This is a genomic window from Pseudoalteromonas sp. H103, from assembly GCF_001469205.1.
Taxonomy (GTDB): Bacteria; Pseudomonadota; Gammaproteobacteria; order Enterobacterales; family Alteromonadaceae; genus Pseudoalteromonas; species Pseudoalteromonas carrageenovora.
Genome location: NZ_LOFG01000015.1, coordinates 199,627 through 314,969 on the forward strand (window position 1 = coordinate 199,627; position 115,343 = coordinate 314,969).

The following is a 115,343-nucleotide window of genomic DNA, read 5'->3' on the forward strand; positions in this document are numbered from 1 at the left end:
TAGCGCAACATAATGGCGTTGAAGTGTTTAACGGCGGTAAATTAATTGGCGAAGGGCAGCTTATTTTTGCCATTTTACCAGAGCTATTTAACACGATGGGCGAAATTGGTTTATTAGTCGGCTTGTTGTTTTTTGTACTTATGTCAATTGCATCGGTTACATCAACTATATCAACCACTGAGATCCCGGTTGCCTTTTTAGTCGAAAACCATAATGTGAGCCGCACTAAAGCAACGTGGGCAGTCAGTTTAGTCGTACTTATATGTGCGAGCGCAATTATACTAAACTTTGATTGGTTATTTGGTTTGGTAATTATGCTGTTTACTCAATACCAATTACCGCTAATGGGGTTGTTTTACTTTATTACAGTAGGTTGGATGTGGCAGCGTGGGAATAAATTACATGAAGCAACAACAGGGATTCACTATTGGTTTGCTCAGTACATTCGTTTTGTGTGCCCAATATTAATGACCCTGGTATTTGCTAACGTAGCCTTTGGGTGATTATGGCTAAGCCATAGAGCTAGCATTAAAAATAGATTAATAAAGCGAAGTGAACTTATAAACTCACTTCGCTTTTTTGTATCTATTTTAAATAACTTATAAAACCTCATTAGTTAGAGGCTTACTTTCACAAACTTCCAGCGCGTTTTGTATAGTTGTATTAGCAATCTCGGTAAGTGCTTCTTGGGTAAAAAATCCCTGATGACCTGTTACTAATACATTTTTAAAACTGACTAAGCGCGAGAATATATCGTCTTGATTTATTTCATCGCTGTGGTTTTTAAAAAATAGCTCAGACTCTTGCTCGTACACGTCGAGCCCTAAATACCCCAGCTTTTTAGTTTTAAGTGCGTTTATACACGCTTTACTATTAAGCAGCGCGCCACGTGAGGTATTAATAAGCATAACGCCGGGTTTCATTTTATTAAATGCTTCATCATTTATTAAGTGGTGAGTTTGATCTGTTAGTGGGCAGTGCAGTGAAATTATATCGCTTTTAGTGAGCAGCGAATCTAAATCGGTAATAGTGTAATTACCAGGTTGTGCATATGGGTCGCACACTAAAACGTTTGCACCAAAGCCATTTAATATATTACAAAGCGCAAGGCCAATTTTACCGCAACCTATAATTCCAACCGTTTTGCTGTGCAGGTTAAAGCCTAATAAACCGTTTAAATCAAAGTTGTCTTCGCGTACGCGGTTATAGGCCTTATGCGTTTTACGGCTAAGCGTAAGCATAAGTGCAATACAGTGCTCTGCTACGGCTTCTGGGCTGTATGCGGGTACGCGTAATACGTTCATGCTATTTGCTTTTGCAGCAGGTAAATCTACGTTATTAAACCCCGCACAGCGTAGTAAAATGGTTTTTATACCAAAGCTTGCAAGCTGCTTTATTACAGCGTCATCAACGGTGTCGTTTACAAATACACATATAGCATCAAAGTCTTTAGCTAAAATGGCGGTGTTTTGATTAAGAGATTGCTCTAAATAAGTAATCGATACACTACCTTGGCCTGTAATGCTTTGCTCAAAAAAAGGCTGCTCGTACTTTTGGGTGCTAAAAAAAGCAATGTTCATGTTATTGGCTCCAACGCTTATATGCTCATCTTTATAACATTAAACTACTTTTAGGTAATCCGCTTTAATAAGCGCCACTTAATTGTTTTAAAATAACTAAATGCCTTTTAATGCTGCAAAATTTGTTACTATTTTTGGGCTTTTTTTACCACTCGCTTTTTTTTGCAAGTTGGCTTCAATAACGTGTTTTAGCGTTTCGGGCTTGGTACGTGGTGCGTAACGCGCAACTAGTTGCCCTTCGGTATTAATTAAAAACTTTGTAAAGTTCCACTTTATTGCGCGGTTTTGAGAAATACCACGCGTATGCGATTTTAAATAATTAAACAGTGGGTGTGCTTCAGGGCCGTTTACCATTACTTTCCCAAACACCTCAAACGATACGTTAAATTGCGCTTGGTAAAAGTCTTTAATGGCTAAATTATCAAGAGGCTCATTTTGCCCAAATTGATTACACGGAAACGCCAATATTGTAAATCCGCTGCTTTTGTATTCTTGATAAAGCTTTTCCAGGGCGCTTAATTGCACCGAAAAATTACACTTACTGGCTGTATTAACAATAAGTATGGTTTTGCCCTTTAACTGGCTAAGAGGAAAACTTTCACTGTTATAAAGTGGTGCGTTAAATTGATAAATGCTATCCATAGGTTACCTACTTAATTTCCTAATAGTGGAAATTTTATAAAGACTTTCATTCGCTTTTTCGCCACCCGATTGACATAATCGAGGCCTAGTTTCTAAGTTATCAGTTTAATAGGTCATTTTTATGTCAATGAAAGTCGCATTTATAGGTTTAGGCGTAATGGGTTACCCAATGGCGGGTCATTTAGCAAAAGCAGGGCACAGTGTATGTGTTTATAACCGTACTACAGCTAAGGCCAAAACGTGGACAGAACAATACTCTGGTTGCTTTGCGCCCACTCCACGCGAAGCGGTAAGTAATGCCGAAATAGTGTTTATGTGTGTTGGTAACGATGACGACTTACGTTCTGTAGTATATGGCGACGACGGTGTTTTAGCGGGCATGCTGCCGCACACTGTTTTAGTTGATCATACAACAACCTCAGCTGAAGTAGCCCGTGAGGTAGCAGCAAAAGCGGCGCTGCAAAATATCGACTTTATAGATGCGCCTGTATCGGGCGGGCAAGCGGGCGCTGAAAATGGTGTTTTAACGGTAATGGCCGGTGGCAATGAAACTGTATTTGCAAAAGCACAGCCTGTAATGGCGGCATTTAGTCGTTTTAGCCAGTTGCTAGGCGAAGTTGGCTCTGGCCAATTATGTAAAATGGTTAATCAAATCTGTATTGCCGGCGTAGTGCAAGGCTTAGCCGAAGGCCTGCACTTTGCTAAGCAAGCAGGCCTTGATGGCGAAAAAGTAATTGAAACCATATCAAAAGGCGCAGCCGGTTCGTGGCAAATGGAAAACCGCTACAAAACAATGTGGGCAGGTGAGTACGAGTTTGGCTTTGCGGTAGATTGGATGCGTAAAGATTTAGGTATCGCACTTGATGAAGCTAAAAACAACGGCGCTACTTTACCGATGACTGCAACGGTCGATCAATACTACGCCGATGTACAAGCCCTTGGTGGGGGCCGATACGACACCTCAAGCTTACTTGCACGAATAGAAGCGCTGCATAAAAAATAACGTTTCACATTTTCAAGGTTAAAAGCTGCACTTTTCGCGTGAGCAAGCTCAACGTTTACCGCGAAGGTGCAGATATGGGTTTTACTTGTAGACGCGAAGCTTGCTTGCGTGATGGGCGAAGCCCATAATAATTTAAACAAAAACGCGACGCTTTAATTACTAAAGCGTCGCGTTTTTTAATGCGTTATACAAACAAACTTAAAGCAAATTACATGCTTTGAGCGTAGTTATATAAAGCCTTTAAAATAGTCAGGTTCTTTTCGCTGTCGTCGTGCTCATGGGCCAAGTTTTCAAGGGTGATCATAAAATCTTGTGCGCTAATTGATGGTTGATCTTCCCCGTGCATTAACTTGTTTTGACAATACTGGCGCCATTGATCAAGTTCTTGCTGGTTTAGCGTTTCTGGCCAGTTACGGGCGCGGTATCTAAATAATAACGTATTAAACTTTTTATCTTCAAAGTCTAAATTTAAGCCCGCTAGCTCATCTGGTTTAGCGTCGCGAATAATCGCAAATTTAGCTTTATCGGCATGGCTTGTAAAGCCATCGTAAAGCAGGTAATCAACGTTAGTGGTCGCGCTGTAATCGCCTTTTTCATTAAAAACTTCAGTTACTTTATCGCGAAGCTCGGTATTGGCTTTTAAAATAGCTAAATTAGCGAGGCACTGCTCGCGGTCAATGCCTAAACGGGCTGCGTTTTCAGGCAATAAAGTTTTAGCAGGTGCTAAAATAGGGCACTTGTTTAAATGCACCAGCTTTAAACCAACAGCTAAATCGCCCTCGGCTAAATCAATGCGTTTGGTGTATAAACGTTTACGTAATTCTTCTACATTTAAATCAAGTAACACTTGCGGGCTTTGGGTTAAATCAAAACAAATAACGGCGTTTTTATTTACCGGATGAAAGCTCATAGGCGCAACCCACGTTGTACAACCCTGCGTTGCAGGAATACGCGATGATGTATGTACAAGCGGCGTCATGTTAAATACATCAACTAAATCACCGAGCGCTTTTTTATTGCGGAGCCCAAAAAAGAAGTTATAAAGCTTTGGCTGTTTTTCTTTTATTAGCTTAGCCAATGCAATAGTGGCGGTTACATCGCTTAGTGCATCGTGCGCTGCGGCGTGTTCAATACCATTAGCTACGGTTAAATGCTCTAGCTTAAAGCTTGGGCTGCCGTCTTCTTTTAACGGCCATTCAATCCCTTCAGGGCGCAGCGCGTAACAAGCGCGTACTAAATCAATAATATCCCAGCGGCTATTGTTATTTTTGTATTCGCGCTCGTACGGGTCGTAAAAGTTACGGTAAAAGCTATAACGGCTTACTTCGTCATCAAACCGAATACTGTTATAACCGGCAACACAAGTGTTTGGCACGCTAAATTCGGCATGAATTTTTGCTATAAACTCAGCTTCAACTAAGCCTTTTTTCATCGCCACTTGTGGCGTAATACCCGTGATTAAACACGCCTCAGGGTGAGGTAAGTAATCCGCTTGTGGCTTACAATATTCAATAAGCGGCTCGCCAATTATATTTAAATCAAGATCGGTACGAATACCCGCAAACTGGCTCGGCTTATCCTTTTGAGGGCTCGCGCCCCAGGTCTCGTAGTCGTGCCAGTAAAGCGATGGTTGTTCATTCAAGTTCATAGTTGTAAAGCCTTGTATTTCAATCTTTTGAATTTACTGAATAATTTTTAGTTTTTTGGAATTCTCATTCATTAAAGCTTTATTTTATAGCTTTTCTATTAATTGAAATTGTGTACACTGGTGTGTGCAGATAAAAAAATTGGTGTGTACAAAAAAATGAGTCTAACAGACAGTAAATTAAAAAAGTTTCTTAATAAGTCACATGATAAGCCTTTTGAGCTTGCAGATCGAGACTCGCTTAGTATAAGAGTCTCTCAGAAGGGTAAAATCGCTTGGCAGTATAGGTTCAGATACAACGGAAAGGCCGATAGACTTTCGCTCGGAAATTACCCTGCAATTTCGTTGTCCCAAGCAAGAGCTTTGGTTCCTGAGTTAAGGCAGTGTATTCAAGAAGGCAAAAACCCTAAATCTGTAATGGGCAAGAGTCGTCAGGCTAAAAGCAAAAAAATTATGACTCTCGAAGATTTGTGCTTAATGTGGTTAGAAAAAGTTTCTGCTATTGAACACAAAGAAAACACGCAAGCAACTCATGCCACAACTGTAAGAAAGTGGATTTTAAATGAGCCTATAAAAAAGCCGCTAAAGGAGAAGTGGGTAAAGAAAAACCTTAATATGCCGTTCGATGAGATTACTAGTCAAAATTGGATGGATTTTTTTGAATGGGTAAAGTCTGAAAAAAGCGCCAACATGGCAGGCGTAGTCTTTAAATTATTAAAATCTGTTATTACTTGGGGTGTTAAATGGGAGTTAGTATCAAATTCAAACCTACTACTATTTAAAGTAAAAGATGTAGGCAAAGCCCCTAATGTTGGGGAGCGAACTCCCAGTTTATACGAAGCAGCCATGATGTGGTTAGAAATTGATAAATCTAAGGCTCTGCCACAAACAAAAATCTGTCTGAAACTTATAATTTTGCTTGGCGCTAGAAATAGCACAGTACGTAATATGAAATGGGAAGACTTAGATTTAGTAAATATGATTTGGACTATCCCTGTGCCTAAGGGACAAAAGCAAGCAACTCGCAGGGGAGCTCTTGAAGGCGATGTGAGCTCTCAAAGGCCTGAAAGGCACCCAATCCCAAGCAAAGTCAAAGAACTGCTAGAAGAAATAGCACTTATTTATGGAAAAACGGGGTATGTGTTTAAAGGTGATGGTGACAACAGCAACAAAGAAATTACTACTCATGCTTTAAACCGTTTTTGCACAAGAATGTCTTCTAAACTATTTATGAAGCATCAAATATCTAAAATTGTTCCGCATGACTTTAGGCGCATGCTGCAAACTACGCTCTGTGAAATTGATTCAAAATGGTTAGTAATAACAGAGCGTATGTTAGGCCATAAACTCAAAGGAACTATGAAGCACTACAACAAAGCTGATTATTTAGATGAGCAATTAGAAGCTTATGAATTACTTTGGTCAAAGTTAAAGCTAGAAATTGAAAAAATTAATAGCTAAATAATGCTGTTATTAATAAGAGCTACAAAAATAGACGTTAGTAGCTCTTATTAAATTAAAGTTAACTTTACTAATTTTAATTGCCGGCAATAACTAACCCGCCTGACCCAAAATATACTCTTCAACTTGCGCGGTAATAAAAATTTTCTTTCTGTAATTCTGTAAAGGCTTAGGGAAGCCATGCTTAAACTGTGAATTGTCTTGATTGCTTTGTGTGTAATTGTAATAACTAGTTCTAGACATATTTAAAACTTGGCATAGTTGCTTCAGTGACATAGTAGGGCCGAATAATTCAGATAAGTTCATTTTCTATCCTCACATAAAGTAATTTTTCCTCGCCCTAAGTAGGTTTTACTCAGGCGAACTTTTGTGATTCTTTGCTAATTTCTTAAATTAATTTTGAATCGGCTTAAGTAGTTTCGGCTTATACGAACTATTGCGATTTGCATAAAATTATTTAAATTAATTTCGAATCAGCTTAGGTAGTTTCGGCTTAAACGAACTATTACGGTTTACAGAAAAAATATTTAAATTAATTTCCAATAACCTTGGTTAACGTTTTGTTTGCGGTTTTTAGATGGCTAGGGCTTTGTTATATTTTACGTTAAAGTCAGGAGACATAATTGAGCAATTAGATTTGATGCTAACTGAGGCTATTTTTTCAGTCAGAGTGACTAGGTGGAAAAAGTAGATGCTATTAAAGCGTTATCAAAAAGAAAATGGTTTAATATTGAATTGACATTCAATAATGAGTAAAAAAAAGAACTTTATATGTAAAAAACGGGGGACTTCTCACAGTATTGGAGAAGCGCTGTTACATTTTCTTAGAAATTAGAAAACAGGACAAAAATTTAGTGTCAACAATACTATATAAATAAATCATAACTGTTAGTTATGGTTTTTAGACTTGGATAAAATCTGACAGTTGCATATAAGTAAAGCAGATTATTTGAGCCTCCTTAATAATATACAAGTTGTCTAACTCACTAGAAAGCAGATAACTATGAGTAATTATAATGAATGTTTTTAAAAAGTATTTTCGAACGAGAGTAATAAAAAGTATAGAGCGTCAAATCGCAAGACAGTATTCAGAATCAATTCAATGTTTTTTATCTGCACCTATTATTGCCCAGCTAGATACACACTATAAGAGGCAAAGAGATATTCAACAGAAACTGGATAAAAACACAAGAAACAGAGATAAGTTGGCCAATAGCAGGCTATGGGGAAACCGCTTTAGTGCTGATGGTTATTATAGGTGGGACGATGAGCTGAAAGACGAATACAAAGAGCGGTCTTTGAAAATTCAAAAAATATATGATTTGATGGGTTTTAAAATCACAGAAAATAATCTTGATAGACTAAAAAAGGAAGCCATTTTATTTGAAAAAAAGAACTCTGTTTTAGATAACAGTACAAGAGAAATAATTGCATTGGAAAATAAACTATTGCCAATGGCTGAACGCCAAATAGTTCAAGCTGCAGCTATCGCAGCTGGATTAGGTATTACTTTTCATGCTGGTGCGAGTTATACAGAATCCTTGAATGTTTACGAGGCCTTACGTAGAGTAAATTCAAATTTTATGGAGCTAAGCAACAGTGATATTTGGTTTGAAACTATGCTTCTCAGTCTCATTAATCCTGACTCTTATCAAGGAATGGTGAATCTGGCTAAGGGAGCCTATTTTGAGCAGCAAGTTGCCAATGATACTGGAGGACTGCTACACGAAAATTTCAATACCCCAGAAACAGATATGCTTTTAGAAGGTACATTGGTGCAATTGAAAGCAACAGACAGTGAAGCTATTATCGATACCGTAACTCCAGGCGTTAAAGTGATAGCAACCTCGGAAGTGGCCTCAAGAACATTTGCAATTGACTCTGGTCATACAAACAAAGAAATAACTATTTCAACAGAAAATGCCCTCGGTGGTGATGTTTTTGACACTTCAGGTAGCTTAATGGATGGGACTATGCTGTTATCTGGAGGGGTTGGTGTACTTGCATCATTAAGGGGAGTTTGTGCTGCTGGTGAATATCTGGAAAGGAACCCCTCAAAAAAGACTGGTGAAGACCTTGAGGAAAGTTTGACTCATCTGATAAAAGCATTAGCTATTGGTTTAGAGGTAGCAGCTCTCACAACGGTCAAGGCTCTTCCATCACTTTGGAATTTAATATTAACAGTCACCAGATGGGTACTAAATATAATTCATATCATTCTATATCCGTTTATAAAGATATTTAGTTAGTTTAGGGCTTTTCCAAACTTAAGAATCAAATAGGCATAAAGTGCCTTTTAGGGATCATTAAGCCGCATTTAAGGTCTTAAAGTGACTTATTGGTCACTTTAACTACCACATGTTGTACTCAAAAAGTTTTACTTAATCTACTTTCTTAGCGTGTTTAACAAGCTTAATTAGAATTATCGTCAACACAGCAGCCGGTAATAACCATATAAAATCACTCATCTTAAATTCTCAATGTTTGAAGTAGTACTCTAACCTTAATGCTTTTGATGTGTTTTGCAAATTTACGTCGCTTATCTATTACCTTTCAATTTTTCTCCTCACTTATGCCTAGTTAGTTTTAGGACAAATCACTAGGAAAAAACATGAAAGACCAAAAATCGCCGTTTATTCGCCAATATGTACGCGCTAGTAGATCACCGTGGGATGACAGCTCTACAATTTTGCTACTAGCTGATGTTGTTGATAAGCAAACACTAGAGCTGGGCTTCACCAATTACGTTTATTTACACAGAGATAGAGTGGGGAGTGTGCTGGGTATTAGTATTTCTCAACAGTTACTAGCTACTAATCCTGAGTTCTCACAGAGGTATTTGGAAGGTATTGAGATGTATGCTTTTTTACTCATACATATTGAAGACATAACAAACTTTTGCAGCTTGTTTAGTGCAGAATTTGAGCAGCTATTTATGCTAAAACCCAACGTATATTTTGCAGCTGCAGAAGACAGTTGGTTACGGTTAATAGAAAGCTCATAAACTCTGGCGAGCCTTTAGGCTCGCTTTTTAGTTTTAAAGATTCTGATCCAATTGTGTTTTAAATAAATAATTTAAACTCACAAAAAAAGTCATTATTTCTCCCTGAGAGTGCCTATTTATAAATAGCCTCAAAATAAGAGAAGTAAATAATTATTAACGGACAATAATTATTAAGTTAATTTAAAATAAGGAAATTATATGACTTGCAGATATACCTCTACTCTAGACATAATCACCCTGTTAGAAGATGTAAAAACGGTTGTTAGGGATAACGATCATAAAATAAACAAACTCATGCTAAGTGCCGACAACCCAAACTTTAAGGGTTTATGGGCTATTGTAGAGCCTCAAGTTTTTAATAAAAAGCACCTTAATTATCGTGGCGTAAAAGTTCTGATATATAAATTAATGATTTGTTTAATAAACGATGTACACCAACCCGTAACAGCATATCCTGATTACGATGACGAGTTTTATGAAGAGCCAGATCAAGCCTTTAGTGATGCGCCAGAGGACCGCTTTGATTCAGTGTTTAATAACAAGTTCGAGGATGAATTTGAAGACGACTATAAAAATGATATTGAAAATGAATTTGTTGGAGAGTTTGAACAAGATCGTATTGATCGTAATATCCAAGATTCAATAAACAGTCTTCTAAATAAATAATAAAGGACAAATATAAGTTATTTTGATAATAAAATAACTGCCTAATCATTACCCCTAAAATATGCCATGAGTCATTATTTGCAGGCTCACTGCTTAAGCTGAAACCTAGTTTAAGCAGCTCAATCTCATTAATAGAGATTACACCTCTAGGGGAAGGCGTGATGCAAATATAGCGCCTTGTTATTACTTCACAAAAGCGTGTTTTTAATAATAATGTTGGTAAGGCTTTAAATAGGCCAAAAGCAAAGGGGGAATGGATTACTATCCATTCCCCCTTTGCTTATCTATCGCTTATTGATAAAACATTTCATTAATTTCTTCACATAATTTAGTACGGAAAATAATAGACGAATGAAGCAATTCAGCATCGCTTTCACTGAGAAGTTGTGCTCGTGTCTTCTTATCAAAACGTTGCGGCATTTCCTCAAATAATTGTGTATGAAGTCGTTTTATATCATTGAAGATTTGCTGTGACTGTGAAAATAAAAAAATCTTACTGTAATCGCCATTTTTTAGTGACGACAAATACTTTAGTAAAATGACCTGTCGTGCAGTTTTGTTTTTAAAAGAGTGTTCCACCTCAATAGCGGCTATTGAGCCATTAGGAAGTAGCACAGCGCCATCCACTGTTCGTGCAGCGGATAGGCCGTTAATTCGTTGAAATTCTGGCTCGGTAATAAATCCCTTCCACATTGGGGCGTACGTTTCATCACTGTGATAATTATGTATACCGCGCAGCATGACAAATGCGTTAATCAGATTATGCATAACATGGTTATTATTGAACTGCAGCGCTGGGTTTTTATTGCTCCTAAAATATACGTCGATGCCCATTAACTCTTCTGCAAATTTGGCAGCAGTATACGTGGGTACATAGACTCGACCGTCAGGGCTTCGGTGTGTTTTTACCACACGCAGCAAACTGTCCTTTTCTAGCCGGTTCAGATGCTCTAATGCTAACCGATGATTAATGCCGTAGAGCCAGCGAATAATCCCTGGTGTAACAATAGAAAACCGAATTGCAATAAGCACCGAGAGCTTGGTTCTGTTAACTCCTTTTTGATGGTTATTTGCGCCTGCACGATATCGCATATCAATATCAAAATAGCGAGGGTAGTGATGAGTATGAAGAGTGTTGTTCGTTTCCAAATTTATTGATGGTTGTTGCGTCATTTTCTAAAGGCTCTCAGGTTAGTTAATTGCTAAAATTAACTAGTATCACAGTACACAAATTACCGTTATTTGATGACTTAAACCCCGTTTTTCATTCCGAGATGCTTTAACAGCATGCACGGGATCATTGTCGCGATAATTATCGCAACAAAAGCAGCTTTCAGCTGATGGTCTCTCAACTTCGTTGTTCAACCATAGGGTCTAAAACGCCCGTAAGCTCTGGTGTTGCTCCGCAACGAGCTTACTCGACGCGCTATCGCGCTAGCGTTTTAGACCCCGCGCGAATGTAGCGTGCTCCGCCCTGTACCAAACGCCATACTGCCGCTACAGACAATGCGATGGGTGCCCCATTATCCGCATTTTTCTTCGCTTTTATTTTCTACGAAAATAGATGGTTCGATCTAAATTTGTGCCAAATTTTAATCGAATTTCGCTGATGCGAAACACTATCGCGGTTGGTACAGACCAGCTGTACATTCGCGCTTTCTCCATGTGTCTGCGGCTTCGCCTACAACACATTACGCGCTTGTTGGCCTCATTCTGAGGCGTTTTTTTTACAGTTTTTCGTGCCGAAAAATGCGTTTTATAAGAGCGTCTTTTAGACAAAAGCGCCTTCAAAATAAACTTATTAATGAACTTTTTAGATAAAGAGGAAAGGGTTTTTACTTAATAAAATTAAGAGGAGAGGGAACTACTTATTCAAACTGTTTGTTGCTGAGCTGCGCAGTCAAACAGTTTGTTTTTTATCACGAAATCATTAAATTTGAAAGTATAAATTAATGATTATTAAGGTTTAAGAGTATGAAAAATAATGACGTTACTGATATTGCTATTAATCCAACAACAGGATTACCTATCACAAATGCCAGCACTAATATCTTAGATGTTGGTGGCAATGTGGTGGACCAGCCTAATAGAGTAATGACTGTTTATGAAATTGAAGAATCGATAAGTGCTTCAAACAATGGTGACTGTTTTGATGCATTTGACTCGTTTGATGATGGCTTTTAATGCCCAAAATATTGAAAGCAATTAGTCTGTATCGAATAGAGATTGTTTACTCGAGCATTGCACTTCTTGGCTCATCTATATTGTTTTTACAGTATAAATCGACTCAAAATTTTGCTTGGTTTGTCGCCCTGAGTTTGTTTTGCACTAGAATTGCTATTGGCATAATAAACTATGAGCAATATTGCCAAAGCAATAAGCGAAGTTTGAAGATAGCGCTCAAATATTTGTTATTTAAATTTGTATAAAACTGTTTATTTGTCCTAAACGCAAAGCGTCCTGATTTTATTAGGACGCTTTTTTGTTGAAAGCATTAATTAGACTGTCACCATATAAAAAAGATAAAGGTTTATATAAAAATGAGTTTTTAAAACTGTTAAATACGACTGAAAGGAGAGGGTAACTTAGATGGAGGGTGGTTCAATGAGTCGATAGATATGTAAAAATACATACCTACCAACCACAAGGAATATACAAATTAGTTTTCATATACCTCTACTTACGCAAAGGATAAAAATTAGTAGTTACAATTGCTAACTAAATTTTCTTTACTACAGTGTTTTGTCGCTCACCCCCGCCAAAGCGGGGAAACCAATTTAGCAGCACGACCGTCTAGCTAAACTTTCTTTACTACAGTGTTTTGTCGCTCACCCCCGCCAAAGCGGGGAAACCAATTTAGTAGCACGACTGTCTAACTAAATTTTTTTTGCTACAGCGTTTTGCCGTTCACCCCCGCCAAAGCGGGGAACACAACTTAGTAGCACAACAGGCTAACTAATTTTTTATAAACTAATTGTATATTTTTATTTATCTCCATTTACTGAGGAGACTGCAGAGGAATAGCATTGCTACCCTCCTATGTTTCGAACTTTAAATGCTCCTGTTTTATAATGCAAGCGTTTAGTTGTTTTTAATTTAAAAAATAACATGAACGGCAATATTTGTAGGTTTTTAATGGCTATTTCGAAGTAGATAGGTGTTTTTAATGGCAAGGTTTAAATTTAGCCCAATCGTTTTGTTGACATTAAAAGCAAAATTACACTGTGTTTTTGTTTTTTTAAGTGTTTTTATATAAAGGGAGCATTTCGCTCCCAGATATCAGCAATACGATTAATATGGCTTTACTTTATTAAAATATAGAGTAAGTAAAGCCAGCAAATTTACGCTAGCTACATTTCTAATTCCCAGCTTATCAGGGTGGAGCGAACCATATTTATTACGAAATATAGTGAACGCTGTGATTTAACATGTATGTAGTCTGGGTCTGCGGTAATTTCGCGCTCACAGTCACTAGATTCATAGATTGGACAGTTTGATTCATACCACATTTCATAAGAAGTTTCACCAATTTCGTCTTCATAGATTGTATCTATTAGGTCATACTCAAAAATACGTAGGCTGAACTTATTAAGCATATCGCAGAAGAGGTCTGCATTGCTTTCGGTTGCAGCCAATGGTGACGGCCACAGCTTAGTACCATTTCCATTACCCTGAATGAAAACTTCGTTTGCAGGATATATATATGTATCTGCCTGTCCACTATTCTTGTCTACCATCTCTTCAAATGCTATTAGCTGTGAGTTATATATTGTATGGGTGAAATTTACTTCCCCCTTCTCTTCATCATCATATTCATCTTCATCTAATAACTCATCTTGTTCATCTGACTGTTCACAACTTTCTTCGGACATTGCTTCAGACGATGTTTGTTCTGCACTTAATACTGCTTCTGGCAACGTTAACATTTCCTCGTTCAGGGGCTCATTTTGTCCATAATCGTTGGACGACAAAGCCTTTAATGCTTGCTCCCAAGTTAAATTCATTTCACTTTGAGCAATTTCATCTAGTGCTTGGTTTAAAGGGATTGCCTTTGCTTTTTTTTGTTTTTTTGCATCTTTTTTGGCGCGAGAAATAGACAGGCCAGAAGGAAAGTATTGTTCTAACTGATTCATAGTGTAAACCTTAAATATGCTTACGTCCGCCCACTAACATTACGCATGTTAAATGTTTAACTATTTTTATTTGAGAGTATGATTATCCGACAGGACTGCGCTTAAAGTGGGCGAAACGAGCTCATCAGTAAAGCTCTGAAAAGATTATTAAATAAATTAAATAGGATCGCAACCTCTTTTATTAAAACGCATAAAAAGGCTGTATTGGCATAAAAAAAGCCAGCTATGCTTTTAAACAATTTACCAATCCATTTGTATTAATCTTTGTATAAAAAAGAAGGTTAAGTAGCTATTTTTTATGGGTAAATTATATTATTTAATGTAATATACTTTACAAAGTAACAATATGAGCAAACGGACTGTGAATATACTTCTTTCTTGGCTGGGCACCAAAGACATTGATAATATGCTCGATGGTGAAAAAAATGCTTCAATTTCAACTCTCGCTACTAACTCTCAAACTCCTTTTGATAAAATTGTAATACTCTCTAATCATCAGCATAAGTATTGGGAAAAGTTTGAAGACTTTGTAAAAAAGCGAATGGCTACAATTGGAAAACCATATCATGATATTCAGGTACATAAAGCTAATATTGTTAGCCCAATTGATTATGAGTCTATTCACCAAGTAACAGCGCTTTGGATCAATAAATTAAGTGAAGAGGCAGATTCCTTATCAATAAATCTGACCTCTGGCACGCCTGCAATGACCACTTTATCTGTGCTTATCGGTAAAGGTAAATCGAACGTTCAATTCCTTCAAGCAACCCCACAAAATGAGTTGCTACACGTTGATATCCCGATTGATTTTGGCCAAGAATATGTAAAGTCCGCATCTAAAAACATAGCGAATACGGCAACCTCTGAGCCTAAAATTGAACAAGCTTTTTCAAAACTCACTGCAAAATCAGTGCAAATGCAAAATGTAGTCAACAAAGCTAAAAAAATTGCAGCCTCAGAAGTACCTGCACTTATCCTTGGTGAAACCGGAACCGGTAAAGAGCTAATGGCTACCGCCATTCATAAAGGAAGCTTACGAGCAAATAAGCCATTAAAAGTCATTAACTGCGGAGCATTTGCAGAAAACCTTGTTGACTCAACCTTGTTTGGTCATAAAAAAGGGGCCTTCACTGGAGCTGAAAAAGACCACCCAGGGCTTTTTGAACAGGCCGACGGCGGTACTTTATTTTTAGATGAAGTGGGTGAATTAACCCCCGAGATTCAGGTAAAGCTTTTAAGAGCATTACAACAAGGCGAGATCAACCGTTTAGGTGACACCCAAACCACTAATGTCGATGTTCGAGTTATTGCAGCCACACATAAAGATTTATCAAAGCTAGTAGGAGAAGGTAAGTTTCGCGAAGACTTATTTTACCGCTTAGCAGTGGGCATTATACAAATGCCAGCACTACGAGAGCGCATTGAAGATATCACTGTTATTGTTAATCAACTTGTAGAGCAAATAAATAAAGCAGGTAGTAAACATCCCGACTACATAAGTAAAAATATTTCCGAAAAGGGAATAAAGTTTATTTTATCTCAGCCGTGGCAAGGTAATATTAGAGAGCTGTGGAGTACATTAAACCGTGCATTTTTATGGTCTGACTCACAAACAATAACTGAAAATGACTTATCAAGTGCCATGATAAACCGCGCTAAAAATAAAAGCTTTACAGATATTACACTGTCATACGACGATAAAATAGATGTTACGCAATTAGTTGATAATTATAAAAAAGCTTATGTTTTAGCTGCTTTAAAAGCAAGTGGAAATGTTAAAAGCCACGCTGCCCAAATGCTTAATTTAAAAGATCACCAAACGCTTAGCAATTGGATGAAGCGCTTAAACATCAAACACGAAAAATAAAAAGGACAATAGTGTTGGTATATAAGTTGCCAATACCTATTGAGTAAAAGGAGAAGTAGCCAGTGAAAAAATCAAACTTTGAATTCTTAAAAGGTGTGAACGATATTCTTTATCGCATAGCGTTTGCTGCGGAAAAGAATTTTCCTGACGATCCTAATACCACATTAGTAAAACTGCGTATGTTTGGAGAAGCCTCAGCCAAGCACATTGCTAAACTTCTTGATTTAGAACTCCCCCCTACGCAAGTTGACCTTATCAGAGAGCTTGCAAAAATATCGTGGGTTGATGACTCTATAATCAACATATTCCACATGCTGCGTAAAGTTGGTAACCAAGCGGTTCACGACTACCACAACGATTTAGACGATGCCGAAATGGCACTGCGTTTAGCATTTCGTTTAAGTATTTGGTATTACCGACTAATTAAAAAAGACGTTGATTTTGCAGCGCCTATTTTTGTACTACCAGACGGCCAACAAGAAAACGAATACCAACACCAAGTAACAGAGCTAAAAGCAGCGCTACAACAAGCATTAAATAGTAACGCACAAACCGATAGTGAACTTGCTCAAAACAAAAATCAACTTACCGCGCTAAGTGGTTATATTGCTATTTTAGAAGGCAAGCAGCAAGAAACCGAGCAACAAACACAAGACCGAGTAAACGCGCTTGAAGCACAGTTACAAGCCAAAGAAGCAGAGCTTGCACAAAAAACACAAGCAGAGCGCAAAGCATACAAACAAGAAATCACGCAACGTGCAGCAGCGCGCCGCTTAGACCTATCAGAAAAAGAAACGCGCTTTCTTATCGATCAGCAACTGCGTGATGCAGGCTGGGCTGCCGACACGGCCGTGTTAAATTATGCAAATGGTACGCGCCCACAAATAGGTAAAAACCTAGCTATAGCAGAGTGGCCAACTGATACCGACGAAACAGGTAAAACAGGCTTTGCCGACTATGTATTGTTTGTAGGTTTACAACCAGTAGGGGTTGTTGAAGCTAAAAAAATAAATACCGACGTATGCGGCAAATTAGCCGAGGCTGAGCGTTACAGTGTTTACTTTAATCTTGATCATTTAAACGCCGAAATCCAAGCGCGAGCTGCAAACGATGCAGAGCATCAAAAAGTAGCAGAGCAGCTACAAACTCAAAACAGCTACCAAATTACGTGGAAAGAATCCAAAGAGCCAAACGCACGCAGCTATAAAATACCGTTTGTATTTTCAACAAACGGGCGAGAGTACCGCCGCCAGTTATTAAGTAAAAGCGGTATTTGGTATCGCGATGTACGTAAAGTGAGTAACCAAGCTAAAGCATTACCTGCATGGCATACACCAGGCGAACTAAAAGCTAAGCTAGATGGCAACATAGATGCCGCGCAGCAATGGCTCGAAACTAACGAACCAACAGGCTTAGGGCTTCGTTATTTTCAAAAAGAGGCTATAACAGCCACCGAGCAAGCTATTAAAAAAGGCCAGCAAAATATATTACTTGCTATGGCAACCGGTACAGGTAAAACCCGTACCGCTATTGCCCTTATGTACAGGCTAATTCAGTCACGTCGATTTAATCGTATTTTGTTTTTAGTTGATCGCCGCTCATTGGGAGAGCAAGCATTAAACTCGTTTGATGACACACGCATAAACGATGTGCCTTTTAACACCATATTTAATATAAAAGGCCTGACCGATAAGTTCCCGTCAGACGCAACTAAAATACATGTATCAACTATTCAATCGCTAGTTAAGCGTACGCTACAAAGCGATGAATTTATGCCAGTTGAGCGCTACGACTGCATAATAGTAGACGAAGCACACCGTGGTTATATTCTTGATAAAGAACAAACCGATGGCGAAATGGAATTTAGAAACCAGCTCGACTACGTATCAACGTATCGCAGAATACTTGACCATTTTGATGCAGTAAAAATAGGGCTTACTGCAACACCCGCATTACACACCACCGACATTTTTGGTTTACCAGTGTACCGTTACAGCTACCGCAAAGCGGTGATAGACGGCTACTTAATAGACCAAGCGCCCCCTATAAAAATAATTACTAAGCTTAACCAAAACGGTATTTATATCGATAAAGGCTCAGAGGTAACACGCTTAACCTCTCAAGGGGAGCTAATTCAAGATACCCTTGAAGACGAGCGCGACTTTGAAGTAGCCAGCTTTAACCGCGATATTATTGCATCAAACTTTAATAAAATAGTTGCAGAGTCATTAACTACAAAGCTTGACCCAACAGGTAAGCAAAAAACACTCATATTTTGTGTAAACAACACCCATGCCGATAACATGGTTATTGAGCTGCGTGAGGCTTTTAAAAAGCATTACCCAAACCTTGAGCACGACGCCATTATTAAAATAACCGGCGAAAGCGATAAAGATCCTAAAAAAATACAAAGTATGATCACCCGCTACAACAAAGAGCGTTTACCTAATATTGTAGTAACGGTAGACCTACTCACTACAGGGATAGACGTACCGAGCATTTGTAACCTGGTGTTTTTACGTAAAGTAAAAAGTCGTATTTTGTACGAGCAAATGAAAGGGCGCGCCACACGTTTATGTCCAGAGGTTGGCAAAGTAAACTTTACTATTTACGATGCCGTCGATTTATACGACTCGCTCGAATCGGTAGATACAATGCGCCCAGTGGTTGTGCGTCCAAAAGTAGAGTTAAACACCTTAGTAAACGAAATAACCGACTCACAAACTTATAAAACATTAGAGGCCGATGGCCGCTCGTTTGCACATCACAGCCACGAGCAACTAGTGGCTAAAGTACAGCGCATTGTCGGTCATGGTGTATTTAATCAAGACAAGTCAGCTCAAATTGACCAATCAATAAAACGCTTAGATACCGTATTAGCCGGCGCTGCTGGTTGCGATTTTGCAAGCCTTGCCCAAACCCTAAAAACCAAAGGGCCAGAGCAAAGCGCCGAAATTTTTACACAACTTCCAAAACTGGTCGAAAACCTAGAGCACCTTAAAAAGCAAATAAACGAGCTACGTCACGAGCCTATTTTTACCGACATAGAAGACGAGCTAATAGAGTTTAAAGAAGGCTATGGCGATTACGACAACGCCGAAGACTTTTTAGACGCGTTCGACAAACTCGTAGAGCAAAGCGAGAACAGCCAAGTTGCGCTGCAAACAGTTATCACCAAACCTAAAGACTTAACCCGTAAAGCATTAATAGAGCTGCAAGAGTGGTTTGATGCGCAATCGTTTGATGAGTCAACACTCAGAGTCGCATGGAAAAAAACCACCAACCAAGATATTGCCGCACGGTTAATAGGGCATATTCGCCGCGCAGCACTCGGTGATGCATTACTCCCGTTTGATGAGCGTGTAAATAACGCACTCACTAAAATAAAGCAGCAAAAACCGTGGAGTGACGAGCAACTAAAATGGTTAGAACGCTTAGCCAATAGCTTAAAAGAGCAAGTAGCCATTGACGACGACACCTTTAAAACCGGTAATTACCGCCGCCGAGGTGGTAAGCGCAAACTCGATGCTATTTTTAATAACGAGCTTAGCCAAGTGCTAGAACAATTTAATAACTATATGTGGGAGCAACCTGCCTAATTAATGCAGGTTTACCTTAACCCTTATATTACAATACCAAACACTGTGAAGCGTTGGCCTTAAGGCTAACCCAAAAATTAAGAGACACTATGAACAACAATGATTTAGTAGCCAAACTTTGGAAAATGTGTGACACCCTGCGCGATGGCGGTGTGTCGTATCAAAACTACGTAAATGAGCTGGCCACATTGCTGTTTTTAAAAATGACCGAGCAAACAGGCACCGAAACCGACCTACTACCACAAGGTATGCGTTGGAACGACCTAAAAGGCAAAATAGGGCTCGAGCAGCTGCAATTTTACCGCAACATGCTGGTACAGCTAGGTAACGACGACCACGCTATTGTGCGTGCCATATTCCAAAATGTTAATACTACAATTACAGAGGCTGCACAGCTTACAGAGCTTGTAACTACAATGGATAGCCTAGATTGGTACGAAAGCGGCGATGACGAAAACATAGTAAAAACACGTGATGACTTTGGCGACATGTACGAAGGCTTATTACAAAAAAATGCTAACGAAACTAAATCAGGCGCCGGCCAGTACTTTACGCCAAGGCCACTAATAGAAACAATGGTGCGTTTATTACAACCGCAACCGCGCGAAATTATTCAAGATCCCGCAGCAGGCACCGCTGGCTTTTTAATTGAAGCCGATAAATACATTAAAAGCCAAACCAACGATTTAGACGACCTAGACGACGAAACCCAAGAATTCCAAATGAAGCGTGCCTTTGTCGGGCTTGAGCTAGTACCCGAAACCCGCCGCCTTGCATTAATGAACTGTTTATTACACGACATTGAAGGTAATGAAGAGCTAGGCGGTGCAATACGCCTTGGTAACAGCTTAGGAAACGATGGCGAAAACCTGCCAAAAGCCAACGTAATACTTACAAACCCGCCGTTTGGCTCTGCAAGCAGCACTAATATTACCCGTACCTTTGTATACCCAACATCAAACAAGCAACTGTGTTTTATGCAGCATATATACAATAGCCTTGAGCCAGGTGGCCGTGCTGCCGTGGTAATACCCGATAACGTATTATTTGAAGGCGGCAGAGGGGCTGAAATACGTACCGACTTAATGCACAAATGTAACCTACACACAATTTTACGCTTGCCTACTGGTATATTTTACGCCGCAGGCGTTAAAACCAACGTGTTGTTTTTTCAAAAAGGCACGTCGGAAAACCCACATCAAGATAAAGACTGCACAACTAACACCTGGGTGTACGACTTACGTACTAACATGCAAACCTTTGGTAAACGCAGCCCATTTACTCATAAATACCTTGAAAGCTTTGAGGCGGTTTACGGCAGTGATGCTAACGGCCAAGCAGAGCGTGAAGAAGGCGTTTACAATATTTTAGGCTGCACTACACTTGTAAACGATGAAGATATTAAAAACACTGACAGCTCTGAGCTAATAGAAAACGCTCGCTGGCGCAAATTCTCACGTGAGTTTATTAAAAATAAAAACGACAGCTTAGACATTACATGGCTTAAAGATAACTCAGTAACTGATGCTGCAAACTTGCCAGAGCCCGATGTACTAGCAACAGAAGCAATGACAGAGCTTACCGAAGCCTTGCGAGAAATGAACCAGCTGATGATAGATCTTGGCGCTATCGATCAAGCCGCAGGCCAAGTGCAGTTATTGGCGGAAGAGTTCGGTTTAGAGCATAAAGTGATTGAAGGGTCTAAGTGATGATAAAATCTTTATCAGGTTGGGCTAATGCCACTATTGGTGATGTTGCTGAAGTTTCTACTGGTAGCACACCAAAACGTACAGAGAGTAAATACTGGGAAAATGCAGATATTCCTTGGTTAACTAGTTCTGTTACAGGTAAACCTATCTGTAAATCAGCTACTCAATTTGTATCTTCGTTAGCTGTAAAAGAATGTAGGCTGAAAACCTTTAGTAAAGGTACATTATTACTCGCTATGTATGGAGAAGGAAAAACACGCGGTCAAGTAACTGAAATAAAAATAGATGCAACTTGTAACCAAGCTTGTGCAGCTATTGCTGTTGATTCTCAATTGGCATCAAAAGAATTTGTTAAGTACCGTTTGTTGGAAAACTATCAAGCAACTCGATTAGCGGCAGCAGGTGGAAATCAGCCTAACTTAAATTTAAATAAAGTTAGAGCTATTATTACTCCACTGGCTCCTTTAAAAGAACAAAAGCGCATTGTTGAAAAGCTAGATAGCTTATTGGCGCAGGTCGATACCATACAACAACGCCTCAACAATTTACCGGATATCATCAAACGCTTTCGCCAATCCGTCCTCGCCGCCGCCGTCTCCGGCAAACTCACAGAACAATGGCGTGGATGCAAGGATTATAAAACCGAATTCGGCACTACCGTTCCGATTAAATGGGATGTAAAGACTGCTACTGAAGTCTGTGAAAAAGTTCAAAGTGGATCTACTCCTAGAGATAACCCATTCGATCAAGATGGAAAAGTTCCATTTCTAAAAGTCTACAATATCGTTAATCAAAAAATAGACTTTGATTATAGACCGCAATTTGTTACTGAAAAAGTTCACGCAGAAAAGCTTAAGCGCTCAGTTGCTTTACCTGGTGATGTCTTGATGAATATAGTTGGTCCTCCTTTAGGTAAAGTTGCGATGTTGAATGATCAATACCCAGAGTGGAACTTAAACCAAGCTATTACTTTATTTAGAGCAGACAATACAAAATTGAATAAACAGTATTTATATTTTGTTCTGTGTGAGGGTGACCTTGTTCGTAAAGTTATGCCAAGTACGAAAGGTTCGGTTGGGCAGGTAAACATTTCTCTCACTCAATGTAGAGAATCAACTATTCCACTACCTACATTGGAAGAACAAACTGAAATCGTCCGTCTTGTCGAGCAATATTTCGCCTTAGCCGATACCTTAGAAAAGAATCTCGCGAATGCTAAACAGCGGGTTGATAACTTAACGCAATCGATATTAGCCAAAGCGTTTCGCGGTGAACTTGTACCACAAGACCCAAACGACGAACCCGCCGATAAGTTATTAGCGCGTATAAAAGCCGCGCGACTTGAAGCCGATAAACTAGAAAAAGCAGCTAAAAAAGCAGCTAAAAAAGCAGCAAAAGCCAGTAAGAAGTAACACGCTATTGTGTAGGTCGGCATTTGTGCGACATGGTTGCGAATAAACACCCATTGTCGGAAAAAAGCGATATATAAGCCAAAGGTTAGAAAAAACTGAATGGCTGCGGAATAAACTTAAGTAACAGGGACTTAAACAATGAGCTTTTTCAATAAACAACAATTTGATCTTTTAAATACGTGGGCCAAACAAAAATATCATAAAAATGATGTTGATCATCAATCGGCTTATAAAGGGCTAGCTAATATCTATAGACTAGTCGAGCAATGGACAGATAGCCTACAAACACAAGTTTTCCCCAATGGACGAATTGATATTAGAAAAAGCCCAGTTAATCAAGCCCAAAAGTTTGAAAGTTATATGTGGGGCAAGATTTATCCAAGTACTAATTCACCTAAAGCTTTAGCTTATACCGTTGGGTTTAATACTGAAGGATTAAATATAAAAATTGATACAGTTTCTTTGAAAGGGAATGATGAAAAACGAAAAAGATATCTTGAAGTACGAGGCGAATTTACCTCATCGGGAATAGTAAGCCAATTACCAATTAATGATGCTTTAGCTCTTAGCTTAGAACAAATTGTTGAGTGGTCTACAAGCCAGATTAAAGGATTTCAATTTACATATGAGCAATTAGCAAAAAAAATTGGTTTAAGTGACTCTAACGAGTTTCCTTATATCGAGAAATGTAACAATTCGATAGCATTTGAAAAATTCATTAATAAGAAAGGTTTAAATAAAAAAATATTTGATGATGCCATAAGAGTTATACATGAGGCGGAACCAAGATTTGATTTATATAATATTAATCAAGAGTCATCTCCTTTACGTTTTGGAAGTAAAGATAATACGAAAAAGCCAGGTAAAGTGGCAGGAATGTTTGTTATTGAAAAGGGGCAACTAAATTTATATTTTACTAAGCGATACGACCGTGAAGAAGCGAAAAAAATTCCTCTCAATCTAGACTTGAAGTCGAATGAAGCTTTAATCAATGAAGTATTGAAAGGGCAGCTAGCTACTTTTCAAGAGAACGGATTATGTGGTGATTCTCGTTGGCCAACATTTTATGGTGAAGTAGAAAGTATTAGTGATGATGGTAATAAAGGTGGTGGTCCACTAGGTGCTCACTCCCCACTAAATCAGATCCTTTACGGGCCACCAGGTACAGGAAAAACCTACCACTGTATTGAAGCAGCTGTTAAAGCTGCCGACCCCTTACTTCACAAGTCAATTGTTGATAACACCGTTGAATCTGATGATTTAACGGTTAGAGAAAAGCTTGAAAACGCGTATAAGTTATTGGTTGCCAAAGGCCAAATTCGCTTTGTTACCTTTCATCAGAGTTATGGTTATGAAGAGTTTGTTATTGGATTAACCGCCAGAACTAAAGGTAAACAGTTAACATATTTTGAAAAGGATGGTGTTTTTAAAGAAATATGTGATGAGGCTAAAACCTATCGGGAAACAATCACTGTCAAAAGTAGTGAGTCTTTCATTACATGCTGGCAAGCATTTGTTGAAAAATTTAGTGAAGTTGAAACAGGTATTGAAATTCAAACAGTAAGTGGGAAATCATCTATAAATGTTTACGATATTGATAATGATGTCATTCGTTTCGATAAAAAAATAGGCACGTCAGTTCACTCATTAAATGTTAAAACACTCAAAGCCATATTTGATAAAAAACGCGTGATTAAAGGTGGGCTAGAACCTTATTACGCTGCATTGATTAAATATATAAAGTCACTTGCAGATAATAATTCTAGTACCCATATTGAACGTAAAAATTATGTGTTGATTATTGATGAAATCAACCGAGGCAATATCTCTAAAATATTTGGTGAATTAATTACTTTAATTGAACCGTCAAAGCGTTTAGGTGCTAAAGACGAATTAGAGGTTATTTTACCTAATTCGGAAGAACCATTTTCAGTACCTGATAACTTATATTTAATTGGAACTATGAACACGGCTGATAGGTCGTTGGCGATGATGGATACTGCATTGCGTCGTCGTTTTGATTTTATAGAAATGATGCCACAGCCAGAATTATTTAAAGGTAAAGAAGTTAAGGGTATTGACCTTGAGCTGCTACTTAAAACAATGAACAAGCGTATTGAGGTGCTTTACGACCGAGAACATACATTAGGGCATGCTTTTTTAATCCCTGTTTTAAACGCTTTAGATAGTGGTGAGGAAAATGCAGAGGTAAGCGCATTTATTGAACTTAAAAGCACGTTCAAAAATAAAATCATCCCGCTACTTGAAGAGTACTTTTTTGAAGACTGGAATAAAATTCGCTTAGCATTAGGTGACAACCGAAAAGAAAAAAGTGAATTAGAACAATATATTTTTGTGAAATCGAAAAACGAAGAATATAGTAAAATTTTTGGTGAAAATCATGGTTTAGAAACCTACGAAGACACGAAAACCACATACACCTTAGCTGATTTTAACGCTCAATATTCAGTATGGAATAGCCCGATAGCTTATCAGGCTATTTATGACGATACATTGCTTAAAAGCCCTGCGAACACTAATGATGATGCAAATGAAGTTCCATCTTTGAGTGCTCAGTAATGCCGGAAGTAAAAAAGCAAACTACTGTTTTTGAGTTTGGGTATTTGGTTAATGGTGATGATAAAAGTGGCAAAGTACCAGCATCGCCCCAGATAAAACCTATTTCTGGAGACGCATACAATTATTTAAGAAAGTTATGTTTATGTGATGACTCAGAAAGTCGATTCATGCGCTTAAAGCAAGTTGATAGCTGTGAGGTATTACAAGTTAAAAACTATGCAGGTGTGATTTTTACTCCCGATGGAACCCAAATAGAAGTATTACCTAAAGTAGCTAAAAATAGTGATGACAGCGCCTCGCGCGCGTCATTACTCATGATGCTTAAATCACTTAAGCAGTTTAGGCACATACAAACTAATAACGCTAATTTAGCTGAAAATAAAATACCTTTACTAGAGGTTTTTATTAGCCAGTTTTTAGCCTCTGTAAATACTTTAATAAAGCGCGGGCTTAAAAGTGACTATGTACTAAAAGAAGATAACGTTGCCTTTTTAAAAGGTAAGCTTTTGGTAGGCAAACAAGTTAAGCATAACTTTATTAATAAACATAAGTTTTATGTTGAGTACGAAGAGTATTTACAAGATAGACCGGTTAATCGATTAATACACACCGCACTTGTAAAGGTTAAAAGCTACAGCCGCAGTGCTAATAACCAAAAACTACTGCAAGAGCTGTTATTTGCTTTTGCAGACATACCACTAAGTAATAATGTTAAGAATGACTTTGCTAGCGTTAAGCTAGATAGGGGAATGAAGTATTACGAAGCCCCACTGGCGTGGACAAAGCTAATTATTGATGGATTCTCTCCGTTAACCTTGCAGGGTAAAAGTAATGCATTTTCGTTGTTGTTCCCTATGGAAGCGGTGTTTGAAAGCTTTGTTGCTCAGTATTTAAAAAAGCATATTACAGGTTTTGGTGAGGTATCTGCTCAGGTGAGTACTAAGTCTTTAGTTGATTATGGCAATACACCTTATTTTTTACTAAAACCGGATTTATATATTTCACGCAAAAGTGATACCGATAAAAGCAATGACATTGTGCTTGATACAAAATGGAAATTAATAAATGAGAAAAACTCTAAACGAAAAGACAAGTTTGGGCTTTCTCAGGCCGATTTTTATCAGATGCTTGGATATGGTCATACTTACTTAAATGGAGAAGGTGATTTAGTCCTGATTTACCCTAAAACTGATACGTTTAGGATCGCATTTCCGCATAGCTTTAACTATGAGGATGATGCGTTAAAGCTCTGGGTTGTTCCTTTCGATATAAAAGCTGAATGTAAGAGTAGAATAGATTTGAGCTGTTTAAATATAGGTATTATTTAATATTAACGTTGCAAGTGGAGTAGTCGATGCAACCAATAGAAGAAACTATTCAAAGAGTCATAATTCAAGATTTTGATCTGTTGAATAATTATAAAACATGTAATTTAATTGAAGCTCATAAAAATAATTTATTACAAAGCCATAAAAATAAAATATTAAAACCATTAGATGGTTTTAGCTATTGCGCTGATGAGGATGCAGACCATTTAGCCGATTATTATGGGGCTCTTGAAGAGGGCGATTTTGTAAAAGCCTGTTATTTAGCTAAGCAATACGATGAAATTGAAGAGTTACTTTTAAGCGCAATCGAAAATAATGACGAAGAGCTCGCTATTACACTATTATTACTAGGTGCGAATATTAATCATCAATACGTTGGCGAGTACGATGATATAAATTACCCAATAACACTCGCGATGGCTAATGGATTAGAGTATGTGTTCAATGCTCTGCTTTTATTTCATGACATAAACCTTGCAGTAATCGGAACCCCAATCATGGAAAACCCTGAAGTAAGACAGTTTTGCGGGTATCCGGTAACTAACTCTGCGTTGTGCCCTTTGGCTGTCCTGCTTCAGGCTGAGTATCAAAACTTTGCAAGATTTATAAATGTTGATTTTGATGTCATTCTTTCAGACAACTCTATGTTAAATACATTATTAATTGAACAAAATTTAATATATGAACTTAAGCAATTAATAGTTTTGGGTGGTTATGCTGATGACGTGGACGGTGATGATTGTGGTTATATAGGATCTCTGTATTGGGATTATAAGAGCAAGCCAATAGATACAAACCTAAATAGAATAAGCGAATTTGGAAATATAATTTCTAATGTGCTGATACAAGGTGATGAGCCCTGGCTTATTGATTTAATAGATAATTGTGGTAAACCATATGCTAAATCACTAATTAAAGAACTAGGTATAGAGGAACTTATTACCCAGCTTGCCGATAAGTATGAAGCCCAACAAAGCAAAATTGATGAGTTAGAGGATGAACTCGCTGATGCAGTTTCTGATAGTGATTTTTTTAAAAGGTTAGACCTTACTTCGATTGTTAATAACCACAATAAGTTTATAGAAATTGATATAACCGAAGAGTTTATTGAGCTTAATTTTAACTTTGTAAAGCCCTATGTAAAGGCAATAAAGGTAAGGCAACAAAATGCTGAGTATGAACTTGTATTAGAAATAAATACTGGTATTGAGCTAACAGAAGAAATCAAAATATCAGGTTTTTTTAATAGGCCCTTCCAAAGCTCAGTTAAAATGACAGCCTATGTATATCAGCATTTAATACGCTTGAAAAATGTGTATATTAGCTTGTTAGCTAGTCATAAAGCTACACTTGAGCCACTCAACAAATTGACCCCTAATTTTATTGATGCATTGTTAAACCATGATGTGGTTATTGAAGGTTGTCATTCATTTGACCTATTTAAGTACCTAGCCATGTTATGTAATACAGACTCTGTCGACTTTTTTAACAGTGTGAACAAAGTAAATAAAAGTCAATATATTCAAGTTATTGTTGATAAAAAAGTTGAGGTTAACTTGATTGATTTTAGGGAGTCTCTTCCAATTTACAGTGGTGAGATTGGCCCTGAGAATAAAGATGAGTATAAAGTGCTTAACATTGCTCTTTACCAAGCAATTTTAATGCTAAGCAGAACTCAAATATATGACAAACACGATAAGTAACTTATTTATATGTACATTTTAATAGTAACTTTATTTACACAAAGGTAATTTAATTTCTATCTGTTAGTTTAGCAATAACAATAATTTGTTATTAAACAATTGGTTATATTTTGGTATCAACCTTGTAATAGTAGCTATGTGTTTAACTATTACAAGGCTTAGCCATGACTTCTAAAATAATTCTTAATGCAAACGATTCAATAACCTGTCCTCATTGTGATACTGATTTTGATGTACAAGATGCGATAGCAAAGCATTTAATTGAGCAACATGAAAATGAGTATGAGCAACTCCTAAATCAGCAATTAACTACCCTTAAAGCCCAAGCCACTAAGGATGCAGAGAAATCAGCGTCAAAAGTATTTCAGCAGCAACTAGCACAATTAAATGAACAGCTAGAAGACAGCAAGCAAAGCGAAGAAGCACTCAAAACAAAGATTGAGTCTGAAAAAGTTAAAGCAGAGCAGCGCGTGCTTGAAAAGGTGAGGCTAGAAAAACAAAGCCTTGAGGCATCAATAAAATCTAAAGATGAGCAATTAGATCAATTTAGAAATGAAGAACTTAAACTCAGAAAGGCCAAAACAGAGCTTGAAGATAAACAAAAAAACTTTGAGCTTGAATTAGCACGTAAAGTTGAAGAGCAAAAGCAGTTACTTCGTGATGATGCTGCAAATGAGTTCAAATTGAAAGAAGCTGAGTACCGTAAAAAAATTGATGATGCTTCCAAAGCTAATAATGACCTTAAGCGCAAGCTAGAGCAAGGCTCACAACAGCTACAGGGGGAAGTTTTAGAGCTTGAGCTAGAGACTACACTAGCACAGTTATATCCGCTTGATTTTATTGAACCCGTAAAAAAAGGGGCTAAAGGCGCAGATGTTATTCAAACAGTTTGCATGCGCTCAGGTACTGTGTGCGGAAAAATAGTGTGGGAGACAAAGCGAGCTGAAAATTGGTCAAACGCTTGGATTAGCAAACTTAAAACAGATGTACAAAATGCTGCTGGTGATATTGGAGTGCTAGTAACAACCGTATTTCCTGCTAATACAAATGAACCTATGTTAATGGTTGATGGAGTTTGGTTAGTTAAACCTGCTTTAGCAAAAGGGCTTAGTGAGGCCCTTAGAATAGTTCTATTAGAATCACAGCGCCAAAAAACGGTGAGTTCGGGCAAAAGTGAACAAGTAGAGGCTATATATGATTATATTTGTAGCACGCAATTTGTTCATCGTTTAAAAGCGGTTGTAGATCATCAAGAACAAATGAAGATTGAACTTGATAAAGAAAAAAGCGCAGTGCAAAGAATTTGGAAAAAGCGTGAAGGGCAGATAACAGGTATTACATCGCAAATGATGTCGATTTGTGGTGAGCTGCAGGGCCTCTCGCATGGTGGTATGCCAATGTTGGATGAAATAGCTACTCTAGAGTAATAAACAAAAACCAGTTAAGAGCAAATTTTGCTCTTAACTGGTCGCTAATATAAGTGATTTATCTAAATAATTACTTAACCACTTGATTTGAGTAAAATGAATGGTAGATTAACGCTAGTAGTATATAACTATCCCAAGGTCGGGAAGCAGTAAAAAGGAATTGCAGTGATAATACCCCAGCGTTACCCCTCTATTTATAGCTTTGCTCGGATAATAAAAATATCAAACGAGCCAATCATCCTATTACCCCTAGCTCTATATACAGCTAATGCATCAATTGATGAGGGAATCCTCTGTGCAAAATAATTTTTTAACTCCATCTCAATGGCTTTCTCAGTTTCTTTCTTCTCGTAATTTAGACTCAGTAACTGGCGGACCTTTGTTTACGCTCCACGTATCTGAAAATGAATATTTTAATTTAAAGTCATTTTTAAAATACCGAAAACCATCAACAGTAACCTTTAAAGATAGAGACTGGTGTGCTTGTTTTTGTTTGTTTGGTGCAGAATGGTATCGCAGGGAGTATAAATCTGGTTGGGCTTGGTTGGGTATTTTTGAGCAACTTGGTTATGAACTAGATGCTAATCATAGGTCAACTGTCGTTATAAAAGGGCTAACTTTTTGGAAGCGCCCAATAAATAAACATAGCAGCGATAGAAATGATTATTTAGGCTCAGTATATTCTGAAGGTGGATTACCTTTTGGGTTGCTAGCTTCAGAAGGTAGCCGTTTTCAAACATTGTTTAAAAAATTGCTTATTGAATTTGATAAGGCAAAAACTTTTGGCCAATCACCAATACCTTTAATTGAGCGACAATTACTCAGAATGCCGGACGCATTTAAAGAAGAAAGTACCGTAACGTTACTTCACGACATGGTGAGTAATTTATACGGTTTAATTGATACCTATGAGTTAGATAACAAAACAAACCCGCCCGAATATCTTGATTCAATGATGCCAAAATGGCGAATTAGTTTTCCTATTCCGCTAGACAATAAAACGGGAGATATTTTCTTATCGGGTTTATTACATTCTGCAGCGCAGCAGCGTAAAGAATCTAAAAAGAGAGAGCAGCGGCTTAAACTTTCGCAATGGTTCATAGATAGTGATGAGCTTTCTTTTTCTGCAAGTATTACAGTAAATAGTAAATTACCTGTCGCACTAAAAAAGAAAGATTTGTCAGCTCCCATAGTTGAAGTCTTAGTGTACGAAGGTCATTCTCAGATAGCTGATTTGGGCATAGCTCGAGCAGAGGTTTTTGATGATAATCTTATTTTACATATGCGAAAACTAAATACAGTATTTAGGCGCTTTGTAAATGAGTCACCATTAAAACTTGTAATAATGCAGGCAGGACGGGTTCGACATATTGAGGAAATTCCAGAATCTTCGTTACCTCATGATGAAATGCCTATATTACTTAAAAAAAGTAAAGATAAGCATATTGTAATTGGTAGTGGTACTACAAGTAAAAAGTCTGAAAATTTAGACCTTATTATTTCTAAAAATGCAAAATTAACCTCAGAAAATGCTGAACTATTTGTTGATGTACAAAGAGGTAATTATCGATTTCTAACGTTTAGTGGTGAGCTAAGTATTGATTATAGTTTTGATAATCATACTGATACATATGAGTTATCTACAAAAGAAGACAGTTTTAGTAAAGAGTTACTTACTATATCTGGTGAAATGTTCGAGTTTGAAACAGATAAAGGTTACCCAGTATTTAAAGGTCTTCCACAAATTAGCTGTGATTTTCCAAATACCAGTATTCTTATTGGTGATAATGAAGTAAGTAAAGTTAATAATTTATCCAACTTTTATGGCCGACAAGTTTTAAGAGTAAAAAATGGTGATAAAACGCTCTGTAGGCGTAAGTTGGCAATTTTACCAAAAGATTTTGATATGGAGTTGTTCGCTGGGCAAAAATCAAATCAAGGTAGTGTATCGATACATAGCGAAAAGGCGTTTATCTATAAAGTTGGGGATAATCTTAAAGTGCAGGCTGTATCGATAGAGGGCGGTAAGCGTATTAATTTAATCGCTGATGGAATTCCCCCTCCACATTTTGAAATGACGATTCAAGCTAATTTAATTTCTGACCCTATTGATTTAAAGATACCTTTTCCAAGCCGAGGCGCTATTTTATTTGATGGCAATGGACGTGAATTACCTTTTCACTTTTCAGTTGATGGCTTGTTAGGTGCAAGGATTAATCTTTTTAAACAACCAGGTAAAGTAAGCAGTTCATTTGAAATTGAATTAAAAGCCCCTACTAGTGCCTCGGGAAATGCTTCATATGTATTCCATTACCAAGTAAATAAATTTATTGAAGAAGTGAATCTATTTGATCTTCGAGAAAAAATAAAAGAGTTATTAGCAACCGCTCAATCTTCAGAACTGGATGAAGTTGTAAGAATGATTATCAGTGGCCCAGGAATGCAAACAAAACAATACACTATAGGTTGGTTTGCTTTATTTGGTATAAAAGATGAAAATTTACTTACATTTGAAGCTAAAGCTAATATTGATTTTTCCGGCTTAAAAGCTGAATTAATTAATTTAGGAAATCCTGAGCAAAAGCCTACGCAATTAGCGCAAAGAATATCGGCAGGGGCATGTATTGGAAAATTTGAGTTACCGTTAGTAAGTGAATCACCACAACTCGCGGTACCTGAGGAAAGCTCTCGTGTTCAATTTCGTCCTGTATTTATTCCCCCAACTACAAGTAATTTAGATCATAAATCAGTTAAATCACTTGGCAAAGCTGCTGAAACTTTTCACCCGATTTATAACAAGTTTGCATTTGATAAAGTACTTGATGCAATGACAAGTGATATTGAACATTCTGGGTGGCGTTATTTTGATTGCTTTTTAGATAAATATTCACATTTGCCAATGCTAACATTTGAGGCGTTTAAAGCATTAGCCCGACATCCTAAGTGTTTAGCTGTACTGCCATTTGCGACAAAGCTAAATGTCGCGAGTGTACTCCAAGTTTTACAGACTGAATTTAATATTGTGTGGGAACTCATTCCTTTGGAAATGTGGCGTGGTGGGTTAGATCTATACCAGAAAAATTTGGAAAAAATAGGCTTACCAGAGATGTTAATAACTAAATATGTAAATGAGAAAACAGCAAATATTAGTAATTTTATATCACTGCCGGATATCTTTTTATTACAACCTAATAAAAAAGCTATGTACCACGCACTTATTAATATTTGGCGAGAAGAGTTACTAAGGGAAAACGCAGATATTAGTGTTCGATGGCCACAGCAATATAACCAACAACTTTACAGCTGGGTGACAGCTAAGTTTCCTGAGCTAGCAATATTTAATGTCCCAAATGATTTTCAGCGTGCTGTTATGTATTTTCCACTCGCTGCAGCAGTCGTTGCTTCAACGGATACAACGTGGGAGGAGGTATTTAGTAGTAACGATGTTAATTATTTTCTTTTACGGCAATTAATGGAGTTTGACCGAAACTGGTTTAACTCAGTATATCAATGCTCATTGTGCTTTTTTATTTCGGAGTAGTAATTAGATGAATGTATTTTTTTCAACACTAAAAAAACAAGCAAACTCACGTGCTAAAGAAGCTACTTTGAGTGTGCTAGGCATTAATAACCCAAATTTAAGAAACCACTTAAATAATAAAATGGAAACAGACGAGCAATTTATTCACGGCCCTGTTTTTGAGCAAATGTTTAGTTGGGAGCGTAATACTGATTACACAATGCAGGATTTAGTGCAAAAAGGCTTGTTATCTCAAGAAGTTGTTGATGCATTAGACTCTAAGAATAATGGGCGCTATGTATTTGATAAAACTTGGAGCCCGTTTAAACATCAATATAAAGCATGGAACGATTTATTATCATCTAATATTCAGTCAAGAATTATTACTAGTGGTACAGGCTCGGGTAAAACGGAATGTTTTATGGTGCCTGTTTTAGAAGATTTATATAGTGAGGTAAAAACCTCAAAGCAACAGCTTGAAGGGGTCCATGCAATATTCTTATACCCTTTAAATGCATTAATTAATTCACAACAAGAACGTTTAAATGCATGGACACAACATTTTAACGGAGATATCCGCTTTTGTTTATTCAATGGTAAAACACCAGAGTACTTATCAAGCAAAGCTCGTCAAATACAAAAAAGCAGACCTCAGGAAGTTATGTGTAGAGAAGGACTTCGCGAAAGCCCTGCGCCAATTTTAGTTACGAATGGCACTATGCTGGAGTACATGCTTGTGAGGCAAACTGATGCGCCTATTATTGAAAAGTCTAAAGGTAAATTGCGTTGGATAATACTTGATGAAGCACATACATATGTAGGATCACAAGCTGCAGAATTAGCTTTGCAGTTGAGACGCGTAATGCAAGCATTTGAAGTGAAAGCAGAAGATATTCGCTTTGTAGCTACGTCAGCAACTATTGCAGGAGCTGCAGCAGAGGAAAACTTAAAAAAATATCTAGCGAGCTTGGCAAATATCTCAGTTGATCAGGTTGATGTAATAGGTGGAAGACGTGTAGTACCCGCTTTAAATTCAATGAGTATGGAGAATTTAACGCTAGAAAAAATTGAGCAAATTGAACCTCAGGGGGTCTTACCAGATAACAAAAAAGAGGAACAAGATCCTCACGTTTCTAAACTCAGATATTTAGCATTAGAAAGTAGCGAGGTAGCCGTAGCAATACGTGAAATGTTAACTGCACATAATACTCCTCCAAAAACTATTTATGAATTAAAACAAGCGCTATCAAAGTTTGATTTAAGCGAAAACAATATTTATAAATGGATTGATGTTTGTACAGGCACTAAACCAAGTTCTAATGCTGAAGCATTTTTAAAACTTAGGGCGCATTATTTTCAACGAACGCTTGAAGGCTTATGGTCTTGCATTGATAAAAATTGCGAACACAAAAAGCATTCTGAACTAAAAAATAATTGGCCTTTTGGTACTGTCTATTCAAAACATAAAATGCACTGTGATTGTGGTGCGCCAGTATTGGAGTTAACTTTTTGTAACGAGTGTAATGAGCCGCACTTACTGGGAGTGTATGATAATCAATCATATGTTCAGCAATGGGTGAATAGGCATACAGATGAGTTTGCACTCACAGAAGGCGAAAGAGAAGATTTACAGATAAGTGATAGCAATGATGAGAGTGATATTATTTCTGCTGATAGAACATCCCAAGTAGTTGTATTTAGCGGTCATAGCAATGAAGAGCATGACTACTACGAAATCGATGTAAGCAAAGATGGTAAAATATCTAAAGAAAGTGATAAAGCTGTTGAGCATTGTGAAATTGTCTTAGCTATGCGTGATCTTGATGGGCAAGAATGTGTTAGTTGTGGCTTTAAAGGTAAAAATAAATACGCTAATGCGTTTAGACGTGCCATGTTAGGTGCTCCTTTTTATACTACCAATGCGGTGCCCACAATTTTAGAATATTGTCCTGATTTTGAACCCGACAAATATAGTGACATAAAGCAACTTGGGCCAAATGAATTGCCAGCAAGAGGCCGTAGATTAATTACTTTTACTGATAGCCGCCAAGGAACAGCGAAAATCTCAGTGAGTATGCAGCAAGAAGCTGAAAGGTCTCACTTTAGAGGAACCCTTGTTAGAGAGTTACGTAAACATGTTGAAGAAAAGCTAAATATAGATCCTCAACTATTAGACAAAGTAAAAGAATATCAATCCATGTCAATTGAGACTCTTCGCCTTGTGTTACCTCAAATCAAACAAGTTAAGCCAGAAGATGCGGTCGCTCTTGATACATACTTTAGCTTTTTAGAAGCTGGAAAACAGACTAAGCCAGTGCCTATGTCATTCTCTTGGAAAGAGCTCATTAATGTTTTAAAGAATGATGAAAACATTGCTAATTCGATGACCCAGGAAAATCATTATTTTGCTCCTGAGGTCTTTGAGCTCGGCGATGCCACAAAATTATCAGAAATGATTTTAACTCGTGAAATTGCACGCAGACCTAAAAATAGAAATAACGTTGAGACACAAGGATTAGTTAAGCTTATCTATCCAGGGATTGAGTCAATTAAGGAGATACCTGAAAAGTGGGCAGAGCATAATTTTACACTTCAAGATTGGAAAGACTATTTGAAAGTATGTATGGATTTTTTTGTAAGAGAAAATACTTATGTATCTGTTTCTAGTGAGATATCGCGCTGGGTAGGTATGCATTTTTATCCTAAATCACTAATTAGCCCTGATTCAAAAGATAAAGACGAAAATAGGGTAAAAAGTTGGCCATTGGTCAAATCAGGTAAAAAGCGCCAGCAGCGTATAGTGATGTTACTTGCTAAAGCTGCAAAATTTAAAGCAATAAATAAAATAGAAGAAGACACATTAAATACTTGGCTAAGGGCTGCTTGGATTGATTTAGTAAAAACGAAAACATTGAATGAATATGCAGGTAAGCAATATCAACTAGATTTAAGTAGTGTTGAGTTTAGTTTATTGACACATGCATATATATGTCCGATTACAAATAAACTGATAGATACTGTATTTTCTGGTATTACGCCTTACTTGCCGTGGAATAAAGAGTTATCAGATTATACATGTGAGCTTATAGAGCTACCTTCAATTTGGGAGTTTGATACCAGCTCTGATGTATCTAATTTTGTTGATGATATACGAAAAAATGTAGCAGGAGACTCTAAGGTAAAGCAACTGCGTGAGCAAAACTTGTGGACTGATATTAATGATAGAGCTTTAGAAGGCGGTTTTTACTATACAACTGCAGAGCATTCTGCGCAGCAATCATCCGATAATTTGGAGCGCTATGAGGAAATGTTCAAACAAGGAAAGAAAAACGTTTTAAATTGTTCAACCACAATGGAAATGGGAGTCGATATTGGCGGGATTTCTGCTGTTGTAATGAATAATGTACCGCCTCACCCCGCCAACTACTTACAGCGTGCAGGGCGTGCAGGTCGCTCAAGCGAGTCAAGAGCAATAGGTTTTACTATCTGCAAAAATAATCCGCACGATCAGTACGTTTTTAATCAACCTCTATGGCCATTTATAACGGTAATTCAAGCTCCTACTGTTACATTTAGTTCAGAAAAGCTGGTGCAACGCCATGTTAACTCATTACTTTTAGGAACTTTTTTACGTGATAAAATTGGCACTACCAAAAAAGAAAAATTGTTTTTAAATTTGAGTTGGTTCTATTTAAGACAAGATGGAAATAAAGCAGTTTACGAGCAGTTTATAGATTGGGTTAAGGCTGGTCAGAAGACATTAAAAAATCAACTATCTATATTGGTACAAGGTACTATTTTATCTGATAGTTCAGAAGTTAAATTATGTGCGGACACAAACCTTAAAGTTCAAGAGTTGGCGTCTCGCTGGTTAAATGAACATAGTTATATTCAAACTGAAATGAATGGCACCGAGGCAGAAAGCCCTTATGGGTATAAATTAAGTAATGACTTGAAACGTCTTGAAAATGAGTACTTGCTAAGAGATCTGGCCACTAGAGGATTCTTACCTGGATATGGCTTTCCTACAGATGTAGTTAATCTTTCGGTAGATTCTTTAACGGATTATATTCGCCAAAAAGAACAAAAAAATAGTCGCTCTAAAGATAAAATAGGGCGTGAAGATAATGTTTCACTTAGCAGGGGAATGCCAAGTAGGAATTTAGCGGTAGCTATTCGCGAGTTTGCGCCTGGAACAGAGCTTGTTTTAGATGGGCGGGTGCATAAATCAGCGGGGATTTCACTTAATTGGCAAAATATTCATGTAGAAGGAGGAAAAGACTCTCAAAAATTTGATATTGCATGGAGGTGTGATTGCTGTGGGCAAACAGGCTATGAAGCTGATTTAGCCAAACAATCAGAGATAATCTGTTCAAACTCCCAGTGCGCATCAAATATTAAGTTAAAGAACCAACGCAGAGTTATTCAACCAACGGGCTTTGTCGTTGATTATTATCATCCACCTACAAATAATATTGCGAACACACATTATGTACCTGTACAACAGCCTTGGGTTATAGGTAAGGGGGCACATATACCTCTTCCTAATCCTGAATTAGGCTATATGGTAAATGATAACGCTGGACACGTATTTCATTATTGCTCAGGTTTACATGGTAAAGGTTATGGAATCTGCTTGAGTTGTGGTAAAGCAGAATCAATGACTTCTACGAGCGAACTTCCCCCAGAACTTTCTCTACAGAAGGCACATAGGCCGCCGATGCCGAATAAATTTCAGCGAGATGAGAAAGGTAAACCTGAATGTGATTCAACAGGTAAAATTTTAGAAGGTATTCATTTAGGTTATAACTCAACTACTGATGTATTTGAGTTGATTTTACGAAATCCAAATACAAGTGAATATCTCGCAGAACAGTCAATTGCAGTAACAATTGCTGTTGCTATACGAAAAGCATTGGTCGAAACGTTAGGTATCTCAGTGAATGAGGTAGGCTATAGCACAAGATTAACTTTAATAGAAAAAAGTCAGCAAGCTTATGCTATTCAATTGTTTGATATGGTTAGTGGTGGGGCTGGCTTTGCAACATCTGCAAAAGAGCACATTGCAAAAATATTAGAGAAAACAATCGCTATTTTGGATTGCGTTGATAATTGTGAACGCTTTTGCCATAAGTGTCTTTTAGAGTCTGATTCTCGCCATGATATTGATCAGCTAAACCGTAAGTTAGCGTTCGATTGGATAAATAAAAGCATACGAGATTATATTGCATTGCCAGTTAATTGCCAAAAAATGCTGGGCAGTGACATCACTGTAAAATATGTGGCGAGTTCACTTAAAGAAAAACTGAGTGAATTAATACGGATGAAACCTGATACATTAAAGTTTGTTTTCTCTAAAGGTAGTGATGATTGGGATACCTCACTGGCATACTTTAAGTCGCTATTCCACAGTTGCTTAGCTGAAGAAGTTAACATTCAAATAATTATTCCCGATGAAAAATTAAATGAAGGTATAAATAATTTTTTAGCGGAGTTAGATAAAATAGGCGTTAAAATATTTATTGCTGATATTAAATACCCTGTTATTTTTCAATCGATCAAAGGTGACGTTTGTACGACAGTTGCTAATGCTGACGAAGAGGCAACGCGACCAGGTGAAAACTGGTTAAATAGTAATGATATAACGGTACAAACTAACTCTTTTTCTGAAATAAAAGGGCAATCACTCTCTTTTGAATTGATAGGTGAAGCAGGTGCCGTAGAGATACCCACACTTCGCGAATTAAATGGGCCCTTAGCTGGGTTTGGTGTGCGGTTATTAAACCGTTTAACCGATTTAGATGATCATTTAAAAAACCTATTGAGTGTGAGCTCATTGCAAAACATCACTTATACCGACCGTTATATTCAAAGCCCGACAAGCATGATGATGCTCTGTGAGCTGCTCTCTGCATTAGCTAAAGGTAAAGAAGCAACTATTGAGGTGAAAACATGTTTTGCAGATAAAAAAGGACAACTTGGCTATGCAATTCAACATGATTGGGCTTATGAAGATGATTACAAATCAATTTTTGGTGCCTGGTTGCAACATAACTGTTCACCAAAGGCACAGCTTATAATAACTGATAAACATAAAGTGCCGCATAGAAGAACGCTTACTCTAGAATTTGATTCTGGTGATAAAGTAACAGTTACCTTTGATCAGGGACTCGGGTATTGGCGAGTTGAGGTTGATAGGGGGTTGCATAAACTTGACTTTAAAAGAGATCCAAAAGAACAGCTAGCTTGTCTTTGCAAAGCTTTTGAAAGAGCAAAAGTAACTAACAGTGCTGATTGGGAAACGTGGTTTACAGTTAGCTCAGTAAAATAAACAAGTTCAGCATTACTCTGACAGTTATTTTGTTTTTGGTTTAAATTGGAGCCCCTTTTTGAAAAAATGGGGGGAGAGTTATGAAGTTCGAACAAATTATTGAGCGTATTATTGCTATTAACCATGCATGGAAACTGGCTCGGGATGATTTTGGTAAAAATAGCCCGATTACTATATCGCTAAGAGAGCAAAAATCTTCTTGGCAAGCTAATTTACTCAGGCTTTATCCTGAGGCTAGCTTTTTGGCTTTAGCAACAGATTCTAATATGCACGATGAAGCTCTCTACAGTGTTAGGCTGATTAAGCCAGTTAAAACAAGTATCGGCCTTAAAAGTGATGCAGAGCATATTCCTAAAAGGTTGGCTGAATCATTATTTACAAACCAAGAGTTAAACAAATATTTTAATAAGGAAGTATAAAATATGAGCTTTTTTTCGCTCTTTATTCAAGACCCACTAACGGCAATTTTTAGCGCATGCATAGTTTTTCTTTTTCTTTATGTAGCCGTATCCGAAGTACTTAAAAGTAATAACTACATTAAGAACCAAAATAGTAAGCTTGAAGAGTTGAGAGGATTAGTAAACTCAAAAAGCTTTGATAATGAGTCAGGGTTAAAGAACTGCTTTGTACATGACAATGGGAAATTGTTAGAACGCAATAATTTATTGGTTACAAATGTACCACTAAACCATATTGCAGGTGACTTATATGACTCGTCTAATAAAACAATACCAGCACTCCTTACAAGCATAGGTGTTGCAGGTACTTTTTTAGGCATTACCATAGGTCTCTCAGATTTTGATTTAGGGAATGTAGGTAACGACTCTACAGCCTTACTCCATTCTGCTGCTGTTTTACTTACAGGTATGAAAACTGCTTTTGCGACTTCGTTAGCTGGTCTTGTTACATCAGCTTTCATGATCGTAATACTTAAATGGCGCATATCAAGTACAAATAAAGCTCGTAAAAATGTAGCTCATTTCCTTTCGAAAAATTGCTTGGAAGCAACTCCTTTAGATGTTTTACATGAGATCGCAAGCAATACTAATACTGGTGGACAAGTTGATTTAAGTAGTGCTTTTAATAAGTTAAATGAAAATATGTCCATGCAATTAACGCAGTTTAATCAATTAGCTGAGTCGTTTAATGGAAATGTCATTTCTGAAAAAATATCTTCTGCAGTTAATAACTCATTGGTAGAGAATATAGCGCCGGTGTTTAACGATTTAACTAAAGAATTGAAAACTTTGAAAACTGACAATGAATTAAATCATAAGCAGTTGGTTGAATCCTTGATAAATGAAATGGAATCGAAGCTTATTAGGCCAGTTACAGAGCAGCTTCGCGATACAGCAAATACCGTTAAACAAAGTAATGAAATTAATCAGCAACTAAATACAAATGTTGAAAAAACCTTGGCAGAAGTAGCTAATACTGTTTCCACAATTGATACTTTTAATCAAAATACAATGGAAAAACTTCAAGAATTTGCACTGTCTCTAAAAGATGTTTTGTCATCATTTAAATCTGAAACTCAGGTTGCCATGACAGAAATAACGACCCAAGTTGATTCAATATTATCTGTTGCGGTTAAAGGTATGGAGGAACAAAGAGCTGCTTTCAACACTAGCAGTGAGAAAGCAGCAGGGGCTTTTGAGAAGATGAGCATTGATTTAGAAAGCGCACTGGATACAAGGGCTGAGAAAGAAAGTAGCCTATACCAAAATTTTGAACTTAGATTAGAAGGTTTATTAGATAAAACAAGTGATTCGTTTGCAGCACAGTCAAAAGCAGTGTCTGAAGTTACCCATCAAATAGATTCAGTACTTCAAATTGCGGTTACTGGTATGCAAGAGCAAAGGGCTGCATTTGATAGTAGTACTGAAAAAGCGGCAGATGCATTTGAAAAAATGGGTGAAAATTTAGAAGCAACGTTAGACTCTAGGACAGAACAGGAAGCTAAACTATATCTAGAAATTGAAAATAGATTAGGGGCATTATTAGATAAGACAAATGCTTCGTTTGAAGAACAAACAAAGGTTATTAGTCAAACAGGTGAAAGTGCTAGCCTACTAATGAATAACGCTCGAGAGCAATTACAAATAGGTTTGGGTGATATAGATACAAAAGTTCTCAATATGTCTAGGACAGTTCAAAGTGAACTTGAGTCATTTAGATCTCAGTATCAAGAAAATTTAAATGATTTCTTTAATCAACAAAATAACCTGCTAGAGGATACACTCGGTAAGCAACGTAACAACTTAATAGAAGTGGTAGATAGATTTAAAGATGTGTTTGAGCAAGAGTATCAAACCCGCCACAATTTACTACAAGAGCTTACTGCACAATATCAACATTTACAGAGCAGTGTTGTTACGATTGAAAGACTGGTAAAAGCTATTGGACTCACTGAGTCATCTACATTCTCTCAACTTGAAGATATAGCAAGAAACACGGGTATTCAAGTAGGAGATCTTAAAAAGCAATACACAGAAGCAAGTGCTGTATTTAAAGAAATAACTGAAGGTTTACCAAAAGCTATGCATAAGTATTATGAGCAAGCAAACCAAAGCACAGAGCTTTATTTTAAAGGGTTTGATGAAGCTGCTAGTAAAATACATAATCGATTAGCTCAAGCCGCAGATTTTTTAATTGAAGCTAAAGTTCTAGAGAAATCAGTTTCAGAGAGTGAGGCTTAATATGCTTTCTTCTGGACGTGCTCAACATATTGATGAAATAGATGACAGTGGTGCATGGTTATCTATAGGTGATTTAATGTCTGCTTTGTTGATGATATTTGCATTATTATTAATAAGCGCACTTGTGCAAATATCAGAGTCTCAAGAGAGCAGTAAGAATAAACGCATCCTAATTATTCAAGGGATTAATAAGGCACTTAATGAAGCAAATATTGAGGTAGAGGCAGATCCTGTAACTGGTGATATTTCAATATTAGACTCAGTCCTTTTTGAGCAAGGTGAATATACGTTAAAAGATAGCGGCAGAATATTTTTAGATAAGTTTATTCCTATATACAGTAATGTAGTTTTTCAAAGTGAAGATATAGCTGAGGAAGTTTCTCGAATTATTGTAGAGGGGCATTCAAGCCGCGAAGGTGGATTTAGCTACAATATGGAGTTGAGTGTAAAGAGAGCCAATAGTGTTTCATATTATATTTATAATATGGATTTTGACAAGAAACAGGAGTTTTTTGATAAAACACTTTTGGCTGGCAGAGGGCCGCTTGATGCAGATAAAAACTCAGATAATGCTGCTGATAGGAAAGTTATGTTTAGGTTTCAGTTTAAAGGGCAGGAGTTATTAGGGTCATTTGAACAGAGTGGTCTGAAAAATGTTGAGTAGCGGTATTAAATTTAGGTCACCAATAATACCTAATGGAAATAGTTTAAAAAATGTACTCACTAGTTCAAATCTTGAAAAGAGTGGTGTATCTAATATTGAGCCTAACTTTCCACCTTTAACGTATACTCAAATAATAAACGTTATCAAAAATGATATGGCAGATGCTATTACATTGAGTGAATGGTTGATGCTTTTTTGTAACGATATTTATATTGATGATGAACTGGAAAAACAAGAAATAAGCATACTACTTTGGAAGTGTATAAATAACTATGATGCAGTAGCGAATATGGCTTTCTTTTTAGCCAGTCAATTCATTGAAAAAGAACGCAAATCTTACCCTGTGTTATTACTTGATACTTTATCGATCGTGAAGCCATTTCTACACGAAAGGCATCACCGAAGAGTTGAGTGGCTTACAAATATCTATAAAGCAGACTATATTTCCTGCAATAAGCTTGCGTTGGCACATAATAGTCAAACATTATGTTTTATTAATAAACTTAAACTTGCGAAACCTAACGCAACAAGAAAAGGTTTAATTAATAATCTTATTAATAGTTTACCTAAAACGCTCGATACTATTAGTTCTGAATGGTTAATTTCTTCATTTTCGGCATTAACTCGATTTGAACTGCTATCTGTAATCAATGAGCTGGTCCAAAGCCACATTCAGTTTTCTAATATATTAGATACATGGATAAAAGAGAATTGCTTACCAAGTGAAGATCAAAGCCTCTGGTATGAATTAGAACCTGCCTCGCGAAAGGTGTTAGAGGAAAAATATGAAATAAGTAATTATTTCTTGTTTGAATTACTGGTTAAGTTACTTAGCAAGGATATCAATAGCTCAGCCCTTAATATTGATGATACCCAAAGTAACCAATTAAGAGCTCGTTCTGTATTTTGGAAAAACTATAGTCAAAAATTTAATCAAATCAAAATACTTTTGCCTAAGCATACATATCAAGTAATTAGTGAAGGGCTAGTTGTTAATTCTCGAAATTTAATAATACTACCTGATGAGCCGAATGAAAATTCGGAAGCATGCATTTTTGAAATTGGTGAGCACATTATTGTAGAAATTTTACGAGGACAAGCTAGTGAAATTAGAGTTTTTGAGCGTTCTCAGCGAAATATTGCAAGGCTATTAGAAAATAAGAACTTATCTTTAAAAGATATTCGTAACATGACTTATGGGTATGTACATGACCACGAGTACTTATGGCAGTTCGCATTTGAAAAGTTACTCAGGACCAAATTAAATATTACTCCTAATTCAAACATTACTCACTTCTTAGGGTTACCAAAGAGTATTGGAAAATACGATCATCAATACGGTATGGTAAAACCATCTGAAGAAAACTTGATGAAGCGACAAAGTCGTTTAATTGAGTGGAATGAAAGGTTCTGGAATGAAGAGGAGAAAACTGAAAAGTACTCAGGGATATCACCTTTAGTTAAAAAGAGCTATCGTGATTTAGCTATAGCTAAAAATGCTTTATTGGACGGAAATAAGCACGTATATGAAACTTATTTACATAAATCCGCTAATAAAGGAAACCCAGAAGCAATGTACCTCTTAGGGATGAATATTATTAATAATCCTAAAAACTCTCCTGATTTAAAGCGTGATGGAGAAGGCTGGGTTATTAAGTCGGCTGATTGTGGTTATGAGTTAGCTATTAATTTAGCAACTAAATATGGCCTTAAGCTTAAACCAGAAAGTGAGGGGGCAGATAGAATAGTTTTGGAAAAGTTTAAAGATAATTTGAAAAGGCCAAGACCATTTTTATCATTCAAAATAGATGAATTAGAATATCTTTGTCACGAAACTTTATCAAAAAAAGTTGAGTTCGATAATTTGTTAGATGAAATAAGCCGGCGAAAAAATTCAAATCGATTAGTTAAACTTAAAGCTGAAGTTGAGGAAAAACTCAAGAAAATGGAGTTATAGGAAGGTTTATTTTGAGCTCTATCAATTTTCACTGGTATTTTGTGACTTATTTGTTCTTCGACGTAAGATTTACAAGTTATTACCAGAAGACACTCAGCCAGAAAAGTTAATTATAAAAGAGTCAAAATTTTAATATTTGGACAAGGTATTTAAGAGTAGTATTTTAGAGTAATTCAAAAGTGACTCCACACGACTTAATTTAATGATTTCACACCGCCATTTATCAATTTTAGAGCTTGTGCCAATAGCGCCTAGCTCTATTTCAACTCAAAAGTTACAACACAGATTAAGTGCGCGGGGCTTTGATATTTCAACTCGCATGCTGCAACGCGATCTGCAAACGCTACACGATCAAGGTTGCTTTGGCCTTGAAAAGGACATGCGTAGTAAACCCTATGGTTGGTCTATCAATGCGCAGTGGCGGGGTGGTAACTCAAAAGTTATGAGCAGCGAAGTTGCAGAGCATTATTTGCTGCTGGAGCAACTACTACCGAAATCAGTTCCCAGTGATGTTAAACGCTCAGTTCACATTAAAGCAGAGCAGGCGCTCAAACGTTGTAATGGCCATATGCCTGAGTGGCTTTCAACCCTGCCAAAATCGTCGTTAAAAGTGAATGTTGATACTCAGTTAGTTGAGCAAATTGAGCATGCGATTATGCATAAGCGTGCAGTGAGCGCTGAGCTTTATAGAGTACTTTACGATGAGGCACATTGGTTAAAGTTTGCTGAGTTGAGTTTTTATAACATAGTTGAGCAAGGCGGTGTGTTAATGGCGCAGTTTATGGTGGGGACGCTCCACGATAAGTGTTACCAGATGCCGGTTTACCGCATTCGTAAAGTACATATTCTGCAAAAGACACGACGTGAGCCAAGTGCCGAGCAATTAAAAACGTTACGCAGCGCGATTAACAAAAGTATGTGTAGAGAACTTATAGAATTGGTTGTAAAAGTCTCGGATCATTCTACTTTAAACCAAGGTTTTATAGAGCTTGGTGAACTGGTCGGCAAGCAACAGATTGACGATAAAAGCGTATTACTCACCTACCAAGTTATTGATACCGAGCAGCTAACTGATGAGTTGCTTAAATGTACTCATTGGCTGGAAGTTATTAAACCTGAAAAGTTGCGGCAAAGAATTGTTAGCAAGCTTCAAGCGGCCGCTAACATTTATAAATAACTCCAACTAGTTTAGGTGCGTCAAAATTTGACGTACCTATTTGTTATGCTCCTTTTAAAGTTAAGGAGTAGCTATGTTTCAATTAATTCAACAAAATGATGGTTTATCGATTGGTGTATTTGGTATTGGTGGGTGTGGCTGTAATACGCTGAACAGTATTTTTGAACAACGCGAGTCTGATCAGGCATTCTTGTACAGTGTTAATACCGATAAAGTAGTACTTGAGCATACACAAAGTGATGAAGCAGTGCTTATAGGAGCTGAGCTCACGCATGGGTATGGTGCCGGCGCCGACCCTAAAGTTGGGTTGCAGGCAGCGGAAGAGAGCAAAGAGCAGCTTTTAACGCTTATTAATGGCTGCGATATAATACTCTGTGCAACAGGGTTGGGTGGCGGTACTGGGACTGGCGCTAGCCCTTATATTGCAGAGCTTGCTAGCGAACAAGGTAAACCCATTATATTTGTTGCTACATTGCCATTTAGTAGTGAAGGGCAGTTTAGAAATAATATAGCGCAAGCAGGTTTAAATGAGCTTAAGGAGCATGCTAATGCTGTTATTACTCTTCCAAACGATCAACTTATTGAAGTGCTAGGTAATGATATTGGTTTATTTGACGCCTTTAAGCATAGCAACCAAATACTCCACTCACTGATCAAGTCACTAATCGATATGCTTTGTTTTCAAGGGCTTATAAATGTTGATCTAAATGATTTTGCTAAAATTATGGATTGCCAGGGTGATGCAGTACTAGGGGTTGGTAAATGCGATGAAGAAAGCGAGCTAACTACTGCGCTTGATGGGGCACTTAACAATCCGCTGGTTAATCAGGTCGATATGTCATCAAGTACAGGGGTAATAATACAAGTCAATTGCAAAGATGAAATTTCACTGGGTAGTTACAACCTAATTACCGATACAGTACGTCAGCAGGTAAGCACAAACGCGTTAGTTATTTGTGGTGTATCAAAAATAGAAAGCCTAGCGACCAATTATGAGCTGCTAGTTATTGCTACGGGCGCGAGTTCTAAAATGGTTATTGATGACTTGAGTAAAGACAAACAGCCTGAGGAAAAAGCTAACAAAGCTAGGCCAAAGCCATCTGATATTTTTGACATCCCTGCTTATATCAGAACAAAATCGCCAGCCCCACAAAAAGAGTTATAAAATTTTCTTATAACTCTTATTTTATAAAGTTTACAGCTCTGAGTAGCTCCAAAATTGTTAAAAATAATTCCGTGTACAGAAATGTGTGCAGAAATTACTTCTAACCCTTAAGGTGCTTGTTTTTATTGGTGGTCTCATAATCGTGCCAATAGATTGTTGCTTGATTTTGCTCTTGATATGCCATGCTGAAAACCCTGAGTAGTTAACTTTAAGGCGCTTAAATGTGCGCCAAGTTACTAAAATAATGAATTATTTAGATTATGGCATATGGGCGGAGTAGTTTATAGGTTTGCGATTGATAAGGGAGTTAAATTAGTTGGTGTTAACTAATTATATTTAATGCACTTGCTATAAATTGCTTACTAGTTTGGCATTAGACTAAAGTCTATAGGTTAATTTTCTTCACTTATTGGTTTTGTTTTAATCGTTTGTCGTTTTTATGGTAATTCTCTAAAGTTCAGTTGTCGGCAACAAGCACGACTTAACCAAACAGGATTATGACCATGAAAACACTTATCAAAACTATCGCTCTTAGCTCACTACTTACTTGTTCAGCTGCTGCAATGGCTGATCAAAGTGATTACAAATTAATGGTTATCGAAACTGCAACAGCGCCGCAGCCACTTGAGCAATCATTTAATAGCTGTGCACTTAATGTTAAGTCAAAAAACTATGCACAAGCTGAAGAAATTTGTACAAAAGCAATCGCACTCTTAAAAGATGCTGATGGCCCAAAATTTAAAGTACGCCAGCTTACCTCTTACGCTTTAAGTAACCGTGGTGTAGCGCGTTTAAAATCGAATAACGAAACTGCTGCATTAGCCGATTTATACGAAGCTAACCAAATGTCTAACAGCACTATGGTATCGCACAACTTAAATCGCGCTAAAGAGGAGCTTTCTTTATAAAAGATTGCTCATAAAGTGTTTTATAAAACACTTTAATTAAGCGAGAGTACAAAAAAGCCATGTTAGGTTAAACCCTTATATGGCTTTTTGCGTTTTTGCAATTTATAAAAAGCACAAATACAGTGCTACAGTAAGCCCAATTATACTAATCGTAATAATACCTAAGCGTTTTGATGCGCTAAAGCGAGGCTAGCTGCGTAAATTGGCTCATTGGAAACTGCATGAATGCAAAAGGTAATTCAATGCAGAAGCAATTAGTGATAACAACTAAACAGTGATGCTTTGCCTTGTTTATGTAAGGCTTTAGTACCTAAAATAGCTCAGTTAATTAAGCGAACGGGTATTTAAAATAATAACCAATTACTATTTATGGATAAATTAATATGGAACCTACCGTCGTCTCTTCAGGCACTTTAACTATATTTGAAATTAGCGCGATATTTTTATCGATTACTGCATTACTCACCTATGTGAATCATCGCTTTATTGGTTTGCCAACCACAATTGGTGTAATGGTTATTTCTATGCTGGTTTCTATTACCGCGATATTTTTGGGCTTTTTAGGGTTTGATGATCTGATAGATTATGAGGTGAGCTTACTCGATCAGCTTAATTTTACGGAGGTTTTACTTGATGGCATGCTTTCTATGTTGCTTTTTGCCGGGGCGCTGCATGTAAATGTAAGCGATTTAAGGCGTTATAAATTACCGATTGGTATTTTGGCATGTGTGGGTACGCTTGTATCTACCATTATTATTGCTGGCGCGCTTTATTTATTACTGCCATTACTTGGCTTTGATTTATCGTTTATTTGGTGTTTATTATTTGGCGCGTTAATTTCGCCAACCGATCCGATTGCTGTTATGGGTATTTTACGCTCAGCGGGGGCGCCTAAAAGTATTGAAACTGTAATAGCGGGTGAGTCGTTATTTAATGACGGAATAGGGGTGGTGGTATTCGTTTTATTACTGGGTATTTTATCAAGTGGTGATATTCCTACAACCTATTCTGTAGCGCATACGTTAGCTGTTGAAGCGGGTGGTGGAGTTATTTTTGGATTAACACTTGGTGGCATTTTATATTACTTACTTAAAAGTATAGATAGCTACCAAGAAGAGGTATTACTTACTCTAGCAGGTGTTATTGGCGGTTATGCGCTGGCAAGCCATTGGCACCTATCGGGGCCACTTGCGATGGTTATGATGGGGTTGATGGTGGGCAACCATGGCCGTAATTTAGCCATGAGTGATAAAACACGTCATTACGTTGATTTATTTTGGGAGCTTATTGACGAAATTTTAAATGCCATTTTGTTTGTTTTAATTGGGCTTGAAGTTGTAATGATTGCCTATTCGGGCAATTTATTAGCCGCTGCTGTGTTAACCATATTAATTGCTTTATTAGCACGCTTAATTGTTGTGGGTATAACAACCAGCACTTTTAATAAGCAATTAGCATTACCCTCTGGTGCGTGGAAGGTATTAACGTGGGGAGGATTGCGCGGCGGTATTTCGGTGGCGCTTGTTTTGCAGCTTCCTGATGGTGCAGAGCGAAATGTTTTACTTACCTTAACTTATGCTGTGGTGGTGTTTTCTATTTTGATCCAGGGGTTAAGTGTTGGCAAAGTTGCTAAAAGTATTCGTAAGTAAACTTAAATAGATTAGCTGTGTTTTATTTATACAGCTAATGTTACAAAAAATAGAGTGTTTTACTGGTGTTACTTAAATTCTGTTTAGGAATCAGTTGCTAATAAGGGCTAATTGTTACTCGATTTTATAACAAATTAGCTCACGTATTAGACTAAAGTCTATAGGTTAATTTTCTTCACTTATTACGTTTGTTTTTCTCGTTTGTCGCTGTTGAGCTAATACTCTAAAGTCCAGTTGTCGGCAACAAGCACGACTAACTTAATTAGGAAAGGCAAACCATGAAACGTACACTTTTAAAAACCATCGCTCTTGGCTCATTACTAACTTGCTCAGCAGCTGTAATGGCTGATTCAAGTGACTACAAACTAATGGTTATCAAAACCGCTACTGCGCCATTGCCACTTGAAGAGTCATTCAATAGCTGCGCACTTAACGTTAAATCTAAAAATTACGCTCAAGCTGAAGAAATTTGTACAAAAGCTATCGCACTTTTAAAAGATGCTGAAGGCCCTAAATTTAAAGTACGTCAGCTTACATCTTACGCGTTAAGCAACCGTGGTGTTGCACGATTAAAAGCGCATAACGATACAGCAGCTCTTGCCGATTTATACGAAGCAGTACAGGTTTCTGAAAATTCAATGGTAACGCATAACTTAACTCGCGCTAAAGAAGAGCTTTCTTTATAAGAAGCTCTAGCTAGCGCAAGTTTCAAAAAAGCCCCTGCAAGGTATAACCTGCAGGGGCTTTTTTGTGCAAGATATAAAAGTTCACCGTTGTTTGCAGACCCTCGCTTGCAAAAAACTTCATACCTAGACTCTTATTTAGATAGATTTAGTATTTAGCGATTGGCTAATGTTTTATTTTTTACCTGTTTTTTAGACGGTTATTCTGTAAAATCACGCATTAACATTTGTGAAAAAAATTTACACTTGTGATTAAGGTGATTATTCAACTAAATATAATACCAATCCGCATAATTAAGAGATCTATTTTGAGGATGGAAAAACGTGTTGATAGCAAGGAAAAAAATTCGCTATTTAGTTGTTCTAAATGAGAATTTTTTAACGCAGATAGCGACACGTTTAGCCCCTAAAAATGATTAAGTATTATTGCGGATTGGTATAAGTAGGAATTATGATTTTTTATATTGTTGGGTTGAGTACATTGGTTATTATTTTGTGTTTAGCTATTTATGTTATTTATAGCAATGTACGCACAAGCCGAGTAAGAAAAACAAAAGAATACAATGTGTTATTTGATAAAGATACCATTGTGGATGATCTTATTACTCAACTTACTGATAAAAACCAAGCCCAAGCAGACGAGCATAAAACAATAAAAGGCAAAGAAGAGATCCTTGCAACATTTATTGAATTGCATCGTTCAGGTAGTTTTTGTGCGCATTTAAGCGAGCAAGAAATTATTTACTTTGTTAAGAAAAAATTAAACATGGAGAGTAGTAACAATGGATAACGAAAAAGTAATCCCAGCAGAAAAAAATGAGTCGTTTATGAGCCGTTTTGGCCGCCGTAATGTCATTGTGGTGTCGTCAATTGTTGTTGTATTAGCGGTTATTGCTACGCTTACATCGCAGGTTATATCGTGGAACGAAGCAGATGAGCGATTAGTACACCAATCAGCATTTACTGGTAATTTAACGGTGATAAATCAGGCTGGCCCTTATCTAAAAGCATTTGGTACTACCTCTGCTTATAAAAAAGTAATTTCTATTAACTTTACTGGCGATAGTAGTGCAACAGCAAGCGCGATTGTACCGTTAATTCCTATTCGCTTTTTAGATACAACAACCGGTGGTGCCCGTGGTGTATCGCGTTTTAGATTACCGGGCAATGTGCCAGCTAGTGAGTCTGGCGCATTACGTGGTTTACTTAAAATACACGAAGAATTTGGCTCACAAGAAACTCTAATTTCTAACCTACTAATGCGCGCCACAACTGAAAATGTTAAAGCGTCTGCACGTATGATGTCGGTAGAGCAACATTACTCAGGTGGTAATGGCCAATTAAGCCAAGATTTTTCTGATCAGCTAACCAACGGTATTTTTGTGACCGAGCAAATTATTAGTACTGGTGAGCGTGATAAAACTGACGATTTAAGTAATTTGAGTAAACAGCAACGCGTTACTATTAATATTAAAAAAGACAGCGAAGGCAATGCACTGCGTAACGCACCTATTTTAGGCGCTTACGGTATTACAGTAGTTGATGCGAGCATTATTGATATTGACTACGAAAGTAAAGTTAACGCACGTCTAGAGGCGCAAAAACAAGCAGCAGCAGATGAAGCGCTTGCGCGTCAAAACCTTAAAAAAGCAGAGCAACAAGCGCGTACAGAGGTTGCACTAGGTGAGCAAGCCATTGCTAAGCAGCGAGCTGAATCCGAAAAGCTAAAAATTAAAGAACAAATTGATGCTGAGCGTATTAAAGCAAATGCGATTATTTCAGCACAGCAACGTGTAGCGGTTAAAGCGGAGCTTGCAAAAGAGCAAGAAGAGATATTAAAGCAACAACGTTTAGAAGCACTTGGTATGGATGTGTTAGCTGAGGCACGTTTACGTGCTAAGTCGGCAGCGCTTGATCCTAAATACGTTTTTGATGAAACATTAAAAGCTGAGGTGAAAATTCAAACTGCTTTATTTACAAGTTTAGGCAATAGCCGCCTAGTACCTGAAATTGTTATTGGTGGTGCAGGGCAAGGCGAGCAAAGCAACGGCTCTGAATTTATGCGTTTACTAGCTGCTGATGCCGCTTTAAGTCTTAAAAAGCGTTTAGAAAAAGAGAAAAAATAAACGATTTATTAAATTCAAAAGTTATGCTTAGCTTTAGGTTATAAAGACTATACAAATCAAAACGCTGTCTGATATTTCAGACAGCGTTTTTTATTGTATGCAATTTGCTATTGTATTGTGCAGATAAGCCTATATTTTGTAAAAACAGTTTTTTTAATTACACGGTAAAAAAGAGTGAGCAGTATTGATGGATAGCAGAAATCAGCTTAATTTAGACTTAGGACAAGAGCATATTACCATCCAACGTCGCTATGAAGCGCTGGGAGCATTTAACGATTTTTTGATTGCAGTGTGGTTTTTAATTGGTAGTTTTTTCTTTTTAAATGACTCATTAATAGAAAGCGGTACGTGGTTATTTATAGCCGGCAGTGCACAATTGCTTATAAAGCCTGTTTTGAAGTTGATAAGCCTAGTACATGTTAGTCGGGTATTTCATTCAAATAAAACACCATAAATACGACTCACAATGAGTTCAGGTATTATTGGTTATTTAAATATCAAGGATAGAAAAGTGAAAGTACTAAAGTGGATTGCAATTGGAGTAGCCGTTTTATTAGTTATAGGTTTACTAATTCCCGAAAAAATAATGATACCGGTAAAAGGTGCCACAAGCAAAGATTGGAACCACACTACGTTTTGGTACGAGCCTTGGGGCAGATCGGGTGTACATAAAGGCATCGATATTTTTGGTACTAAAAACACGCCCGTTGTTGCCTCAATAAACGGTATTGTTATATTTGCAGGTGAGTTAACCCGAGGTGGTAAGGTGGTTGCGGTACTTGGGCCTAAATGGCGCGTGCATTATTTTGCACATTTAAATGACTACAATGTAAGTGCAGGGGATGTAGTTAGCATAAACAGTCAAATTGGTTTACTGGGTGATACCGGTAATGCTGCAGGAAAACAACCTCATGTGCATTATTCTATATTATCGCTTTTGCCTATGCCGTGGCTTTTTACAACGCAAAGCCAAGGTTGGAAAAAGATGTTTTTTTTAAGCCCACATGAAAAGCTAACAGCTAAGTAACTACGCCATTTTGAGATAAGCTAATAGTTAAAGGTTAACCAGATACAGCGATTAACTGTAACTAAGCTTTTTAATAAGTAAATTACATACCTTTTATCGCGGGTATTAGACTAAAGTCTATAGGTTAGATTTATTCACTTATTAGGTTTGTTTTTATCGTTTGTCGGGAAGGGTGGATGTATCTAAAGTTAAGTTGTCGGCAACAAGTACGACTAACTAAACAGGAAGATAATCATGAAACGTACACTTTTAAAAACCATCGCTCTTGGCTCATTCTTAACTTGCTCAGCTGCTGCAATGGCTGATCAAAGTGATTACAAATTAATGGTTATTGAAGATTCAATAACAGCAGCCCCAGAATTTGAACAGCCATTTAATAGCTGTGCACTTAATGTTGAATCAAAAAAATACGATGAAGCTGAAGCGGTATGTACAAAAGCCATTGCTTTACTTAAGCAAAGCCGTGGCCCACGTTTAAAAGTACGTGAACTTACATCGTTTGCATTAAGCAACCGTGGTGTTGCACGCTTAAAAGCAAATAAAGATACTGCTGGTATTTCTGATTTATACGAAGCAGTACAAATTTCTAAAAACTCACTTGTATCTCATAATTTAACTCGCGCTAAAGAAGAGCTTTCTTTGTAGGCGAAAGTTAGTAAAGCCCCAGTTAGCTAGCTAACTGGGGCTTTTTGCATTATGAGAGAAAATACTTTAGATTCCTTTAAATTGCTTATATAGCAGTAATCCCCAATCGAAATGTTAATTAATTGTTTTTACATCTTTAGCCGTACTCACGGCCTATTTGTAACCTATTGAATAATAGTGTTTTAAATCGCACAATTAATATTGTTAGTTTCGCATCATTTTTAAAAATATATCCAATCGCAATTTTGAACAGTCGATTATATCTAAAATCGGGATTTTTCTATTTTAAGCCATTGTAAATTAAACCTTTATTAGCAACATAGAGCTTTATATTTATGTCCTTTTTATTTAAAGTAATTAGAATATTGCTGATTCAGCTAGCATTAATGTTTATTTGATGTGCTCACGATTAAGTTGAGCAAGTTGTTTTTGCGCGTTAGTTACTATTTCTAATTAAAAAAACTATTTAAGTAACAGCGCTTTTTAGGGAGCTACGCAATTTTTGCGTAGGTAAAAGGATTTAAAAATGAAATTCAAATTCAATTGCGTAGTTGCGTCTTTTATTGCTGCAACTATTAGCCTTTCTGTTACCGCCGAAGATATAGAGCTTTACGTAAACCACAACGTAGAAACCGATGAAAAGCCTCGAGTTTTAATTGTATTCGATACATCTGGGAGTATGTGGAGTAAGCTTCCTAATAATGGGCCAAGAAAAATTGATGCCGCTAAAGATGCAATGACCGACTTGGTTAATAATAATGAGTCTATTGATTTTGGTCTTATGCGCTTTCAAAGTAACTATGGCGGTTATGTTATGGCTGAGATTGGTTCTTCAAGAGCTACGGTTAAAAATCAGATAAAGAGCTTACCTGCTAGTGGCAGTACACCAGTTACTGAAACATTATGGGAAGCTTATTTGTACTTAACTGGCCAACAAGTTTTATATGGGTATGAAGAATATTCAGGAGATGAAGATTTTTTAAGTAAAACTGTTACTTATGAAAAAAACCATTATAACAAAAAGAAAAAAGTAACCACTCTTACATATATTTCGCCATTCGGAACTGATTTAGACAGCGATGAACGCTGTGATAATTCTATTAACCTTATTTTAATGACGGATGGCGATCCTCAAAGTGACACTGAAAGTAATAATGATATATACCATCTTTATAAATCTAAATTTGGTTCAAACCCAAGTACAACAAGTGGAAGTTATTTAGCTGCTCTAGCACAAATAATTCACGGAACAAGTGACGTAGAAGTTGATCTGTACGATAGCACACCTGAAATTGCGGATACTGGTAGAGTCTTTACCATAGGTTTTGGCAGTGGAATGAGTACTAATGGTAAAAAGCTACTTGAAAAAACAGCTCAAGTCGGTGGCGGAGAATATTTACATGCCAATACTTCTGCAGAACTTTCAGAAAAATTAAATAGCACCATTTCTAAAATAAGAGAGGTAAACGATACCTTCTCCTCCCCAACTGTAGCGAGCAATAATGTTGATCAAACTCGTAGCCGCGAAGCTATATACTTTACAATGTTTTACCCTGAAACCGGTGCTCGCTGGGGTGGAAACTTAAAAAAGTTGGCTATGTCGGGCTCTACTATTGTTGACTCTGATGGTAATGAAGCAATAGGTGATGATGGCTTAATTAAAGAAGACGCTCGAACGTTTTGGCTGCCTACTAATAAATCAGCGGACGGTAATTTAGTAGCACAAGGTGGAGTAAACTCTTTTCTTTCTACCTTAGATGGGCAAGGTCGTAAATTATACATAGATTCAGGCGGTAGAATTGTCGATTTTACCTTCGATAAAGTAAAAGAAATTTTAAATATTGTTTCAGAAACCTTAGGCGGTTTAATACCAGGCACAGATATTTCAATTTCTCTTAACGATATTAATTGGGCAAGAGGCATAGACGTTGACGATGAAGATTCAGATGGCTCATATGTTGATCAGCGCTCTGATATTTTTGGAGATCCACTTCACTCCAAGCCTGTTTCTATAGATTACGGTGATGGTGATATACGTATCCTTGTAGGAACTAATGCCGGCTTTTTACATATGTTTAATGACAAAGGCGATAGCGTTGAAGAAGAGTGGGCTTTTACACCAGCTGAGTTATTAAAAAATATACCAGCGCTTCGCTCAAACCAAGCTAACTCTAAAGTGTACGGTATGGATGGCCCAATTAGTGTGTACTTTAATAACCAAAGCCTAAATAGCAAAGGCTTAAATGATGGTGTTGTTGACGCATCACAAGGTGATGAAGTTTGGGCGTTTGCCGGAATGCGCCGTGGTGGTAATAATTACTACGCACTTGATATCAGCACTCCAGATAAGCCAAAACAATTATGGAATAAACCCATTGTTGGAGGCTCTGAAGATTTTAAATACTTAGCTCAAACATGGTCTAAACCACAAATAGCGTACATAAAAGCGTTTGGAGATGAGCCGCTATTGGTATTTGGCGCAGGCTACGATACAAATAAAGATGAAGCAATCAGAAGCGAAGACGAAACAGGACTCGGCATTTATATTGTTAAAGCGAGGACCGGTGAGAAGGTTTGGGCATTAACGCCTGAAGATAATAACTTTCAAGGAAAGCACAGTATTGCAGCTGATATTGCAACGCTTGACTCTGATTACGATGGCTATATAGACCGCTTATATGCAACAGATACTGGCGGTAATGTATGGCGTGTAGATATGCCAGGGTCAGATAAAAATGACATTTCTTATTTTAAATTAGCAGAACTTGGGAGCTCATTAGCTTCACAAGACAGGCGCTTTTTTTACAAGCCACTCGTTGCACGTACTATGTTTAGTAAAGCGAGTAAAACTACAAACGAAAATGGCGTTGAAATAACAACACGATTAGATACGCCATACGATGCAATTGTTATTGGTAGTGGCAACCGCTCAAACCCGCTTGCAACTAACGAGCAAGATCATTTGTACATGATCCGTGATGAGCATACTGTTACACAAACATTTAGCTCAGAAGATAAACCTACCGCTATTGTTCCAAGCGATTTAATGCTTATGAATGACGACCCGTTTGGAAATGCATTAGATAACGTTGATGACTTTGTGGATCTAGAGGTTGACCTTGCTGGCTTTAAAGGTTGGCGTTATGAGCTTAGTAATGGCGAAAAATCGCTAGCTGCGGCAACGGTAGTTGGTGGTGTTGCCTATTTTACTTCTTTTACACCTGCGCTTGAGTCAAATAAAAACCAGTGTTCGTTAACGGGTGGCGGCGGGGCTATGTATGCATTTCACTTGCACTATGGTACTAAGGTTTACGACCAACTTAAATTTACTACCAGTTACGATGTACCTGATACTGCTCAGTTGTATTTTGGTGAAGGTGACTCATGTATAGACGCTAACAATAATGGATTATGTGATGTTCCAACACCTGATGATGGTACCCCAGACGACGATGGCCCAGATGGTGGCTACGAGTACGAAGAAACAATCCCAGTGAGTCAGGTTAGTCAGTTTTATTTAATTGGCCCTAGCCTAACAGGCGAGGGTGCGGTAAATCCAATAAAGCCTGTTGAAATTACAGGCCCAGGTTTAACGGTTGTCGATGGCAAAGTTAAGTTAGTTAATGATAGCGATACTTTAGGTTTTGGTTTTAAAACTCAGCAAACTTATATTTATAAACGCGAAGAGTATGAATCAGGAGATCAATAATAAGCTTCTTTAATTTGTAAATTAGTAAAGCCCAATATAAAAAGTTGGGCTTTGTTATTTTTATTATACCGCTTTAAATTATTTAACTAGCATTAGTAAATAAACACTGTTAAAACCTGATACCGTTAGTATAAAATACATACAACTCAAGAGTGGTTACATAGCTTATTTAAGGCCAGTCATATTAAAATTATAAAAGTCTGGCTTACAAAATGAATATCTCTAAAAAGCTTTTGCTCATTGTAGTATTAACGTGTTTAGAAGTAAGTATTACTGTTTTTTCGGCATTTGAAATAGCTAAGGGAGCGCAGTTTCATCAGCTCAATTTTCTTCATTTAAAGTATATAAATCAGCTAGACAAAGCGGTTGATAAAATACTGCCAAACACTCAAATTAACTTAGCAGCAATAGAGGCGAATATATTAGCGATTCGTCAACAACCTATGAACTGTTTAAAAGCGGCCAATGCATTAAATAAGTTAGTAATGAATATTATTGATACACGTCATGCACTTACGCTTTGTAAGCAAGATGTGAAAAGGGCAAATACAACCTTACAGTCTGTGAATGATTACAAAAATGATAAAATTAATCGGGCCGAATTTTTGTTTATTCTTAACCATGCTTTAGATGAATTTAACGATAACTCAGAGCAATTTGAAGGGCCAATTACAAAAACTGTATCGTTTATATTTGTTACTTTTATCCCTTTAGTCATTGTTATTTCAATCTTTAATGTTATTTATATTAGTTATTTATCGCGAACTATTTCAAGCTCTATTCGAAATCTAACTACGTTATTGTCTAGTAAATCTAATAAAACAGATTTAGAAGATAACTTTTCAAAGAGCACACCTGATGAACTAAAAGAGCTAATAAGTGCTGCTAAAAAAAGAATTGAAAACGATTTACTAAATATAGAAAGCAGTAAAGAGTTAAAAGCCATTGTAAGTAGTCAAACCGATTCATTACAGCTAGCAAACGATGAGCTGGCTCAGTTTGCTTACAGAGCGTCGCATGACTTAAAGGCGCCATTATCTGCGGTTAAATCTTTATCGCGCTTTATAGTTAAAGATATAGAAAGCAACGATACAGCCGAAGCCATCAGTAATGCAAAAACTATAACAAAGCAAATGGAAAAATTAGAGTCGTTAGTCGTTGATATTTTACAGCTTGCTAAAGCCGATATTGGTAATGAAGAAACGTCACCGATTAACTTTGAACAGCTTATTGTTGATGTAAAGGAGCGTTTATATTGGCTGATGCAAGATATTCCTTGCCAGCTTGAAATACACATAAATCTAGAGGTAGAAATAATCTCAGATAAAGTGCGCTTTACACAAATAATTGAGAATTTAGTCTCTAATGGCTTAAAGTATTACGATAAAAATAAGCTATCACCTTTAGTAAAATTAGACATTAGTAACAACGAAAATAGCATTATTATTGTTGTTACTGATAATGGAATTGGTATTCCTAAACCCTTCCAAGCGCAAGTGTATGGCATGTTTAAGCGCTTTAACCCTGAGTTATGCAGTGGGTCTGGTTTAGGTTTATCGATTGTTAAAAAGCATGTTGAATATTTTAAAGGTGAAATTACGTTTCAAAGTTCTGAGCAAGGCACTATATTTAAAATAATCATAGCATTGGATAAATTATAATGACAAAAATCAAACCACCAGTTCTTATTATTGATGACGATGAAGTAGATAGGTATATTCTTAAACGCTTAATAAAAGAGGCGCAATTAGAACTTAGAATTTTTGAAAAAACAGATGGTCAAGAAGCCCTCGATTTTTTAGAAGACTATGATGCCAACAAAAAAAAATACCCTGATGAATTCCCACCCATAATTATATTTTTAGATATTAATATGCCGAGGGTAAATGGTATTCAGTTTTTAAATGCATTTGCACAGTTGCGCGTTAAAATAGACATTAGTACATGCGTTATTATGATGTTTAGTACGTCAGAGCGAGAAGAAGATAAAGCCAATATAATGGGGCATGAATTTGTAAAAGACTACTTGGTAAAAGGCGCATTTACTTCACAGCAGTTAAAAGAGAAAGTATTAAAGGTAATAAATTCTCGATAAGTTGTATTAGTTACGAAAAGAACTGTTTTACTAGGGCTAATCGTAACTTTTTTAGCAATAGCTATTTTTGGCTAAGGCAACAATCAATAAGCAATTGTTCAATGTTTTCAGCAGGTATGGCTTTTGAAAATAAAAAGCCCTGCATAAAGTTTATGTTTAACTCTTTACATAAAAAATGCTGCGATTGTGTTTCTATGCCTTCGGCAATAATTTCAAAATCGAGTGCTTTTAACATCAGTGATAACCCTTCAATAATTTTAATGCTTTTTTCACTTTCGGCAACTTGCATGCTTTTATCGAGCTTTACTATATTTATTGGGTACGTTGTTAAATGAGAAATTGAAGAGTAACCCATACCAAAGTCATCTAACGCTATTTTAAAGCCTTCCACAGATAGGCTGTTGAGTACATCAGCTATTTTTAAGTTGTCTTCAATTAATGCCGTTTCTGTCACTTCTAAAGTAATATTATGTGTATTAATTTGATACTTATTTACTTCAACTAATAATTTTTCTACAAAGCACTCGCTTTGAAGCTGCACCGGCGAAATATTAATTGCCATATTTAGTGTGTCAGAGTATTTATTTTGCCACTGGGCAAGTTGTTTTAATGCTGTTGATATTACCCAATTTCCGAGTTCGTTTATAAATCTCGACTCTTCTGCAATGGGTATAAATTCATCCGGGTGATAAAATGGAGTAACATCAGGCCACCTTATAAGTGCTTCAACACCGCATATTTTATGAGTTTTTACACAATACACTGGTTGGTAAAATAATCTAAATGCGTCGTTTTTTAAGTAATTTTTAATATTGTTTTGAATTTCCACTCGGCGGCTAAATTCATATTGATATTGTTCTTTGTAAAAACTGTTTTTGCCCTTGCCACTTTGTTTTGAGCGATACATCGCTATATCTGCACATTTTAATAAATCATGCGAGTGTGTTGCATCGGTAGGGTAAATGGCACTGCCAATACTTACACCACAGCTAATAGTCGTGTTATCGATAACGAATGGCTCAGCGGTATGGTTTAATATTCTAGTGGCTACTTTACCTATTTGACTTAATTGGCTTATACCGCCAATTATTACTGCGAACTCATCACCACCAAGTCTTGCAAAGCCTTCGTCTCTTCGTAGGCAATTATTAATTCTTGATACGAGTTGCTTTAAAATCTCATCTCCGACATTGTGGCCAAGGGTGTCGTTAATATTTTTAAAGTTATCTATATCAATCACAAGCAGCGCTACGCTATTTTTACTACGTATATTACTGGCGATAGTTGATTTGAGGATTTCTTCAAAATGGTAGCGGTTAGACAGCCCTGTTAATTGATCTCGCTCGGCCATTCGCTTAACTGCAAGGTAGCTTTCTAACATGCGTTGTTCTGATTCGAAGCGTTTTTTAGCAAATAATATCGCTTTATTTAAGCTTGCACTCGTTATATCACTTTTAGGTAGAAAATCCTGGGCGCCTGCTTCTATACACTTTAATGCAAGTGATGGGTTTTCAGATGTGCTGATCATTATTATGGCAGTATTACCAAGGTTTGGTTTTGCCCGCATTTCTCGCAGTAATTTTATGCCGTCTTCTTTGGGCATAGAATAATCAAGCAAAATCACATCAAAATGCATATCTTCAATGGCATATAACCCTTCAGATACTGATTCTACTTCGGTAATACTATGAAGTTGCATACCGTCCGTCATCAGCATTTTTCTAATTAATTTACGATCTACTATATCGTCGTCAACTATCAGTATATACATGTTCTTCCTTAGAGTCGGGAGTCGTACTATGGCTAGTAACTATTATTACTGTGTGTATGGTTTTGCTTGTTTTTAGGCCAAAATACAGTAAATGTAGTGCCTGATTTTCCGTCGGAGCTAGCCTCCACCTTGCCGCCAAAATTAGTTACGTGTTTTTTTACGACAGAGAGGCCGATGCCAGTGCCTTCTATTTCATCGCGTGAGCGTAATGTCTGAAACAACTCAAATATAAGTGAAAAGTATTTGGGGTCTATACCTGGGCCGTTATCACTTACCTCAATAATGTAGTGATGCACTGATTGCTTTAAGCTTATATTAACTTCACCGTGCTCTTTATTATTGTGTTTTATAGCATTACTAATTAAGTTAAGAATAACCGTTTTAAAAGGCACCGCAGGAATATTAATTAAAGTATTACTTGTATCGACTGTGACGGTTATTGATTTTGGAATATCTAAAAGCTGCGCTACATCTTCAAAAACAGATTCAAGAGATATACTCGTTAACGTTACATCGCACTGATCAATTCTCGCGTATTTTAGTAAATCTTCCAGCAGTGTTTGCATACGATTGGCACGGCTAATAACGAGTTGGAAGTTTTCGGCATGCTCCTGAGGGAGTAAATCTTTACAATCATCAGAGATCCATTCAAGCAGTCGCTTAATGGCATTTAAAGGTGCTTTTAAATCATGTGATGCAATGCTTGTAAATTCATCGAGATCTTTATTGGCTTTAGTTAATTTATTAATTAAGCCTTCTATTTCACTTAAGTCTCTACAAACACACATAATATAAGGTGCGCCGGTACTGTCTTCAAAACGTTTTTTTGTTGTTTCTACAGTAATATATTGGCCATTGGGTGCATGTAGTTTTTGAATGACTTTACTTTGCCCGGTTTCGAATGCAATTTTGTCTTGTGCTAAAAATGCTTCTGCATCTGCTTCATCAAAGGACTCTATGGTAGTGAAGCCTATAACCTTATCTTTTAAATGTGCGGGGTACATATTTAAAAAGGCGTCATTCGCATACACTATTTTAAACTCTTCATCTTTTACAAAAATAAAATCACGGTTTAGCTTAGAAATAGTGGCTTGTAGCTCGTTTATTTTTTCTTGCTCTATTATTTTTTTACGGTTTTTTAAGTGATTTACTATATTTTTTTGCAAAACCTCAAGCGTAGTCATTTCTTTTTGCGACAGTGGTTGATCATTTTTTTTATCAAAAATAAGCCAACCAAATTGAAGCTTGCTAAATAAAATTATAGGGGCAGTTACTCGCCAAGTGTAGCTGTGAGCACTGTGTGAATTTTGCTGGGGGATCTCAATTAACCTGCACTCATTACTAGTGTAAAGTGCAAGCTCAGTATCGCTTACGTTTAAACTTTCACCATAATGCGCTAATTTAATTTTATGCTCAGGGTAATTGGCGACGATTGCACAGGATTTAGCACCAAGCAAGTTCACAGCAAGCTCGCATACGCTATCTAGATTTGTTTGAATATTATCTTCAAGTAAAACGTGCCACAACTTGTAGGGATTTACTGATGGGGAGCCTATGTAAGATTCAACAGTTGGCATTAAAAGTCCTTTTAATTTTAGCCTGAATTTAGTTTACAGTGAATTAACCTTAGAGTAGCAGATTGTTGCAGATATGTGTGTTATTTTGAAGCGGATATTTGCGCTTTATATAGCAATAATAAATAAATCAGATAAAAAAGTGTGTTTGTTAAGCATTTTTATAACACCCCCTTAGTTATAAGCTAACTAAGGGGGTGTTAAAGCTTAACCTGCGACAGGTGTTTTTCCGGCATGTATGTTAGTAATACTTTTAATAAACATATAAATACAGGTGCTAATTAGGCAGCCTGCTAAGTAAAACACAATACCGTTTGGCGCATTAGACAAATGTGCGCTTAGCATTGGGCCAAATACCGAACCTATACTGTAGCTTAAAAGCATAATTTCGGTTGCCGACACTATTTTTGCCATAGGTAGGCTATCGCAGGCAAGCGTAATAGCAATTGGGTATAGAGCAAAGCTGCAGGCGCCTAGTATTAAATAACTTATTATTAATCCGGCCAAGGTATTTGCTTGTAAAATACCTATTGCACCTGCTGCGCCCACTAAACAAAACATACCCATAAGTAAACTTTTTTCCAGGCGAGTAGATAAGTAGCTAACCAGCGGTTGCACTAACATTCCACCTAAAATTATTACAGCCATTAGCGTGCCAGTGTACTGCGCCTGCTCTGCTTGAGATGCAATATAAACAGGCATTAAGCCATAAATAGGCCCAAGTAATAAGCCTGAGGCTAAACAGCCGAGCATAGCCGGATGGCTTAGGTTTTTAATCTCTTTTAAATATAGTTTTTGTAGTTGTTGTTTTTCTGGTTGGCCTTTAGTAATTAACAAAGGCGCCAAAATAGCAAAGCACAATAACGCAGCCACAAATAAGTAGGGTGTAGCACCTTGTGTACCTAGTGGTCCAATAGCTAGTTGCCCAACAGCGCTGCCGCCATATAACGAGGTCATATATAGGCCTAGGCGTTTAGCCCGTGATTTTGCTGTATTTGTCATAAGTAGCCACGATTCAACTACAACAAACACACCTGCAACGGCAATACCTGCAATAAATCGAGCAATTAGCCAACTAATAGCGTTCGGTAATGCTAGTTGGGCTAACACACTCAGTATTAATAAACTTAAAAACAATATAAACGCAAAGCGATGGCCTACTTTAACCACAATACGTTCTATTGTGGTTGCGCCTATAAGTAACCCCAAATAAAAAATACTAGCAAGCCATGGAGCTAGGTTTTCATCTAATTTGAATGCAGATAACGAAAGCGGAATTAAGCTCATTAAAAAGCCAGATGCTATGGCAAAAAAAGACAAGCCAATAACGGGTGCTAGTGGGTTGTTAGGTGCATTGTAGGCGGCAGGTTCAGCCATTTTTTTTTAGACTCGGTGAGTTAAATAACCCCAGTTTTAAATTGTAAGGAGTTACTTTAGTAATAAAATTTGCGCGAATTTAGAGCTAATTGATAGATAAGTAAAGTGATTTCTGGCGTTAAATATACAAATTAATTCTTAAGTGAAATTTTAGATCTGGAATACTTTTTTTGTAGTATTTTTATGAGGTTATTGTTTTATATTTGTTAGCAATAATGGTTAAAACCCCAACTAGAATTGAGGCTTAATTATGATGTGAATAAAATAATAAGACAAAGCTTTAGTGCTAGCTAATATCGGGAGTTGAATCGCGTAAAATTAACTTAGGCTCAAACACCTGATTTACCGTTATGCCGCTTTTTTTATAAATATCTTTAAGCACTAAATTTGCTGCTGCACGGCCCATTTCGGGTACTGGGTTATCTATTGTAGTAAGCGTAGGGTAAAGGTAATTGGTAAAAATAACGTTATCAAAACCAATTATTGCTAAATCTTTAGGTAAATTAAAGCCATGCTCGCGGGCATACTTCATTGCACCCGATGCCATTTCGTCATTGGCGCACACAAGAGCCGTAATTTGCGCTTTATGTTGAATAAAATGACGTAGGCCATCGCTGCCACCGGTTTCTTTAAAGTCGCCCACATAATACAAGCTTTCGTCAAAGGTGAGGTTATATTCTGCAAGCGCCTTTTTGTGGCCTTTTAAACGATCTGAGGCATCTTCTTTAAATTGTGGACCGGCAATATAAGCAATACGTTTATGCCCTTTATTGATCATAGCTTTTGTTGCAAGGTAGCCACCCATAACATTATCGAGACTAATGCAGTTTTGCTCTATTTCTTTAACGTAGCGACTCATTAAATAAATAGGGGTTTTACCTTTACTGAGCTCAATTAAATACTCGTTAGATACCGCTTCTACGTGAGCAATAATGGCGTCGCAATTACGGCTAATTAAAAATTCAAAACCGTTTTTTTCTTTTTTTTCATCACTGTGACCGGGCGTAATAATTACGTGTTTACCAGCTATACGTAATTGCTCTTCAATGGCCGACATCATTTGTCCAAAAAACGGGCCGTCTAACTCAGACACTAAAATGCCTACACTGTTGGTACGGCTTGATGCTAAAGAGCGTGCAATAGAACTTGGCTGATAGCCGAGCTCTTTCATCGCCTCTAACACCTTTTTTTTCGTTTTTTTACTTACGTAGTCGTTGTCGTTAAGCACCCTAGATACAGTTGATAAAGACACACCTGCCATTTCTGATACTTGATAAATAGTCGCCATTTATATCCTAGCTTGTACGCATTTGTTTTAAATAAAAATTTATAAAACATAAGTTGTGATTAAAAGTTAATTTACACATTACTGCGCCTAATTGCTAAATCTTCTGTTATTTTTTGGGTCATTGCAGGTGTAAGCGGATAAATAAGCATCAACGCGGCGCCTAAAAAAGCAAAAGCAGCTGGGATCCAGCTCATTAGTAACTGCATAGCGGGTAGGGCGTGGTTAATTGTAAGCTCATCCATACCGTTATATCCATAGCCTGCAAGTACCACTAATACGAGTGCCCCAGCAAAACCACCACCAGTTTTTTGCACAAAGGTACCTGCTGAATAAATGAGCCCGGTAGCACGGCGTTTATTTTTCCACTCGGAGTAGTCGGCAGAATCTCCTAGCATGCTAAAAAATAAAGTAGGCATCATGGCTGCAAAAAATTCAGCCGCGCAGCCAAAGGTAAATACAGCGACAATATTATTGCTAGGCACCCAATAAAATGCAGTGGTTAGTAAGCCGCTTAGCAACAACGATGCAATAAATAAATTGCGTTTGCCCATAATTTCAGCCAGCTTGCCTGTAGCAAGTGCACCAAATATAGATACTATTAATAAGGCAATAAAATATTGCCCTGCCATTAGTTCATCAGCAACGTGGTACTTAAAGTAATAAGCAATAACACCGTATTTTATGCCGTTAAACATCATGGTTAAAAAGCCAATACCTAATAAAACAAGCCAAGGTTTATTTGTTAGTAAATCGACCATATCGCGCTGCGAACCGGTTAGGTTTTGTTTATTTTTATTAAGTAGTTTTTTTATAACAACAGTCATTGCCGCCATAACTAAAGCAAAAAATAGCCCGCTGTATAAATCGCGATAATAAAAAAACAGTGTTGTTGATAACAAAGGTAATATTATAAATGGCAGGTTTTTAGTTAAATCAAACAGTTCTGATTTTAAACACCCTTGCTCTGAAGCTGGCGCTATTACGCGTTCTTTAGTGCTTACAAAGGTAATAACCATAAGCGCAATAAGTAAACTTGCGAACAAATACATAGTGAGCTGATAGCCCTTGGCGTTATCACCGCCTCCAAAATAAGCGACTAAGTCGGGTAAAAAGCCCATCACTAATAACCCGCCTGTAAACGCGCCTGCAAATCTGAATCCTGATAGCTTTGTGCGCTGGGTGTCATCGGGGGTCATTACGCCCATAAGTGCAGAGTAGGGTACGTTACTGACTGTATAAGCAAGTGTTAAACCAATATAAGTAACGTAGGCATAAATAAGTTTATTAGTTTCGCTAAAGTTTGGTGTGGTAAAGCACAGCACCATAAACAAACCTAAAAAGGGCGCGGAGTAGAGAATCCACGGCCTAAATTTTCCAAAGCGCGACTGCGTTCTATCGGCAATCATGCCCATAATTATATCGGTTACACCATCAGATAATCTAACCACTAAAAACAGCATGGCGGCCGCTGCAGCCGATATGCCAAAGGTGTCGGTATAAAATACCGCTAAATAGGCCAATGCGCCGCGCCATACTAAATTAGCACCCGCGTCACCCATGGCATAACCGACTTTTTCGTATAAAGGGAGTTTGTTCACAGTGTGTGTTCTTATTGTTATGAGCCGCTAATTTAGCGGCTAGTTATTAATTTTCTATACGCTTTACCGCTGGCTTTAACGGTGCGTGTTTGGGTATCGTAATCTACATGTACTATACCAAAACGTTTTAAATACCCTTCTGCCCATTCAAAATTATCCATGAGGCTCCAAGCAAAGTAACCATCTACTTTAACGCCTTGTACTGTTGCATTATGTAGAGCATTTAAATGTTCATGGTAATAGTCAATACGGTCGTTATCGTTCACTTCACCGTCTTTAAATTCGTCAGCCATAGCTGCGCCATTTTCGGTAATATAAATAGGCGGTAGGGTGTATTTTTCGTTTAACGATACAAGTAACTCTGTAAGTGCTTTAGGGTAAATTTCCCAGCCAATATCGGTCATTGGGGCTTTGTGTGGCAGCTCATGATAAAAGTCTGTTTCGCTTGCTTGATAATGCATACGGGTATAAAAATTCACGCCTAAATAATCAAGTGGCTGTGCAATAATGTCCATATCGCCTTGTAAAATATCAGGGCGCTGGGCTTTAGGTAATTGGTTAATAATATCAGGGTATTGACCTTGCATTACTGGCTGCATATACCATTGATTTATGTAGTCATCAGCAAATGCAGTGGCGTTCAAATCTTCTTCGCATTGGGTAACTGGGTAGCAAGGCGTAAAGTTAAGCACAATACCGTTGAGTGAATTAGGGCTATTTTTAGCAAGTACTTGCATCGCTAATCCGTGGCCAAGTAGTAAATGATGGGCAGCTTTTCGCCCGTATTCTCGCCCAACAATACCAGGTGCATGTACGCCAATTTCGTAGCCTAAATAAGAGCTACAAAATGGCTCGTTTAGTGTTGCGTAAGAATGTACTCGTTCACCAAAGGCTTGGGTAATTAAATCTGTGTAATGTGCAAATTCGTAAGCCGTGTTTCGGTTAAGCCAGCCGCCTTCGTCTTCAATATGTTGTGGTAAATCCCAGTGGTACAAAGTAACAAATGCTTTAATATTACGACGTTTTAGCTCATCTAAAATATCGGTGTAAAACTTAACGCCTTTTGGGTTTAAATGACCTGCTTTGGTCATTACACGCGGCCAAGAAATAGAAAGCCTGTAGGCGTCTACACCTAGCGACTCAATTAAATCTATATCATCTTGCCAACGAGTGTAATGTTCACAGGCAACATCACCATTTGAATTATCAGCAATTTTACCTTCTTTACTACAAAAGGTATCCCAAATGCAGGGGAGGCGATCTGCTGCGCCACCCTCAATTTGAAAAGACGCTGTGGCCACACCGTAAGTAAAGTGTTTGGCTAAAAGTGGTGAGCCACTAGGTAAAGATAATTGTTTCATTAAGCGAAAACCCCTGCTTTATTTTTAGTAAATTTGCTTTTATAAAGTTAAAGTTGGAAGCGCTTCCATAATTAATTTGATTAATCGCCGGGTATAGTATTTAATAACTTTCAGGAAGCGCTTCCATATTTAGGTTAGTGGCTATTGTTTAACAGGTCAATAGTTATATTTAAATAAGCAAATTACATTATAAAAACACACCCAGACAACACAGGGCCATAACAATGAAAAAAAGCTTAAACACAAAAGCATTAAAAATTCTTTCCCTTTTAGTAGGAGGAATATGCGTTTTAACAGCCTGTAATAAACAGCAAACGCAAGTTAGTAACAATCATATTAAAGCCTCGGAGCATGAGCAGGGCGATATAACACTATGGCCAACACTTAAAAACAAAGTACAAAAAAGCGCTGAGATTGAAAATACAATTGCCGATTATTTAAAGTCGATGACGCTTGAGCAAAAAGTAGCGCAAATGATCCAACCAGAAATTCGCGATATAACCGTTGAAGATATGCGCAAATATGGGTTTGGATCTTATTTAAATGGTGGAGGCTCTTTTCCTGATGCTAATAAGCATGCTACACCTGCTGATTGGATAGCGCTTGCAGAGGATATGTATCAAGCATCGGTTGATGATACGCTTGATGGCAGTAAAATCCCTACCATGTGGGGCACTGATGCCGTACATGGACATAATAACGTCATTGGTGCGACGTTATTTCCACATAATATTGGTTTGGGTGCTGCTAATAACCCTGCGCTTATAGAGCAAATTGCAGCGGCGACAGCGGTAGAAGTAATGGCTACAGGAATTGATTGGGTATTTGCACCTACCGTAGCTGTAGTGCGCGATGATCGCTGGGGCAGAACCTACGAAGGCTATTCAGAGGACCCTGCAATTGTTCGCGAGTATTCAGCCGCTATTGTAAATGGCTTACAAGGTAGAGCCGATGGCGACTTTTTAAGTGATAAACGCGTAATTAGCACTGTTAAGCACTTTTTAGGTGATGGCGGTACAGTGGATGGCGACGATCAAGGTAATAATATTGATACCGAAAAAGATTTATACAATATACATGCGCAAGGTTATATAGGTGGCTTAACGGCAGGTAGTCAGTCTGTTATGGCGTCGTTTAATAGCTGGCATGGCAAAAAAAATCATGGCAATAAATACTTACTTACCGATGTACTCAAAACCAAAATGGGTTTTGATGGTTTTGTTGTAGGAGATTGGAACGGCCACGGGCAAGTTGCTGGCTGTACTAACGAAAGCTGCCCACAAGCAGTCAATGCCGGGCTTGATATTTTTATGGTGCCTACAGGTGCTTGGAAACCACTTTATAACAATACAATAGCGCAAGTAAAAGCGGGTACTATTCCTATGGCTAGAATAGATGATGCCGTTGCGCGTATTTTGCGTGTTAAATTACGTGCAGGTTTATTTGAAAAACCAAGCCCTGCCAAGCGTAAATTCTCAGGTAAATTAGCGCTAATTGGTGCGCCAGCACATCGTGATATTGCCCGCCAAGCGGTGCAAGAGTCTTTAGTACTGCTTAAAAACAATAACCATATATTACCGATTAACCCATCAAGCAATATACTTGTAGCAGGCGATGCGGCCAATAATATTGGTAAACAATCGGGTGGTTGGAGCATTACGTGGCAAGGCACCAACAATAAAAATGAAGACTTTCCTGGAGCCACCTCTATATATGCCGGGTTAAAAGCGCAAATAGATACAGCAGGCGGTATCGCTATTTTAAGCTCAAATGGCACTTTTGATACCAAACCCGATGTAGCCATTGTTGTATTTGGCGAAGAGCCATACGCAGAGGGGCATGGTGATAAAGACAACCTTGAGTTTGAACGAGGTAATAAACGCTCACTTAAAATTTTAAAAGCGTTAAAACAGCAAAATATACCGGTTGTATCTGTGTTTATATCGGGCAGGCCAATGTGGGTTAATAGCGAGCTAAATGCATCTGATGCGTTTGTAGCTGCATGGCTTCCTGGCACTGAAGGCCAAGGCATTGCAGATGTTTTACTAGCGGATGTAAATGGGCAAGTACAACATGACTTTAAAGGTAAGTTATCGTTCTCTTGGCCTAAATCGCCACTACAAACGGCTGTAAATAAGGGCGATGAACATTATGCACCGCTACTACCTTATGGATTTGGTTTAACGTACAAAGATGAAAGTACGCTTGGCAATAATCTAAATGAAGACTCAGGTGTTGATGTAAGCAACCTTGCGCCGCTGTCTATATTTAATGGTAGCTTTAAAGCGCCGTGGCGTTTGTTTTTAAACTCTAATAACAAGCAGCATCAAGTGGCTAGCAATAGTGTAAAGCTTGGCGGCATTACTTATCGTACTGAAGATAAAACCATTCAAGAAGATGCGATGGCGTTTAATTTTATAGGCTCTAGCGCAAGCTATATTGAAATTAACAGTAACTTTACTGAAGACAAAGTAGCTTACATTGAGGCCAATTCAGCACTTAGTTTTAGCTATAAAATAAATACAATGCCAACAGAGCAAGTACAGCTAGGTATGAAATGCGAGCAAGGCTGTGGTGGCGAGCTTAATATAACCAATGAGCTTAAAAACTCAGCCTTAAATACATGGCAAACCATGAGTATAGATTTAACCTGTTTTGCTAAAAAGGGCGTTGATTTTGCCAGAGTAACCAGCCCGTTTATTATTAAAACGGCAGGAGAGCTTAGCGTTTCAGTTGCAGATATTAGCTTTAAACCACAAAGCGATAATATCGCCACGGTTAAGTGTGAGTAATAGCGTGTTTATAAGTTAAGTTTATTGTGTGTTGTCTCAAAGCCCTTTTTTAAGGGCTTTTTTTAAGAGGAGATTTATGCAGGGCAATATTGTTTTAAAAATTCATGATGCGGCGGTAATTGGCTAACGCGCTGTTCTATTTGCTGTTTAATACCGTGTAAAAAACGGGTGAGTTCTTCATTGTTCATCATGCTAGCTATTAAGTGGTGCTGTTCAGGCCCAATACCTTGTCCAAGCATAACTTGTACCCAAGAGTCGACTCTAAAAATATCACCATCGTCTAAAAATACACGGCCAGTTTGTTTAAACAAATCAATTTTATGCTTAAGTGTTTTTGGCACTTCCATGGCGCTACAATGCAGCCAAAATTCGCTGTCATCGCGATTAGTTACTTTGTAATGCAGCACAATAAAATCGCGAATATTTTCAATTTCGCTTTTAAGTTGTTTGTTGTATTCATCAATGGCGTGATTGGTTATGCCATTAAACGGAAATAAACGCATAAAGCGAATAATACCCGACATAATTAAATGAATGCTGGTGGACTCAAGTGGTTCAACAAATCCACTAGCAAGACCAAGCGCAAGGCAGTTTTTGTTCCAGCCTTTTAAGCGACGCCCAGTTTTAAATTTAATAATACGGGGTTCAGTAAGCGCTTCACCTTCAATGTTATTTAGCAATAACGCTTTAGCTTGTTCGTCATCCATATATTGGCTGCAATACACTAACCCATTGCCTACACGATTTTGCAGCGGTATACGCCATTGCCAACCACTTTTATGGGCAATAGAGCGGGTAAGTGGCAATACGGTATCGCTGGTTGATTTTGTTTGTACTGCAATGGCGCTATTGCATGGTAATAAGTGCGACCAATCTTCGTAGCCCGTATGCAATGCTTGCTCTATTAATAAGCCTCTAAAGCCGGTGCAATCTATAAAAAAGTCGCCGTTTATTTGCTCGCCACTATTTAAAAGTAATGATTCTATATGGCCTGTTTTAGCGTTTTTTACTACTTTTTGTATTTTACCTTCAACACGCTTTACACCTAATGGCTCTGAAAATTCACGTAAAAACTGCGCGTAACGCGTGGCATCCATATGGTAAGCATAGTTAATGGGGTTTTGCTGATTAAACGCAAATTTACCGGCTTTAGCCGCTTGCAACTCGTAACAGTAATTGCCAAATGGGTCGTTTATTCCAAGTGCTTTACCTTGCAGCCAAAAGTGATGAAATTCACCCGCCCAACATTCTTTGCCCGTTACGCCAAATGAGTGAATATAACGCGTGTTTTCATCGCCCCAGTTTTCAAAGCTAATGCCTAATTTAAAGCTTGCTTGAGTGGCTTTCATAAAAGATTGCTCATTTATACCTAGCAATTTATGAAATGTACGAATAGGCGGAATTGTTGCCTCGCCAACGCCTACAGTGCCAATATCGTCAGATTCAACAAGGGTAACGTGTATATTTTTGCCAATTAATTTTGCAAGTGCAGCCGCAGCCATCCAGCCAGCAGTACCGCCTCCCGCTATTACTACGTTTTTAACAGCATTTGTTTTAGTCATTATGTGGCTGCCTATTATTAGATAAAAGATAATTTAAAAGCTCGCGGTTACTCGGTAAGCCTTTTAAGTATTGCGCTATTTTTTCACGGTTTTGCTGATAAAAATAATCGCCAGCTTGTGCGCTGGTAAACGCATTTTGTGCTCGAGGTGTTTGTGTATTAAAGCCCATGCCGTATAAAACATACTGGTAACTACTTGATGAAAATACTTCTTCGTTTTCAATAAAGTCAAAGCGGCTAGGGGGTTGAAATTGCCACAGTTTTAGTAAGTTTTTTAGCCGCTCTGGTGCAGTTGTTAAATCGCGAATGTTTTGCCAGTAGGGGGTATCGTCGCGTTCGCTTAGCACATAATGAAGTTTTAAAAATTCGACAACACGTTGCCAACGCGTGCTAAAGCGGTCATTAAAACGCGTTTCAAGCTGGCTCATATGCGTGCGGTTTTGTGGTAGTTGCTCGCTCAGCATACTAATTGAAAGTTCAACCATGGCAAGTGCAGAGGCTTCTAGTGGTTCTAAAAAACCAGCTGACATACCCACGGCAACACAGTTTTTAATCCAAAATTTTTGCCTGTATCCAGGGCTGAATTTTAATACACGGTAATTAAGCTGCTCAGCTTGTTGCTCGCTGGTACTTTTAGCTATGTAGCTTTTTAGAGTATTTGTTGCGCTTTCATCACTTTGGTATTTACTACTAAACACATAACCTGTACCACGGCGTGTGGGCAGGGCTATATCCCAAATCCAGCCGTTACTTTGCGCAGTAGAGAGCGTTGCTGAGGCAATATTCTGAGTAGGATGAGAGTTAGATATTTGCGCCGCAACAGCGCTATTATTAAATAAAATATGATCTTGCGCTATAAATTCACTTTTAAAATGCTCCCCAATTAAACGCGCACGAGAGCCTGAGCAATCTAAAAATAAATCTCCTGTTATATTGCCATTATTATTGGTTTTTAATGAGGCTATATAATCCTTTTCGTCATTAATAACCTCGGTTACATCGTCAGTAATATGCGTAACGTTTAAGTTTTTAACGCTGTGATTTTTTAAAAATTCAGCAAATTTACCTGCATCTAAGTGGTAGCCATAGTTAGTAACGGCTGCATATTCTGGGGTTTGTAATTGCTTTGGCGCAAGCGCTGCTTGGCATACAAAGCTTTGCATATTAACTACATCAGCAAACTTTTGAGTGGGCGCTATGCGTTGCCAACTTGCGTGTAAGTTAGTGTGCTCGTAACCTTGAGGGTTCATAAAAGGGTGGTAGTAGTTTTCTTCCTCGCTGAGGTTGCGCCAATTTATAAATTTAGAACCTTGCTTAAAGGAGGCGTCGCATTGGGTTATAAAATCAATTTCTTTAATGCCAATGCGCTGTAACGTATTACGCATTGAAGGCCATGTGCCTTCGCCTACACCTAGTATTGGCACATTTGCTGACTCAATTAACGTGACACTTAAATGTGGATGCTCAGCAGCTAATAAACCCGCGCTTAGCCAGCCGGCTGTGCCGCCACCTAAAATGACTATTTTTTTTATTGGTTTGGTCATGAGTTAAAACCCTAAACTTGATAACACATAAACTATATCGTTTTAAATACAAAAAAGCCGCTAGTAAAAACTAACGGCTTTGCTTTGTATTACCTTTAGAAGTTGTAACGCATACCAATATTGTAGCGTGCGCCTAGTTGTTGCAGGTTCCATAATTGCACTGAAGTTCGGCCATGTTCGCGGCTGTTTTGCTCAGTAATATTTATACCTTCAACAAAAAACGAAAGCTGTTCGCTGTAGTTGTACGCAACGTTAAAGTCGATTTGATAATACTCTTCAGTAAAACCTGGCTCGTTAACGTAACGTGCAGCGCTATTTAAAAATTTATCACGCCAGTTATAGGCAACACGGGCTTGAAAGTCATCGTTTTCGTACATAGCAATAAAGTTAGCTGTATCGCTTAAACCTACTAGTGCAAATTGCGTAGTAGTTGGGTCTGCGTTTACATCAAAGTCTATATCGCCATTAACGGTAGTGTAGTTTGCTTGAACGCCAAAGCCGCTTTCACCAAAAAAGTGTTGAAATGCAATTTCAAAACCATCAATAGTGGCGTTTTTATTGTTAGTAGGTACTTGTGCCGTAAATTCGAGTAGTGGGTCATCGCTGTTAGCAATAACATCGTATGCGGCTTCAAACTCTTCGTAGGTCATAGAGTCAAAATCTACGCCATTTTCGGTGGCGGCAACCATTTGAAATAAGTTTGAATCGGTAATAGCTAGCCCGCGAGATTCCAGCTCTGCAATAGCAGCTTGTGCACGAGGGCCCGCAGTTGCATCACGTAAACCATAGTAATTTTGTGTCATTGGCGTTAAACCAATAAAGTTTTCGATATCTTTAGTGTAATAACCAACCGACACATAACTTGTTTCTGCAAAGTACCATTCAGCCGATACATCAATGTTATCTGACTCAAGCGGCACTAAACCAGGGTTACCAGTTGAAGCCGTGGCGGGCGACGAACCTGCCAAAATTGTTGGACCGCCAGGTACGCCCACAGTAGCGGCAGAGCTTAAGTTATCATACGTTGGGCGGGCAATTGTTGTACTGTAAGAAAAGCGCGCTTTAACGTTTTCGATTACTTCTATGTCAAAGTCAAAGCTTGGTAAAAAGTGATCGTAGCTAGATTTAAGCGTGAAATCCTCTTTGTTTGAGCCAAAGCGTACATTGAAATCGTTATTACCTTCCCATGCTACTGCATTTGGTAAATCGATATTAGCTGTTGAGGTAATGTCGGTAGACTCTTGGCGTGCGCCAATAACTAGGTTATAGGGCATATCGCCAATGTAACCTGTGTAACTAAATTGCACGAACGCGGCGGTTATGTCTTCTTCAATAGAGCGGTTTGTGGCAAATGCGCCATCGGCTGCAAAGTTAAAGCCGTATTGCTCGCCTGCCCAATAACCTATTTGTGAAGCGCTGCCCGTATACCCTTGATTAAATGAACCTGATGTATCGTAATCATCAAACTCAGCTAAAAAGTTGGTAGGGTTTAAGTAACCCTCTGGCAGCTCACCTGGGTTTTCAATACCCCAGTTACCCATAGTGTTACGAGTTAGTGATTGTAGTGAATGGCTTTGCATAGAGCGAGACTCTATACCAAAGTCAATTGCACCGTTTTCAAGCTCGTATTTACCATGTAGCCTAAATTCGGTTACCTCAGACTCTTGGCTTGCAAAGTTTGAGTCTAAAATAGACGTCCCCACGTCTGATGGATCTAAGGTGTTATTACAATTTAAGTTTTCTCTACGGCAGTCGTTAAAATCGATGCTCATAGAAGGTAGCTCACGGCTAAAGTCCACTTCTTGTGCGTTAACTACGTTTGCGCCAAGACCTGCATTAACCCAGCTGCCGTATGGTGCATCGGGTTTACTGGTGGCTTCTGAGTTATGTGCATCAAACATAAAGCTCAACTCAGAGTTAAAGTAGTACTCTACATTTAAGCCGATTGAGTCATTTTTATTTACTTGATTAAGCTCTTGAAACGCTAAGCCTAAGTCGCGAGTTTGTTGATCGCGGCGTTCTTCTCGGTAGTAAATTGGGGTTTTTACAGTGTTGTCGTCAAAGGTGAGTGCGCTTTTGTAGTTATCCATCCATATTGATTGCTCAGCACGCGCTTCAAATAAATCTTGTTTAGAGTAGGTGTAATCAAGCGTAGCTGTTAAGTCATCAATAGGGCTATATTGCAGCGTTAATTGCGCGTTTGTACGCGTGCGTTCTCTGTCGGCTATGGTATAACGCAAATCTGATGGCATTGAATAAAGCTGGCCAATCTCTGGTGCGTTAGTAAGTACAATATCGTCAGCCGCTTGAGGAATAGTGCCGTCATATGCCGATGTATTCCACTGATTTACAAATGCGCCAGTTGATGAGCTATCGCGTTGTTGCATGCTTGCCGTTAACGATGCGCCAAATTTAGCTTCGCTGTCGGTCCAGCTAATAATACCCGAAAGCTCAGGTGTTATATCATCGCCTACGCGATTAGTTGTATCGTGAAGTGCTTTAACTCCAATACTTGAAACAAATCCAGGGTTGTCGAGCGGGCGGGCAGTATTAATATTAATTGTTGCGCCAATACCACCAGATGCAATACTCGCTTTACCTGTTTTATATACTTCTACCGATTTAACGCTATCAGACGCTAAATTAGCAAAGTCAAAAGCACGAGAGCTTGGTGTACCGCCACCCGCTGGCAAAGAAGCTGCCGGCATAGTACGACCGTTAAGGGTTACCATATTGTAATCGGGGCCAAAACCACGAACGGTCACTTTAGATCCTTCACCGTTTGAGCGATCAATCGACACACCGGTAATACGCTGTAGCGATTCGGCTAAATTGGTATCGGGGAACTTACCAATATCCTCAGCAGAAATGGCGTCTACCACACCTGCTGCGTCGCGTTTTAAACGAGTTGATTCTTTAATACTGCTTTTAAAGCCAGTGACCTGAATTACTTCAACGTCTTGGTTTGCTTCTTCTTGTGCAAGCAACTCTAAAGATACAGATGCGCTTAAAATCAGAGATATGCTGGTCGCTATCTTTGTTTTTCTTACAATATGGTTAGCCATTCGGTTTCCCTCGTACTTTTATCATTATTATCAACAGCCAGTATGGAACTGTTTTTGTGTAATTAACAACATTGTCAAATGTGTGGAAGCGCTTCCAGAAAAGGTAATTAAAAATCGCCTGTGTGGAAGCGCTTCCAGAAATGCTAGTTTAATTTTTAAATAGGGTCAACCAAAGTTTTAACAAAATGAGACTAAATTGTTTTTAAAATGTACCCTAATTAAATTAACGTTATAATTTACAGTTGGTTATGAATATTGTGCTGGAGTGGCTTTGTTACATCGTTTTAGTCTATAAGGCTGGGTTATTAGTTGATTGAGTTATTAACTGCATTAAAAGTAAAGGGGAAGGGTGTACAGGGCTAAATTAGTTATATAACCATACATAGCGTAAAGGCCGTTTGTCACACACCTAACATGCTGCATCGTTTACTGATTATACTTAACCTTAACTCTGGATAATAAATCTATCTCGAACAGCTATTTTCAACGCTAGCTGCGTTAAATTTACTTGCAATAGGCCAGCTATTGGCGCGCAAATTCGCCTTATTTTCATTGAAAATCTCGGAGCAGCAATGATCAAACCTTACTTATATTTAGCAGCTACTAGTTTAATGTTTACCTCGTTTAGTAGTGTAAGCGCCGAGCAATGTAATGATGTGAGTTTGCAAGTTTTAGGCTCTGGCGGGCCTGAACTTAATGATGGCCGAGCGTCGACTAGTTACCTTATTTGGCATAATCACAAAGCCAGAGTGTTAGTTGATGTTGGTTCTGGGGCAAGTGTTGGCCTTGATAAAGCAGGTGCAAAATTTAACGATATCGATGCTATTTTATTAAGCCATTTACATAGTGACCATGCAGGTGATTTACCTAGCTTTATAAAAGGTAGTTATTTTACCCAACGTGGCAAAACCCTTGCTATATATGGCCCGCAAGGCAATCACATTATGGCATCAACGAATGAGTACACACAAAATCTACTAGGCGATAAAGGCGCATTTAGATACTTAAGTGATTACATTAATGGCAATGAAAGTTACACCCTTGATATTCGCTCTGTAAAATCCAGTAAAGAGCAGCCTTTTAACCACTCCTTACAAAACGACTTAGTGGTTAAAGCATTAACAGTAAATCATGGGCCAATACCGGCTTTGGCATGGCGCGTAAACATTGCGGGTTGTGAACTTGTGTTTTCTGGCGATATGACTAATAAGTTAGGCACATTTACTGAATTTGCCAGCAATGCTGACGTGGTAGTGATGCACAATGCCATTGATGAAAACTCATCAAGTGGGGCTAAAAATTTACACATTACACCAAGCGCAATTACAGCCGTTTTAAAAGTAGTTGAGCCCCGTATTACTGTCATTTCGCATTTTATGAATCGATCATTAAAAAATCAGCAACGTTTTAATAAATCGTTAAATAAAGCATTAAAAAGTAAAGTAATTTTTGCAGAAGATGGTCTACTTATACATTTATAGCGGTTATATGAATTAGGGTATTGCGAGCACTTTAGTTTATCGCTATGTTAAAGACTGATTTTTTACATGGACTTTCTTATGCGCATATCTTTTTTAGCGAGTTTTTACTCTTTTGTGCTTATATCTTTGTTTGGTTGCGATAACCAAACCTCTTCGCATAACAAAGCACAGCTTGATCATATAATAAAACCTTCTTCAAACTCACAATCAAAAAGCCCAGCTGCAAAAGTTAACGAACCAGCAATTGTTTTAGGCTTACTTGCTACTCATTGCAAAAGCAACGAAACGGCTTATATAAACGCTAAAATGCAAAAAGTATTACGTAATCCAAGTAAAGATAAAGCGTACGCCTTAGAGCCAACCGAAAATGTACTTTCTGTTTGTCTTGCTAAAGATGGCTCTTCACTGAGCTATCGTTTTGGGCGAATTGACGACATAGGACTTGAAAAACAAGCGAGTACAGATGCTCCTTTTGGCAGCTATTATCGTCAAGTTGGTCGTATTGGAGAAAGTATTTTGTTTTTTAATAATGGGCCGTATCATTATTACATTATAAACTCTGGCGGTATGGGTCGTGGTGTATCGGTTAATGTATTTAAAGACGACGCACTAATAGCGGAACTATTTTCAGGAAACGAACCCTATAACGATTTTATAGTGGCCACAGATTTATCATTACCAAAAAACCTAGTTAAAGAACTACAGCCTTTTAATCAGCAAATGCAATAAATTATGAGCCCCGAGCAACAACGTATAATTGAACAAGGCGAATGGTTTAAAAACCGAAGCCCTTATTTAAAAAGTTTTTTACTTACGCAAGGTAAAACACTGTCACTTAATGCTCAGCAGTCTTTGTTTTTACGCGGCGATCAACACGATGGGCTGTATGCTGTTCTCTCTGGCGTAGTCAGAGTGAGTGGCGTAAGTAGTGAGGGCAAAGAAGCTGTGCTTAGCTTTATCGATTCGTCACTTTGGTTTGGTGAATTAACGTTATTTGATGGCGGCTTACGTACTCACGACGTACACGCACAAACAAATGTGACGTTATTTTTTGTACCACAGCGCTGTCTTGGGCAACTTTTAAATGAGCAACCCAAATATTGGCAAGATTTTGGGCTATTACTAGCGCAAAAGCTGCGAGTAATGTTTAGCTCTATGGAAGATCAAGCCTTGTTAACTGCCGAGCAAAAAGTGTGTAAACGGCTTTTAATGCTAAGTGAGCATAGCGACGTTAACAAAGCACTTGTTTTGTCTCAGCAACAACTTGCCGACATGAGCTACCTAACACGTCAAACTATTAATCAAATTTTACAGCACTTAGTAAGCCTTAAAGCGATAAGTTTAGGCTATCAGCGCATTACTATTTTAGATAAGCAAAAGCTAAAAGTGCTCGCTACACAAACGTAGCTATTAGCTCTTTTTTAAAAGGTTTTTACAAAGCTCCTAGAAGCGCTTGTTTATTAGAGTTTGTTTAATTTTATAAATGTCGGGTATGTGACATTGTTGCCAAGTTAACTTTTGCTAAAGTTAGCTTGGCAAATAAAAAAAGGACAACATAATGAAAACCCTTCAACAACAACTAGGTACCTATGGTTTGTACCACCGCTCTAAACGTAATGTGCTTACTCACTTTTTTGGTATACCGCTTATTGTATTTGCAGCGCTGTGTTTACTGGCACGTATTCAAATTCCACTTGGTAGTGTAGTTATAGATGGCGCACAGCTGTTTGTACTTGCCTCTGTTGTTTACTATTTTATGCTGAGCATTTCGCTTGGGTTTATTATGGGCGTGTTATTTACATTATTACTGGTTGCCGCGCAGCCTATAGCAGCTATGGCTTTTTGGCCTTGGTTAAGTATTGGTGTGGGCGTGTTTGTATTTGGTTGGGTGCTGCAGTTTATTGGCCATTACTATGAAGGAAAAAAACCCGCCTTTGTAGATGATTTAATCGGTTTAATTATTGGCCCGTTGTATGTAACTGTTGAGCTGCTATTTTTAATGGGTTTTTATAAAACATTAGAAGGCGAAGTTAACGCAATAGCAGGTCCAACAAAAGCGTAATACCAAGCGACTTAAATATTTAGTCATTCTAGCGTGCTAAATAAAGGGTTAACCTCTTTATAAATAAGTAATAACTTAATACGCCCTCGCACCTGACAACATAAAAGGCTAAACACATGAACTATAAAAATAAAACAGTGTGGGTCACAGGCGCATCATCAGGTATTGGCAAGGAGCTCGCAATACAGTTTGCAGCACTGGGTGCCAACGTTATTGTATCAGCTAGAAGCGTTGATAAACTTAACGAATTAAAGCAAAGTTTACACGGCGATGGGCACATTATTGTGCCTCTTGATTTGTCAGCACCTGAGGCTGTTTTGGCTCAGGTTACTGATTTACTCGATACATTACCTGCTATCGATATTTTAATTAATAACGGTGGGGTATCGCAGCGCAGTTTATTTTTAGAAAACGAATTTAATGTTTACCGCCAGTTGATGGAAGTTAACTATTTTGGCCTCATTGCACTCACTAAAGCGGTAGCGCCTACTATGGTTGAAAGGCGCAGAGGCTCAATAGTCTCAATTAGTAGCGTTGCGGGTAAAGTAGGCTCTAAATTTAGAACGGGCTATTCAGGCTCAAAATATGCGGTAGTGGGTTTTATGGATTGCCTGCGTGCAGAGCTTGCTGAGCATAACATTCATTGCTTAACTATTTGCCCAGGCTCTATTAAAACAGCCATTGCACATAATTCGTTAAACGAGCAAGGAATAGCGCAAAACAAGCCAGAGCACTCAATAGAAAATGGTATGGATGTAAGTGTAGCCGCTAAAAAAATGATTCACGCAATTCATAATAAAAAAGACGAAGTTATTGTTGGCAAAGGCTTAAGTGGCTTAGCGCCTACAATTAAACGTTTTTTTCCTCGTTTATTTAATCGATTAACAGCTAAAACAAACTATAGGTAGCATCGGGCGATTTAGAGATATAAAATGCTGTAAATTTGATCAGTTTAGACAAGGATTCTAAATGAAGTATGTATGGCTTGGGCTGTTTTTTATTGTATTAATTTGGTCCGGAATTAACCCGAAAGATCAGTTTACTTGGCTGCTAGAAGTTATCCCCGCAATCATAGGTTTAGTGCTTATGGCAAGCAGCTATAAGCATTTTAAACTCACCCCCATTTTATACACCTTTATTTTAGCGCATTGCATTGTGCTGATGATTGGCGGGCATTACACCTACGCCGAAGTCCCTTTTTTCGATAACCTATTTGGCAGTGATCGCAACAACTACGACAAAGTAGGACACTTTTTTCAAGGGTTTGTACCTGCATTATTAGCGCGTGAAATATTACTACGTAAAAACGTAGTAAATGGTAAAGGCTGGTTAATCACTTTTGTTATTTCGATATGTTTAGCATTTAGCGCGTTTTACGAACTATTAGAGTGGTGGGTTGCAGTATTAAGCGGCGAAAACGCAGAAGCATTTTTAGGCACGCAAGGTTACGTGTGGGATACCCAATCAGATATGGGACTTGCGTTATTTGGGGCTATTTGTTCATTGTTAGTGCTTTCAAAAGTACACGACGAACAGCTAAAAAACGTTAAAGATTATTTATAGGAACATTCTATAGAAATGTTTATAAAAACATTGTTAAAAAAGACTATTAACTTATGACTGCAAACGCTAGTGATTACTCAATTAGCACAGACAAAAGCAAACTTAACTTTAACGTTATTTATAACTTTATTGCAAATAGCTATTGGGCCAAAGGCATTCCTAAAAGCGTGATGCAATCAGCTATTGATAACTCAATGTGCTTTGGTGTTTACAGCGCTCATAACGAACAAGTTGGCTTTGCCCGAGTAGTGACCGATAAAGCAACCTTTGCCTATTTGGCTGATGTATTTATTACCCCAGATTTGCAAGGTAATGGTCTGAGCAAGTTACTCATAAAAACGATTGTAGAACACCCTGAGCTGCAAGGGCTCAGGCGCTTTTTATTAGCGACTTCTGATGCGCATAGTCTGTACGCGCAATATGGGTTTAAGCCAATAGACAACCCCGCACTGCTAATGCAAATAAATCCTGCCAATGTGTATGGTGATAGTAAGTAGAGAGTACTTTCTAAAGTGGGGTTATTATTTTTATGATTCACTATATAGCTAATTAGTAAGCTGTTTTTTGATGTTATAAACTTTTTGGCGGTAGATATTAATACTCTTTTAAATACGATGTTTTTTCTTCATTGATAGAGCATAAGAAAGTACAAATAGAGCCACCCACCAAGCAGCAAATACCCACAATCCAGGCTTAAGTTCACACCATTCTTTAATGTTAATAACACCATATATAAACAAACCTAGAGAGATGAGTGGTAAAATAAATAAGGAGTAAAAAAGATATTTAATAAAGTTTGATAGAAGTTTTTGATACAGTTTATGCTCATTATCAGAGCGAAACTCGATCATTAAAAAAATACATTGTGAAGATATAAGCAAAAGTATTACTTGTAATAAACACCAGCCTAAAGCCGCCAAAATTGCGATCCATTGCATTGTCATTTTCGTTTTCCTTACCTTTTTACTTTAACAGATTGCTATAAAGCTATTGGTATATTTTACCTTTGTGTTTTAACCAACCACCAACATGATATCCGTTGGGATCTTTATGAGTCCAGTGTACTACGGCCACTTTTTTATTCCACTCATACTCTCTATAAAATTGAACATTATCACTTTTCGAAATCAAATTAATTTTTGGGGCTAGGTCAATGTTATGTGCGATTAAAATAGTAATGCTGAACTTAATTTAAGAATAAACTTTTGATGACGCCAGCCTTTATTATCGACGTTTAATATAGGAATCTTTTCGTCAACGACTGAGCATTAACGGATGAATATCAAGCGTCTTAGCAACCTCCTTTATCAAGACATCGTCTCGTAAGCTTAGTTCGACTGCTTTGATTTTGAAATTAACTGGGTAAAACCGTGTCTTTCTAGCTTGAGTATATCTAGGCATTTTAGTCTCCTCATAGTGATGAGGAGGTGTCCACTAAAACGGGTGAGGAGCACAGTCCTTTTGAGTGACTTGTATGGATAATAACTCCATAAATTAATTATTATTCTAACCTAGTTCGGGTAATGTGAGGCCCAAGCTTTGGCTGCAACCAAAGCCTTTTATACAGTAGTTCGATTGAGCGTAGGCTCCTCTATTGAGAGACCGGTAACAAGTTAAAACGCTGTATAAACTCCAAGCATTAAACTCGGATAGTCAACGGGGCCTCGAGCCCGAATAGCAAGGCAGAGTCAGCTTATTATGAATACAAAAAATAATCAAAATGAAATTAACGTCGGTGTCGATACAGGTAAAACACAACTCGATATTTATATCAGGCCTTTAGACATTTATTTTACTGTAGAAAACAATCAAAGTGGCATTAAACACGCCATTCAAATCTTAAAAAAACACCCAGTAACACGCGTTACTATTGAGACAACTGGACGTCTTGAACAGCCTTTTATTATAGCCTGCGCTGAGGCGAATATTCCCTTCGTTATTGCTAATCCCGTGAACATAAACGCTTCGCAGGCGCTATCGGCCAAAAAGCAAAAACGGATAAACTTGATGCACAACTTATTGCTCACTTTGGTGAAGCGATTAAACCGCCTTTATCATCTTTAAAGCCAGAGCAAATGCGCTTGATGAGTGATTTACTCTCGAGAAGACGCCAGTTAATGGATATGCAAACGATGGAGAAAAATCGTTCTCAAATAATGCCAAAAACACTATCGTCACTCATAAAACCTATCTTAACTGCACTGAAAAACCAAATAGATAAAGTCGATTTAAAACTTCAAAAACTGATTGAGGAATGTGACGAATACAAAGCAAAAAATGCCATTATCCAAAGTGTGCCTGGTGTTGGCAATGTGGTCGCATTTAACTTGCTTAGTGATATGCCTGAGTTAGGTTATGTGAACAACAAAGAGGCAGCTTCTTTAGTGGGTGTAGCCCCATTTAATCGTGAAAGTGGTGTGTATCAAGGTAAGCGAATGATACGTGGCGGCCGACCTAAAATTAGAACTGCCATGTATATGGCAATGATGTCAGCCATTCAGTGCAACTCTAAATTTAAAGACCTTTATCAACGGATGGTCAAAGCAGGAAAGCCTAAAAAGTAGCTATAATTGCGTGCATACGAAAGCTGGTAGTAATCATAAATTCAATGGTGCGAGATGGTGTCATGTGGGATCCTAAATTGGTTTAAAATTAGGAATTGACACCATAGTCACTTGTTATGTGCTGTGTACGTTTCTAGTTAACATTTGATAAATACTTATTAAATAGGTTAAAACAATAACACAAGAAATAGCAAAAAGACCGTCATTAGGAAACAAGTACCAAGCTACTACGATTAAAATACTTCTCAATACCGCATGAATTATTCCTACAGGATGATTAATTATCCATGAATAAACTACCCAATGAAGTCCTAGCCCAACCCCTAAACTTAAAGGAACAAATTCAGGGGCGTTTAAAAGCAATGGAATGTGAACAGCCCATAGAAGATTAACCATTAAGATGCACAGTCCCATCAACTTAGCTAAAGGGTTTGATGATGAAACTAAATTTTCCTTCCTAACTTTAGCAATTATTAAAGCTATTGGAAAAATTCCACCTGTAGCAAAAAGTAAAATATATACAGAGATATTTTCATTAAATTGCGTACTTAAAAGGGCAACTAACCCCCAAACAATTGTTCCTGCTATTGGCATTGAAACAGATCTGTTTGAAGATTTTTCAAATTCGTTTCTGTAATCATCTAATGTCAAAATATTCATTTCCTTGAATTGAAGCATGCTCATCATTATTTAAGCACATAACAACTTTATCAAAGGACACTTTCCTCTTTTTATGAGTAAAGTATATCCCCTTAATGATTTTTGATATTAATAACAAATCCTGTAACACATTGCGAGCGTTAAACTTTAAGTCGGGGTGTTCTTTTCATAACAGGCAGAAAAGAGGTAAGCATCCTCATTTTTTGACTTAGGATGAAAAATGCGGTCGCTTTAGTAAATGTAGCAACTAAATTTTTAAAAATGAAAAACCAAAACACTTTTTAAAATCATTGAATATTCATTAAAAACGGTGGCGATAAGGTAAGTAACGGCCTCAAGTACACTTTTTTTGTATAAGCTTATTATAAAAGGTGATTTTTGGCTGGTGGAGGCAATAAAACAAAGAGGTGATGAATTATTTACTAAACGCGTCTTCCTTCATTTTAAACAGGGCAAACACGATGTTTATACCAATCGACTTAAATATTTAGCCTTTCTAACGTGCTAAATAAAGCGTTAACGGCGTTATAAATTTTTCATGTAGAACAACTGCATGTCGAAATTTATGCCTTGTTATCACTTTATTTATCCGTCGCTATAAATGACTAATAACTTAACACGATTGGTATCATTTGGATTTTTTAGCCTCTAGAGTTTCTATTTCACTCCAGATTTTTTCGGCTTCTGCGCTTAACATGGCGTAACTTTTAATATCGCCTTTGCGCTGTGCCTGCATACCTTGCTCTAATTTTGCGTCGTACTCTTTACGCAACTTTTTTGTTGGATCTGATTTGAATATTGAAAACATGGTGACTCTCTTAAATTTACAGTAATTATAGCTTTATCGTACGCTACAAAGAGATAAATAGTTCTTTTAGTGACAAGGCGTTTACCTTATTAAATAAGGCAAACGCTGTATTCATTATACTTTGATGTTTAAGAGGCTTATGTTTAAGGGGTCTACGTTTGCGGCTCTAGGCGTTTAATACCTTGACCATCTATGCCTAAATAAATATACCCATCAGCGCCTTGCGCTAAACTGCGAACTCTGCCTATTCCATCAAGTATTTTATGTTGCTTAACAACCTTACTCTTTGAGAGTTCTAGTGCGCTAATAAAAGAAAACTTCATAGATGCGAGTAATAGCTTACCTTTCAGCTTTGGGTATTTATCACTCGTTACATACAACATATCGGAGGGAGCAATAGAAGGAGTCCAATGTAATACGGGGGATTGCATGCCGTCTTTTTCTTTAAGGTCTGTAAACTTGGTGCCGCTGTAATTAACGCCATAACTTACAACAGGCCATCCGTAGTTAGCGCCTTTTTTTATTATATTAAGCTCATCGCCGCCACGAGGGCCGTGTTCGTGAGACCATAAAATATTATTTTGTTTATCAAACCACATGCCTTGTGGGTTACGGTGCCCGTAGGACCAAACTGCATGTTTTGCATCTTTTTGTTTAACAAACGGATTATCTTTAGGAATACGACCATCTTCGTGTAAGCGATAAATTTTACCGCCATCACGGGTTAGATCTTGTGGGTTTATAGTGCGCGAGCCGCGATCGCCAATTGAAAAATATACATAACCTTCATCATCAAACACAATACGGCTGCCATAGTGTTGGCCTTTAGTACTGTTGTGTTCGCCTTTGTATAGCAATTGCTGATCAGATAACTGGGTATGATCATCATTTAGCTTAGCGCGCATAAGGTCGGTGTTACTTCCACTTCGAGTGCCCTCACTGCTTGAGTAACTAAAGTACAGCCATTGATTTTGCTTACTGTCGGTGTGCAGTGATAAATCAAGCAATCCACCTTGGCCATTTGCATCTATTTTAGGTAGCCCAGACACTTTAGTTAATGTAGTGGTATTTTTAGGCAATAAAAATAATGTACCACTGCGTTCAGATATTAATAAGTCACCATTTGCTAAAGGTTCAATAGCCCAAGGTATAACCACACCTTCTGCCGCTGTTACTGCGTTAACGCTAAGCGCTAAACCATCGAGCTGTTTGTAGTTTTTTATATAGTCATTATTAGCATTAACTGGTGTAGACATACCAAGCATTGCAACAGTTAAGCCCGCAATTATTAGTTTAGGGAGTGTGTTATGTGGTACTGAGTTGATCATAATGGCTTCCAAAATTAATCCAATCTTACATAACCTTAGCATGGCATAAATAATTTTGTTAAGCGTTGAGTTGAATGAAAAATGCACATTTATTTTTTAATAAAATGTCTTTTAACCACAAATCTGTTTTATCAATTAACGCTAAGTAAAGTTGAATATTTACTCTAATACGGTTGAAAATTATTTTTTTGGGCGTACACTTGTGCGCTGAAGTTTGAGCGTACACGTGTACGGTCAAAGTAATTTAGTTTAAGTAGAGATTTACCATGATGATGACTCAGGTATTAAACCAATTTTCTAAATGGTTTTTACACCATCAAAGTTTTGCAGGTTACATAGAGCCAATTATGCAAACTTTTAAACCAGCATGGCGCGCTAATTTATTCAGGGCGCAGATTGCTGAAATAAATGAATTAAATGGCAGTTTTTTAAGTGTATTACTTAAACCAAGTAAACATTGGCAGGCGCATACGGCTGGGCAACATATTAGTTTAACCATAGAAATTAATGGCCGGTTACTCACGCGGGTATTTACGCTTGCCTCAAGCCCCGAGCAATTTAAAACAACGGGGTTGGTGCGTTTATTAATTAAAACTAATGAGCAAGGGCGTTTTACACGCCTTTTAAGCGGTGCTTTACGAGTGGGTGAGTGGTGCAATATTTCGGCGCCAAGTGGTGAGTTTGTTTATAAAAACACGCAAAAAGCTGCGACTTTTATTGCAGGTGGCTCAGGTATTACTCCAATGTTTGCCATGCTTAGTGAGCATTTAAATACTACGTCGCAAAAAGTGTCGTTAATATATTTTGCTAAAGCCACAGAGCATCAATGTGTTGATGAGCTAAGTAAACTAGCTGGGGATTTTTCGCACTTTTCTTTTTTACTGTTAACGCGTGAACAGTCGGGTGATATTACTCGCAACATTAATGTTTGGGAAAACCCAGATATATACTGCTGTGGGCCAGCGGGCTTTATGCAAACGGTGAGTGATTTTGCTATAAAGCACGATTTAAATTATTACCAAGAGGCATTTGGTTTAGCACTGCCAACGTTAAACGACGACAGCCAATTTAATGTGCAGGTTAATAGCAGCGCCTATGTAGTAAGCGCCAATAATGCCTTATTGCCTCAGTTTGAAGCAAAACAATTACCGGTTAAACGTGGCTGCGGTATTGGTATTTGCCATCAATGCCAATGTATTAAAAAATCAGGCGTGGTGCGCAATTTAAAAACAGGTGAACTGAGTGACAGCGGCGAGCAATTAATTCAACTTTGTGTAAGCCAACCTGTTAGCGACTTGGAGTTACAATTATGAAAAATATAAACTTTGATCAGCTTGCAAGCGATTTAGATACCATAAAAATGGATACGCTTGGCAAAGTAGGGCAACAAGATGCTGATTACATTCGCGCTGTTGTACGCAAACAGCGAGTGTGTGAATGGAGCGGGCGAATTTTGCTTATGCTTGGTTTTATTCAGCCATTACTGTGGGTTGCTGGTGTACTGTTATTAGCGCTTGCTAAAATTTTAGACAATATGGAAATTGGCCATAACGTTATGCACGGCCAATACGATTGGATGAACGACAAACAGCTTAACTCACAACATTTTGAGTGGGACATAGCGTGTGATGGGCAAAGCTGGCACCGCGTACATAACTTTGAGCATCATACGTATACTAATATTATTGGTAAAGACAGAGACTTTGGTTATGGGTTATTACGCTTAAGTGATGACTTTAAATGGCGCTTTAAAAATGTATGGCAGTTTTTTACGTATATTAATTTAAGTGTGCTCTTTCAGTGGGGGGTGTCGTATCACGAGCTGGCAGCTGAACGCGTGTTTATTGGTAAAAAGAAGGAAAACCGTGAAGGGGGTGTATCGCACGCTACTTTAAAACAACGTTTTTTTAGCAAGGGCGCTCGCCAGTTAATTAAAGATTATACGATCTTCCCATTACTTGCAGGGCCTTTATTTTTATGGGTGTTAGCGGGTAATTTAGTGGCAAACTTAATTCGTAATTTATGGACATCAACCATAATATTTTGTGGGCACTTTACCGAAGAGACTGAAACCTTTAAAGAAGAAGACTGCGTAAACGAAACCCAAGGGCAGTGGTATTATCGCCAAGTATTGGGCTCGTCTAATATTAAAGGGCCGCATTGGTTTCATGTTTTAACTGGGCATTTGAGCTGTCAAATTGAGCATCATTTATTTCCTGATATGCCATCGTCACGCTATCAAGAAGTGGCACCACAAGTACAAGCTGTTATGCAAAAGCACGGTATTGATTATCATACAGGTGGCTTTTTTAAACAGTACAGCTCGGTATTAAAACGTATTATTAGATACTCGTTCAAATAAATAATACGCTCTTAAAAAGCCGATTAATAAGCATATATTAATCGGCTTTTTTGTATGCGCTTCGCAATGTGTTTAATTTATAAACAGTACTTGCAAAAAATTCTTTTGGTTAATTAAAAAAGCCTTACTTTAGCTATGGTTAAATGATGTGTGAATGTCATACAATGGAGAAAAATAGACCACACAAGAGAGATTAAAATGGCCGCATTTGGTACCGTGTTTATGCCGCAGATGATTCAAGCTCGTTTTTCTGATAATGAATGGAGCGAAAGCTCAATTGTCCCTTCCGATAAACTTGAACTTCATGCTGGTGCGCACGTTCTTCATTATTCAAGCACATGCTTTGAGGGCTTAAAGGCCTTTCGTCGTGAAGATGGTTCTGTTTATATTTTTAGAATGGATGCAAATATTGCCCGTATGCAGCAAAGCTCTGCTTTGTTGAGTTTACCTAGTTTTGATGGCGATATGTTAAAAAACATGATTTTAGAAATAGTGCGCGAATACGCAGACGAAACGCCATTACCACCAGGCTCTATGTATATTCGCCCAACCCACATAGGCACTGAGGCTGCAATTGGTAAAGCGGCAGCACCGTCTATGAGCTCACTTTTATATACATTATTATCGCCTGTGGGCGATTATTTTGCAGGCGGTGCTACCGCACTACGTGTATTACTTGAAGAAGACGGCATGCGCTGTGCGCCGCATATGGGTATGGTTAAAAGCGGTGGTAACTACGCCAGTGCACTTGCACCTATTAGTGCTGCACGTGAAAAGTATCAAGCAGATCAAATTTTATTTTGCCCAGGTGGCGACGTACAAGAAACTGGCGCAGCTAACTTTATTTTAATTGATGGCAACGAAATTATTACTAAAGCGCTTGATAGCACGTTTTTACATGGTGTAACGCGTAATAGTATTTTAACCATAGCCAAAGATTTAGGTATGACTGTAAGTGAGCGTAACTTTAGTGTTACTGAGCTACTAGAGCGCGCAGCTAAACCAGGTACAGAGGCTGCACTTTCGGGCACAGCTGCGGTACTTACTGCTGTGGGTACGTTTATTCATAATGATAAAGAATACAAAGTAGGCACTGGCGAGCCAGGCCCAACTACAGCACGCTTACGCCAAGCATTGAACGATATTCAATGGGGCAGAAGCGAAGATAAGCACGGTTGGTTAACTAAAATCTAATTGATTTTATAAGCTTACATTAAAAAGCCACCGATTAGGTGGCTTTTGTATTTTTAAGTATTTTAAATAGTTTGGTACAGTTAAAACTTCATTTCTATTTTGCCGTATACGTAGCGTCCGTTAAATCCATACGGTGAGAAGCTAGAGTAAGCAAATAAGCGCGAGAAGGTTGTTAGCTCTTCAACGTTTTCTCGTGTTGCATCTGGGTATACATCAAAAATGTTATTTGCACCTACGCTCAACGATACGTTATTGGTAAGCGCGTAACCGATGTCTAAGTCGGTGATCCATTTTGGTTTTAGCACTTCATTTAGTTCAGCCGTAGATGATGGATCTTGAGTTTCGCCGTAACGGGTTGTTCTAAGCGTGGTACGAATATCATCGTTAGTCCACGTAGCACTTAAATTGTATTTGTTACGGGGTGTACTTACCTCAAAACGACGCAGCTCAGTGCCTGAGAATAAGTTGTCTTGATCGAATCCTGCTCCTTGTAGCTCGGCTGGTGGGTCGATAATATTTGTTACTTCGTTTTTGCCGTAGTTGTAGCCTAAGTTAAAGGCAATATCGCCATAGCCATCGGTTGCTACATTGTACGAAGCAACTACATCAACACCACGTGTTTTACTATCAATCGCATTTAAGAAAAAACGACCCTGTGTTGCGCCAGTGCCTGCTAATAGCTCTTCAATTGCATCGCCCGACAAGTTGTTAGATAAAACGATACGGTCATCAATTAATATTTGATAGTAATCAACCGATAAGCTGAAGTTAAAGTCGGTAGACCACGTAAAGCCGACACCGTAGTTAGTGGCTTCTTCTGCATCAAGACCTGGTGAGCCAAGGGCTTTTGCTACATCGCTACTTGGTGCAAAGGTACCTGTTTCGGTTGGCTCGCCATCAACAAATACTGTTGCAACAGATGTAAAGTATTGCTGTTGTAAAGAGGGCGCTCTAAAACCTGTTGATGCCGATGCACGAATGGCTAAATCTTCAGTGAGCGAATAACGCGTTGCAATTTTACCATTGAGCGTATCGCCAAAATCAGAGTAATCTTCGTAACGCGCTGCAACAGCTATGTTCCAATCATCTGTAAGGTAGGTTTCTAAATCGATGTAAAAGCTAACATTGTGGCGGCTGTTGTCACCTTCAGACTCTGGGGTAAAGCCTGGAAATACTTGCGAGCCTGCAGCACCAAACGGGCCATCTTCACCAGTAACCTCGCCACCTGGGCCAAATGTCCCTTGAGCGTATGATGCTTCTTCACCGGCTTCAATTTCGTAACCTTCTGTACGATACTCTGCGCCAAAAGCAACACTTACCGAGCTGTCTAAAAAGCTTACATCTACTTCGCGATTAAAATCTACGTTTAAAGTAAGCTGATCGTAAGTCAGGGTGCCGGCATCAAAGCTTGTTTGGCTAGTAGGGCCGTATGATGTATTTAAGCTATTTATAACACCAAACTCAAATGCATCTTGACCATAGACTGCCGATACATCGTAATTCCATTCGCTTAAAAACCCTTTAACGCCAAGCGCTAATGAAAAGTCGTTTATATCTGACGTGATCACCGGTAAAAAGCCGTCAGGGTAAATTTCTTCTATATTACGGCTGTCGCTTGCACGGCGATAAAACCCGCCGCCTTCACCTTCACGTTTAGAGTAAGAACCAAATGAATAGAGCTCAGCATCGTTAGTGAGTTGTAGAGCTGAGTTATAAAAAACAGAGAAATCTTCTACATCACCATTACCAAAGTTATGGTTGTAACGATTTACGGTGAGTTCACGAGGGTCGAGTGAGCCATCATCTAAGCGATCGTAGTTTTCGCGTTGATCGTAGTCTGAACGGTTTGTAGAGTGGCGGTCGCGGTATTCAGTTGAGATGTTTAAAAAGCCATTTTCACCCAGTTCAAAACCCATATTGCCTTGAAGTGTTAATGTTTGACCGTCGGTTAATGAGCGATCGCCGCCTTCAGTAAATGCTAAATTACCATCGCTACCCTCAGATACAGATTCAAGCTGGGGAACGCCGTCCATTTCGGTTACATTTGCGCCATAAATTGCAGCTACAGAACCGCCGCTACTTGCACTTTTAAGTACAATATTAATAACACCCGCTATTGCATCAGAGCCATATTGCGCAGCTGCACCATCGCGCAATACTTCAATGCGCTCAATAGCGTTTGCTGGTATTGCATTTAAATCTACTGACGAAGAGCCACGACCTGTTGAGCCATTTAAGTTAAGTAATGCATTACTGTGACGGCGCTTACCATTAACAAGTACTAGAGTGTGATCGGGTGCTAAACCACGAAGCTGTGCAGGGCGTACATGGTCACTACCATCAGTAAGAGATGCCTGCGGAAAGTTAAAGCTTGGTAATAAGTTACTTAATAATGCGTTTGTTTCGGTAAGGCCTGAGCTTTTAAGTGCATCGGCGCCAATAACATCAATAGGCACAGCGCTGTCTTCTACTGTGCGGCCTAATCGGCGAGAGCCAATAACGCTTATTTGTTCTATGTCTTTTTGTGCTTGTGGCTCTTGCTCTGCAGCATTAATTGAAAAACTACCCAGTAAGGCTGCTGATACGCTTAACGCCAGCAGTTTTTGTGGTGCAGTTTGTTGTAATTTAAATAATGGTCTTTTATTCATGTTGTTTTTCCCTCAAACCCATTGAATTATTTTGTTGTTGTATAAGTAAACCCTTTGGGCTTACTTAGGCTTTTATATAAGCCTGTTTTTAACAAATTGCTTTGTTACTTAGAACATATACGGCATTAACAAACTGAGTCAATTGAATAACATTCAATTAAACTGAATGTTTTTATAATTACATTTTACTAATTTTTATATTCAAAGTGATTTTAGTTATATAAAAATAGAGATGTGTAAGTTACTGATGAGTAATAAGTTATTTTTACAATGGCAGGTTAACGTTTAATTAACTGGTAAGATGAGGTGGTAATTTAAAGTGATTGTTTGTAAAGGTCTATTTTTATTGGCTTGGCAATTAATTAAGATCTAATTATAAATAAATTTAAAACATAAAAATAAAAAATGGCTTTTAAATGTTAATTAAATTAACATTTAAAAGCCGTTTGAAAAATAAGTACGTTGTAATAAACGCCTATACTTTAAATATAGAAGAAACTGCCTTTTTATAAAAAATTGATATAAAAATAAGTTAAAATTTTATTTTGCCAGTTAGCATATCTTTAAACATTACCCAATCTCCCCACAAACTATAAAAAGGATATTTAAAAGTTGCGGGGCGGTTTTTTTCAAAAAAGAAGTGCCCAATCCAAGCAAACCCGTAGCCAATAACAGGCAATAACCATAATAGGCTATATTGCTGTTTTAATAGTGCAATTACGATAACTGCAAGTACAAGTACGCTGCCCACAAAGTGTAAACGGCGGCAGGTAACATTTCGATGTTCTTTTAAATAATAAGGGTAAAATGCTTTAAAGCTCTTAAACGTGTGTTCGTTTTCCATAATGTAGTCTTTTATTGTTATTAATTATAAATACCATTAAAGCTTAAGTTTACATTTGTTTACAGCAATAAATGTTACATAGCGCATCTGAATAGACAGAAGAGCTAAAAGTTAATAGCTTAAGGCTATTATTTATAACAAAGAAGAACGGAACTCCTAATGTTTAAACATACTCTAGCATGTGCTCTACTTGTAGCACTTAGTGGCTGTTCAGAGCCAACCAATACGGTAACGCAAGAAGAAGTAAAACCACCTATGAAACAAGTTAACGCAGTTATATACCCAGAAACAAAAAAAGGTGACGTAGTAGATACCTATTTTGAAGAAACTATTGCAGACCCTTATCGCTGGCTAGAAGATGATATGAGCGAAGAGACCGCTGATTGGGTTAAAACGCAAAACAATTTAACGTTTTCTTATTTAGAGCAAATACCTTATCGCGATAAGTTAAAGCAGCGCCTTGAAAAACTAATGAACTACGAAAAAATAGGCCCTCCTTTCACTGAAGGCGATTACACCTATTTTTACAAAAACGATGGACTACAAAACCAATATGTTTTGTATCGCAGTAAAAATGGCGGTGAAGTTGAAGTATTTTTAGATCCAAACAAATTTAGTGACGATGGCACGACGTCTATGTCGGGTTTATCGTTTTCAAAAGATGGCTCATTATTAGCGTATCAAATATCTGAAGGCGGTAGTGATTGGCGTAAAATTATTGTTATTGATACTCATACTAAAGAGCAAGTTGAGGAAGCACTTGTTGATGTTAAATTTAGCGGTATTGATTGGCTAGGTAACGAGGGCTTTTATTATTCAAGCTACGATAAACCTAAAGGCAGTGAGCTTTCGGCTAAAACTGATCAGCATAAAGCGTATTATCATAAATTAGGGACAAAGCAATCTACCGACAATGTAGTGTTTGGTGAAACTGATGCGCAAAAACACCGCTATGTTGGCGCTGATGTAACTCATGATGGTCATTACTTAATTATTTCGGCAAGTATGTCTACTTCAGGTAATAAGCTATTTATAAAAGACTTAACAAAAGAAAACAGTGAATTTATAACGGTTGTTGATAATACTGATTCAGATATATCAGTTATTGATAACGAAGGTAGTAAGCTGTTTTTAGTTACTAACTTAAATGCGCCAAACAAAAAAGTAGTGACAGTAGATGCTGCCAATCCAACACCTGATAACTGGGTCGATTTAATTCCAGAGACAAAAAACGTATTAAATCTTACAAAAGGTGGCGATACCTTTTTTGCCAACTATATGGTTGATGCAATTTCGAAGGTAAAACAGTACAACAAAAAAGGTGGGTTGATTCGTGAAATTGCCTTACCGGGTGTAGGCACCGCACGTGGGTTTGGTGGTAAAAAAGATCAAACAACGCTTTATTACTCATTTACTAACTACACAACACCGGGCACAACCTATACATTTGATGTATCAACTGGTGAATCGGGTGTTTATCGTAAGTCGGCTATTGATTTTAATAGCGACGATTACACGTCTGAGCAAGTGTTTTACACATCAAAAGACGGCACAAAAATTCCGATGGTCATTACCTATAAAACAGGCATTAAACTTGATGGTTCAAACCCAACTATTTTATATGGTTACGGTGGTTTTAATATTAGTTTAACACCAAGCTTTAGCCCGATTAATGCTGTGTGGCTTGAGCAAGGTGGCGTGTATGCCGTTGCTAATATTCGTGGTGGCGGTGAATACGGTAAAGACTGGCACAATGCAGGAACAAAACTTCAAAAGCAGAATGTGTTTGATGACTTTATTGCCGCAGCTGAATATTTAAAAGATAAAAAATACACCTCTAAAAAGCGTTTAGCACTTCGTGGTGGCTCTAACGGAGGCTTATTAGTTGGCGCTGTAATGACGCAGCGTCCTGACTTATTTCAAGTGGCTCTACCTGCTGTAGGCGTACTTGATATGCTGCGCTATCATACATTTACCGCGGGTGCTGGCTGGGCATACGACTATGGCACCAGTGAGCAAAGTAAAGAAATGTTTGAATACATAAAAGGGTACTCACCACTTCATAATGTAAAAACAGGTGTTGAATATCCAGCTACGATGATCACCACGGGCGATCATGATGACCGCGTTGTCCCTTCACATTCTTTTAAGTTTGCAGCTGAGCTTCAAGCAAAGCAAACAGGTAGTAATCCAACGCTTATTCGCATAGAAACAAATGCAGGGCATGGCGCAGGTACGCCAACAAGTAAAACGATTGAGCAATACGCTGATATATTTGGCTTTACCCTATATAACATGGGTATTGAGTCTTTATAAAAGCGCTAACTAGCTAAGCAAAAAGGCCGAGTAAATTTAATTTACTCGGCCTTTTTAATATTGATTACGGCTTATTATACCAATTCGCTTAATTAAGTATTATTGCACATAGGCACTACTGTACGGGTGAGAATAAACGCTGATAGGTTTTATAAGCGTATTCGTCGCTCATGCCGCTTAGGTAGTCGCAAATTATTCGCATCCCTTGGTTTTGTTTTTCAGCGTCTATGTAAAGTGCTTGAGTTGTTTCGGGTAATAAACGCAGCGGGTCGCTTGCAAACGCTGTAAATAACTCTATTAGTAAATTTTGACCTTTAAACTCTATCTGCTGCATCTCGGGGTCGCGTATTAAGCGTTGAAATACAAAATGCTTGAGTATTTGTAGTACGTGCTCGTATTGCGCGTCTAACTTTGCGGTGTACTTTAAAATAGGGCATTCAAACGCATCGTTTTGAATATCTAAATGTATATGAATAATAAAGGTATTAACCAGCTCGCCTATCGCATCTTTTCGTTCAAAGTCATGCTTTGAAAATAAACGCTGCGTGAGAGATTCAAGCATAGTGTTTAACCAATCAAAGTTAAGCGCTTTTAAATGAGGCAGAGCATGGGTTTGCCAATCATCTAATGTGAGCACTTGCGTGGCGATTGCATCTTCTAGGTCGTGCACTGCGTAGGCTATATCGTCGGCATGTTCCATTATGGCGCTGTCGAGTGATTTATACGTTGTTTTGGCGCGGTATTTATCTATAGGTGCATTGTTACTTAAAAGCTGCTTATCGCTTTGACTAAGGGGCTCTATGATCCAGTTAAATATAGCGCAATCATCGTTATACAATCCTTTGGCGGGTCGCCAATCATCAGCTTTAATAAATGAGCGTGTGTTATTTACCTCTGGAATGGTGTGCCATAACTCGTTTATAAATGCAGGGTATTTGATAAAGCCCAGTAAAGTACGGCGTGTTAAGTTCATGCCATGACCATTCGAATAGGGCTCAAGCTTTGCAACAATACGTAAGGTTTGCGCGTTGCCTTCAAAACCACCGTGATCTCGCATCATGTAATTAAGGGCTATTTCGCCGCCGTGGCCAAAGGGCGGGTGGCCAATATCGTGCGCTAGGCATAAGGTTTCAAGTAGCCCAGTTGAAGGAAAGTGCTCAAAATCACTGTGTTGAGTTCTTAAATGGCGCAGTATGCCGGTGCCAATTTGCGATACCTCTAAAGAGTGCGTTAAACGTGTACGATAAAAATCGTTAAGGCCAATCCCCATAATTTGAGTTTTAGCTTGTAAGCGCCTAAATGCTGCTGCATGAATAATACGAGAACGATCTACCTGCCAGGGTGAGCGATTATCGTTTGGGCGGTGTTTATATTGCTCTATTATTCGGCTTTGCCATTGTTTATCCATACTGCTTTACTCACAAAACTTTATTAAACACGGTATTAGCTCAGTATACCTTTGCGGTTATAAATTGCGAATGAACAAAGTGCGTTATTCGCCTTTATAAAGTGGCTTAGGTATAATGCGCGTTCGTATGTATGTGTATTACCCATGCATAAGCAGGGCGTGTTGATCTTTGTGGATTAAATTTGTTCAATCTAGGGGCGATTTTATCGCGGCGAGAGATTTGTAACCTAGTGGGCTCGATAACTGCTCCTGCGTTATTCTACTGGCTTACATCCATGTAAGAATAAGTAAAAATTGAGCAACAATGAGTTAATCGCCCTTAGGAAGAACCCTTTGGGCAGCGCATGTTTGGCATTTATGCTGCGTTATCGCCTATTTATGGGGAATAACCACACTACATAGGCTCTGCTTTGCCTAAATGCCAAACACACTGCTGCAAACTTAATCACTAAAGGTCAATACGCCCTAATATTAATAGAGAGAATAGATGTTAAAAACGATTTTTAAGCTTTTACTAACTGGATTTTTTGTTTGGGCACTTGCTTACCCGTTTATACAAAGCGATGACATTGATTTAGACGAGCAAACGTCTGAACAACCAAAAAAAGTTAAGAAAATAGAAAAACCACTTCATAACGTTAAGCTACCAAAATTTTCTGAATTTGCTGATATAAAAGAAAAAAAGCATGCCTTTTTTAGCTTTATTCGACCACATGTAGATGCTGAAAATAAAAAAATATTACAGCAACGTGCAAAATTAGAAATTGCTCGTATGATGCTTGAAAATAACGAACCTCTTTTGAAAAAACAAAACAAAGATGCGGCTCAAATATTGAAGTCGTACGGCTTACCTGAAACGGTTAATACGCTTAATATTACTCAAGCGCTGCGCCGTGTGGATATTATTCCTAAAGAGCTTGCGCTAATGCAAGCTGCGAATGAATCGGCGTGGGGTACTTCACGGTTTGCACGCATAGGCCTTAACTTTTTTGGTCAGTGGTGTTACTCAAAAGGCTGTGGCATGGTACCAAAGCGCAGAAACACAGGGGCTGCACACGAAGTTGCTGCGTTTAAGTCGGTACGTGCAGCTGTTAGCTCATACTTTAAAAATATAAATACTCATAATGCTTACAAAGAGCTGCGCGCTATACGTGCAAACTTACGTTTAGAGCAAAAGCCAATTTTAGCCACGGAGCTAACGCATGGTTTAATGTCGTATTCAGAGCGTGGCGAAGCTTATATAGAAGAGCTAAACACAATGATTAACCAAAATAGAGCTTACTTTGATGAATAAAGGTATTTTAAAAAGCACTAAAGCGATATCACTATTATTGCTAAGTGCTGTAGCACTAAACGTTAGCGCTAAAGAATTTGTTATGTCGTATGATGGATTTTATGATCGATTAGAGGTTGTCAATAAAGGCGATTTTCAATATGCACGAGTCAACTTTTACATTAGCGATATTGCGACCAACGAAGCGTGTGCAATAAAAAGCGGCACAATTTTAACTGAAAACAACGAATACCCGCTTAACTTTACCGATAAAGCTCAATTACTTTTGCCGTTTGATAAACAGCTCGATACCGACAAAGCTGTTATTGTTGTTGAGCCGCAAAACCCAAACCATGATTGCCAACTTAAATTGCAAATTGAGGCAAATGAGCTTGAAGGGCTGACACTTTCAAAGCAGTCTTTATATACCATTAATACCGAATTAGATGAACTGCTAACTGACTTGTCCGGCTTTTTTGTAAGTAAGCTAATGTGGTTTTTACTGCCAGAGCAAAAAGGTGTTGCGGTTACATTTAATGCACCAACACAATTGGCTGACAAAAATATTAAGTGTGAAAAATCAGTTTGTTACTTTGCAGTTGAAGATGACTGGGAAGACGATGCAACCATACTAGGTAATATTAATAATGTAGTTAAAGTAACGCCTTGGATTGCAAAGTAAGTCTTTAACACTCGATACAAAAAAACGGCGCTTTGCGCCGTTTTTTTTTACTTTAATAACGCCTGAGTAGAATCACGGTTAATAAGCGTTGGCTCAAATACCCTATTTATTTCTAAGTTTTTATATTGGTAAATATCTTTAAGCACCATTTTAGCGGCCATCTGACCCATGTTTTCTACAGGGTTATCTATAGTTGTCAAAGTAGGGTACAAGTAGTTTGCAAATATAACGTTATCAAACCCGATCACCGATAAATCATTGGGTAAATTATAACCATGCTCACGAGCATATTTCATTGCCCCAGAGGCCATTTCGTCGTTGGCACAGACTAACGCTGTAAAAGGTATGTTTTTATTAATCAGTTGCTTTAACGCTTGCGTGCCACCGACTTCATTAAAGTCGCCTTCGTAAAAAAGCTCATTATTAAATTCGATATTATGCTCGGTAAGTGCTTTTTTATGGCCCTTTAATCGGTTTCGAGCATCGGCTTTAAATTGCGGACCTGCTATGTAGGCTATTTTTTTGTGGCCTTGCTCAAGTATAGATTTACTCGCTAAATAACCACCGAGTTCGTTATCAAGGCTAATACAATTATCTTTAAGTGGTTTTACATAGCGATTTATTAAGTAAACCGGGGTTTTACCTTGGCTAAGTTCTATAAGGTATTCATCGCTTACGGCTTCAACGTGCAGTATAAGTGCATCGCATTTACGGCTAATTAAAAACTCGATACCGTCTTTTTCTTTATCGTCTTCACTGTGGCCTGTGGTGATAATTACATGTTTTCCGGCGGCTCTAAGCTCAGACTCTATTCCTGCCATCATTTGTGCAAAGAAAGGACCGTGCAGTTCTGAAACTAAAATACCTACGCTATTAGTACGGTTAGAGGCAAGAGACTGTGCAATAGAGTTTGGTTTGTAGCCTAACTGCGCCATGGCATCGAGTACTTTTTTGGTTGTTTTTTCGCTGACGCGGGTGTTTTTGTTCATTACCCGCGAGACAGTGGCTAACGACACACCGGCAAGATCTGATACTTCATAAATAGTGGCCATATTAATTGTTTACTCGCTTATCCTTAACTGCTTCGGGTAAATAATACCGTAGAGTGCATACCCAAACCACCTCAAGATGTAAGTTTCAGTTTTAATAAAAAGAGACTTTCATTGTTGCTCTGGGTATATATTAATTAGTTGTTGTTAGTTTAGTTTGAATGTTTTCAACAACGTGGTTAGTTAGTGTATATTTTTTCATTATGTAAGCCACAAATAATGAGCCAAAAGCCGGAAGTACTGTAAAAGAGAGCAAAATACCGTGCTGAGTATCGATAGTTTGTATTACATCTGCCTGATAGCTGTAAAAAGAAAGCAGCCATCCTGCAATTGCGCCACCAACAGCAACACCCATTTTTATAAAAAATATAACGCCGGAATACACCAAGCCGGTTATTCTAACACCTGTTTTTTCATGCCCGTAATCTATGGTGTCAGCCATTTTTGCCCATAATAAAGGCGTGGCCATATCTAAAAAGAACTTCCATAAAATAAAGGCGGTAAATGCCAGCACTAAAGAGTCTTTACTAATAAAGTAACTAAGCGCACAAATAGCAGCGGCGATTAGTTGTAAGCCAATATAGGCTTTTATTTTACAAAATCGCTTTGCCAGCGGTTGTGCTAATGCGCAGCCAAGCATACTAGCTGCAACGCCTAGGGTCATAAATAGGGTAATTAAATCATCACGGCCTAAATAATATTTTACGTAGTAAACGGCAAGGGTAAGCCTTAACACTTGACCGGTTAGTAAAAAAAAGGCAGCAAGGCACAAAGTACGCCACTGATCGTTTTTAATTAGTGCTTTAACACTTTTTATAAAAGGAATGTTTTGCTCTTTTGGCTGCTGTATTCGCTCTTTTGTGCCCAAAAAGCACAGTAAAAAAAGCACAAGGCCTAAAATACTCATGGCTGTCATGGTGTATTGGTAGCCTTTAGCCGCATCGCCTTGGCCAAAATATTCAACCATTGGCATAGTACAGCCAGCCACAATCACACCGCCTAACATGCCAAACACAAAACGATATGACTGGATAGTAACGCGCTCTTTTGCGTCGCTTGTAAGTACACCGCCTAGGGCGCAATATGGAATATTTATTGCGGTATATGCCACCATAAGTAGCGTATAGGTAGTAAAGGCATAAATTATTTTATCAGTGCCTTTTAAATCGGGAGTGGTAAACGCCAAAATACTAATAATGGCAAATGGCAGGGCAAGCCATAATAAATAGGGACGAAAGTGCCCCCATCGTGTATGCGTTTTGTCGGCTAGGTTGCCCATAACAGGGTCGGTTACAGCATCAAAAATACGCACTGCTAAAAACATAGTGCCTACTACCGCAGGCGAGAGCCCAACTACATCAGTATAGTAGAGCATTAAAAACATCATAACCGTTTGAAAAATAATATTGCTGGCGGTGTCGCCGAGGCCATATGCTATTTTTTCTTTTACACTTACCATGTTTATTTTATCCCGCTTTATTTTTATTTTATCGATTAGAAATAAGTGCTTTATAAGCGTGGCCACTTGCTTTAATAGTACGTTGTTGGGTTTCATAATCAACGTATACTATGCCAAAACGTTTTAAATACCCTTCAGCCCATTCAAAATTATCCATTAAGCTCCACGCAAAGTAACCAATAATATTAACTCCTTGCTCGGTTGCATTATGTACGGCATTTAAATGCGTGTGATAGTAGCTAAGCCTATCTTGGTCGTTAACCTCACCATTATTTATGGTATCTGGCATGGCTGCGCCATTTTCTGTGATGTACATAGGCGGTAACGTGTACGTTTTATGTAAATCGATTAGTAAATCAGTAAATGATTGCGGGTAAATTTCCCATCCCATATCAGTAAGTGGACCCTTAGGTGCTATTGGTTCATATATATGTGTAGGGTGCGCTTTATATACTTGGCGAGTATAAAAATTTATGCCTAAGTAATCGATTGGTTGCGAAATTAACGCCATGTCGCCTGGGTGTATGTCAGGTAAATGATCCTTAGGTAATTGGTTTATTATATCTGGGTAGTGGCCATCCATAATAGGTTTCATGTACCACTGATTTAAATAATCATCGGCGTATTTGGCACAGTCTATATCTTCTTGAGAGTTTGTAAGCGGGTAAGCGGGTGTAAAATTAAGCACAATACCATTTTGTGTATTAGGTGATGTTTTATTTAGTACTTTCATAGCTAGGCCATGGGCAAGTAATAAATGATGTGCCGCTTTTTTACCATATTGTTTTCCTACTAGGCCTGGAGCATGTATGCCAATTTCATAACCTAAAAAAGCACTACAAAAAGGTTCGTTTAATGTAGCGTAAGAAAACACACGCGTTCCAAATGCGCGTGTAATTAGTTCAACGTATTGCTCAAATGCGTAAGCTGTTTGTCTGTTAAGCCAGCCGCCTTCATCCTCTAAGTATTGAGGTAAATCCCAATGATAAAGCGTAACAAAAGCTTTTATGTTTCTACGATTTAGTTCATCGAGTATGTCAGTATAAAATTTAACGCCCTGTGGGTTAAGCTCGCCAGAGCGCGTTATTACACGCGGCCATGATATAGACAATCTGTAAGCATCTACACCTAATGAGGCAATTAAATCTATATCTTGCTGCCAATTGTTATAATGATCACAAGCAATATGGCCATGCGAACTGTCAGCAATTTTACCCTCGGTGTCACAAAATGTATCCCAAATACATGGTAAGCGATGTTCATACCCTCCTTCTATTTGAAATGATGCAGTAGCTACACCATAAACAAATTCTTTTGTTAATAGAGGTGAATGAGATGGTAATGATATTTTTGTCATTAGTTACAAACCTTTTTGAGATCTAAATTGCACGCTTAGCGCTTTTATTTACTGCTTTACAGCGGGTACAACACATTAATAAAAATAAAAGTTGTTGAAATATGTAACATGTTCGTATTTAATTAGCCGTGAAAGCGCTTACATTTTTAGATTAATGTTAATTAATCTTCAGGTCAACTCTTTAATACTGCGCCTTAGCGGGGATTGTATTAATAATATACTGAAGATCAATTTATAATAATAAATTGCGGAGAGCACATGGCTAGTTCAGCACCACTGACATCACACACACAGTCGCAAAATTACCAAGATAAAAACTATGGTTTTGCACTTACTTCTTTAACTTCACTGTTTTTTATGTGGGGTTTTATTACCTGTTTAAATGATATTTTGATCCCGCATTTAAAAGCGGTTTTTGATTTAACTTATGTGCAAGCAATGCTTGTGCAATTTTGCTTTTTTGGCGCTTACTTTTTAATGTCTTTGCCTAGTGGCTATATTGTTAAAAAGCTTGGTTATAAAAAGGGAATAGTGGTTGGACTGCTTATTGCAGCATTGGGGTGCGTACTTTTTTACCCTGCAGCCGCTATGCACAATTATCCAGTATTTTTGTTTGCCTTGTTTGTATTAGCTAGCGGCATAACATTACTGCAAGTATCTGCTAACCCTTACGTTAGTTTATTAGGCTCACCTAAAACTGCGTCGTCTCGCTTAACGCTTACTCAAGCTTTTAACGCACTAGGTACTACTGTTGCCCCATCATTTGGTGCTTTATTAATACTAGACTCGGCGTCTGAAGCATTTTTAACACCCGCGCAAAATGCAGAGTCGGTACAACTTCCTTATTTACTTTTAGCAGGCATGCTTATTTTACTAGCCGGTATTTTTGCATGGCTTAAATTGCCAGACATAATGAGTGAGCAAAAAGAAGCGGCTGAAAAGTCAGATACAATTGAGGGTAGTGCTTGGCAATACCGTCATTTAACACTCGGCGCTGTGGGTATATTTATGTATGTGGGCGCAGAAGTTGCTATTGGCAGCTTTTTAGTAAGCTTTTTAGCACAAGAAAATATTGCCGGTTTAAAAGAGCATGTTGCCGCTCATTACATCACTTATTATTTTGGTGGAGCTATGGTTGGACGGTTTATTGGTGCTGCTGTAATGCAAAAATTACCTGCTGGCAAAGTACTTGGCTTTAACGCAAGTATGGCTATTATTTTAGTGGTTATTGCTATGAGCACGTCGGGTCAGTTAGCCATGTGGTCAATATTATTGGTTGGTTTATTCAATTCTATTATGTTCCCCACTATTTTTAGTTTAGCGTTAAATGGGCTTGGTAAGCATACAGCGCAGGGCTCTGGCATTTTGTGTTTGGCGATTGTAGGGGGGGCAATAGTGCCACTTTTACAAGGTGCGCTTGCTGATAGTGTGGGTGTTCAACTTTCGTATGTTTTACCTATTTTATGTTACATATTTATCGTGTTTTATGGTTTAAGCGGAAGCAAACCAGTTCAAGCTCAGGAGACTCTATAATGAAAACCCCTTTTACACTTAATAAAATCGCACTTGCCACATTAATTGCATCGGTAGGTAGTTTATCGGCTTGTTCAAATGACGCGACAACACCCCCTGAAACTAATAATGCTTTATCTAAAACAGAGCAAATTTGGCCAAAACTTAATATTGCCGTAAAACAAGACCCAGCGATAGAAGCCAAAATTGCGGATTATTTAAAAACGATGACTCTTGAGCAAAAAGTAGCTCAAATGATTCAACCAGAAATTCGTGATATTACCGTTGAAGACATGCGCAAATATGGCTTTGGTTCATACCTTAACGGTGGTGGTGCATTTCCTAATGGTGATAAACACGCAACACCTATGGATTGGGTTGCACTGGCAGAGAGTTTTTACCAGGCCTCTGTAGATGACTCGCTTGATGGCACTAGTATTCCGACAATGTGGGGCACCGATGCTGTACATGGTCATAATAATGTAATTGGCGCGACTTTATTTCCGCATAACATTGGTTTAGGCGCTGCTAATAATCCTGATTTAATAGAGCAAATAGCGTCTATTACTGCTGTAGAAGTAATGGCAACAGGTATTGATTGGGTGTTTGCTCCTACCGTTGCTGTTGTTCGCGATGATCGCTGGGGAAGAACTTACGAAGGATACTCTGAGGATCCTCAAATAGTACGTGATTACTCTGCTGCCATTGTAAATGGTTTACAAGGCAAAGCCGATGGCGACTTTTTAAGTGATAAGCGAGTTATTAGTACCGTTAAGCACTTTTTAGGTGATGGCGGCACGATAGATGGCGATGACCAAGGTAATAATATCGACACTGAGCAAGATTTGTTTGATATACACGCCCAAGGTTACGTTGGTGGTTTATCGGCAGGTAGTCAGTCTGTAATGGCGTCTTTTAATAGCTGGAACGGCGTTAAAAACCACGGTAATAAATACTTATTAACTGACGTGCTAAAAACACGTATGGGTTTTGATGGTTTTGTTGTTGGTGACTGGAACGGACATGGCCAAATTGAGGGCTGTACAAACGAAAGCTGCGCGCAAGCGGTTAATGCAGGGCTTGATATTTTTATGGTGCCAACAGGTGCTTGGAAGCCTTTGTACGAGAACACAATTGCGCAAGTTAAGTCCGGCGAAATCAGCATGTCACGCATTGATGATGCGGTAAGTCGTATATTAAGAGTTAAACTTCGTGCCGGTTTATTTGACAAGCCAAGCCCTGCTAAGCGCCAGTTTTCGGGTAAAACAGAGCTAATTGGTGCACAGCAACACCGCGAAGTTGCACGTCAGGCAGTTCGTGAGTCACTTGTATTACTTAAAAATAAAAACAATATATTACCACTTGCTGCAAACCAAACGGTACTGGTTGCGGGCGATGGCGCTGATAATATTGGTAAGCAGTCGGGCGGGTGGAGTATTACGTGGCAAGGTACAAATAATAAAAATGCTGATTTTCCTGGTGCAACGTCAATTTACAAAGGGCTTGAAGAGCAAATTTCAGCCGCAGGTGGTAAAGCCATATTAAGTGCTGATGGTTCATTTGAGCAACGTCCAGATGTAGCCATTGTTGTATTTGGCGAGGAACCATACGCAGAAGGTCATGGCGATAGAGATAATTTAGAATTTGAACGCGGTAATAAAAAATCTTTAGCACTTTTAACGTCATTAAAAGCCCAAGGTATTCCAGTTGTATCGGTATTTATATCGGGTCGCCCTATGTGGGTTAATAGTGAGCTAAATGCATCTGATGCGTTTGTCGCTGCTTGGTTACCGGGTACTGAGGGCGCAGGTATTGCAGATGTAATATTGAAAGCTAAAGATGGGGCGACCCAACATAGCTTTAAAGGTAAGTTGTCATTTTCATGGCCTAAATCGGCTGTGCAAAGCACAGTTAACAAAGGTGATGATGATTACAGCCCATTACTACCGTATGGCTTTGGTTTAACATATGGCGATAAAAATGTATTAGCTGATAACTTAGACGAGAACTCTAAATTAGACAACTCTGCACTTACCAGCATGGATATTTTAGTGGGAGCACCAATAGCCCCGTGGAGATTACTACTTAAATCGGGTGATGAACTTTTAGATGTATCTAGCAGTACGCACGAGTTTGGCGCAATTAAGTACCGCACTGAAGATAAAACAGTGCAAGAGGATGCGCGTCAATTTAACTTTAGCGGTACTGAAAAAGCCAGTGCAGAAATAGTGACCAGTTTTGCAGAAGACACCATTGCTTATTTAGAAGCCGATGCGGTTATAAGCTTTGACATTAAATTAAATGAGGCACTAACAGGGCCTGTTGATTTAGCAATGACATGTTCAGGTGCATGTGGCGCAAGTATTGATTTAGCAAAAATAGTAGACAAAACGGTTGTTAATAAATGGCAATCAGTTTCTGTAGATTTAGGTTGTTATGCTGATAAAGGGGTGAATTTTGCAAGCCTCACTAGCCCATTTAGTTTACACAGCAGTGCTAAGGCTTCGGTATCGGTAGCAAACATACAGTTTGTGCCTAATAAAGCCAAAGATGCAACACTCGCTTGTAAGTAGTTAAAACTCTTAATATAAAACTATATTATGTTTAAGCCCTTCGATTGAAGGGCTTTTTTATGCTGTAAGATAATATTTAATACTAATTCGCTATTTCGTCGTTCTCGGCAATTGCTCCTGCATCTATGCAGTCGTCAATAAGAGTTTTTTAATGCAGGTAGCGACACGTTTAGCCCCGCAAAATAATTAAGTTTTATTGCGGATTGGTATAAGTAGTACTAAGGCGAATCTATATGTAAAGTTTAGAGTACGCTGTTTGCAGGTTTACTTTAGAAGCTCACAACTCTTTGTTACCTAAATGGGTGTAAGTTAGCGAGTAACGTGCGCACTAATAAATCTCGCGCTAGGATTGGCACTTTTGAAAAAACAAACCCTAAAGCTCTAAATATTCTAGCTTTGCAATAACAGCTGTTTTTCGTCAAAGGTGACAACTTTGTCTCTACCGGTTTCTTTAGCAAGATAAAGGCGTTTATCTGCTAATGATAGTAAATCCTTTATGCTCATTTGCCCGTTTAATGCTGTGCTTACTCCAGCACTAACAGAGAGATTTATGTGCGCGCCTTTATAATAAAAAGGGTGCTTAGAAATATTTTCACGTAAATACTCAGCAGATTCTCTTGCTGAACTTAACGAATAGTCAGGCAGTAAAATTGCAAATTCTTCTCCGCCTATTCTTGCGCTGATACCGGTATTTATAAATTGTTCTTTAATATTTTGAGCGATCCATTTTATTGCCTGATCACCCGTATCATGGCCGTATTCATCATTTACGCGCTTAAAAAAATCAATATCTAAAATAATTATACTAACGCTTTTATCTTTATTACTAAGCTGATTGAGTGACTCTTTGGCTTTATTAAAAAACCCTCTTCTATTAAGAAGCTGTGACAGAGAATCTGTGTTAGCGAGGTTTGAAAGCGTGTATTCAGTATTCGAAAAAAGTAAAAAGGGTAATATGAGGGCACTTAAGGTCGCTAATATTAAATGACTGATAAGGATTATTTGTAATGGAGCGGTAATATCAACCACGTTACTACTAATAACAGGGATTGATAGCACAGCTACTTGTAAAAGCATGACTCCACTGTGCACTAAAAAACAGGTGGTTAGCGCTTTTTGCTGAATTTTAGCAACAAAGCTCATGCTTTTAATTAAATAACCTGAATAGATAAATAGCCCAGCAATAATTAAACTGGTCAACATTTTTGCTGCATCAAAAGGATAAATAGCTAATAGTAAAAACGCAGAAAAACCAAAAATGCAGTACAAGGGCATTAAACTAATATTTTGTGTATTTTTGTATTTAAATAGTCCGACGATTATTAATAATGGGCTTAAAATAATAAAAATGTTTGCTAAATAATGGGTAACGAAAGGGAAGTCTATGTAAACCCGAATACTTGCAAATACCTCAGCCGCTGCGAAAGAAAAACAAGCAAGGCTAAATAATAAAAATGCGGGTTGGCTTTTGTATTTATAAACAGATACAAAAAAGAAACCTATCATAAGGTTAAGGATAAAAGAGAGGCAGATCACAGTAGGAAGATGTAACATGATTGGTTCTCTTTATAAGTAATTAATATAGTAAATTAACCCCTAATTATTAGGTATTAATTGTGAAAGGTCAACAGGGTTAAAAGTACTACTTTTAACCAGCTATAATATTACCTTTTTAAATGTTAACACACGCTAAACCAAACTCTCTAAAGCAGATTTTATATCGGTATGGTGAAAGCGATAATGATGTTCTTGCAACTTCGTTGGTTTAACAAACTGACCGGTAGTGAGCAAATCAGACATTTCACCCATTAGCACTTTAAGTACAAAGGCTGGCATAGGAATGAATGCCGGGCGTGATAGAGCTTCCCCTAAGCGTTTGCTAAATTGAACGTTGCTAACAGGGTTAGGGGCTGTTGCGTTTACAGGCCCCGATATTTCGTTGTGCTTTATTATAAACAATATGAGCTGTGTCATATCGTCAATGTGTATCCACGACATACCTTGCTCACCACTTGCGATAGGGCCGCCTAAACATAGCTTAAACGCAGGTAACATTTTGGCTAGTGCCCCTCCTTTTTTTGATAGGACAATGCCAGTTCTTAATAAGCACACACGAGTTTGCTCTGATTGAGCTGCAAGCGCTGCGTTTTCCCAGTCTTTACACAAGGTGTGCGCAAATTCATTATGTGGTTCATCAAAACTTTCGTCGATGACCTTATTGCCTTGACGGCCATAAAAGCCTATAGCGCTGCCAGATATAAACGTGTGTGGTGGGGTAGAGCACGCTTTAATAGCGTTTGAAATTTGCTTGGTGATAATAAGGCGGCTATCGCGAATTATTTGCTTTTGTTTGTCGCTCCAGCGCTTATTTACAATAGGCTCGCCCGCAAGATTGATAACAACATCAACAGTATTAAAATCGACATTGTTAATATCACTTACTGCTTTTACTTTATGGCTTAACAGTACATTTGCTTTGGTAGGATTACGGCTAAGCACGGACACCGTGTTGTGATGCAGTAAAAAAGGGCATAAATGTTTACCTATTAGCCCTGTCGCGCCTGTAATAAATATATGCATTATTAATCCTTAAATTAAATGTGAGTAAGTAACCTAAACGCTTGTTATTAAACATAGCTTAATAACATTTAATTGTTAACAGCAATGAATTTAGTTACTAAAGGCCTGTTTATTTACATGCAAACTTGCTTTGTTTTAAATGAAATTTATAGCCAAGAAATGCAAGCTTACTGTTTTTATGACTCAATATTTTAATAAACCTATTAACCGTTACGCAGATTAATTAATACTCGCAAGCCCCCAGCTTTGCAAATATATACGTAAAACTCACTTTTATGATCACTTGGTAAATATTTCATTTAATTGGCTTTTGCCTTACACTAAAGCCTTATCATTAATAAAAGGATTAACGAATTGGCAAGTTTAACTGGCGTAAATAAAAGCTTAATAGTTTTTGCTGCCTTGGTCGTAGTACTCGCAGGTATTAAAGCAGCGAGCGTGATTATTATTCCCTTTATTTTAGCGGCATTTATTGCCATTGTTTGTAATCCATTAATTAAATTTTTTGCACGTTACAGCATTCCTAAAGGTATAGCGGTAATGCTGGTTGTGCTAATTATTGTTGGCTTAGGGGTCAGTCTCGGCGGACTAGTTGGGCAATCGGTAAATGACTTTTCGCAGCAGCTCCCAGAGTACAAAGCCAAACTTCAAGAAGATTTTGTATGGTTAGTGGACCTAGCTTCTCAATACAATATTTTAATAAATAAAGACCAAATATTGTCCATGTTTGACCCAGGTAAAATGGTTGATGTAGCCACCAATATGCTTACTGGTTTAGGTGGCGTAATGGCTAATATGTTTTTGATTATATTAACCGTTGTTTTTATGCTATTTGAAGGCCCAATGCTGCGAAACAAAATTCACGCGGCACTTAAAGACCCCGATAACAAAATGAAGCAGATTGACCGCTTTTTAGAATCTATAAATTCATATCTTGCCATCAAAACCTTAGTAAGCCTCGGCACAGGTATTATAGCTGCGTTTTATTTATGGATTTTAGATGTTGATTACTTTGTATTGTGGGGCGTATTAGCATTTATGTTTAATTACATTCCTAACATTGGTTCTATTATTGCCGCAGTTCCTGCTGTATTGCTTGCTCTTATAACACAGGGCCCTTTAATTGCGGGGCTTGTAGGCGCAGGCTATTTAACTATAAACACGGTGATGGGTAATATTATTGAACCTAAGTTTATGGGTAAGGGCTTAGGGCTTTCTACTTTGGTGGTGTTTTTATCATTAATATTTTGGGGATGGTTGCTGGGCACTGTAGGTATGTTGCTATCTGTACCACTGACTATGATTGTTAAAATTGCACTTGAAGCAAGTGAAGAAGGGAAGTGGATTGCCACTATGCTAGGTAGTGGCGAAAAAATAGAGCAAGATTGAGTTAATTAATTTACTAGTTTACTGGCATTTTTAAAATGTCAGTAAACTGATGTGTTAATTGAATTTCACACTGCTTGTAGCTTATCGCTGCTGTTGTAGCATTAGGAAGTTTTAGTAAATAGCGCCATTGGCAGCTGCTTTCGATATATTTTTCGTGATTAATAATACTTCTTTTAAATAAAGGTAACACTTGGGTATTTCCTGTGGAGTCCTCTATTTGTCCTAGCTCATACTTACGTTTTTGTATCCATGTGCCTTGTACTTGCTTTGCTCTTTCAAGTTCACTATCAAGGCATTGAATGTATCGCTTAGCTTCGTCAGTACTTGCGTTTGCTACTAAAGTACAGGTGTCATCAGCAAAGCTGTATTGGCTTGCAATTAACAGCACACTTGCTGCTAATCTAGTAAAAGTATTATTTTTTGTCATTATAATTAAACTCTAAAATAAATTGCGCACCGCCTAAGTTATCAGACTTAGTAATAGTAAGCGTGCCGTGATACGACTTAACTAAATCAGATACAATTGCCATGCCTACACCGTGACCACTTTCGTATGTATCAAGGCGAGTGCCACGGGTTAATAGTGATTCGCGCTTATCTTCTGGCACACCTGGGCCATCATCACTTATACCAATACATAGCGTTTTAGCTTGGATCACTTGTACTTCAACTTGTGAGCGACACGCTTTGCAGGCGTTATCAATTAAGTTACCAAGTAGCTCCATTAAATCGGTTTGATCACCCAAAAAGTAGTCTTTTTCGGTTACAGTGCAATTAAATATAATATCTTTATCACGGTAAACTTTGGCCATAGCACTTAAAATAGAGTCAACCACAGGCTTAACCGGCGTTTGTTTTTTCCATGTGTCTGATGCGCCAGTAGCAGCACGTTTTAACTGATGCTCGATCATCACATTAATTCGATCTAATTGTTCTTGTGCGTCGGCATCGTTTGCAAGCGGGCTTGATTTTAAAACGGCAAGCGGTGTTTTAAGTGCATGTGCAAGGTCACTTAATGACGCTCTGTAGCGCTCTTTTTGACGTTGTTGCGACTCAAGTAATAAATTGAGGTCTGACTTTATTGTTTGCAGTTCAACAGGGTAGAGCCCTTTAATTTCTTGGATATCGCCCGATTCAATTGCTTTTATCTCTTTATCGAGGCGCTGTAGCGGGCGTGCACTCCAAATAAAACCAATTGCCATAAGCCCAGCGATTGCAATACCCATAATGAACATCCAATCAACCAAGGTTTGTTTGAAACCATCCATTAATCTAAGTAGTGCATCGTTTCGTTTTACTAATATAAAGCGGGCTTGTTCAGATTGGTCAATGTTATTAAGAATGACAGTAAGACTAAGTTGCCAATAAACTGTATTTTTATATTCTACGCGGCGAAAATCAGCGGCACCTGCTTTAGTTTCTATTTGCTGAGGAACAAAGTTAACATTAACTGCCGATTCAGAATGCCAAATAGGATCATTGTCACGGTAAATCATAGCGTAGGTATCTGAATTTAATCTGTTGAGTTCTGGCGCGAGAATAGTGCTTGGCATAATAATACCATGCTCAGTAAAGTCGACTTCAGAGATTAAAGAGTAGAGCTGTGCTTCGAGGGTTTTTTCTGTCGCATCAACTAATGAAGCGTAATACGCTTTACCAATTGAGTAAAATAATATGGGCAGGGCGACTAATAAAACAAAGACAAGGATAAATCCTTGCCTTATTTTAAGTGATATTTGAGGTGCTACCACTGACTTTTAAGCCTGTAACCACGCCCACGTAGTGTTTCTACTGGGTTTAATGTGCCTTCAGGGTCAAGTTTTTTACGTAGGCGAAGTACAAATACTTCAATTACATTCGAATCAAGATCGAAATCTTGGTCGTATATGTGTTCAGTAAGCTCTGATTTAGAAATCACTTTTTGAGGGTTAACCATTAAGTACTCAAGTACTTTGTACTCGTAGGCTGTCAGGCTAAGCTCTTTATCATCAACCCATACTTGCTGTGAGCGTGTATGAATTTTAATCGGGCCCGCAGTCATTTCTGGGTTTGCCTTACCTGCACTTCGACGAATTAATGCATTACAACGTGCAATTAACTCCTCAACATGAAATGGTTTAGTTAGGTAATCATCTGCACCTGCATCTAAACCTTCTACTTTATCTTGCCAACGGTCACGCGCTGTT

The 115,343-nt window shown here is 38.0% G+C and carries 82 protein-coding genes and 2 pseudogenes (2 of these 84 only partly in view); 52 read left to right on the plus strand and 32 right to left on the minus strand.

Annotation, left to right across the window (positions count from 1 at the left end):
- Nucleotides 1-503: the end of a sodium-dependent transporter gene (locus ATS74_RS10810; protein WP_058548912.1), read on the plus strand. 820 nt of this gene lie to the left of the window's left edge; the window shows 503 of its 1,323 coding nt (coding positions 821-1,323); its start codon lies beyond the left edge, outside the window; it ends in the stop codon at nucleotides 501-503.
- A gap of 96 nt (nucleotides 504-599) precedes the next feature.
- Here ATS74_RS10810 and ATS74_RS10815 read toward each other — a convergent pair whose 3' ends face one another.
- A complete protein-coding gene (locus ATS74_RS10815) occupies nucleotides 600-1,580 on the minus strand; it encodes a 2-hydroxyacid dehydrogenase (RefSeq protein ID WP_058548913.1) in 981 nt (326 codons plus the stop codon).
- A gap of 96 nt (nucleotides 1,581-1,676) precedes the next feature.
- Nucleotides 1,677-2,222 (minus strand): glutathione peroxidase, encoded by a 546-nt coding sequence (locus ATS74_RS10820; protein WP_058548914.1) that lies wholly within the window; start codon nucleotides 2,220-2,222, stop codon nucleotides 1,677-1,679.
- A 121-nt stretch (nucleotides 2,223-2,343) separates the two neighbouring features.
- Here ATS74_RS10820 and ATS74_RS10825 point away from each other — a divergent pair, with 121 nt between their 5' ends.
- Entirely contained in the window at nucleotides 2,344-3,225 is an 882-nt protein-coding gene (locus ATS74_RS10825; protein WP_058548915.1) for an NAD(P)-dependent oxidoreductase, read from the plus strand.
- 208 nt (nucleotides 3,226-3,433) lie between these two features.
- On the opposite strand, the gene sbcB is transcribed toward ATS74_RS10825, so the two are convergent.
- Entirely contained in the window at nucleotides 3,434-4,873 is a 1,440-nt protein-coding gene (gene sbcB, locus ATS74_RS10830; RefSeq protein ID WP_058548916.1) for an exodeoxyribonuclease I, read from the minus strand.
- A 156-nt stretch (nucleotides 4,874-5,029) separates the two neighbouring features.
- Between sbcB and ATS74_RS10835 the strand changes: the two genes are divergently transcribed.
- Complete coding sequence (locus ATS74_RS10835) at nucleotides 5,030-6,331, plus strand: tyrosine-type recombinase/integrase (RefSeq protein ID WP_139015380.1); 1,302 nt, start codon at nucleotides 5,030-5,032, stop codon at nucleotides 6,329-6,331.
- 93 nt (nucleotides 6,332-6,424) lie between these two features.
- Here the strand turns inward: ATS74_RS10835 and ATS74_RS10840 are convergent, their stop codons facing one another.
- Nucleotides 6,425-6,637, minus strand: coding sequence for a hypothetical protein (locus ATS74_RS10840; protein ID WP_024595061.1), 213 nt, complete (start codon nucleotides 6,635-6,637; stop codon nucleotides 6,425-6,427).
- A 710-nt stretch (nucleotides 6,638-7,347) separates the two neighbouring features.
- On the opposite strand from ATS74_RS10840, the gene ATS74_RS10845 reads away from it, so the two are divergent.
- From ATS74_RS10845 to ATS74_RS10855, 3 genes are all read left to right on the plus strand, one after another.
- Nucleotides 7,348-8,580, plus strand: a complete 1,233-nt coding sequence (locus ATS74_RS10845) for a hypothetical protein (protein WP_058548917.1) — start codon at nucleotides 7,348-7,350, stop codon at nucleotides 8,578-8,580.
- Nucleotides 8,581-8,942: 362 nt separating this feature from the next.
- A complete protein-coding gene (locus ATS74_RS10850; RefSeq protein ID WP_024595063.1) occupies nucleotides 8,943-9,335 on the plus strand; it encodes a hypothetical protein in 393 nt (130 codons plus the stop codon).
- Nucleotides 9,336-9,533: 198 nt separating this feature from the next.
- Entirely contained in the window at nucleotides 9,534-10,001 is a 468-nt protein-coding gene (locus ATS74_RS10855) for a hypothetical protein (protein ID WP_235592004.1), read from the plus strand.
- Between the two features lie 291 nt (nucleotides 10,002-10,292).
- Here the strand turns inward: ATS74_RS10855 and ATS74_RS10860 are convergent, their stop codons facing one another.
- Nucleotides 10,293-11,174 carry a hypothetical protein gene (locus ATS74_RS10860; protein ID WP_058548918.1) on the minus strand — a complete coding sequence of 294 codons (882 nt, stop codon included), beginning with the start codon at nucleotides 11,172-11,174 and terminating at the stop codon, nucleotides 10,293-10,295.
- Nucleotides 11,175-11,975: 801 nt separating this feature from the next.
- Here ATS74_RS10860 and ATS74_RS10865 point away from each other — a divergent pair.
- A complete protein-coding gene (locus ATS74_RS10865) occupies nucleotides 11,976-12,185 on the plus strand; it encodes a hypothetical protein (protein WP_024594746.1) in 210 nt (69 codons plus the stop codon).
- Nucleotides 12,186-13,351: 1,166 nt separating this feature from the next.
- Here the strand turns inward: ATS74_RS10865 and ATS74_RS10870 are convergent.
- Nucleotides 13,352-14,134 (minus strand): hypothetical protein, encoded by a 783-nt coding sequence (locus ATS74_RS10870; protein WP_058548919.1) that lies wholly within the window; start codon nucleotides 14,132-14,134, stop codon nucleotides 13,352-13,354.
- Nucleotides 14,135-14,480: 346 nt separating this feature from the next.
- Here ATS74_RS10870 and ATS74_RS10875 point away from each other — a divergent pair, with 346 nt between their 5' ends.
- From ATS74_RS10875 to ATS74_RS11005, 27 genes are all read left to right on the plus strand, one after another.
- Nucleotides 14,481-16,001: a sigma-54 interaction domain-containing protein gene (locus tag ATS74_RS10875; RefSeq protein WP_235592005.1), complete on the plus strand. Its 1,521-nt coding sequence runs from the start codon at nucleotides 14,481-14,483 to the stop codon at nucleotides 15,999-16,001.
- Nucleotides 16,002-16,063: 62 nt separating this feature from the next.
- Complete coding sequence (hsdR, locus tag ATS74_RS10880) at nucleotides 16,064-19,600, plus strand: type I restriction-modification system endonuclease (RefSeq protein WP_058548920.1); 3,537 nt, start codon at nucleotides 16,064-16,066, stop codon at nucleotides 19,598-19,600.
- A gap of 89 nt (nucleotides 19,601-19,689) precedes the next feature.
- Nucleotides 19,690-21,309 (plus strand): N-6 DNA methylase, encoded by a 1,620-nt coding sequence (locus ATS74_RS10885; RefSeq protein ID WP_058548921.1) that lies wholly within the window; start codon nucleotides 19,690-19,692, stop codon nucleotides 21,307-21,309.
- Nucleotides 21,309-22,721, plus strand: coding sequence for a restriction endonuclease subunit S (locus ATS74_RS10890; RefSeq protein WP_058548922.1), 1,413 nt, complete (start codon nucleotides 21,309-21,311; stop codon nucleotides 22,719-22,721). Before ATS74_RS10885 ends, ATS74_RS10890 begins: the two co-directional genes overlap by 1 nt.
- 138 nt (nucleotides 22,722-22,859) lie before the next feature.
- Nucleotides 22,860-25,301 (plus strand): McrB family protein, encoded by a 2,442-nt coding sequence (locus ATS74_RS20110; RefSeq protein ID WP_235592006.1) that lies wholly within the window; start codon nucleotides 22,860-22,862, stop codon nucleotides 25,299-25,301.
- The gene (locus ATS74_RS10900) at nucleotides 25,301-26,629 is read left to right on the plus strand and encodes an McrC family protein (protein ID WP_058548923.1); all 1,329 of its coding nucleotides are present in this window, start codon (nucleotides 25,301-25,303) and stop codon (nucleotides 26,627-26,629) included. Before ATS74_RS20110 ends, ATS74_RS10900 begins: the two co-directional genes overlap by 1 nt.
- Before the next feature lie 26 nt (nucleotides 26,630-26,655).
- Nucleotides 26,656-28,332: a hypothetical protein gene (locus tag ATS74_RS10905; RefSeq protein WP_058548924.1), complete on the plus strand. Its 1,677-nt coding sequence runs from the start codon at nucleotides 26,656-26,658 to the stop codon at nucleotides 28,330-28,332.
- Nucleotides 28,333-28,496: 164 nt separating this feature from the next.
- Entirely contained in the window at nucleotides 28,497-29,759 is a 1,263-nt protein-coding gene (locus ATS74_RS10910) for a DUF2130 domain-containing protein (RefSeq protein WP_058548925.1), read from the plus strand.
- A gap of 295 nt (nucleotides 29,760-30,054) precedes the next feature.
- A complete protein-coding gene (locus tag ATS74_RS10915) occupies nucleotides 30,055-33,300 on the plus strand; it encodes an STY4851/ECs_5259 family protein (protein ID WP_082660586.1) in 3,246 nt (1,081 codons plus the stop codon).
- Between the two features lie 7 nt (nucleotides 33,301-33,307).
- Nucleotides 33,308-39,610, plus strand: a complete 6,303-nt coding sequence (locus ATS74_RS10920; RefSeq protein ID WP_058548927.1) for a DEAD/DEAH box helicase — start codon at nucleotides 33,308-33,310, stop codon at nucleotides 39,608-39,610.
- A gap of 80 nt (nucleotides 39,611-39,690) precedes the next feature.
- Nucleotides 39,691-40,029 (plus strand): hypothetical protein, encoded by a 339-nt coding sequence (locus ATS74_RS10925; RefSeq protein ID WP_058548928.1) that lies wholly within the window; start codon nucleotides 39,691-39,693, stop codon nucleotides 40,027-40,029.
- Nucleotides 40,030-40,032: 3 nt separating this feature from the next.
- Complete coding sequence (locus ATS74_RS10930; protein WP_058548929.1) at nucleotides 40,033-42,309, plus strand: hypothetical protein; 2,277 nt, start codon at nucleotides 40,033-40,035, stop codon at nucleotides 42,307-42,309.
- A gap of 1 nt (nucleotide 42,310) precedes the next feature.
- A complete protein-coding gene (locus ATS74_RS10935; protein WP_058548930.1) occupies nucleotides 42,311-42,973 on the plus strand; it encodes an OmpA/MotB family protein in 663 nt (220 codons plus the stop codon).
- Nucleotides 42,963-44,930, plus strand: a complete 1,968-nt coding sequence (locus ATS74_RS10940; RefSeq protein WP_235592007.1) for an EH signature domain-containing protein — start codon at nucleotides 42,963-42,965, stop codon at nucleotides 44,928-44,930. The genes ATS74_RS10935 and ATS74_RS10940 overlap by 11 nt, the downstream gene beginning before the upstream one ends.
- Before the next feature lie 202 nt (nucleotides 44,931-45,132).
- Nucleotides 45,133-46,107, plus strand: coding sequence for a helix-turn-helix transcriptional regulator (locus ATS74_RS10945; protein WP_082660587.1), 975 nt, complete (start codon nucleotides 45,133-45,135; stop codon nucleotides 46,105-46,107).
- A gap of 73 nt (nucleotides 46,108-46,180) precedes the next feature.
- A complete protein-coding gene (locus ATS74_RS10950) occupies nucleotides 46,181-47,272 on the plus strand; it encodes a cell division protein FtsZ (RefSeq protein ID WP_058548931.1) in 1,092 nt (363 codons plus the stop codon).
- A 503-nt stretch (nucleotides 47,273-47,775) separates the two neighbouring features.
- Complete coding sequence (locus tag ATS74_RS10955) at nucleotides 47,776-48,180, plus strand: hypothetical protein (RefSeq protein WP_058548932.1); 405 nt, start codon at nucleotides 47,776-47,778, stop codon at nucleotides 48,178-48,180.
- Between the two features lie 383 nt (nucleotides 48,181-48,563).
- Nucleotides 48,564-49,829, plus strand: a complete 1,266-nt coding sequence (locus tag ATS74_RS10960; RefSeq protein ID WP_058548933.1) for a cation:proton antiporter — start codon at nucleotides 48,564-48,566, stop codon at nucleotides 49,827-49,829.
- Between the two features lie 278 nt (nucleotides 49,830-50,107).
- The gene (locus ATS74_RS10965; protein WP_058548934.1) at nucleotides 50,108-50,515 is read left to right on the plus strand and encodes a hypothetical protein; all 408 of its coding nucleotides are present in this window, start codon (nucleotides 50,108-50,110) and stop codon (nucleotides 50,513-50,515) included.
- 448 nt (nucleotides 50,516-50,963) lie between these two features.
- Nucleotides 50,964-51,302, plus strand: a complete 339-nt coding sequence (locus tag ATS74_RS10970; protein WP_058548935.1) for a hypothetical protein — start codon at nucleotides 50,964-50,966, stop codon at nucleotides 51,300-51,302.
- Entirely contained in the window at nucleotides 51,295-52,638 is a 1,344-nt protein-coding gene (locus ATS74_RS10975) for an SPFH domain-containing protein (protein ID WP_058548936.1), read from the plus strand. Before ATS74_RS10970 ends, ATS74_RS10975 begins: the two co-directional genes overlap by 8 nt.
- 187 nt (nucleotides 52,639-52,825) lie before the next feature.
- The gene (locus tag ATS74_RS10980; protein WP_058548937.1) at nucleotides 52,826-53,092 is read left to right on the plus strand and encodes a YrhK family protein; all 267 of its coding nucleotides are present in this window, start codon (nucleotides 52,826-52,828) and stop codon (nucleotides 53,090-53,092) included.
- 57 nt (nucleotides 53,093-53,149) lie between these two features.
- Nucleotides 53,150-53,665, plus strand: coding sequence for a M23 family metallopeptidase (locus tag ATS74_RS10985; RefSeq protein WP_082660588.1), 516 nt, complete (start codon nucleotides 53,150-53,152; stop codon nucleotides 53,663-53,665).
- A gap of 234 nt (nucleotides 53,666-53,899) precedes the next feature.
- On the plus strand, nucleotides 53,900-54,310 hold the full coding sequence (locus ATS74_RS10990) for a hypothetical protein (protein ID WP_058548939.1): 411 nt from the start codon (nucleotides 53,900-53,902) through the stop codon (nucleotides 54,308-54,310).
- A 526-nt stretch (nucleotides 54,311-54,836) separates the two neighbouring features.
- Nucleotides 54,837-58,019, plus strand: coding sequence for a pilus assembly protein (locus ATS74_RS10995; protein WP_058548940.1), 3,183 nt, complete (start codon nucleotides 54,837-54,839; stop codon nucleotides 58,017-58,019).
- Nucleotides 58,020-58,231: 212 nt separating this feature from the next.
- Nucleotides 58,232-59,680: a sensor histidine kinase gene (locus ATS74_RS11000; RefSeq protein ID WP_058548941.1), complete on the plus strand. Its 1,449-nt coding sequence runs from the start codon at nucleotides 58,232-58,234 to the stop codon at nucleotides 59,678-59,680.
- Nucleotides 59,680-60,114, plus strand: coding sequence for a response regulator (locus ATS74_RS11005; RefSeq protein WP_058548942.1), 435 nt, complete (start codon nucleotides 59,680-59,682; stop codon nucleotides 60,112-60,114). The genes ATS74_RS11000 and ATS74_RS11005 overlap by 1 nt, the downstream gene beginning before the upstream one ends.
- A gap of 61 nt (nucleotides 60,115-60,175) precedes the next feature.
- Here ATS74_RS11005 and ATS74_RS11010 read toward each other — a convergent pair whose 3' ends face one another.
- The 6 genes from ATS74_RS11010 to ATS74_RS11035 all read right to left on the minus strand — a co-directional run bounded on the left by ATS74_RS11010 (nucleotide 60,176) and on the right by ATS74_RS11035 (nucleotide 69,083).
- Nucleotides 60,176-61,885 carry a two-component system response regulator gene (locus ATS74_RS11010; RefSeq protein ID WP_058548943.1) on the minus strand — a complete coding sequence of 570 codons (1,710 nt, stop codon included), beginning with the start codon at nucleotides 61,883-61,885 and terminating at the stop codon, nucleotides 60,176-60,178.
- A gap of 32 nt (nucleotides 61,886-61,917) precedes the next feature.
- Complete coding sequence (locus ATS74_RS11015) at nucleotides 61,918-63,462, minus strand: PAS domain-containing sensor histidine kinase (RefSeq protein ID WP_058548944.1); 1,545 nt, start codon at nucleotides 63,460-63,462, stop codon at nucleotides 61,918-61,920.
- Nucleotides 63,463-63,666: 204 nt separating this feature from the next.
- Nucleotides 63,667-64,836, minus strand: a complete 1,170-nt coding sequence (locus ATS74_RS11020) for an MFS transporter (protein ID WP_058548945.1) — start codon at nucleotides 64,834-64,836, stop codon at nucleotides 63,667-63,669.
- Nucleotides 64,837-65,122: 286 nt separating this feature from the next.
- On the minus strand, nucleotides 65,123-66,124 hold the full coding sequence (locus ATS74_RS11025; RefSeq protein ID WP_058548946.1) for a LacI family DNA-binding transcriptional regulator: 1,002 nt from the start codon (nucleotides 66,122-66,124) through the stop codon (nucleotides 65,123-65,125).
- A gap of 71 nt (nucleotides 66,125-66,195) precedes the next feature.
- Nucleotides 66,196-67,722: an MFS transporter gene (locus tag ATS74_RS11030; protein WP_058548947.1), complete on the minus strand. Its 1,527-nt coding sequence runs from the start codon at nucleotides 67,720-67,722 to the stop codon at nucleotides 66,196-66,198.
- A 32-nt stretch (nucleotides 67,723-67,754) separates the two neighbouring features.
- Nucleotides 67,755-69,083: a GH1 family beta-glucosidase gene (locus ATS74_RS11035; protein WP_058548948.1), complete on the minus strand. Its 1,329-nt coding sequence runs from the start codon at nucleotides 69,081-69,083 to the stop codon at nucleotides 67,755-67,757.
- 224 nt (nucleotides 69,084-69,307) lie between these two features.
- Between ATS74_RS11035 and ATS74_RS11040 the strand changes: the two genes are divergently transcribed.
- Entirely contained in the window at nucleotides 69,308-71,875 is a 2,568-nt protein-coding gene (locus ATS74_RS11040) for a glycoside hydrolase family 3 protein (RefSeq protein ID WP_058548949.1), read from the plus strand.
- Between the two features lie 74 nt (nucleotides 71,876-71,949).
- Here ATS74_RS11040 and ATS74_RS11045 read toward each other — a convergent pair whose 3' ends face one another.
- From ATS74_RS11045 to ATS74_RS11055, 3 genes are all read right to left on the minus strand, one after another.
- Nucleotides 71,950-73,437 carry a tryptophan halogenase family protein gene (locus ATS74_RS11045; protein ID WP_058548950.1) on the minus strand — a complete coding sequence of 496 codons (1,488 nt, stop codon included), beginning with the start codon at nucleotides 73,435-73,437 and terminating at the stop codon, nucleotides 71,950-71,952.
- A complete protein-coding gene (locus tag ATS74_RS11050; protein WP_058548951.1) occupies nucleotides 73,430-74,980 on the minus strand; it encodes a tryptophan halogenase family protein in 1,551 nt (516 codons plus the stop codon). Before ATS74_RS11050 ends, ATS74_RS11045 begins: the two co-directional genes overlap by 8 nt.
- A 95-nt stretch (nucleotides 74,981-75,075) precedes the next feature.
- Nucleotides 75,076-78,045, minus strand: coding sequence for a TonB-dependent receptor (locus tag ATS74_RS11055; RefSeq protein WP_058548952.1), 2,970 nt, complete (start codon nucleotides 78,043-78,045; stop codon nucleotides 75,076-75,078).
- Between the two features lie 572 nt (nucleotides 78,046-78,617).
- On the opposite strand from ATS74_RS11055, the gene ATS74_RS11060 reads away from it, so the two are divergent.
- The 7 genes from ATS74_RS11060 to ATS74_RS11090 all read left to right on the plus strand — a co-directional run bounded on the left by ATS74_RS11060 (nucleotide 78,618) and on the right by ATS74_RS11090 (nucleotide 83,648).
- Nucleotides 78,618-79,526: an MBL fold metallo-hydrolase gene (locus tag ATS74_RS11060; RefSeq protein ID WP_058548953.1), complete on the plus strand. Its 909-nt coding sequence runs from the start codon at nucleotides 78,618-78,620 to the stop codon at nucleotides 79,524-79,526.
- 78 nt (nucleotides 79,527-79,604) lie between these two features.
- Nucleotides 79,605-80,255, plus strand: a complete 651-nt coding sequence (locus tag ATS74_RS11065) for a hypothetical protein (RefSeq protein ID WP_058548954.1) — start codon at nucleotides 79,605-79,607, stop codon at nucleotides 80,253-80,255.
- Nucleotides 80,256-80,258: 3 nt separating this feature from the next.
- Nucleotides 80,259-80,933 (plus strand): Crp/Fnr family transcriptional regulator, encoded by a 675-nt coding sequence (locus ATS74_RS11070; RefSeq protein WP_058548955.1) that lies wholly within the window; start codon nucleotides 80,259-80,261, stop codon nucleotides 80,931-80,933.
- A gap of 151 nt (nucleotides 80,934-81,084) precedes the next feature.
- On the plus strand, nucleotides 81,085-81,588 hold the full coding sequence (locus ATS74_RS11075; protein WP_058548956.1) for an Mpo1 family 2-hydroxy fatty acid dioxygenase: 504 nt from the start codon (nucleotides 81,085-81,087) through the stop codon (nucleotides 81,586-81,588).
- Nucleotides 81,589-81,704: 116 nt separating this feature from the next.
- Nucleotides 81,705-82,496, plus strand: coding sequence for an SDR family oxidoreductase (locus tag ATS74_RS11080; RefSeq protein ID WP_058548957.1), 792 nt, complete (start codon nucleotides 81,705-81,707; stop codon nucleotides 82,494-82,496).
- 61 nt (nucleotides 82,497-82,557) lie between these two features.
- On the plus strand, nucleotides 82,558-83,151 hold the full coding sequence (locus ATS74_RS11085) for a DUF2238 domain-containing protein (RefSeq protein ID WP_058548958.1): 594 nt from the start codon (nucleotides 82,558-82,560) through the stop codon (nucleotides 83,149-83,151).
- 53 nt (nucleotides 83,152-83,204) lie between these two features.
- The gene (locus ATS74_RS11090; RefSeq protein WP_058548959.1) at nucleotides 83,205-83,648 is read left to right on the plus strand and encodes a GNAT family N-acetyltransferase; all 444 of its coding nucleotides are present in this window, start codon (nucleotides 83,205-83,207) and stop codon (nucleotides 83,646-83,648) included.
- 108 nt (nucleotides 83,649-83,756) lie between these two features.
- On the opposite strand, the gene ATS74_RS11095 is transcribed toward ATS74_RS11090, so the two are convergent.
- The 3 genes and pseudogenes from ATS74_RS11095 to ATS74_RS11100 form a co-directional block, all read right to left on the minus strand.
- Nucleotides 83,757-84,095: a hypothetical protein gene (locus ATS74_RS11095; RefSeq protein WP_058548960.1), complete on the minus strand. Its 339-nt coding sequence runs from the start codon at nucleotides 84,093-84,095 to the stop codon at nucleotides 83,757-83,759.
- A 43-nt stretch (nucleotides 84,096-84,138) separates the two neighbouring features.
- Entirely contained in the window at nucleotides 84,139-84,282 is a 144-nt protein-coding gene (locus tag ATS74_RS20235) for a DUF3465 domain-containing protein (RefSeq protein WP_232007048.1), read from the minus strand.
- A 126-nt stretch (nucleotides 84,283-84,408) separates the two neighbouring features.
- Nucleotides 84,409-84,552, minus strand: a pseudogene (locus ATS74_RS11100) (transposase); the annotation flags it as partial.
- A gap of 297 nt (nucleotides 84,553-84,849) precedes the next feature.
- On the opposite strand from ATS74_RS11100, the pseudogene ATS74_RS11105 reads away from it, so the two are divergent.
- Nucleotides 84,850-85,801: pseudogene (locus ATS74_RS11105) on the plus strand (IS110 family transposase).
- Between the two features lie 28 nt (nucleotides 85,802-85,829).
- Here the strand turns inward: ATS74_RS11105 and ATS74_RS11110 are convergent.
- The 3 genes from ATS74_RS11110 to ATS74_RS11120 all read right to left on the minus strand — a co-directional run bounded on the left by ATS74_RS11110 (nucleotide 85,830) and on the right by ATS74_RS11120 (nucleotide 88,511).
- Nucleotides 85,830-86,366 (minus strand): DUF7010 family protein, encoded by a 537-nt coding sequence (locus tag ATS74_RS11110; RefSeq protein ID WP_058549166.1) that lies wholly within the window; start codon nucleotides 86,364-86,366, stop codon nucleotides 85,830-85,832.
- Between the two features lie 637 nt (nucleotides 86,367-87,003).
- The gene (locus ATS74_RS11115; RefSeq protein ID WP_058548961.1) at nucleotides 87,004-87,183 is read right to left on the minus strand and encodes a DUF6435 family protein; all 180 of its coding nucleotides are present in this window, start codon (nucleotides 87,181-87,183) and stop codon (nucleotides 87,004-87,006) included.
- 152 nt (nucleotides 87,184-87,335) lie between these two features.
- The gene (locus ATS74_RS11120; protein WP_058548962.1) at nucleotides 87,336-88,511 is read right to left on the minus strand and encodes a PQQ-dependent sugar dehydrogenase; all 1,176 of its coding nucleotides are present in this window, start codon (nucleotides 88,509-88,511) and stop codon (nucleotides 87,336-87,338) included.
- Between the two features lie 269 nt (nucleotides 88,512-88,780).
- Here ATS74_RS11120 and ATS74_RS11125 point away from each other — a divergent pair, with 269 nt between their 5' ends.
- From ATS74_RS11125 to ATS74_RS11135, 3 genes are all read left to right on the plus strand, one after another.
- On the plus strand, nucleotides 88,781-89,824 hold the full coding sequence (locus tag ATS74_RS11125; protein WP_058549167.1) for a flavin reductase family protein: 1,044 nt from the start codon (nucleotides 88,781-88,783) through the stop codon (nucleotides 89,822-89,824).
- Entirely contained in the window at nucleotides 89,821-90,873 is a 1,053-nt protein-coding gene (locus ATS74_RS11130; RefSeq protein WP_058548963.1) for a fatty acid desaturase family protein, read from the plus strand. The genes ATS74_RS11125 and ATS74_RS11130 overlap by 4 nt, the downstream gene beginning before the upstream one ends.
- Before the next feature lie 192 nt (nucleotides 90,874-91,065).
- On the plus strand, nucleotides 91,066-92,067 hold the full coding sequence (locus ATS74_RS11135; RefSeq protein WP_268801296.1) for a branched-chain amino acid aminotransferase: 1,002 nt from the start codon (nucleotides 91,066-91,068) through the stop codon (nucleotides 92,065-92,067).
- Between the two features lie 80 nt (nucleotides 92,068-92,147).
- Here ATS74_RS11135 and ATS74_RS11140 read toward each other — a convergent pair whose 3' ends face one another.
- Nucleotides 92,148-94,715: a TonB-dependent receptor plug domain-containing protein gene (locus ATS74_RS11140; RefSeq protein ID WP_058548965.1), complete on the minus strand. Its 2,568-nt coding sequence runs from the start codon at nucleotides 94,713-94,715 to the stop codon at nucleotides 92,148-92,150.
- A gap of 532 nt (nucleotides 94,716-95,247) precedes the next feature.
- A complete protein-coding gene (locus ATS74_RS11145; RefSeq protein ID WP_058548966.1) occupies nucleotides 95,248-95,559 on the minus strand; it encodes a DUF962 domain-containing protein in 312 nt (103 codons plus the stop codon).
- 159 nt (nucleotides 95,560-95,718) lie between these two features.
- Between ATS74_RS11145 and ATS74_RS11150 the strand changes: the two genes are divergently transcribed.
- A complete protein-coding gene (locus tag ATS74_RS11150; protein WP_058548967.1) occupies nucleotides 95,719-97,875 on the plus strand; it encodes a prolyl oligopeptidase family serine peptidase in 2,157 nt (718 codons plus the stop codon).
- A gap of 115 nt (nucleotides 97,876-97,990) precedes the next feature.
- Here ATS74_RS11150 and ATS74_RS11155 read toward each other — a convergent pair whose 3' ends face one another.
- Nucleotides 97,991-99,283, minus strand: a complete 1,293-nt coding sequence (locus ATS74_RS11155) for an anti-phage deoxyguanosine triphosphatase (RefSeq protein ID WP_058548968.1) — start codon at nucleotides 99,281-99,283, stop codon at nucleotides 97,991-97,993.
- Between the two features lie 487 nt (nucleotides 99,284-99,770).
- Here ATS74_RS11155 and ATS74_RS11160 point away from each other — a divergent pair, with 487 nt between their 5' ends.
- The gene (locus ATS74_RS11160; protein ID WP_058548969.1) at nucleotides 99,771-100,577 is read left to right on the plus strand and encodes a glucosaminidase domain-containing protein; all 807 of its coding nucleotides are present in this window, start codon (nucleotides 99,771-99,773) and stop codon (nucleotides 100,575-100,577) included.
- Nucleotides 100,570-101,238, plus strand: a complete 669-nt coding sequence (locus ATS74_RS11165) for a DUF2987 domain-containing protein (RefSeq protein ID WP_058548970.1) — start codon at nucleotides 100,570-100,572, stop codon at nucleotides 101,236-101,238. Before ATS74_RS11160 ends, ATS74_RS11165 begins: the two co-directional genes overlap by 8 nt.
- A 47-nt stretch (nucleotides 101,239-101,285) precedes the next feature.
- Here the strand turns inward: ATS74_RS11165 and ATS74_RS11170 are convergent, their stop codons facing one another.
- The 3 genes from ATS74_RS11170 to ATS74_RS11180 form a co-directional block, all read right to left on the minus strand.
- Entirely contained in the window at nucleotides 101,286-102,290 is a 1,005-nt protein-coding gene (locus ATS74_RS11170) for a LacI family DNA-binding transcriptional regulator (RefSeq protein WP_058548971.1), read from the minus strand.
- Between the two features lie 130 nt (nucleotides 102,291-102,420).
- Nucleotides 102,421-103,746: a glycoside-pentoside-hexuronide (GPH):cation symporter gene (locus ATS74_RS11175; protein ID WP_058549168.1), complete on the minus strand. Its 1,326-nt coding sequence runs from the start codon at nucleotides 103,744-103,746 to the stop codon at nucleotides 102,421-102,423.
- Between the two features lie 28 nt (nucleotides 103,747-103,774).
- Complete coding sequence (locus ATS74_RS11180) at nucleotides 103,775-105,103, minus strand: GH1 family beta-glucosidase (RefSeq protein ID WP_058548972.1); 1,329 nt, start codon at nucleotides 105,101-105,103, stop codon at nucleotides 103,775-103,777.
- Between the two features lie 258 nt (nucleotides 105,104-105,361).
- Here ATS74_RS11180 and ATS74_RS11185 point away from each other — a divergent pair, with 258 nt between their 5' ends.
- Both ATS74_RS11185 and ATS74_RS11190 read left to right on the plus strand, forming a co-directional pair.
- Nucleotides 105,362-106,636: a sugar MFS transporter gene (locus ATS74_RS11185; RefSeq protein WP_058548973.1), complete on the plus strand. Its 1,275-nt coding sequence runs from the start codon at nucleotides 105,362-105,364 to the stop codon at nucleotides 106,634-106,636.
- Entirely contained in the window at nucleotides 106,636-109,188 is a 2,553-nt protein-coding gene (locus tag ATS74_RS11190) for a glycoside hydrolase family 3 protein (protein WP_058548974.1), read from the plus strand. Before ATS74_RS11185 ends, ATS74_RS11190 begins: the two co-directional genes overlap by 1 nt.
- 390 nt (nucleotides 109,189-109,578) lie before the next feature.
- On the opposite strand, the gene ATS74_RS11195 is transcribed toward ATS74_RS11190, so the two are convergent.
- Together ATS74_RS11195 and ATS74_RS11200 are read right to left on the minus strand one after the other, a co-directional pair.
- On the minus strand, nucleotides 109,579-110,742 hold the full coding sequence (locus ATS74_RS11195; RefSeq protein ID WP_058548975.1) for a GGDEF domain-containing protein: 1,164 nt from the start codon (nucleotides 110,740-110,742) through the stop codon (nucleotides 109,579-109,581).
- A gap of 135 nt (nucleotides 110,743-110,877) precedes the next feature.
- Nucleotides 110,878-111,768, minus strand: a complete 891-nt coding sequence (locus ATS74_RS11200) for a TIGR01777 family oxidoreductase (protein ID WP_058548976.1) — start codon at nucleotides 111,766-111,768, stop codon at nucleotides 110,878-110,880.
- Between the two features lie 354 nt (nucleotides 111,769-112,122).
- Between ATS74_RS11200 and ATS74_RS11205 the strand changes: the two genes are divergently transcribed.
- Complete coding sequence (locus tag ATS74_RS11205) at nucleotides 112,123-113,157, plus strand: AI-2E family transporter (RefSeq protein ID WP_058548977.1); 1,035 nt, start codon at nucleotides 112,123-112,125, stop codon at nucleotides 113,155-113,157.
- Nucleotides 113,158-113,170: 13 nt separating this feature from the next.
- On the opposite strand, the gene ATS74_RS11210 is transcribed toward ATS74_RS11205, so the two are convergent.
- The 3 genes in view from ATS74_RS11210 to ATS74_RS11220 are tightly spaced (each overlapping or abutting the next) and all read right to left on the minus strand, a layout consistent with a single transcriptional unit that may run on beyond the window.
- Entirely contained in the window at nucleotides 113,171-113,584 is a 414-nt protein-coding gene (locus ATS74_RS11210) for a lysozyme inhibitor LprI family protein (protein WP_058548978.1), read from the minus strand.
- On the minus strand, nucleotides 113,571-114,908 hold the full coding sequence (locus ATS74_RS11215) for an ATP-binding protein (protein WP_058548979.1): 1,338 nt from the start codon (nucleotides 114,906-114,908) through the stop codon (nucleotides 113,571-113,573). The genes ATS74_RS11210 and ATS74_RS11215 overlap by 14 nt, the downstream gene beginning before the upstream one ends.
- A protein-coding gene (locus ATS74_RS11220) for a response regulator transcription factor (RefSeq protein WP_058548980.1) crosses the window boundary here: on the minus strand, nucleotides 114,902-115,343 show its 3' portion. It continues 233 nt past the right edge of the window; the window shows 442 of its 675 coding nt (coding positions 234-675); its start codon lies off the right edge, out of view; it ends in the stop codon at nucleotides 114,902-114,904. Before ATS74_RS11220 ends, ATS74_RS11215 begins: the two co-directional genes overlap by 7 nt.

Excerpts from the sequence above, each read along its gene's own strand:
- ATS74_RS10815 (WP_058548913.1), bottom strand. The coding sequence starts at position 1,580 with ATGAACATTGCTTTTTTTAGCACCCAAAAGTACGAGCAGCCTTTTTTT.
- ATS74_RS10820 (WP_058548914.1), bottom strand. The coding sequence starts at position 2,222 with ATGGATAGCATTTATCAATTTAACGCACCACTTTATAACAGTGAAAGT.
- ATS74_RS10825 (WP_058548915.1), top strand. The coding sequence starts at position 2,344 with ATGTCAATGAAAGTCGCATTTATAGGTTTAGGCGTAATGGGTTACCCA.
- sbcB (WP_058548916.1), bottom strand. The coding sequence starts at position 4,873 with ATGAACTTGAATGAACAACCATCGCTTTACTGGCACGACTACGAGACC.
- ATS74_RS10835 (WP_139015380.1), top strand. The coding sequence starts at position 5,030 with ATGAGTCTAACAGACAGTAAATTAAAAAAGTTTCTTAATAAGTCACAT.
- ATS74_RS10840 (WP_024595061.1), bottom strand. The coding sequence starts at position 6,637 with ATGAACTTATCTGAATTATTCGGCCCTACTATGTCACTGAAGCAACTA.
- ATS74_RS10845 (WP_058548917.1), top strand. The coding sequence starts at position 7,348 with ATGAATGTTTTTAAAAAGTATTTTCGAACGAGAGTAATAAAAAGTATA.
- ATS74_RS10850 (WP_024595063.1), top strand. The coding sequence starts at position 8,943 with ATGAAAGACCAAAAATCGCCGTTTATTCGCCAATATGTACGCGCTAGT.
- ATS74_RS10855 (WP_235592004.1), top strand. The coding sequence starts at position 9,534 with ATGACTTGCAGATATACCTCTACTCTAGACATAATCACCCTGTTAGAA.
- ATS74_RS10860 (WP_058548918.1), bottom strand. The coding sequence starts at position 11,174 with ATGACGCAACAACCATCAATAAATTTGGAAACGAACAACACTCTTCAT.
- ATS74_RS10865 (WP_024594746.1), top strand. The coding sequence starts at position 11,976 with ATGAAAAATAATGACGTTACTGATATTGCTATTAATCCAACAACAGGA.
- ATS74_RS10870 (WP_058548919.1), bottom strand. The coding sequence starts at position 14,134 with ATGAATCAGTTAGAACAATACTTTCCTTCTGGCCTGTCTATTTCTCGC.
- ATS74_RS10875 (WP_235592005.1), top strand. The coding sequence starts at position 14,481 with ATGAGCAAACGGACTGTGAATATACTTCTTTCTTGGCTGGGCACCAAA.
- ATS74_RS10885 (WP_058548921.1), top strand. The coding sequence starts at position 19,690 with ATGAACAACAATGATTTAGTAGCCAAACTTTGGAAAATGTGTGACACC.
- ATS74_RS10890 (WP_058548922.1), top strand. The coding sequence starts at position 21,309 with ATGATAAAATCTTTATCAGGTTGGGCTAATGCCACTATTGGTGATGTT.
- ATS74_RS20110 (WP_235592006.1), top strand. The coding sequence starts at position 22,860 with ATGAGCTTTTTCAATAAACAACAATTTGATCTTTTAAATACGTGGGCC.
- ATS74_RS10900 (WP_058548923.1), top strand. The coding sequence starts at position 25,301 with ATGCCGGAAGTAAAAAAGCAAACTACTGTTTTTGAGTTTGGGTATTTG.
- ATS74_RS10905 (WP_058548924.1), top strand. The coding sequence starts at position 26,656 with ATGCAACCAATAGAAGAAACTATTCAAAGAGTCATAATTCAAGATTTT.
- ATS74_RS10910 (WP_058548925.1), top strand. The coding sequence starts at position 28,497 with ATGACTTCTAAAATAATTCTTAATGCAAACGATTCAATAACCTGTCCT.
- ATS74_RS10920 (WP_058548927.1), top strand. The coding sequence starts at position 33,308 with ATGAATGTATTTTTTTCAACACTAAAAAAACAAGCAAACTCACGTGCT.
- ATS74_RS10925 (WP_058548928.1), top strand. The coding sequence starts at position 39,691 with ATGAAGTTCGAACAAATTATTGAGCGTATTATTGCTATTAACCATGCA.
- ATS74_RS10930 (WP_058548929.1), top strand. The coding sequence starts at position 40,033 with ATGAGCTTTTTTTCGCTCTTTATTCAAGACCCACTAACGGCAATTTTT.
- ATS74_RS10935 (WP_058548930.1), top strand. The coding sequence starts at position 42,311 with ATGCTTTCTTCTGGACGTGCTCAACATATTGATGAAATAGATGACAGT.
- ATS74_RS10940 (WP_235592007.1), top strand. The coding sequence starts at position 42,963 with ATGTTGAGTAGCGGTATTAAATTTAGGTCACCAATAATACCTAATGGA.
- ATS74_RS10945 (WP_082660587.1), top strand. The coding sequence starts at position 45,133 with ATGATTTCACACCGCCATTTATCAATTTTAGAGCTTGTGCCAATAGCG.
- ATS74_RS10950 (WP_058548931.1), top strand. The coding sequence starts at position 46,181 with ATGTTTCAATTAATTCAACAAAATGATGGTTTATCGATTGGTGTATTT.
- ATS74_RS10955 (WP_058548932.1), top strand. The coding sequence starts at position 47,776 with ATGAAAACACTTATCAAAACTATCGCTCTTAGCTCACTACTTACTTGT.
- ATS74_RS10960 (WP_058548933.1), top strand. The coding sequence starts at position 48,564 with ATGGAACCTACCGTCGTCTCTTCAGGCACTTTAACTATATTTGAAATT.
- ATS74_RS10965 (WP_058548934.1), top strand. The coding sequence starts at position 50,108 with ATGAAACGTACACTTTTAAAAACCATCGCTCTTGGCTCATTACTAACT.
- ATS74_RS10970 (WP_058548935.1), top strand. The coding sequence starts at position 50,964 with ATGATTTTTTATATTGTTGGGTTGAGTACATTGGTTATTATTTTGTGT.
- ATS74_RS10975 (WP_058548936.1), top strand. The coding sequence starts at position 51,295 with ATGGATAACGAAAAAGTAATCCCAGCAGAAAAAAATGAGTCGTTTATG.
- ATS74_RS10980 (WP_058548937.1), top strand. The coding sequence starts at position 52,826 with ATGGATAGCAGAAATCAGCTTAATTTAGACTTAGGACAAGAGCATATT.
- ATS74_RS10990 (WP_058548939.1), top strand. The coding sequence starts at position 53,900 with ATGAAACGTACACTTTTAAAAACCATCGCTCTTGGCTCATTCTTAACT.
- ATS74_RS10995 (WP_058548940.1), top strand. The coding sequence starts at position 54,837 with ATGAAATTCAAATTCAATTGCGTAGTTGCGTCTTTTATTGCTGCAACT.
- ATS74_RS11000 (WP_058548941.1), top strand. The coding sequence starts at position 58,232 with ATGAATATCTCTAAAAAGCTTTTGCTCATTGTAGTATTAACGTGTTTA.
- ATS74_RS11005 (WP_058548942.1), top strand. The coding sequence starts at position 59,680 with ATGACAAAAATCAAACCACCAGTTCTTATTATTGATGACGATGAAGTA.
- ATS74_RS11010 (WP_058548943.1), bottom strand. The coding sequence starts at position 61,885 with ATGTATATACTGATAGTTGACGACGATATAGTAGATCGTAAATTAATT.
- ATS74_RS11015 (WP_058548944.1), bottom strand. The coding sequence starts at position 63,462 with ATGCCAACTGTTGAATCTTACATAGGCTCCCCATCAGTAAATCCCTAC.
- ATS74_RS11020 (WP_058548945.1), bottom strand. The coding sequence starts at position 64,836 with ATGGCTGAACCTGCCGCCTACAATGCACCTAACAACCCACTAGCACCC.
- ATS74_RS11025 (WP_058548946.1), bottom strand. The coding sequence starts at position 66,124 with ATGGCGACTATTTATCAAGTATCAGAAATGGCAGGTGTGTCTTTATCA.
- ATS74_RS11035 (WP_058548948.1), bottom strand. The coding sequence starts at position 69,083 with ATGAAACAATTATCTTTACCTAGTGGCTCACCACTTTTAGCCAAACAC.
- ATS74_RS11040 (WP_058548949.1), top strand. The coding sequence starts at position 69,308 with ATGAAAAAAAGCTTAAACACAAAAGCATTAAAAATTCTTTCCCTTTTA.
- ATS74_RS11045 (WP_058548950.1), bottom strand. The coding sequence starts at position 73,437 with ATGACTAAAACAAATGCTGTTAAAAACGTAGTAATAGCGGGAGGCGGT.
- ATS74_RS11050 (WP_058548951.1), bottom strand. The coding sequence starts at position 74,980 with ATGACCAAACCAATAAAAAAAATAGTCATTTTAGGTGGCGGCACAGCC.
- ATS74_RS11055 (WP_058548952.1), bottom strand. The coding sequence starts at position 78,045 with ATGGCTAACCATATTGTAAGAAAAACAAAGATAGCGACCAGCATATCT.
- ATS74_RS11060 (WP_058548953.1), top strand. The coding sequence starts at position 78,618 with ATGATCAAACCTTACTTATATTTAGCAGCTACTAGTTTAATGTTTACC.
- ATS74_RS11065 (WP_058548954.1), top strand. The coding sequence starts at position 79,605 with ATGCGCATATCTTTTTTAGCGAGTTTTTACTCTTTTGTGCTTATATCT.
- ATS74_RS11070 (WP_058548955.1), top strand. The coding sequence starts at position 80,259 with ATGAGCCCCGAGCAACAACGTATAATTGAACAAGGCGAATGGTTTAAA.
- ATS74_RS11075 (WP_058548956.1), top strand. The coding sequence starts at position 81,085 with ATGAAAACCCTTCAACAACAACTAGGTACCTATGGTTTGTACCACCGC.
- ATS74_RS11080 (WP_058548957.1), top strand. The coding sequence starts at position 81,705 with ATGAACTATAAAAATAAAACAGTGTGGGTCACAGGCGCATCATCAGGT.
- ATS74_RS11085 (WP_058548958.1), top strand. The coding sequence starts at position 82,558 with ATGAAGTATGTATGGCTTGGGCTGTTTTTTATTGTATTAATTTGGTCC.
- ATS74_RS11090 (WP_058548959.1), top strand. The coding sequence starts at position 83,205 with ATGACTGCAAACGCTAGTGATTACTCAATTAGCACAGACAAAAGCAAA.
- ATS74_RS11095 (WP_058548960.1), bottom strand. The coding sequence starts at position 84,095 with ATGACAATGCAATGGATCGCAATTTTGGCGGCTTTAGGCTGGTGTTTA.
- ATS74_RS11115 (WP_058548961.1), bottom strand. The coding sequence starts at position 87,183 with ATGTTTTCAATATTCAAATCAGATCCAACAAAAAAGTTGCGTAAAGAG.
- ATS74_RS11120 (WP_058548962.1), bottom strand. The coding sequence starts at position 88,511 with ATGATCAACTCAGTACCACATAACACACTCCCTAAACTAATAATTGCG.
- ATS74_RS11125 (WP_058549167.1), top strand. The coding sequence starts at position 88,781 with ATGATGACTCAGGTATTAAACCAATTTTCTAAATGGTTTTTACACCAT.
- ATS74_RS11130 (WP_058548963.1), top strand. The coding sequence starts at position 89,821 with ATGAAAAATATAAACTTTGATCAGCTTGCAAGCGATTTAGATACCATA.
- ATS74_RS11140 (WP_058548965.1), bottom strand. The coding sequence starts at position 94,715 with ATGAATAAAAGACCATTATTTAAATTACAACAAACTGCACCACAAAAA.
- ATS74_RS11145 (WP_058548966.1), bottom strand. The coding sequence starts at position 95,559 with ATGGAAAACGAACACACGTTTAAGAGCTTTAAAGCATTTTACCCTTAT.
- ATS74_RS11150 (WP_058548967.1), top strand. The coding sequence starts at position 95,719 with ATGTTTAAACATACTCTAGCATGTGCTCTACTTGTAGCACTTAGTGGC.
- ATS74_RS11155 (WP_058548968.1), bottom strand. The coding sequence starts at position 99,283 with ATGGATAAACAATGGCAAAGCCGAATAATAGAGCAATATAAACACCGC.
- ATS74_RS11160 (WP_058548969.1), top strand. The coding sequence starts at position 99,771 with ATGTTAAAAACGATTTTTAAGCTTTTACTAACTGGATTTTTTGTTTGG.
- ATS74_RS11165 (WP_058548970.1), top strand. The coding sequence starts at position 100,570 with ATGAATAAAGGTATTTTAAAAAGCACTAAAGCGATATCACTATTATTG.
- ATS74_RS11170 (WP_058548971.1), bottom strand. The coding sequence starts at position 102,290 with ATGGCCACTATTTATGAAGTATCAGATCTTGCCGGTGTGTCGTTAGCC.
- ATS74_RS11175 (WP_058549168.1), bottom strand. The coding sequence starts at position 103,746 with ATGGTAAGTGTAAAAGAAAAAATAGCATATGGCCTCGGCGACACCGCC.
- ATS74_RS11180 (WP_058548972.1), bottom strand. The coding sequence starts at position 105,103 with ATGACAAAAATATCATTACCATCTCATTCACCTCTATTAACAAAAGAA.
- ATS74_RS11185 (WP_058548973.1), top strand. The coding sequence starts at position 105,362 with ATGGCTAGTTCAGCACCACTGACATCACACACACAGTCGCAAAATTAC.
- ATS74_RS11190 (WP_058548974.1), top strand. The coding sequence starts at position 106,636 with ATGAAAACCCCTTTTACACTTAATAAAATCGCACTTGCCACATTAATT.
- ATS74_RS11195 (WP_058548975.1), bottom strand. The coding sequence starts at position 110,742 with ATGTTACATCTTCCTACTGTGATCTGCCTCTCTTTTATCCTTAACCTT.
- ATS74_RS11200 (WP_058548976.1), bottom strand. The coding sequence starts at position 111,768 with ATGCATATATTTATTACAGGCGCGACAGGGCTAATAGGTAAACATTTA.
- ATS74_RS11210 (WP_058548978.1), bottom strand. The coding sequence starts at position 113,584 with ATGACAAAAAATAATACTTTTACTAGATTAGCAGCAAGTGTGCTGTTA.